The sequence below is a fragment of the Cedecea sp. VD22 genome (assembly GCF_037150195.1).
Classification (GTDB): domain Bacteria; phylum Pseudomonadota; class Gammaproteobacteria; order Enterobacterales; family Enterobacteriaceae; genus Cedecea.
Genome location: NZ_JBBCPX010000007.1, coordinates 1 through 112,060, shown reverse-complemented (window position 1 = coordinate 112,060; position 112,060 = coordinate 1). Strand labels below are relative to the sequence as shown.

The 112,060-nt window shown below is 53.9% G+C and carries 114 protein-coding genes, 1 tRNA gene, 3 pseudogenes and 1 riboswitch (1 of these 119 cut by a window edge); of the genes and pseudogenes, 46 read left to right on the top strand and 72 right to left on the bottom strand.

The features are described from left to right. The 4 genes in view from WFK85_RS14565 to hemW are tightly spaced (at most 13 nt apart) and all read left to right on the top strand, a layout consistent with a single transcriptional unit that may run on beyond the window. Nucleotides 1-242, top strand: partial view of a YggT family protein gene (locus WFK85_RS14565; protein ID WP_008461544.1) — the end only. Its footprint begins 313 nt before the window's first position; only the last 242 of its 555 coding nucleotides appear in the window; its start codon lies off the left edge, out of view; the stop codon is at nucleotides 240-242. Continuing rightward, nucleotides 239-538 (top strand): DUF167 family protein YggU, encoded by a 300-nt coding sequence (gene yggU / locus WFK85_RS14560; RefSeq protein WP_008461542.1) that lies wholly within the window; start codon nucleotides 239-241, stop codon nucleotides 536-538. The genes WFK85_RS14565 and yggU overlap by 4 nt, the downstream gene beginning before the upstream one ends. Before the next feature lie 13 nt (nucleotides 539-551). Then, nucleotides 552-1,145: an XTP/dITP diphosphatase gene (locus WFK85_RS14555; RefSeq protein WP_166995243.1), complete on the top strand. Its 594-nt coding sequence runs from the start codon at nucleotides 552-554 to the stop codon at nucleotides 1,143-1,145. Further along, a complete protein-coding gene (hemW, locus tag WFK85_RS14550; RefSeq protein WP_336708696.1) occupies nucleotides 1,138-2,280 on the top strand; it encodes a radical SAM family heme chaperone HemW in 1,143 nt (380 codons plus the stop codon). Before WFK85_RS14555 ends, hemW begins: the two co-directional genes overlap by 8 nt. 159 nt (nucleotides 2,281-2,439) lie before the next feature. Here hemW and WFK85_RS14545 read toward each other — a convergent pair whose 3' ends face one another. The 3 genes from WFK85_RS14545 to trmB all read right to left on the bottom strand — a co-directional run bounded on the left by WFK85_RS14545 (nucleotide 2,440) and on the right by trmB (nucleotide 4,270). After that, nucleotides 2,440-3,156 carry a DUF2884 family protein gene (locus WFK85_RS14545; protein ID WP_166995239.1) on the bottom strand — a complete coding sequence of 239 codons (717 nt, stop codon included), beginning with the start codon at nucleotides 3,154-3,156 and terminating at the stop codon, nucleotides 2,440-2,442. Between the two features lie 68 nt (nucleotides 3,157-3,224). Continuing rightward, nucleotides 3,225-3,551 (bottom strand): YggL family protein, encoded by a 327-nt coding sequence (locus WFK85_RS14540; protein WP_008461534.1) that lies wholly within the window; start codon nucleotides 3,549-3,551, stop codon nucleotides 3,225-3,227. Beyond that, nucleotides 3,551-4,270, bottom strand: coding sequence for a tRNA (guanosine(46)-N7)-methyltransferase TrmB (trmB, locus tag WFK85_RS14535; RefSeq protein WP_166995237.1), 720 nt, complete (start codon nucleotides 4,268-4,270; stop codon nucleotides 3,551-3,553). The genes WFK85_RS14540 and trmB overlap by 1 nt, the downstream gene beginning before the upstream one ends. 155 nt (nucleotides 4,271-4,425) lie before the next feature. Here trmB and mutY point away from each other — a divergent pair, with 155 nt between their 5' ends. The 3 genes from mutY to mltC are packed head-to-tail and all read left to right on the top strand — an operon-like array spanning nucleotide 4,426 to nucleotide 6,909. Then, the gene (gene mutY / locus WFK85_RS14530) at nucleotides 4,426-5,508 is read left to right on the top strand and encodes an A/G-specific adenine glycosylase (RefSeq protein WP_336708694.1); all 1,083 of its coding nucleotides are present in this window, start codon (nucleotides 4,426-4,428) and stop codon (nucleotides 5,506-5,508) included. Nucleotides 5,509-5,510: 2 nt separating this feature from the next. Continuing rightward, nucleotides 5,511-5,786: an oxidative damage protection protein gene (locus WFK85_RS14525; protein ID WP_008461529.1), complete on the top strand. Its 276-nt coding sequence runs from the start codon at nucleotides 5,511-5,513 to the stop codon at nucleotides 5,784-5,786. 43 nt (nucleotides 5,787-5,829) lie between these two features. Continuing rightward, nucleotides 5,830-6,909: a membrane-bound lytic murein transglycosylase MltC gene (gene mltC, locus WFK85_RS14520; RefSeq protein WP_008461527.1), complete on the top strand. Its 1,080-nt coding sequence runs from the start codon at nucleotides 5,830-5,832 to the stop codon at nucleotides 6,907-6,909. A gap of 122 nt (nucleotides 6,910-7,031) precedes the next feature. On the opposite strand, the gene WFK85_RS14515 is transcribed toward mltC, so the two are convergent. Next, nucleotides 7,032-9,167 carry an ornithine decarboxylase gene (locus tag WFK85_RS14515; RefSeq protein WP_166995233.1) on the bottom strand — a complete coding sequence of 712 codons (2,136 nt, stop codon included), beginning with the start codon at nucleotides 9,165-9,167 and terminating at the stop codon, nucleotides 7,032-7,034. 432 nt (nucleotides 9,168-9,599) lie between these two features. Here WFK85_RS14515 and WFK85_RS14510 point away from each other — a divergent pair. Then, nucleotides 9,600-9,675 (top strand) — tRNA-Phe (locus WFK85_RS14510). Nucleotides 9,676-10,011: 336 nt separating this feature from the next. Here the strand turns inward: WFK85_RS14510 and WFK85_RS14505 are convergent. From WFK85_RS14505 to WFK85_RS14440, 14 genes are all read right to left on the bottom strand, one after another. Beyond that, nucleotides 10,012-10,956, bottom strand: coding sequence for a hypothetical protein (locus WFK85_RS14505; RefSeq protein ID WP_336708691.1), 945 nt, complete (start codon nucleotides 10,954-10,956; stop codon nucleotides 10,012-10,014). A gap of 227 nt (nucleotides 10,957-11,183) precedes the next feature. Beyond that, nucleotides 11,184-11,810: a ParB N-terminal domain-containing protein gene (locus WFK85_RS14500; RefSeq protein WP_166995230.1), complete on the bottom strand. Its 627-nt coding sequence runs from the start codon at nucleotides 11,808-11,810 to the stop codon at nucleotides 11,184-11,186. Then, entirely contained in the window at nucleotides 11,810-13,060 is a 1,251-nt protein-coding gene (locus WFK85_RS14495; protein ID WP_166995229.1) for a phosphoadenosine phosphosulfate reductase, read from the bottom strand. The genes WFK85_RS14500 and WFK85_RS14495 overlap by 1 nt, the downstream gene beginning before the upstream one ends. Before the next feature lie 485 nt (nucleotides 13,061-13,545). Continuing rightward, nucleotides 13,546-15,408, bottom strand: a complete 1,863-nt coding sequence (gene gss / locus WFK85_RS14490) for a bifunctional glutathionylspermidine amidase/synthase (protein WP_166995228.1) — start codon at nucleotides 15,406-15,408, stop codon at nucleotides 13,546-13,548. A gap of 211 nt (nucleotides 15,409-15,619) precedes the next feature. Beyond that, nucleotides 15,620-16,438, bottom strand: coding sequence for a 5-deoxy-glucuronate isomerase (gene iolB, locus WFK85_RS14485; protein ID WP_166995226.1), 819 nt, complete (start codon nucleotides 16,436-16,438; stop codon nucleotides 15,620-15,622). A gap of 9 nt (nucleotides 16,439-16,447) precedes the next feature. Further along, on the bottom strand, nucleotides 16,448-17,338 hold the full coding sequence (iolE, locus tag WFK85_RS14480; protein WP_008457033.1) for a myo-inosose-2 dehydratase: 891 nt from the start codon (nucleotides 17,336-17,338) through the stop codon (nucleotides 16,448-16,450). Nucleotides 17,339-17,348: 10 nt separating this feature from the next. After that, nucleotides 17,349-19,262 carry a bifunctional 5-dehydro-2-deoxygluconokinase/5-dehydro-2-deoxyphosphogluconate aldolase gene (locus WFK85_RS14475; protein ID WP_008457031.1) on the bottom strand — a complete coding sequence of 638 codons (1,914 nt, stop codon included), beginning with the start codon at nucleotides 19,260-19,262 and terminating at the stop codon, nucleotides 17,349-17,351. A gap of 9 nt (nucleotides 19,263-19,271) precedes the next feature. Then, complete coding sequence (locus WFK85_RS14470; RefSeq protein WP_336708688.1) at nucleotides 19,272-20,405, bottom strand: Gfo/Idh/MocA family protein; 1,134 nt, start codon at nucleotides 20,403-20,405, stop codon at nucleotides 19,272-19,274. 87 nt (nucleotides 20,406-20,492) lie between these two features. Next, nucleotides 20,493-21,521: an ABC transporter permease subunit gene (locus WFK85_RS14465; RefSeq protein WP_166878096.1), complete on the bottom strand. Its 1,029-nt coding sequence runs from the start codon at nucleotides 21,519-21,521 to the stop codon at nucleotides 20,493-20,495. 11 nt (nucleotides 21,522-21,532) lie between these two features. Further along, nucleotides 21,533-23,080: a sugar ABC transporter ATP-binding protein gene (locus tag WFK85_RS14460; protein ID WP_336708686.1), complete on the bottom strand. Its 1,548-nt coding sequence runs from the start codon at nucleotides 23,078-23,080 to the stop codon at nucleotides 21,533-21,535. A gap of 51 nt (nucleotides 23,081-23,131) precedes the next feature. Further along, the gene (locus WFK85_RS14455) at nucleotides 23,132-24,061 is read right to left on the bottom strand and encodes a sugar ABC transporter substrate-binding protein (RefSeq protein ID WP_336708685.1); all 930 of its coding nucleotides are present in this window, start codon (nucleotides 24,059-24,061) and stop codon (nucleotides 23,132-23,134) included. A gap of 35 nt (nucleotides 24,062-24,096) precedes the next feature. Beyond that, nucleotides 24,097-25,083: an inositol 2-dehydrogenase gene (iolG, locus tag WFK85_RS14450; RefSeq protein ID WP_336708684.1), complete on the bottom strand. Its 987-nt coding sequence runs from the start codon at nucleotides 25,081-25,083 to the stop codon at nucleotides 24,097-24,099. Nucleotides 25,084-25,401: 318 nt separating this feature from the next. After that, nucleotides 25,402-27,330, bottom strand: a complete 1,929-nt coding sequence (gene iolD / locus WFK85_RS14445) for a 3D-(3,5/4)-trihydroxycyclohexane-1,2-dione acylhydrolase (decyclizing) (protein WP_336708683.1) — start codon at nucleotides 27,328-27,330, stop codon at nucleotides 25,402-25,404. A gap of 11 nt (nucleotides 27,331-27,341) precedes the next feature. Continuing rightward, nucleotides 27,342-28,847 (bottom strand): CoA-acylating methylmalonate-semialdehyde dehydrogenase, encoded by a 1,506-nt coding sequence (locus WFK85_RS14440; protein ID WP_008457016.1) that lies wholly within the window; start codon nucleotides 28,845-28,847, stop codon nucleotides 27,342-27,344. Nucleotides 28,848-29,096: 249 nt separating this feature from the next. Here WFK85_RS14440 and WFK85_RS14435 point away from each other — a divergent pair, with 249 nt between their 5' ends. Together WFK85_RS14435 and mgrA are read left to right on the top strand one after the other, a co-directional pair. After that, nucleotides 29,097-29,948 carry a MurR/RpiR family transcriptional regulator gene (locus WFK85_RS14435; RefSeq protein WP_008457013.1) on the top strand — a complete coding sequence of 284 codons (852 nt, stop codon included), beginning with the start codon at nucleotides 29,097-29,099 and terminating at the stop codon, nucleotides 29,946-29,948. A 79-nt stretch (nucleotides 29,949-30,027) separates the two neighbouring features. Next, a complete protein-coding gene (gene mgrA, locus WFK85_RS14430; RefSeq protein WP_166995208.1) occupies nucleotides 30,028-31,068 on the top strand; it encodes an L-glyceraldehyde 3-phosphate reductase in 1,041 nt (346 codons plus the stop codon). A 33-nt stretch (nucleotides 31,069-31,101) separates the two neighbouring features. Here mgrA and WFK85_RS14425 read toward each other — a convergent pair whose 3' ends face one another. After that, on the bottom strand, nucleotides 31,102-31,599 hold the full coding sequence (locus WFK85_RS14425) for a TIGR00645 family protein (protein WP_008457009.1): 498 nt from the start codon (nucleotides 31,597-31,599) through the stop codon (nucleotides 31,102-31,104). Between the two features lie 86 nt (nucleotides 31,600-31,685). Then, nucleotides 31,686-32,189, bottom strand: a complete 504-nt coding sequence (locus WFK85_RS14420; RefSeq protein ID WP_008457007.1) for an ESA_00282 family adhesion-associated protein — start codon at nucleotides 32,187-32,189, stop codon at nucleotides 31,686-31,688. Nucleotides 32,190-32,282: 93 nt separating this feature from the next. Between WFK85_RS14420 and WFK85_RS14415 the strand changes: the two genes are divergently transcribed. After that, nucleotides 32,283-32,684 (top strand): hypothetical protein, encoded by a 402-nt coding sequence (locus WFK85_RS14415; RefSeq protein ID WP_166995206.1) that lies wholly within the window; start codon nucleotides 32,283-32,285, stop codon nucleotides 32,682-32,684. Nucleotides 32,685-32,688: 4 nt separating this feature from the next. Then, on the top strand, nucleotides 32,689-33,072 hold the full coding sequence (locus WFK85_RS14410; RefSeq protein WP_008457003.1) for a hypothetical protein: 384 nt from the start codon (nucleotides 32,689-32,691) through the stop codon (nucleotides 33,070-33,072). A gap of 780 nt (nucleotides 33,073-33,852) precedes the next feature. Here the strand turns inward: WFK85_RS14410 and exbD are convergent. Both exbD and exbB read right to left on the bottom strand, forming a co-directional pair. Then, nucleotides 33,853-34,278, bottom strand: coding sequence for a TonB system transport protein ExbD (gene exbD, locus WFK85_RS14405; RefSeq protein WP_008460960.1), 426 nt, complete (start codon nucleotides 34,276-34,278; stop codon nucleotides 33,853-33,855). 6 nt (nucleotides 34,279-34,284) lie between these two features. After that, complete coding sequence (gene exbB, locus WFK85_RS14400; protein ID WP_166995204.1) at nucleotides 34,285-35,019, bottom strand: tol-pal system-associated acyl-CoA thioesterase; 735 nt, start codon at nucleotides 35,017-35,019, stop codon at nucleotides 34,285-34,287. 256 nt (nucleotides 35,020-35,275) lie between these two features. On the opposite strand from exbB, the gene metC (WFK85_RS14395) reads away from it, so the two are divergent. Then, entirely contained in the window at nucleotides 35,276-36,463 is a 1,188-nt protein-coding gene (metC, locus tag WFK85_RS14395) for a cystathionine beta-lyase (RefSeq protein WP_166995202.1), read from the top strand. A gap of 176 nt (nucleotides 36,464-36,639) precedes the next feature. Continuing rightward, complete coding sequence (locus WFK85_RS14390) at nucleotides 36,640-37,299, top strand: DedA family protein (protein ID WP_336708680.1); 660 nt, start codon at nucleotides 36,640-36,642, stop codon at nucleotides 37,297-37,299. Nucleotides 37,300-37,359: 60 nt separating this feature from the next. On the opposite strand, the gene WFK85_RS14385 is transcribed toward WFK85_RS14390, so the two are convergent. Continuing rightward, nucleotides 37,360-38,247 (bottom strand): AraC family transcriptional regulator, encoded by an 888-nt coding sequence (locus WFK85_RS14385; protein ID WP_008460951.1) that lies wholly within the window; start codon nucleotides 38,245-38,247, stop codon nucleotides 37,360-37,362. A 187-nt stretch (nucleotides 38,248-38,434) separates the two neighbouring features. Here WFK85_RS14385 and yqhD point away from each other — a divergent pair, with 187 nt between their 5' ends. From yqhD to phnE (WFK85_RS14355), 6 genes are all read left to right on the top strand, one after another. Next, nucleotides 38,435-39,598: an alcohol dehydrogenase gene (gene yqhD, locus WFK85_RS14380; protein WP_166995200.1), complete on the top strand. Its 1,164-nt coding sequence runs from the start codon at nucleotides 38,435-38,437 to the stop codon at nucleotides 39,596-39,598. A gap of 103 nt (nucleotides 39,599-39,701) precedes the next feature. Next, the gene (gene dkgA, locus WFK85_RS14375) at nucleotides 39,702-40,529 is read left to right on the top strand and encodes a 2,5-didehydrogluconate reductase DkgA (protein WP_008460946.1); all 828 of its coding nucleotides are present in this window, start codon (nucleotides 39,702-39,704) and stop codon (nucleotides 40,527-40,529) included. A gap of 225 nt (nucleotides 40,530-40,754) precedes the next feature. After that, nucleotides 40,755-41,597, top strand: a complete 843-nt coding sequence (gene phnC / locus WFK85_RS14370; protein WP_039287781.1) for a phosphonate ABC transporter ATP-binding protein — start codon at nucleotides 40,755-40,757, stop codon at nucleotides 41,595-41,597. Between the two features lie 35 nt (nucleotides 41,598-41,632). Further along, nucleotides 41,633-42,574, top strand: coding sequence for a phosphonate ABC transporter substrate-binding protein (gene phnD, locus WFK85_RS14365; protein WP_008460942.1), 942 nt, complete (start codon nucleotides 41,633-41,635; stop codon nucleotides 42,572-42,574). Between the two features lie 101 nt (nucleotides 42,575-42,675). After that, complete coding sequence (gene phnE / locus WFK85_RS14360) at nucleotides 42,676-43,545, top strand: phosphonate ABC transporter, permease protein PhnE (RefSeq protein ID WP_034810028.1); 870 nt, start codon at nucleotides 42,676-42,678, stop codon at nucleotides 43,543-43,545. Then, nucleotides 43,542-44,423 carry a phosphonate ABC transporter, permease protein PhnE gene (gene phnE / locus WFK85_RS14355; protein ID WP_008460938.1) on the top strand — a complete coding sequence of 294 codons (882 nt, stop codon included), beginning with the start codon at nucleotides 43,542-43,544 and terminating at the stop codon, nucleotides 44,421-44,423. The genes phnE (WFK85_RS14360) and phnE (WFK85_RS14355) overlap by 4 nt, the downstream gene beginning before the upstream one ends. Nucleotides 44,424-44,463: 40 nt before the next feature. Here the strand turns inward: phnE (WFK85_RS14355) and WFK85_RS14350 are convergent, their stop codons facing one another. The 6 genes from WFK85_RS14350 to WFK85_RS14325 form a co-directional block, all read right to left on the bottom strand. Next, nucleotides 44,464-45,126 (bottom strand): HAD family hydrolase, encoded by a 663-nt coding sequence (locus tag WFK85_RS14350; RefSeq protein WP_336708677.1) that lies wholly within the window; start codon nucleotides 45,124-45,126, stop codon nucleotides 44,464-44,466. A 116-nt stretch (nucleotides 45,127-45,242) separates the two neighbouring features. Further along, entirely contained in the window at nucleotides 45,243-47,411 is a 2,169-nt protein-coding gene (locus WFK85_RS14345; RefSeq protein ID WP_336708675.1) for a YgiQ family radical SAM protein, read from the bottom strand. A 202-nt stretch (nucleotides 47,412-47,613) separates the two neighbouring features. Continuing rightward, nucleotides 47,614-49,026 (bottom strand): cell division protein FtsP, encoded by a 1,413-nt coding sequence (gene ftsP, locus WFK85_RS14340; RefSeq protein WP_039297975.1) that lies wholly within the window; start codon nucleotides 49,024-49,026, stop codon nucleotides 47,614-47,616. Nucleotides 49,027-49,088: 62 nt separating this feature from the next. Continuing rightward, the gene (locus tag WFK85_RS14335; RefSeq protein ID WP_008460931.1) at nucleotides 49,089-49,844 is read right to left on the bottom strand and encodes a 1-acylglycerol-3-phosphate O-acyltransferase; all 756 of its coding nucleotides are present in this window, start codon (nucleotides 49,842-49,844) and stop codon (nucleotides 49,089-49,091) included. Nucleotides 49,845-49,934: 90 nt separating this feature from the next. Then, entirely contained in the window at nucleotides 49,935-52,205 is a 2,271-nt protein-coding gene (gene parC, locus WFK85_RS14330; RefSeq protein WP_336708673.1) for a DNA topoisomerase IV subunit A, read from the bottom strand. A 147-nt stretch (nucleotides 52,206-52,352) separates the two neighbouring features. After that, nucleotides 52,353-52,754, bottom strand: coding sequence for a YgiW/YdeI family stress tolerance OB fold protein (locus WFK85_RS14325; protein ID WP_336708672.1), 402 nt, complete (start codon nucleotides 52,752-52,754; stop codon nucleotides 52,353-52,355). Between the two features lie 192 nt (nucleotides 52,755-52,946). Between WFK85_RS14325 and qseB the strand changes: the two genes are divergently transcribed. From qseB to WFK85_RS14305, 4 genes are all read left to right on the top strand, one after another. After that, entirely contained in the window at nucleotides 52,947-53,609 is a 663-nt protein-coding gene (gene qseB / locus WFK85_RS14320) for a quorum sensing response regulator transcription factor QseB (protein ID WP_336708671.1), read from the top strand. Next, nucleotides 53,603-54,964 carry a quorum sensing histidine kinase QseC gene (qseC, locus tag WFK85_RS14315; protein WP_336708669.1) on the top strand — a complete coding sequence of 454 codons (1,362 nt, stop codon included), beginning with the start codon at nucleotides 53,603-53,605 and terminating at the stop codon, nucleotides 54,962-54,964. Before qseB ends, qseC begins: the two co-directional genes overlap by 7 nt. Nucleotides 54,965-55,080: 116 nt before the next feature. Continuing rightward, nucleotides 55,081-55,662 carry an NAD(P)H-dependent oxidoreductase gene (locus tag WFK85_RS14310; RefSeq protein ID WP_039297985.1) on the top strand — a complete coding sequence of 194 codons (582 nt, stop codon included), beginning with the start codon at nucleotides 55,081-55,083 and terminating at the stop codon, nucleotides 55,660-55,662. A gap of 30 nt (nucleotides 55,663-55,692) precedes the next feature. After that, nucleotides 55,693-56,010, top strand: coding sequence for a putative quinol monooxygenase (locus WFK85_RS14305; protein WP_008460925.1), 318 nt, complete (start codon nucleotides 55,693-55,695; stop codon nucleotides 56,008-56,010). A gap of 65 nt (nucleotides 56,011-56,075) precedes the next feature. Here the strand turns inward: WFK85_RS14305 and parE are convergent, their stop codons facing one another. The 5 genes from parE to nudF all read right to left on the bottom strand — a co-directional run bounded on the left by parE (nucleotide 56,076) and on the right by nudF (nucleotide 60,620). Further along, nucleotides 56,076-57,968 carry a DNA topoisomerase IV subunit B gene (gene parE / locus WFK85_RS14300; RefSeq protein ID WP_008460924.1) on the bottom strand — a complete coding sequence of 631 codons (1,893 nt, stop codon included), beginning with the start codon at nucleotides 57,966-57,968 and terminating at the stop codon, nucleotides 56,076-56,078. Between the two features lie 45 nt (nucleotides 57,969-58,013). Continuing rightward, nucleotides 58,014-58,589, bottom strand: a complete 576-nt coding sequence (gene yqiA, locus WFK85_RS14295; protein ID WP_008460923.1) for an esterase YqiA — start codon at nucleotides 58,587-58,589, stop codon at nucleotides 58,014-58,016. Then, complete coding sequence (gene cpdA, locus WFK85_RS14290) at nucleotides 58,589-59,416, bottom strand: 3',5'-cyclic-AMP phosphodiesterase (RefSeq protein ID WP_336708667.1); 828 nt, start codon at nucleotides 59,414-59,416, stop codon at nucleotides 58,589-58,591. Before cpdA ends, yqiA begins: the two co-directional genes overlap by 1 nt. Nucleotides 59,417-59,559: 143 nt before the next feature. Continuing rightward, nucleotides 59,560-59,985 (bottom strand): DUF1249 family protein, encoded by a 426-nt coding sequence (locus WFK85_RS14285; protein WP_008460921.1) that lies wholly within the window; start codon nucleotides 59,983-59,985, stop codon nucleotides 59,560-59,562. 2 nt (nucleotides 59,986-59,987) lie between these two features. Further along, nucleotides 59,988-60,620, bottom strand: coding sequence for an ADP-ribose diphosphatase (nudF, locus tag WFK85_RS14280; protein ID WP_166995184.1), 633 nt, complete (start codon nucleotides 60,618-60,620; stop codon nucleotides 59,988-59,990). Between the two features lie 212 nt (nucleotides 60,621-60,832). Between nudF and tolC the strand changes: the two genes are divergently transcribed. The 3 genes from tolC (at nucleotide 60,833) to WFK85_RS14265 (ending at nucleotide 64,331) form a co-directional block, all read left to right on the top strand. After that, nucleotides 60,833-62,317, top strand: coding sequence for an outer membrane channel protein TolC (gene tolC / locus WFK85_RS14275; protein WP_442892295.1), 1,485 nt, complete (start codon nucleotides 60,833-60,835; stop codon nucleotides 62,315-62,317). A gap of 169 nt (nucleotides 62,318-62,486) precedes the next feature. Next, nucleotides 62,487-63,164, top strand: coding sequence for a DUF1190 family protein (locus WFK85_RS14270; RefSeq protein WP_008460913.1), 678 nt, complete (start codon nucleotides 62,487-62,489; stop codon nucleotides 63,162-63,164). 6 nt (nucleotides 63,165-63,170) lie between these two features. Beyond that, nucleotides 63,171-64,331: a glutathionylspermidine synthase family protein gene (locus WFK85_RS14265; protein ID WP_008460911.1), complete on the top strand. Its 1,161-nt coding sequence runs from the start codon at nucleotides 63,171-63,173 to the stop codon at nucleotides 64,329-64,331. Nucleotides 64,332-64,366: 35 nt separating this feature from the next. Here WFK85_RS14265 and ygiD read toward each other — a convergent pair whose 3' ends face one another. Continuing rightward, nucleotides 64,367-65,155, bottom strand: coding sequence for a 4,5-DOPA dioxygenase extradiol (ygiD, locus tag WFK85_RS14260; RefSeq protein ID WP_336708663.1), 789 nt, complete (start codon nucleotides 65,153-65,155; stop codon nucleotides 64,367-64,369). 178 nt (nucleotides 65,156-65,333) lie between these two features. Then, a complete protein-coding gene (gene ribB / locus WFK85_RS14255; RefSeq protein WP_336708661.1) occupies nucleotides 65,334-65,987 on the bottom strand; it encodes a 3,4-dihydroxy-2-butanone-4-phosphate synthase in 654 nt (217 codons plus the stop codon). A 94-nt stretch (nucleotides 65,988-66,081) separates the two neighbouring features. Then, nucleotides 66,082-66,230, bottom strand: a riboswitch (FMN riboswitch). Between the two features lie 122 nt (nucleotides 66,231-66,352). Here ribB and ubiK point away from each other — a divergent pair. Then, nucleotides 66,353-66,613: a ubiquinone biosynthesis accessory factor UbiK gene (gene ubiK, locus WFK85_RS14250; RefSeq protein WP_008460905.1), complete on the top strand. Its 261-nt coding sequence runs from the start codon at nucleotides 66,353-66,355 to the stop codon at nucleotides 66,611-66,613. Between the two features lie 49 nt (nucleotides 66,614-66,662). On the opposite strand, the gene WFK85_RS14245 is transcribed toward ubiK, so the two are convergent. Further along, nucleotides 66,663-67,829 (bottom strand): amidohydrolase, encoded by a 1,167-nt coding sequence (locus WFK85_RS14245; RefSeq protein ID WP_166995178.1) that lies wholly within the window; start codon nucleotides 67,827-67,829, stop codon nucleotides 66,663-66,665. 15 nt (nucleotides 67,830-67,844) lie between these two features. Then, complete coding sequence (locus WFK85_RS14240) at nucleotides 67,845-69,179, bottom strand: MFS transporter (RefSeq protein WP_166995176.1); 1,335 nt, start codon at nucleotides 69,177-69,179, stop codon at nucleotides 67,845-67,847. 178 nt (nucleotides 69,180-69,357) lie between these two features. Between WFK85_RS14240 and WFK85_RS14235 the strand changes: the two genes are divergently transcribed. Further along, the gene (locus WFK85_RS14235) at nucleotides 69,358-70,293 is read left to right on the top strand and encodes a LysR family transcriptional regulator (protein WP_336708659.1); all 936 of its coding nucleotides are present in this window, start codon (nucleotides 69,358-69,360) and stop codon (nucleotides 70,291-70,293) included. Nucleotides 70,294-70,345: 52 nt separating this feature from the next. Here WFK85_RS14235 and tsr read toward each other — a convergent pair whose 3' ends face one another. Continuing rightward, complete coding sequence (gene tsr / locus WFK85_RS14230) at nucleotides 70,346-72,010, bottom strand: methyl-accepting chemotaxis protein (protein WP_336708658.1); 1,665 nt, start codon at nucleotides 72,008-72,010, stop codon at nucleotides 70,346-70,348. 213 nt (nucleotides 72,011-72,223) lie between these two features. Here tsr and fimW point away from each other — a divergent pair, with 213 nt between their 5' ends. From fimW to fimZ, 4 genes are all read left to right on the top strand, one after another. Next, nucleotides 72,224-72,826, top strand: a complete 603-nt coding sequence (gene fimW / locus WFK85_RS14225; protein ID WP_008460898.1) for a fimbria biosynthesis transcriptional regulator FimW — start codon at nucleotides 72,224-72,226, stop codon at nucleotides 72,824-72,826. 252 nt (nucleotides 72,827-73,078) lie between these two features. Then, nucleotides 73,079-73,789 (top strand): EAL domain-containing protein, encoded by a 711-nt coding sequence (locus WFK85_RS14220; protein ID WP_336708657.1) that lies wholly within the window; start codon nucleotides 73,079-73,081, stop codon nucleotides 73,787-73,789. Between the two features lie 8 nt (nucleotides 73,790-73,797). Continuing rightward, on the top strand, nucleotides 73,798-74,538 hold the full coding sequence (locus WFK85_RS14215; RefSeq protein WP_336708655.1) for a DNA-binding response regulator: 741 nt from the start codon (nucleotides 73,798-73,800) through the stop codon (nucleotides 74,536-74,538). A 564-nt stretch (nucleotides 74,539-75,102) separates the two neighbouring features. Continuing rightward, entirely contained in the window at nucleotides 75,103-75,735 is a 633-nt protein-coding gene (gene fimZ / locus WFK85_RS14210) for a fimbria biosynthesis transcriptional regulator FimZ (protein ID WP_008460895.1), read from the top strand. A gap of 75 nt (nucleotides 75,736-75,810) precedes the next feature. Here fimZ and sfmF read toward each other — a convergent pair whose 3' ends face one another. From sfmF to fimA, 6 genes are all read right to left on the bottom strand, one after another. Next, a complete protein-coding gene (gene sfmF, locus WFK85_RS14205) occupies nucleotides 75,811-76,332 on the bottom strand; it encodes a fimbria assembly protein (protein WP_008460892.1) in 522 nt (173 codons plus the stop codon). A 9-nt stretch (nucleotides 76,333-76,341) separates the two neighbouring features. Beyond that, nucleotides 76,342-77,346: a type 1 fimbria D-mannose specific adhesin FimH gene (fimH, locus tag WFK85_RS14200; RefSeq protein WP_166995169.1), complete on the bottom strand. Its 1,005-nt coding sequence runs from the start codon at nucleotides 77,344-77,346 to the stop codon at nucleotides 76,342-76,344. 27 nt (nucleotides 77,347-77,373) lie between these two features. After that, a complete protein-coding gene (locus tag WFK85_RS14195; RefSeq protein ID WP_336708653.1) occupies nucleotides 77,374-79,968 on the bottom strand; it encodes a fimbrial biogenesis usher protein in 2,595 nt (864 codons plus the stop codon). Nucleotides 79,969-79,999: 31 nt separating this feature from the next. Then, complete coding sequence (gene fimC, locus WFK85_RS14190; protein WP_008460886.1) at nucleotides 80,000-80,695, bottom strand: type 1 fimbria chaperone FimC; 696 nt, start codon at nucleotides 80,693-80,695, stop codon at nucleotides 80,000-80,002. A 44-nt stretch (nucleotides 80,696-80,739) separates the two neighbouring features. Then, on the bottom strand, nucleotides 80,740-81,285 hold the full coding sequence (gene fimI / locus WFK85_RS14185; RefSeq protein WP_008460884.1) for a type 1 fimbrial protein subunit FimI: 546 nt from the start codon (nucleotides 81,283-81,285) through the stop codon (nucleotides 80,740-80,742). Between the two features lie 78 nt (nucleotides 81,286-81,363). Beyond that, the gene (gene fimA, locus WFK85_RS14180; RefSeq protein ID WP_336708651.1) at nucleotides 81,364-81,918 is read right to left on the bottom strand and encodes a type 1 fimbrial major subunit FimA; all 555 of its coding nucleotides are present in this window, start codon (nucleotides 81,916-81,918) and stop codon (nucleotides 81,364-81,366) included. 588 nt (nucleotides 81,919-82,506) lie between these two features. On the opposite strand from fimA, the gene nepI reads away from it, so the two are divergent. Further along, nucleotides 82,507-83,688, top strand: a complete 1,182-nt coding sequence (nepI, locus tag WFK85_RS14175) for a purine ribonucleoside efflux pump NepI (RefSeq protein ID WP_166995166.1) — start codon at nucleotides 82,507-82,509, stop codon at nucleotides 83,686-83,688. A 52-nt stretch (nucleotides 83,689-83,740) separates the two neighbouring features. Here the strand turns inward: nepI and WFK85_RS14170 are convergent, their stop codons facing one another. The 10 genes from WFK85_RS14170 to WFK85_RS14125 all read right to left on the bottom strand — a co-directional run bounded on the left by WFK85_RS14170 (nucleotide 83,741) and on the right by WFK85_RS14125 (nucleotide 93,046). After that, nucleotides 83,741-84,148, bottom strand: a complete 408-nt coding sequence (locus tag WFK85_RS14170) for a type II toxin-antitoxin system HicB family antitoxin (protein WP_008460879.1) — start codon at nucleotides 84,146-84,148, stop codon at nucleotides 83,741-83,743. 41 nt (nucleotides 84,149-84,189) lie between these two features. Then, on the bottom strand, nucleotides 84,190-84,351 hold the full coding sequence (locus WFK85_RS14165; protein WP_336708739.1) for a type II toxin-antitoxin system HicA family toxin: 162 nt from the start codon (nucleotides 84,349-84,351) through the stop codon (nucleotides 84,190-84,192). A 100-nt stretch (nucleotides 84,352-84,451) separates the two neighbouring features. After that, nucleotides 84,452-85,300 (bottom strand): taurine dioxygenase, encoded by an 849-nt coding sequence (gene tauD, locus WFK85_RS14160; protein ID WP_166995164.1) that lies wholly within the window; start codon nucleotides 85,298-85,300, stop codon nucleotides 84,452-84,454. Then, nucleotides 85,297-86,124 carry a taurine ABC transporter permease TauC gene (gene tauC / locus WFK85_RS14155; protein ID WP_166995162.1) on the bottom strand — a complete coding sequence of 276 codons (828 nt, stop codon included), beginning with the start codon at nucleotides 86,122-86,124 and terminating at the stop codon, nucleotides 85,297-85,299. Before tauC ends, tauD begins: the two co-directional genes overlap by 4 nt. Continuing rightward, a complete protein-coding gene (tauB, locus tag WFK85_RS14150) occupies nucleotides 86,121-86,888 on the bottom strand; it encodes a taurine ABC transporter ATP-binding subunit (protein WP_008460871.1) in 768 nt (255 codons plus the stop codon). Before tauB ends, tauC begins: the two co-directional genes overlap by 4 nt. 15 nt (nucleotides 86,889-86,903) lie before the next feature. Further along, on the bottom strand, nucleotides 86,904-87,878 hold the full coding sequence (gene tauA / locus WFK85_RS14145; RefSeq protein ID WP_336708648.1) for a taurine ABC transporter substrate-binding protein: 975 nt from the start codon (nucleotides 87,876-87,878) through the stop codon (nucleotides 86,904-86,906). 174 nt (nucleotides 87,879-88,052) lie between these two features. Then, the gene (gene murP / locus WFK85_RS14140; RefSeq protein ID WP_336708646.1) at nucleotides 88,053-89,504 is read right to left on the bottom strand and encodes a PTS N-acetylmuramic acid transporter subunit IIBC; all 1,452 of its coding nucleotides are present in this window, start codon (nucleotides 89,502-89,504) and stop codon (nucleotides 88,053-88,055) included. A gap of 2 nt (nucleotides 89,505-89,506) precedes the next feature. Then, the gene (murQ, locus tag WFK85_RS14135; protein WP_336708644.1) at nucleotides 89,507-90,415 is read right to left on the bottom strand and encodes an N-acetylmuramic acid 6-phosphate etherase; all 909 of its coding nucleotides are present in this window, start codon (nucleotides 90,413-90,415) and stop codon (nucleotides 89,507-89,509) included. 153 nt (nucleotides 90,416-90,568) lie between these two features. Further along, on the bottom strand, nucleotides 90,569-91,759 hold the full coding sequence (gene metC / locus WFK85_RS14130) for a cystathionine beta-lyase (protein ID WP_336708643.1): 1,191 nt from the start codon (nucleotides 91,757-91,759) through the stop codon (nucleotides 90,569-90,571). 42 nt (nucleotides 91,760-91,801) lie between these two features. Next, the gene (locus tag WFK85_RS14125; RefSeq protein WP_166995153.1) at nucleotides 91,802-93,046 is read right to left on the bottom strand and encodes a cation:dicarboxylate symporter family transporter; all 1,245 of its coding nucleotides are present in this window, start codon (nucleotides 93,044-93,046) and stop codon (nucleotides 91,802-91,804) included. Between the two features lie 225 nt (nucleotides 93,047-93,271). On the opposite strand from WFK85_RS14125, the gene WFK85_RS14120 reads away from it, so the two are divergent. Next, a complete protein-coding gene (locus WFK85_RS14120; protein ID WP_336708640.1) occupies nucleotides 93,272-94,195 on the top strand; it encodes a LysR family transcriptional regulator in 924 nt (307 codons plus the stop codon). Nucleotides 94,196-94,401: 206 nt separating this feature from the next. Continuing rightward, the gene (locus WFK85_RS14115; RefSeq protein WP_336708638.1) at nucleotides 94,402-94,659 is read left to right on the top strand and encodes a YjhX family toxin; all 258 of its coding nucleotides are present in this window, start codon (nucleotides 94,402-94,404) and stop codon (nucleotides 94,657-94,659) included. Nucleotides 94,660-94,890: 231 nt separating this feature from the next. Here the strand turns inward: WFK85_RS14115 and WFK85_RS14110 are convergent, their stop codons facing one another. From WFK85_RS14110 to WFK85_RS14100, 3 genes are all read right to left on the bottom strand, one after another. Then, nucleotides 94,891-95,091: a glycogen synthesis protein GlgS gene (locus WFK85_RS14110; RefSeq protein WP_071530516.1), complete on the bottom strand. Its 201-nt coding sequence runs from the start codon at nucleotides 95,089-95,091 to the stop codon at nucleotides 94,891-94,893. A gap of 128 nt (nucleotides 95,092-95,219) precedes the next feature. Continuing rightward, on the bottom strand, nucleotides 95,220-96,413 hold the full coding sequence (locus tag WFK85_RS14105) for an anthrax toxin-like adenylyl cyclase domain-containing protein (RefSeq protein WP_336708636.1): 1,194 nt from the start codon (nucleotides 96,411-96,413) through the stop codon (nucleotides 95,220-95,222). A 133-nt stretch (nucleotides 96,414-96,546) separates the two neighbouring features. Beyond that, on the bottom strand, nucleotides 96,547-96,879 hold the full coding sequence (locus WFK85_RS14100) for a YegP family protein (RefSeq protein ID WP_008460852.1): 333 nt from the start codon (nucleotides 96,877-96,879) through the stop codon (nucleotides 96,547-96,549). 217 nt (nucleotides 96,880-97,096) lie between these two features. On the opposite strand from WFK85_RS14100, the gene WFK85_RS14095 reads away from it, so the two are divergent. The 5 genes from WFK85_RS14095 to WFK85_RS14075 all read left to right on the top strand — a co-directional run bounded on the left by WFK85_RS14095 (nucleotide 97,097) and on the right by WFK85_RS14075 (nucleotide 100,839). Beyond that, the gene (locus WFK85_RS14095) at nucleotides 97,097-97,795 is read left to right on the top strand and encodes a Crp/Fnr family transcriptional regulator (protein WP_442892294.1); all 699 of its coding nucleotides are present in this window, start codon (nucleotides 97,097-97,099) and stop codon (nucleotides 97,793-97,795) included. A gap of 58 nt (nucleotides 97,796-97,853) precedes the next feature. Beyond that, the gene (locus tag WFK85_RS14090) at nucleotides 97,854-98,600 is read left to right on the top strand and encodes a nucleoside phosphorylase (protein ID WP_336708633.1); all 747 of its coding nucleotides are present in this window, start codon (nucleotides 97,854-97,856) and stop codon (nucleotides 98,598-98,600) included. A 2-nt stretch (nucleotides 98,601-98,602) separates the two neighbouring features. Beyond that, nucleotides 98,603-99,319: a nicotinamide riboside transporter PnuC gene (pnuC, locus tag WFK85_RS14085; protein ID WP_336708631.1), complete on the top strand. Its 717-nt coding sequence runs from the start codon at nucleotides 98,603-98,605 to the stop codon at nucleotides 99,317-99,319. A gap of 471 nt (nucleotides 99,320-99,790) precedes the next feature. Then, the gene (gene sodC, locus WFK85_RS14080) at nucleotides 99,791-100,318 is read left to right on the top strand and encodes a superoxide dismutase family protein (protein WP_008460845.1); all 528 of its coding nucleotides are present in this window, start codon (nucleotides 99,791-99,793) and stop codon (nucleotides 100,316-100,318) included. After that, entirely contained in the window at nucleotides 100,315-100,839 is a 525-nt protein-coding gene (locus WFK85_RS14075) for a DUF3455 domain-containing protein (RefSeq protein ID WP_336708630.1), read from the top strand. Before sodC ends, WFK85_RS14075 begins: the two co-directional genes overlap by 4 nt. 70 nt (nucleotides 100,840-100,909) lie before the next feature. On the opposite strand, the pseudogene WFK85_RS14070 reads toward WFK85_RS14075, so the two are convergent. The 3 genes and pseudogenes from WFK85_RS14070 to WFK85_RS14060 form a co-directional block, all read right to left on the bottom strand. Then, nucleotides 100,910-101,367, bottom strand: a pseudogene (locus tag WFK85_RS14070) (DUF943 family protein). Between the two features lie 65 nt (nucleotides 101,368-101,432). Beyond that, nucleotides 101,433-101,894, bottom strand: coding sequence for a DUF943 family protein (locus tag WFK85_RS14065; protein WP_336708628.1), 462 nt, complete (start codon nucleotides 101,892-101,894; stop codon nucleotides 101,433-101,435). After that, nucleotides 101,878-102,729: pseudogene (locus WFK85_RS14060) on the bottom strand (YPO3983 family protein). Before WFK85_RS14060 ends, WFK85_RS14065 begins: the two are co-directional and overlap by 17 nt. A 227-nt stretch (nucleotides 102,730-102,956) precedes the next feature. On the opposite strand from WFK85_RS14060, the gene WFK85_RS14055 reads away from it, so the two are divergent. Further along, nucleotides 102,957-103,235 (top strand): DUF3455 domain-containing protein, encoded by a 279-nt coding sequence (locus tag WFK85_RS14055; RefSeq protein WP_442892293.1) that lies wholly within the window; start codon nucleotides 102,957-102,959, stop codon nucleotides 103,233-103,235. A 65-nt stretch (nucleotides 103,236-103,300) separates the two neighbouring features. Here WFK85_RS14055 and WFK85_RS14050 read toward each other — a convergent pair whose 3' ends face one another. Then, on the bottom strand, nucleotides 103,301-103,690 hold the full coding sequence (locus WFK85_RS14050; RefSeq protein WP_166877930.1) for a putative T6SS immunity periplasmic lipoprotein: 390 nt from the start codon (nucleotides 103,688-103,690) through the stop codon (nucleotides 103,301-103,303). After that, complete coding sequence (locus WFK85_RS14045; protein ID WP_213715504.1) at nucleotides 103,687-104,238, bottom strand: type IV secretion protein Rhs; 552 nt, start codon at nucleotides 104,236-104,238, stop codon at nucleotides 103,687-103,689. The genes WFK85_RS14050 and WFK85_RS14045 overlap by 4 nt, the downstream gene beginning before the upstream one ends. A gap of 212 nt (nucleotides 104,239-104,450) precedes the next feature. On the opposite strand from WFK85_RS14045, the gene WFK85_RS14040 reads away from it, so the two are divergent. After that, entirely contained in the window at nucleotides 104,451-104,579 is a 129-nt protein-coding gene (locus tag WFK85_RS14040; RefSeq protein WP_336708626.1) for a hypothetical protein, read from the top strand. Nucleotides 104,580-104,600: 21 nt separating this feature from the next. After that, nucleotides 104,601-104,831 carry a DUF3455 domain-containing protein gene (locus tag WFK85_RS14035; RefSeq protein WP_336708625.1) on the top strand — a complete coding sequence of 77 codons (231 nt, stop codon included), beginning with the start codon at nucleotides 104,601-104,603 and terminating at the stop codon, nucleotides 104,829-104,831. 70 nt (nucleotides 104,832-104,901) lie between these two features. On the opposite strand, the gene WFK85_RS14030 is transcribed toward WFK85_RS14035, so the two are convergent. From WFK85_RS14030 to WFK85_RS14020, 3 genes and pseudogenes are all read right to left on the bottom strand, one after another. Continuing rightward, the gene (locus tag WFK85_RS14030) at nucleotides 104,902-105,369 is read right to left on the bottom strand and encodes a DUF943 family protein (protein ID WP_336708623.1); all 468 of its coding nucleotides are present in this window, start codon (nucleotides 105,367-105,369) and stop codon (nucleotides 104,902-104,904) included. A 59-nt stretch (nucleotides 105,370-105,428) separates the two neighbouring features. Beyond that, complete coding sequence (locus WFK85_RS14025) at nucleotides 105,429-105,887, bottom strand: DUF943 family protein (protein ID WP_336708622.1); 459 nt, start codon at nucleotides 105,885-105,887, stop codon at nucleotides 105,429-105,431. Then, nucleotides 105,871-106,664 (bottom strand): annotated as a pseudogene (locus tag WFK85_RS14020) (YPO3983 family protein). Before WFK85_RS14020 ends, WFK85_RS14025 begins: the two are co-directional and overlap by 17 nt. Before the next feature lie 292 nt (nucleotides 106,665-106,956). Here WFK85_RS14020 and WFK85_RS14015 point away from each other — a divergent pair. Next, nucleotides 106,957-107,409 (top strand): acyltransferase, encoded by a 453-nt coding sequence (locus WFK85_RS14015; RefSeq protein ID WP_336708621.1) that lies wholly within the window; start codon nucleotides 106,957-106,959, stop codon nucleotides 107,407-107,409. Here WFK85_RS14015 and WFK85_RS14010 read toward each other — a convergent pair. From WFK85_RS14010 to WFK85_RS14000, 3 genes are all read right to left on the bottom strand, one after another. After that, nucleotides 107,370-107,885: a hypothetical protein gene (locus tag WFK85_RS14010; protein WP_336708619.1), complete on the bottom strand. Its 516-nt coding sequence runs from the start codon at nucleotides 107,883-107,885 to the stop codon at nucleotides 107,370-107,372. The genes WFK85_RS14015 and WFK85_RS14010 overlap by 40 nt on opposite strands. 160 nt (nucleotides 107,886-108,045) lie before the next feature. Then, a complete protein-coding gene (locus WFK85_RS14005; protein WP_336708617.1) occupies nucleotides 108,046-108,393 on the bottom strand; it encodes a putative T6SS immunity periplasmic lipoprotein in 348 nt (115 codons plus the stop codon). Further along, entirely contained in the window at nucleotides 108,390-108,950 is a 561-nt protein-coding gene (locus WFK85_RS14000; protein WP_336708615.1) for a type IV secretion protein Rhs, read from the bottom strand. The genes WFK85_RS14005 and WFK85_RS14000 overlap by 4 nt, the downstream gene beginning before the upstream one ends. A 384-nt stretch (nucleotides 108,951-109,334) precedes the next feature. On the opposite strand from WFK85_RS14000, the gene WFK85_RS13995 reads away from it, so the two are divergent. Then, nucleotides 109,335-109,586, top strand: coding sequence for a helix-turn-helix domain-containing protein (locus WFK85_RS13995; protein ID WP_336708613.1), 252 nt, complete (start codon nucleotides 109,335-109,337; stop codon nucleotides 109,584-109,586). Nucleotides 109,587-109,843: 257 nt separating this feature from the next. Here WFK85_RS13995 and WFK85_RS13990 read toward each other — a convergent pair whose 3' ends face one another. The 3 genes from WFK85_RS13990 to radC form a co-directional block, all read right to left on the bottom strand. Next, nucleotides 109,844-110,680, bottom strand: a complete 837-nt coding sequence (locus WFK85_RS13990) for a DUF4942 domain-containing protein (RefSeq protein ID WP_336708612.1) — start codon at nucleotides 110,678-110,680, stop codon at nucleotides 109,844-109,846. 113 nt (nucleotides 110,681-110,793) lie between these two features. After that, nucleotides 110,794-111,114 (bottom strand): TA system toxin CbtA family protein, encoded by a 321-nt coding sequence (locus WFK85_RS13985; RefSeq protein ID WP_336708611.1) that lies wholly within the window; start codon nucleotides 111,112-111,114, stop codon nucleotides 110,794-110,796. A 61-nt stretch (nucleotides 111,115-111,175) separates the two neighbouring features. Beyond that, on the bottom strand, nucleotides 111,176-111,646 hold the full coding sequence (gene radC / locus WFK85_RS13980) for a RadC family protein (protein ID WP_336708609.1): 471 nt from the start codon (nucleotides 111,644-111,646) through the stop codon (nucleotides 111,176-111,178). Nucleotides 111,647-112,060 lie beyond the last annotated feature (414 nt).

Sequence of the window (112,060 nt, the reverse complement as noted above, 5' to 3'; positions counted from 1 at the left end):
CAGCCGGTACCCTGGTGTTCTGGGTGATCATCGTTCGTTCCCTGATGAGCTGGATAAGCCAGGGCCGCAGCCCTATTGAATACGTGCTGATGCAAATGACCGAGCCAATGATGGCGCCGATTCGCCGCATCTTGCCTGCGATGGGCGGCATTGATTTCTCCGCCATGGTGGTCATTCTTATTCTTTATGCGCTGAATTACCTCGGTATGGACCTGTTCCCTGGCCTTTGGTACGCGATTTGAGTGCTGTGACACAGCAGCCTGACGGGCTGGTTCTGCGGCTGTATATTCAGCCCAAGGCCAGCCGCGATAGCCTGGTCGGTATGCATGGCGACGAGTTAAAAGTCGCCATCACCGCACCACCGGTAGACGGGCAGGCCAACGCTCACCTGGTAAAATATCTGGCCAAACAATTCAGGGTAGCGAAAGGCCAGGTCGTGATAGAGAAAGGCGAACTTGGTCGCCATAAACAAGTTAAAATTATCGGCCCGCAGCAGATCCCGACGGAAGTCGCGGCATTGATTGCCCCCCTCGAATAACACAGGACTGACTATGCAAAAAGTCGTATTAGCTACCGGTAACGCCGGTAAAGTGCGTGAACTCGCCAATCTGCTGGCGGATTTTGGCTTCGATGTGGTCGCGCAAACCGAGCTGAACGTAGAGTCTGTCGAAGAGACCGGCCTGACCTTTATTGAGAATGCGATTCTCAAGGCTCGCCATGCGGCTAAAGTGACCGGGCTACCGGCGCTGGCCGACGATTCCGGCCTGGCGGTGGATGCGCTGGGCGGCGCACCGGGTATCTATTCCGCACGCTACGCGGGCGAGGATGCCAGCGATCGGCAGAACCTCGACAAGCTTCTGGAAGCGCTCAACGACGTGCCGGACGATAAACGCCAGGCTCAGTTCCACTGCGTGCTCGTCTATATGCGTCACGCGGAAGACCCAACGCCGCTGGTGTTTCACGGTAGTTGGCCGGGCGTGATTACCCAGGCGCCAGCAGGGCAAGGTGGCTTTGGCTACGATCCTATCTTCTACGTTCCTTCCGAGGGTAAAACCGCGGCGGAGCTAACCCGCGATGAAAAGAGCGCGATCTCCCACCGTGGGCAAGCGCTGAAACTGTTACTGGAAGCAATGCGTAATGGCTAATTTGCCACCTCTTAGTCTCTACATTCACATCCCGTGGTGCGTACAGAAGTGCCCGTACTGTGACTTCAACTCCCACGCGCTGAAAGGCGACGTGCCGCACGACGAATACGTGAGCCATCTGCTGCACGACCTCGACCGCGACGTGGCGCTTGCTCAGGGGCGTGAGGTAAAGACTATTTTCATTGGCGGCGGTACGCCAAGCCTGCTCTCCAGCGAAGCCATGCAAACGCTGCTGGACGGCGTGCGCTCACGCCTCAAGCTGGCAGACGACGCAGAAATCACCATGGAAGCCAACCCCGGCACGGTCGAAGCCGACCGCTTTGTTGGCTACCAGAAAGCGGGTGTGAATCGTATTTCTATCGGCGTTCAGAGCTTTAGCGAGCCCAAATTAAAGCGCCTGGGCCGTATTCATGATGCGGGTGAAGCCAAACGTGCCGCGAACCTGGCAAGCGGCCTGGGGCTGCGCAGCTTTAACCTTGACCTGATGCACGGCCTACCTGACCAGTCGCTCGAAGAGGCATTGGACGATCTGCGCCAGGCCATTGCCCTGAATCCCCCGCATCTTTCCTGGTATCAGTTGACCATCGAGCCGAACACGCTGTTTGGATCACGTCCGCCGAAGTTACCGGACGACGACGCGCTGTGGGATATCTTCGAGCAAGGCGATAAGCTACTGACCGCCGCGGGCTACCAGCAATACGAAACCTCAGCCTATGCTAAGCCCGGTTATCAGTGTCAGCACAACCTGAACTACTGGCGCTTTGGCGACTATTTGGGGATTGGCTGCGGCGCGCACGGCAAAATCACCTCCCCGGACGGGCGCATTACGCGCACGGCGAAAACGCGCCATCCGCGCGGCTATATGGAAGGAAAGTACCTCGACCGCCAGCATGACGTTGAGCAGGCAGACAAACCGTTCGAATTCTTTATGAACCGTTTCCGCCTGCTGGAGGCCGCACCACGCAGTGAGTTCACGCTTTATACCGGTTTAGATGAAGCGATAATTCGCCCGCAGTTGGATGAGGCGCTGGCGAAAAACTATATGACGGAAACGGATGAACACTGGCAGATAACCGAGCACGGGAAACTGTTTTTAAATTCCCTGCTGGAGCTGTTTTTAGCCGACGAAGCGTAAGTTTTTACCCTCACCCCGGCCCTCTCCCAGAGGGAGAGGGGGAAAACAAGTGATGGGCGACATGGTTTATCCCCTATCCCCTTTGGGGAGAGAACTGGTGAAGGGGAACTCGGTTTATCCCCTCTCCCCTTAGGGGAGAGGGTTAGGGTGAGGGGAAAATTACTTCAGCGCCCCCACAAGCCCTTTACGCTGATTTTCCAGCGACACCACCCGGTTACACACCTCGTGGCCGAACTGTTCAAAATCAGCCTGCTGATTATTCCATTCGTTCTGAACCGCCGTTTGCAGACCGCCCAGGTTACCCAGCACATTCTGCAGCGGGTTGCCGCCGCCTTTCAGCACCGCCTGCGCGCCCATTTCATTAATGCTGTCCTGCAGAATGCCGCCCATCGCCTGGTTCACCAACTGCTGACCATCGGCTCTCACCTGATCGACCGCTTTATAATGGAACGTCAGCCCGTCCTGGCGGCGCTCAATAATCCGGTTCATCTGCTCTTTTAACTGGGCATCCAGCTTGGTCAGGCGATTACGCATGCTGCTGCTTTCCCCAACCTGTTTAGCAATAATGCCGTCCAGCGCGACGCGGCTTTTCTCTACGCGAGAGCGAGCCCCATTATCGATCCACGGTAAATCCGTGCGCAGGGCTTTCTGGTAGTTCAGCGCCTGCTGGCGCTGTGCGGATGTCAGCGTCTTCTGAACACCGTTGTATTGCACGCTGCCGTCAGGCGCGATGACCAGATTGCCGTTCTCACCCACAACCTGCACGGACTGCGGGTTAATCACCACGTCATCACGTGGATTGACGCTGCACTGATAGTCCGCGTGTGCCGAAGCGGCGGTGACCAGCAGCGCGCCTAAAAGGACCTTACGGATCATATTTTCTCCTGAAAAATCAGCTCCTGAAAAAAAGGCCGGTTAATTAACCAGCCTGTTTTTGCTAAAGCTTAATCCCACCAGACGTCGAACAGATCGCTGATGCGAACATCTTCGAGTTTGCGGTCTTCTAACCATTTACGCACCAGCGCCTGATGCTCTTCGGTGCATTTGCCAATCTCTTCCATGCACACCAGACCTTCCCAGACCAGGTAACCGCTGCCGTCAAACGCCAGCTTGTTCGGCGCGATCACTTCGGCGATCAGCTCGTCCACGGTTTTATCAATTTGCTCTTCGGAAGTGCCCTCCGGGAAGCGCCAGGCAATCGAGAAGCCCAGTTCCTGGAACTCTTCGATATGCATTTTCTTACGCAGACGACGGCTACGATTCTTTGCCATTATTTCACCCTCTCGAACATTAAGTCCCATACGCCGTGACCAAGACGATGGCCACGTTGTTCAAATTTGGTTACCGGACGTGAGTCCGGACGCGGTACGTAGTCGTGACTCTCCGACTGGTTTTTATACCCTTCGATAGAGGACATCACTTCGAGCATATGTTCAGCATAAGGTTCCCAGTCGGTGGCCATATGGAACACGCCGCCCAGCTTCAGCTTGCGTTTTACCAGGTCAGCAAACGGTGCCTGAACGATACGGCGTTTATTATGACGTGCTTTATGCCATGGATCAGGGAAAAACAGCTGAACCATGTTCAAAGAATTGTCAGGAATCATGTTTTCCAGCACTTCCACCGCGTCGTGGCACATCACACGGAGGTTCTCCACGCCAGCCTCATGCGCGGTGCCCAGGCAGGCGCCCACGCCCGGCGAATGCACTTCAATACCGAGATAGTTATGCTGCGGATTGGTTTGTGCCATGGTTACCAGCGAGGTGCCCATACCAAAACCGATCTCCAGCGTGACCGGCGCTTCGCGGCCAAAAATCTCGCTAAAGTCGGCAGGCTCGGCCTGGAACTCAACGCCCATCACCGGCCAGTAGTTATCCAGCGCGTGCTGCTGGCCTTTTGTCAGACGCCCCTGGCGACGGACAAAGCTGCGGATGCGGCGCAGCACACGGCCTTCTTCATTAAATTCCGGTGAAATGACGTCATTCTTCATGGTTTTCTTAACGCTTCGCTTAGTGTTCGGGAAACGGGCATTATCCAAAGTTAAGGATGAGAAGCAAGTGGCAGAAAGTTCCGGTTTACAGCTTTACGCCGCTGTGCTGGAATCGGCTCCTTTATTACACCTTTGCCGGATATCCCGCGTTGACCATGCAAGCTCCTCAATTCGCCCAACAAGTCCTCGACTGGTACCACAAGTATGGGCGCAAAACCCTGCCGTGGCAGCAGGAGAAAACGCCTTATAAAGTATGGCTCTCTGAGGTAATGTTGCAACAAACCCAGGTCGCGACGGTCATCCCTTATTTTGAGCGCTTTATGGCGCGTTTCCCCACCGTGACCGACCTGGCGAACGCCCCGCTGGACGAAGTGCTGCACCTGTGGACGGGGCTGGGCTATTACGCTCGTGCGCGCAATCTGCATAAAGCCGCTAAACACGTTGCCGATAAACACGGTGGCGTTTTCCCTGAAACGTATGACGAAGTGGCCGACCTGCCTGGCGTCGGGCGCTCAACCGCAGGCGCGATTCTGTCTCTTTCGTTGGGTAAACACTTCCCGATTCTCGATGGCAACGTAAAGCGCGTGCTCGCCCGTTGCTATGCCGTTTCCGGCTGGCCGGGCAAAAAAGAGGTTGAAAACCGCCTCTGGGAAATCAGCGAACGCGTAACCCCTGCACAGGGCGTTAGCCAGTTTAATCAGGCGATGATGGACCTCGGGGCCATGGTCTGCACCCGCTCAAAGCCAAAATGCGAGCTTTGCCCGCTGAACAACGGCTGCGTGGCCTATGCCAACCACAGCTGGGCGAACTATCCCGGCAAGAAGCCTAAAGTGACGCTGCCTGAACGCACCGGCTATATGCTGATGATGCAGCATGGCGATGAAGTCTTCCTGGCGCAGCGCCCGGCGGTCGGGCTATGGGGAGGCCTATTCTGCTTCCCACAGTTCGCTGAAGAACAGGAATTACATCGCTGGCTGGAGCAGAGAGGTATTCCGGCAGATAATCTCACGCAGTTAACGGCTTTCCGCCACACCTTTAGCCATTTCCATTTAGACATTGTGCCGATGTGGCTTCCGGTGTCGTCCATGGACGCCTGCATGGATGAAGGCCCCGCTCTCTGGTATAACTTAGGCCAGCCACCGTCTGTCGGGCTGGCGGCTCCCGTGGAACGCCTGCTACAACAATTACGAGCCGAACCGGTTGCCTTAGCGCCCGTTCGTGCCGAAGAAGAGGAATAATCATGAGCAGAACGATTTTTTGTACTTACCTGCAGCGCGATGCTGAAGGCCAGGATTTCCAGCTGTACCCGGGCGAACTGGGCAAGCGGATCTACAACGAAATCTCCAAAGAAGCCTGGGCGCAGTGGCAGTCCAAGCAGACCATGCTGATCAATGAAAGAAAGATGAGCATGATGAACCCGGAACACCGCAAAGAGCTGGAAAACGAGATGGTCAATTTCCTGTTTGAAGGGAAAGAAGTCCATATCGAAGGCTTTACCCCGCCAGAAAAACAGTAATCGTCGGCACCTTTTTGCAAACACAACACGCATACACGGAATGATGAAAAAACTTCTCGCGCTGGCTCTCGTGGCCCCGTTGCTGATCTCCTGCTCCAGTAAAAAAGGCGATGACGCTTTTAACGAAGCCTACGTAAAGGACACCAACGGGTTTGATATTTTGATGGGGCAGTTTGCCAACAACATCGAAAATATCTGGGGTATGAAAGAGGTCCTGATCGCAGGCCCGAAAGATTACGTCAAATACACCGACCAATATCTGACGCGTAGCCATATCAACTTTGATGAAGGTACCATCACCGTTGAGACCATCGCGGGCACCGATCCTGCCGCGCACCTGCGCCAGGCCATCATTACCACCCTGCTGATGGGGGACGATCCTGGCTCAATAGATCTCTATTCCGATGCCAACGACGTCCAGATCTCCAAAGAGCCGTTCCTTTACGGCCAGGTCGTGGATAACACTGGCCAGCCCATTCGCTGGGAAGGCCGTGCGACGAAGTTTGCCGACTATCTGCTGCAAACGCGCCTGCAAAAGCGCAGTACCGGGCTGAAAATCGTCTATAGCGTGACCATCAATCTTGTGCCTAACCACCTCGACAAACGAGCACATAAATACATCGGTATGGTGCGTAAAGCGTCGAAGAAATACGGCGTGGACGAGTCGCTGATTCTGGCCATCATGCAGACGGAATCCAGCTTCAACCCGTATGCGGTAAGCCACGCGGATGCACTGGGCCTGATGCAGGTTGTTCAGCACAGCGCCGGGGTTGACGTGTTTAAGGCGCAGGGTAAATGGGGCAAACCAAGCCGCAGCTTCCTGTTCGACCCGGAAAGCAACATTGATACCGGCACGGCCTATCTGGCGATTTTGCAGAACAGCTATCTGGGGCAGATTGATAACCCAACGTCACGTCGCTATGCGGTGATTACGGCCTATAACGGCGGCGCGGGCAGCGTGCTGCGGGTGTTCTCTAACGATAAGATGCAGGCGTTTAGCCTGATTAACAGCATGGCGCCGGGCGATGTCTATCAAACGTTGACCACGCGACATCCGTCCGCAGAGTCTCGTCGTTACCTGTACAAAGTGAATAACGCCCAGAAGAGCTATCGCCGGCGGTAATTTACCCTCACCCTAACCCTCTCCCTAAAAGGGAGAGGGGACTTTCCGGGAATACACTTCTTCACCCTTCTTTCCTCCCTCGCCCCCTTGGGGAGAGGGCTGGGGTGAGGGGCTATTCCCTCTTACTTCAGCATGTAGCCGTACAGCCGCTTAATGCCGTCCGAATCCGTCTCGCTGTACACGCCCTGCAGCTCAGGGGAGAAGCCTGGCAGCATATTCACGCCCTCTTCCAGCGCCAGGAAGTAACGCAGTGCCGCCCCGCCCCAAACTTCACCCGGCACCACGCAAAGCACGCCCGGAGGATAAGGCAACGCGCCTTCCGCCGCGATACGTCCTTCAGATTCGCTCAGGCGCACCAGCTCCACGTTGCCGCGAATAAACTCGATGTTTGCGTCCTGCGGGTTCACCACCACGGCAGGCAGGCTCTCCTTGCGGAACATCGCTTTCTGCAGCTCTTTAACCTCAAAACTCACGTACAGATCGTGCATCTCCTGGCAAAGCTGGCGCAGGGTGTAACCCTTGTAGCGCACCGGGTATTTCTGATAAATCGTGGGCAGCACATCCGCCAGCGGCGTGTCGTCCTCAATATGCTGTTCAAACTGCGCCAGCATGGCCACCAGCTGAGCCAGCTTCTCGTGGCTCTCCGCCGGGGTAAGCAGGAACAAGATCGAGTTAAGATCCGACTTTTCCGGCACAATTCCGTTTTCACGCAGATAGTTAGCGAGGATTGCCGCTGGCACACCGAACTCGGTGTAGCGCCCGGTTTCGGGATCGATGCCCGGCGTGGTTAGAAGCAGCTTGCAGGGATCGACAAAATATTCGTCCTTCGCATAACCTTCAAAACCGTGCCAGCGCTCACCGGGTTCAAAGCTGAAGAAGCGGCGCTCCTGAGCAATCTTCTCCGTGGGGTGATCCTGCCACGGCCGCCCGGCCACTTCCGGCGGAATAAACGGCTTGATCATCTTACAGTTGGCGATAATCGCCTTGCGCGCTTCAATGCCCAGTGCCACACATTCCGCCCACAGGCGACGACCACTTTCGCCCTCGTGGATCTTGGCATTTACATCCAGCGCGGCAAACAGCGGGTAAAACGGGCTGGTTGAAGCATGCAGCATGAAAGCATTGTTAAGCCGCTTGTGCGGGCAAAAACGGGCCTGACCGCGAAGATGGTTATCTTTCTTATGGATCTGCGAAGTCTGGGAGAATCCGGCCTGCTGCTTGTGAACCGACTGAGTGACAAAGATCCCCGGATCGTTTTCATTCAGCTCCAGTAACAGCGGCGAACAGTCCGCCATCATCGGAATAAACTGCTCGTAGCCGACCCAGGCCGAATCAAAGAGGATGTAATCGCACAGATGGCCGATGTTATCTACCACCTGGCGAGCGTTATAAATTGTGCCGTCATAGGTGCCGAGCTGGATCACCGCCAGGCGGAAAGGCCTTGCCTCCTGAGCTCGTTCAGGTGCCACTTCCGAAATCAGCTCCCGCAGGTATTTCTCATCAAAACAGTGCGCATCAATGCCGCCGATAAAGCCAAAGGGATTGCGGGAAGCTTCCAGATAAACCGGCGTAGCACCGGCCTGGATGAGTGCGCCGTGGTGGTTTGATTTATGGTTGTTGCGGTCAAACAGCACCAGATCGCCGCGTGTCAGCAGAGCATTGGTCACCACTTTGTTCGCCGCAGAGGTACCGTTAAGCACGAAATAAGTTTTGTCGGCGTGGAAAACTTTCGCGGCAAACTTCTGCGCGTGCTTAGCTGAGCCTTCGTGGATCAGCAGGTCACCCAGCTTAACGTCCGCGTTGCACATGTCTGCACGAAATACGTTCTCACCAAAGAAATCATAAAACTGCCGTCCCGCCGGGTGTTTTTTAAAGAATTTCCCGTGCTGGTGCCCAGGGCAGGCAAAAGTGCTGTTGTCCATCGCCACGTATTTGGTCAGCGTGTTGAAGAACGGTGGCAACAGATCTTCTTCGTAGCCGCTGGCCGCGGTTTCCAGCTCCAGATAATCCTGCGCTTTCCCGGCAATCACGCCGGTTACCGCAGGCAAACCGTCAACGGCGGTTTCGCTAAAAATAAACACCGGCAAATTAAAACCCGAGCGTTTAAGCAAGGCCAGAATGCCGCTGCGGCTGTCCGCAACGGAGATGACAACTGCCGCCACATCGGTGAAGTCGGTCTCGTCGAGCGTGACCACTTCACGATGCGTTGAGAGTAATGCAGCCACGTCGTGACTGGCGGCAATTTTCAGTGATTTCATAAGCACAAATCCCCGTCTGCAAGGATGAGTGAGTGCCATCCGGCACGGCAAAGGGAAAATTCCCCAACGAAGGCGTTCTGAAGGTCTTAGGTGTGAATCCACTTCGACCGCCAGACATCAGTAAAACCAGGCGATTCCTGATTTTACTGATGTCCTGCAGCGAGCAAGCATTGCCCTCACCGCATGGTGAGCAAGGGACTTCGGAAGGTTATAGCAGCACGGACGAGCGCCATCCCGAAAGATGCATGGGAATTGAGAGTGAACATCAAGGCGCCCCGTAGTGGATAAGAAAACTGGCGCAATCATGGCACCTTCTGCCAGGGGGTTCAACATGAAGTCTGTAACAGCCCGCACATAAATCAGGCAAACGCACCGTGCCGTGCAACAAAGCCATTGACGCGGAATGGGGTTTACGGTTTAATGCGCCCCGTTGCCCGGATAGCTCAGTCGGTAGAGCAGGGGATTGAAAATCCCCGTGTCCTTGGTTCGATTCCGAGTCCGGGCACCACTATTTAGAAGAACCCGCCTATGGCGGGTTTTTTGCTTTTGGCGAAACGGACTCTGCATCGAACTGAAAGTCGATTATTCGTCTCATCCCTGAGACTCACCCCTTCGGGGCCAGCGCAAGCGCTGTTCAAAAACGTTCCCGACGTTTTAGTATTCGTCTCATCCCTGAGACTCACCCCTTCGGGGCCAGCGCAAGCGCTGTTCAAAAACGTTCCCGACGTTTTAGTATTCGTTTCATCCCTGAGACTCACCCCATAAGGGTCCAACGCAAGCGCTGTTCAAAAACGCTCCCGTTTTACACGATACAAATTTTCAGGGCTAATATTGAGAATGCATATTAGGCAAAACTATAATTTGATAATTTAAAAACTTCAGGAGAATAAGAGCTTTGCTCAAATCCAGCATTGATAATAACCTGGTTCAATGGATTTATGCGCAACAACCCTCCCTTCGACCAACAGCAAGTAAATTCATTAAGATTATTTACTCGCAGTAATTTTTTAATAAATTCTAAATCTTTAAGAACCATCTCTATCAGTTGAGGACCGACCCGTCCACTGGAGAGAAGACTTTTTATCCCTGCATAAAAAGGACGGTAAGATATTCCATTTAATCTGATTCTATCTGTTGCAGGAAGTCCAGAATATATATTCAGGCCAGTTCGCCCAACAACTAAAATCTCATTGTACTCGGCCGTAGTTTGTTGACGCCTAATTTGACGATGAATTTCCTCAACGGATAACAAAGTATTATAAGGTTTATTCATTCTAAAGTTACCTTTAGTAGGCCTATTTTTCCCTTGAAATATAGCGTCTGCCAAAGCGTAACTATCGACCAGTGCTCCTGAAGGAACAGCTCCCTCTCTACCCGCAAAATTAGGGAATGCCACATCCTGTAGGTGAGTGCCCAGAATATTTTGCACAGGTACATTTAAATCCAATGCAATAGGGAGCGGTGCTATACCACATCCCGCTAAACGAGCCGGTATTTTTTTTACAACGCAGCAGCATGAAATAACATCCCAACTATTTAAGATCGACTCAGCAGAACGTTGCTCGAATGGAGATATAACATTTCGACCAGCTCGACTCATACTACAGATGCCACTGATAGTATGAATAATTTTAAGATCTCCATTTATATCGATTCGCCGCCGCCAACCATCGAGTATTCTCTTGGTCTCTAGCTCACTATATCTTTTATTTAGATATTCATCTCTAAACCTTGCAATTTTATTCTTATCAAGTTTCTCGCCAAACTTTTTCAAGTTAATATTTAACATAAAAACCTTACATTAACAAATGGTGAACATTGAAAACACATTAAACACCATCAAATATAAATTCAACAAAAATTGGCTTAACTACTTCCAAATACGTTCATTAAAACATTAACATACATTAATTAAGACTCTTGTAACGCCATTAATTATTTTCACCTACAATATTTATCGTCCAGACACACAACTTAAAGCCCCCCAAAAGCGTTTTTTTTACTATTTAAAACGCGCTATTTTATCGTCCACGCATCACTAAACTGTTCGCTACTGAACAGCTCAGACAGGCCGCTAATCTGCTTCAGGCGCAGCACTTCATCAGCGTCCATCCCCAATTCTGATCCGATTTTCAAATCATCCCAGCCCAGACGGGAAAGATCGCGGACAATATCGGACATCGCCGTTACCTGATGTTTTCCACGCGCCCGGTTATGGCGCACCGTCGCGGCAATACATTCGGCTTCACCACTGGATTCCAGGTTTACCACCGTAATAGGAAGAAAACCGTTGATCCTCTTTTTTGCCACAGGCGATGTTTTTCCTACCAAATGCCGGTGAAACCCATCCACGACCTGAAACTTATCTTTCAGCGGCGTCACCACAATAGGCTGAGTGAATCCATCTGTCTCAATTGAAAGCTGTAACAAGCTTCGTTCAACGGGTGCCATAACGTTAGGGTTATAATCATTGGCCACAATATCGCCCTCACGAACCCAAAGGACACAATCAACCGGCTCTTTTTTAAAAGGGCTGTGCTGATGCATGACTTTTTTGACTTCATTGATTGCGTCCACTTTTGACTCATCCGATTCGACGGAAGAAAGATAATTATCCAGTTGTTTTAATAGCGTATTAAGCATCAGAGGATCCCCCACATTTGTCGTTTCTTTTGTATCCTTTCAAGGTACCGGTTGTAGTGCTGTGGCTTATTAGGGCTAAATGATAGCGTCCGACACCAAAAGTCATTCTTCAATAGCGTCTTACATATCCTTCGCCACGAGGGTATATCTCTCGAGCCGGAATCTTTATCCTGCTCATCAGGAATATTTTCTGGAAACTCTCGTTCTCTATACCATTTTAAATAAATGGCAATTTTATTCTTGTAATGCTCCGCTGTTTTTTCCGGCATCGATGCCAGTAAAAACATGGCGTACTCTTGCCAGGTTAAATGGCTCGGTTTTGTGATGCTAGTATTGCGGGCATAGAAAGAACCGCTCTGATGCGCATAAATAGCGCCGCTGTTGGCGCCAGCCACGCGCATGCATACCCGGGACCAGGTTTCAGGCTCCAGAACATGGTAGAGCCAAAGCCCACGGCGCGCCTCCGGGCCAAAAGGTTCACACACCCTCATCGCTTTCATAGGGACACCGGCGCGATACATCAGGTCATAAAGCGGATTCCCGGCAGCTTTATATTTGCCGTTAAAAATCCAGATATCCTGTACCTTCCAGTCGTACAAAGGATAAGCGACACAAAAATTGCCCTCCCGGCTGGCCGTAGTCCAGGGCTTATCATCGGCATAGCGGGTTTTGCTTTGTGAAGCCAGCGCTAAAAAACGGTTGAGGGATTCGTCGGCCCGGATGCCGGTTAACGTGGCCAGACCTTTATCGCCGGAAAGCCAGCGTGAGAACGCTGGCATAAATTCTTCAAAGGTCATGCCATAGCGATAGAAGGGGAAGAAGTTTGGATCGGTAATGGCGTCTTCCGGCGGCTGGCGAACCCATTCCACGCCCTCCTCCCAGCAAATCCATTCCGGCTGAGCCTGCGAAACCCCGTTCACCGTGGTTAGCGGCAAAGCGACCCAGTAAAAATGCCCAACGATATCGTCATATTGCTGCCTGAGTCGCAATACATGGTCGATGGTATACTGGAACTGAACTTCCCAGTCGATAAACAGCACGTCAAACTGACGCTCCCGGCGGCGAGCGATTTCAGCCACAAGGTGAAAAAGCACGCTGGAATCCTTTCCACCGGAAAAAGAGACGCAGACCTGATCAAAGGTATCGAATACCCAATCGATTCTCTTTTTAGAAGCATTAAGAACATTATCACCAAGAATGATTTTTTTATCTTTTCTCACAAAAACTCCCTTTAACTGCTGTCTCAACATTACTACGACAGCAAAATCCCTGCATTTCGTTCAATCCACCCAGGATATCTTAGCGCACCAGCCTGGTAATATCCTCCGCCAGGAAAACCACGCTCTCCGGATAAAGCATTTACATAAATTATGATTCGCATATTTTATATAAACACCATCAATACCGCAGTGCGGTTATGTTATATCCAGCCTCAACCCCAGACAATAAAAATTTAAAATCATCAAGAAAAAATCGCAATTAATTGAATTACCTATATTTAAAATGTAAACAAAAAAATACATCAACAAAAAAATCAAAGAAGCCCTATCTACAGCCTGGCGTTAATTTTATTAAAATAATCGCAGATTAATAAAATGGATAACCACGATAGAAATAAAAAATAGCGCAGGCCATGCTGAAACAGAATAGATGAACTACCGTGGTATAAGCGGGCGACTTGCCCGGATCGAAGCAGCATCCGGGCCATCAACTCATCCTTAGGGACGATCAACCGCTACCTGTTTTTGACCACAATCAGCGGCTCGATATCGCTCTCTTTTTTAATCACCAGCGAATCATCGCCACGCAGGCAAGTGCCGCCGTAGCTGCCACCCACGGTAAAAGTGCAGACCTGGATGTATTTGCCATCCACCTTCGGCAGGCACCACAGCTGCTGATAGATATTCTTGCGATCCACGAACTTGCCGCTGGTTTTATCCAGCAGTTCATCATGGTGGCTGACCAGATCGATATTGCTGCCGCAGCGCCCGGCAATTGGCTTCACCGCGTAGCCGGTTTTTGACAGCAGGTTGTTCACCTCGAAATCCGTATCCAGCAGGTAACGGTGGTTCGGGAACAGCTGCCAGAGCACCGGCAGAATGGCTTTATTACCGGGGATCACCGTCCACAGCGGTTCAAACACCAGCACTTCCGGGCGAAGCAAGACGTCAATCAGGCGCACTTCTCCCTGTGGATGGCCGGTACGGATCGGCACGGCGGCATATTCGGTTTCGCTAACCTCACGAATTTGCTCAATCGCGGTTTCCCACGCCCAGGTTTTCCAGACACAGTTCACCGCCCGGCCATCATTATCAATAAGCTGCCCGGCGCTGTCCCAGTTCAACTCGCCCAGGCCGTGCAATATTTTGGTGTCAAACCCGGCCTGCAACAGCGAACGCTGCATAAACAACGCGTGGTAATCCTCCTCGGCGTCATTGTCCTGCATAATATGGACAAACGGCCGGGCGCTGCTGTGCTTCCAGGCCCCGGTAAGCTCTTCCAGCAACCCTTCCGCCGGATTATGCCCGGTGCCCCGGTATCCCGTCTTAACCCACTCCTCAAGGATAAGCCCGCTTTCGGTGTGGCAGGAGGCTGAATCGGCGTTGTATTCGTACACCTTCAGCCCGCGCTCATCCATGCAAAAATCCATGCGGCCGCTGACCATCTGGTGGCGGCGCCATTGCCAGGAAAGCCTCAGACGCGGCCAGAGAATTTTGGGAATATCAAAGAGTGCCAGAAGACTGTCGTCTTTCAGCACTTTATCCGTGGCGTGCAGGTACATCAGGTGTAGCTCGTTGGTGGCCTTGATCAGTTCCTGCTCGGCGCTTTCGGTAATAGTGAAATACTGGCAAGGATCTTTATTAATAATGTGGCCATTGGCCTGTATATAGGCCAGCTGGAGTTCATCTTTTTCATTCAGCCATTTGCCGTCGAACTGGCGCTTATTGGCCAGGCGAGCCCCACCAATTTTTAGCGCTTCACCGCCGATTTCCGGCTGTGGCTCGCTGTTGGTCGTCTCTTCAGTTTGAATCATCCAGCCAAGAATCGACGTGTCAGCAAACGTATCCTGCAGCGTATAGTGACCGTCGCGTTCAACCAGGATTAGCTCGCGCGTCCACTGCTGCCCGACGGGTAACGGCGCATGAATCACGTTCTGCTCGGCAATGCGCACTTTATTGCCGATAAGCTGAGTGATCACCGCGACATGGCCAGTTTCATGAAATTCGCCGCCCTTCTGCCAGATAAGTAACGCGCCCGCCTCCGGCGCTCGTTTTGAGCCATTCGCAAAGGCCTGCAGCGGCAGAATATTGTCGTTCACCACCTGACGTAAAAATCGCAGCGAGAAAATTTCCCACGCCATGTGAACGTCAGTGAAGACAAAGCCGTAGTTTAAGAAGAGAAAGCGGCGGGCAAACTCTACGCACTGCCATTTGTGGCCCATGTATTCGTTGCCGATGTAGCTGCGAAACTCCGCGTCTTCGGGGTAATTTTTCGGGTCGAGGCTGCCGTAATTAGAGGAGTAAATCGCTACGCCACCCGGCGCATAGCCCAGAAGTGTACCAAAGGGCGAATCGTTGTCTGGTGTTCCTGTATGCATGTGTCCAACCTAAATCAGGCAGGCGGCAAAGGTCACGCGGATTGTCGTCTGCACGTTAAAATTAACCTGACAGAGAAGCCGTTATCATACACCTCTGCCAACGGTTTTGTGCAGTCGCGCTTCGTTTAAACAGACATATTCCGGCAGGTCGGGGCCCAAAGAAAAAGGCTGCCTCAGCGGGCAGCCTTTGTTTAAAAGTGACTCAGCCAGTTTATTTGTTCCCGTACTCGCTGCCGTTAACCCAGGCGTGATCTTTCTCCCAGGTAAACATCCACTTGCGTACCGGCCCCGCCATCACGTTCAGGTAATAGCTGTCGTATCCGGCCATCGTCGCCACCGGGTGGTAGCCTTTCGGCACTTTCACCACGTCTTTGTCGTACACCGCCATGCACTCATCCAACGAGCGGTCATCGGTATACACACGCTGCAGACAGAACCCCTGCGGCGGGTTGAGGCGGTGATAATAAGTCTCTTCGAGATAGGTTTCGTTGGGCGGATTATCGGTGTCGTGCTTGTGGCTCGGGTACGAGCTGGTGCAGCCCTCGTTGGTATACACCTCCACCACCAGCAGGCTGTCGGCGGGCTTATCCTCCGGCAGAATATTGTGGACATAGCGCTGGTTGTGGCCTTTACCGCGCGCCTCGGCATCAATATCCTGCGGGGCAATGAGCCGCGTGGCATAAGTCCCTTTACCCGGCGCGGAGCAAACGGCCAGTTCGAGCGCGGTGAGCGCCAGAACCTTAACCCCCTCGCCGGACGTCACGTACACGGCCCAGGGTTTACGGCGCTCAAACGGGCTCATGCGGTCGCCTATTTCAGGGAAGCGAGCGAGCGGCGTGTCCACCGTCGCACGTCCTGCGACCAGCACCAGGCAGCGCTCTTCCTCCACGGCGGGCAGTTCCAGAACCTGCCCTTCCTGAAGCTGATAAGCGGCAAATCCCACGTAGCCCCAGCCCGCGTTTTCCGGCGTGACGCACTGCGTCTGCCCCTGCGCGTCCGGCTGCTGCCAGCGGGAAAGTAATTCGGCCATTCTCCCTCCTTAAATCAGCCCGGCTTCGCGAGCAAAACGGCTCAAATTAGCGTAGCCCAGCCGCGCGTAGGTCATCGGGTGTGCCACCGCCGGATCCTGCTCGGCCTCAACTACCAGCCAGCCCTGATAGCCATGCTTTTTCAGCAGCGCCATGATCGGCGGGTAGTTCACGCAGCCATCGCCCGGCACGGTAAATACGCCGCTCAGGACCGCATCCAGGAAGCTGGTTTTGCGGTTTTTCACGTCCGCCAGCACGCCAGCGCGCACATCTTTGCAATGCACGTGGTTAATGCGCGAGATCCAGCGCTCGGCCACCGCCAGCGGATCGGCCCCCGCAAAAGTCAGATGCCCGGTGTCCAGCAGCAGCCCGACTTCCGGCCCTGTGTGAACCATCAAATTATTCACGTCATCCGCGCTCTCTATCACCGTTCCCATATGGTGGTGATAGGCAATTTGCACGCCCTGCTGCTGGGTATAACGGGCGAACGCGGTAAGCTTTTCGCCGTACTCCTGCCAGCGTTCGGCAGGGAAACGGGGCCGTAAATGCACCGGAGTTTGCTGCTCACCGTGAATGCAGTGGGTGACTTCGGCAAATACCAACACCTTCGCCCCCAGTTCGCGCAGCAGCGTCAGGTGCGGCTGCACGGCCTCAATTTCCTGCTCAACGGAGCGCTCAAGCAAACGGCCAGAATACCAGCCGGAGACCAGCTTCAAATCATGCTTATCGAGAATCGGCCCCAGCACGCCGGCCTCTCGCGGGAATTTATTCCCCAGTTCAAAACCTTCAAATCCGGCCTCTTTTCCTTCGCTCAGGCAGGTGTCCAGCGGCGTGTCGGCGCCCAAAGAAGGCAGATCGTCATTGGTCCAGGTCAGCGGGTTAATACCTAAATGCACGGTCATAATGCTCTCCTTATTGTTTATGCTGGCCGCGCTCGCGCCACAGGGCGATCAGCCGCAGGTAATTGTCACGGATGCGCGCCACCAGCTGCGCATCGTCGATATCGCGTTTTAACCAGGCCTGCGAGGCTTCGCCAAACAGCGTGCGCCCTACCGCAAAGCCTTTCACAATCGGGTAATTAGCGGCGGCATTGAAGCCATCACGCAGCACCTCTACCGGGGCATCCAGGCCGAGGATCACCACGCCGCGGCAGTGGGGATCGCGTTTATCCACCAGCTCGCTCAGGGCCGCCCAGCCAGCGCTGCTCAGCGGCGGCAGCTTCCACCAGTCCGGGTAGATACCGAGGTTGTAGAAGCGGGAAACGGCTCTGAGATAAAGCTCGTCGCTGCGCGGCATATTCGCCGGGAGGATAACTTCCAGCAGCAGCTCGTGGCCCGACTGGCAGCAGGCGCGGTACACTTCGGCAATCTTCTGCTCCTGCTCCAGACGCAGAGCGTGGGCATCTTCCGGGTGGAAAAAGACCAGGCACTTAACAATGTGTTCCTGCGGCCAGCTAATCAGCTGCGAGCCGATGTTGCCATGTTCCATTTCCAACGGGCGTGACCCTGGCAGCTCAATCGGGCGACCGATCCACCAGCCTTCACCGGTGATGGAATTCAGCGCGTCCTGGCCGAAGGTGCCATCGCACAACAGCCCGGCTTTGCCCTCCAGCTCGGCACGCTGAGCGGCTTCGCGGCTAGCCTGTAAAATCAATTGTTTAAGCACCGGAATTCGGCGTAAATCCGCGCCGCTTTTCAGCGCCATCTCTTCCAGTTGGCTGCGGTGATCGAACGCCATCACGCAGAGTTCCGGCCACTGGCGTCGACGCGTGGTAACGCGGTGCAGGTGATTCAGGCGTGCGTCGAGATCCGGGCGAGGCACCTGATGTTCACGCGAAAGGTAATCATCCAGCTCAATTTTGCTCGGCATCGCCGGGGCGCAGCCATGGCGTGAAACCACCAGTGCACCGCAGGCATTGGCATAGCGGCAGGCCTGCTCCCAGCCTTCGTCATTGAGGTAGCCGCGCAGCAGGCCGGACATGAACGCGTCCCCCGCGCCCAGCACGTTGAGCACTTCCACGCGCACGCCGCTGACGTTTATCCCGCCATCCAGCGAGTCAGGGATCAGCCCGAGGAACACGGAACAACCTTGCGCGCCTCGCTTACAGACCAACGTCGCCTCGGTGTTCTGCCGCACTTTTTTCAGTGCCGCGAGCGTGTCGATTGACCCGCCGGCAATGTGGAATTCTTCTTCGGTGCCGACAATCACATCAAAAAGATGCAGAACCGTTTGCAGCTGGGTTGTGACCTGTTCGGCTTCAACAAAGCGCGTCTCGCCGTCGCCGAGGGAGGTCAGCCCCCACAGCACCGGGCGATAATCAATATCCAGCACGGTGCGAACATCGTTCCGGCGGGCATAGCTCAGCGCAGTCAGCACCGCCTCACGGGTACGCGGGTTTGAGAGGTGCGTGCCGGTAATCGCCAGGCAGCGGGCAGAGGCAATGTACTCTTCGCTGAAATCGTCCGCCGTAATCGCCATATCCGCGCAGTTGTCGCGATAAAAAATCAGCGGGAAAGTGTCGCGATCTTTGATGCCCAGCAGCACCAGCGCCGTCAGCCGCTCTTTGTCGGTAATTAAATGGCTGGTGTCGCAGCCGACCTGGCTAAGTTCTTCGCGCAGAAAGCGCCCCATGTGCTCGTCGCCAACGCGCGCCAGCATGGAAGATTTCAGCCCCTGGCGAGCGGTACCGTAGGCCACATTGCCGGAGGAGCCGCCAAGATAACGGGCGAAGCTGCTGGCATCTTCCAGCCGCGCACCAATCTGCTGGCTGTAGAGATCTACCGCGACCCGCCCCATGCAAATCAGATCCAACTGCTTTTCTTTCATGCTTCGTCCTCAGACAATGTCAGATACGTTGACCCAGCGCCCCTGCTGGTGTGACAGGGCGATAGCGTCGAGAATGCGCGACACCTTCCAGCCCTCTTCAAAGTCCGGCCACATCGGCTTATCAGTGGCAATGCCGTCGATCAGATCGCGTACTTCCACCGTTTTTTGATCGTTAAAGCCAATGCCGTGCCCCGCCCCCATACAGAACGAGCCGTAATCCGGGTGAGCCGGACCAACCAGCAGCGTGCGGAACCCCTGGCGGCCTTCGGGATCGCTTTGCAGATAAAGTTTCAGCTCCGCCATGCGTTCCTGGGTAAAGCTCAACGCCCCTTTCGTGCCGGTGATTGTCCAGGTCAGCCCCATTTTTCTACCGCTGGCGACACGTGACGTTTCGATCACGCCCTGGGCGCCGCCTTCAAAACGCACCATCGCGTGGGCCTGATCTTCGTTTTCCACGGCGATCATTTCGCTGCTGCCAGCGGAAGCCGGGCGCTCCGGCATCACGATTTTCAGGTCACCGCAGACTTCGTGGATATCGCCCACCAGGTACTGCGCCATATTGACAATGTGCGCCGCCAGATCCCCCAGCGCGCCAAGCCCGGCGGTTTCTTTGAAACAGTGCCAGTGGATCGGCGAAAGCGGATCGGCCATATAGTCTTCATTGTGGGTGCCGTAGAAGTGGATCACTTCCCCGATCTCACCGCGTGCAATGATCTGCTTTGCCAGCTGCGCCGTCGGGTTCTTCATGTAGTTGAAGCCGACCAATGTCTTCACTCCAGCCAAATCGGCAGCATCCACCATCAGGCGTGCGTCGCGGGCGTTAAGCGCCAGCGGCTTTTCTGAATAGACGTGCTTGCCGTGGCGAATCGCTTCCAGCGCCATCTCTTTATGCAGGTGGTTTGGGGAACAAATGTCCACCACGTCAATGTTCGGGTCCGCTACCAGTTCGCGCCAGTCGCCGGTGGAGCGATTAAACCCAAACGCCGCGGCGCGTTTTGCCGCCAGCTCCGGCGTGATTTCCGCTACCATTTCACGCACCAGTTCGCCCTGCAGGTCAAAGACCGTCGGCGCCTGGGCGTAGGCGATGGCGTGGGCTTTGCCGATGTAGCCGGTGCCGATTAAACCAATTCTGACCTTTTTCATGTGTTGTTCCTGAAGTCGTGACTAGCCTTTGTACCCTCACCCCACCCCTCTCCCTGAATGGGAGAGGGTTAGGATGAGGGGCAATCCCTACAGCGCGCCGCGCCGGTTCTTGGCGTAAGTATCAAACGCCACCGCCAGTACGATAATCAGCCCGGTAATGATCTGCTGGTAGTAGGCCGACACGTTCATCAGCACCAGGCCATTAATCAGGATCCCCATGATGATGGCGCCGATGATCGTGCCGCTGATCCGCCCGTAGCCGCCCATCAGCGATGTCCCGCCGATCACCACCGAGGCGATAACGCGCAGCTCGAAGGAGATCCCCGCTACCGCTTCAGCGCTGCCCAATCGGGCGCTGAGCACAAAGCCCGCCAGCCCGGCAAGACAGCCAATCACCACATACACGCTAACCAGCACGCGCCTCACGTTAACCCCGGCGAGGCGAGCCGCTTCCGGGTTGCCGCCGATGGCATACACAAAGCGCCCCCAGCGAGTTTTGTGCAGCGCCAGATAGCCCAGAATCGAGACGATGGCGAAGATCCAGATAGGTATCGAGATGCCGAGCATTTCGCCGCGTCCCCACCAGCGGTAGCCGGCATCAAACCCGGCAATTGGCGCGCCGTCGTTGATCACCAGCGTCAGGCCGCGCCAGATAGTCATCCCGCCCAGCGTGACAATGAACGGCGGCAGACGCAGCCGAGTGACGCCCAGACCGTGCAGGAACCCAATCAGCGTGCCGAGCGCCAGGCAAATCCCCAACCCCAGCAGCCAGCTAAAGCCGCCCCAGGCGTTCGGATCGACAGTGGTAAAGTTATCCCCCTTGATCACGTAGGCTGCGGTCATCGCGCACACGGCCAGGATCGAACCCACCGACAGATCGATACCCGCCGTGAGAATGACAAAGGTCATGCCCACCGCGATGATCCCGTAGATAGAAACCTCGGTCAGGATGTTGAAAATATTACGTTCGGACAGGAAGTTGCTGTTCTGCGACTGGAAGAAGATCAGCAGCAGGAACATGAAGATCAGCACCCCGAAGCGCTCGAAGAAAGCGATCGGATCGAAGCGTGAGGCACTTTTTGCCGGCGTCTGGGTTTTGGTAATCATCTGCGTCATGGGCTCCCCCGTTATGCGGCTCTTAAGGCGCTATGGTTGATGGCCATCAGGGTCATCAGCCGTTCTTCGTTGGCTTCGTCGCCGTGCAGTTCGCCGGTCACTCGCCCTTCACTGAGGGTGATGATCCGATCCGACACCGCGAGAATTTCCGGCAGGTCGGAAGAGATCACGATCACCGCCACGCCTCGCTTAGCCATATCAAACAGCACCTGATGCACTTCAGATTTCGTGCCTACGTCAATGCCGCGAGTCGGCTCGTCGACGATCAACACCCTTGGATTCAGCGCCATACAGCGCGCCAGGATCACTTTTTGCTGGTTCCCGCCGGAGAGCTTGCGCACCTCTTGCTCGGCGTTAACCATTTTGATTTGCAGCGCCTGCCGGTAGGACTCAATCAGCGCATCTTCTTTACGCGGGCTAACGAAATAGCGCCAGGTCAGCAGGGACGAAAGGCTGGAGAGCGACAGGTTGTCGCGGATCGACAGGCCCAGCACCGCCCCTTCTTTTTTACGATCTTCCGGCACCAGCGCGATGCCCTGGTCCAGCGCGTGCATCGGGTTTTGTGGCCGGTAAGGTTTGCCGTCCAGCTCGAAACTGCCGGTGGTGAATTTGTCTGCGCCAAACAGGCAGCGAGCAACCTCGGTGCGTCCGGCACCTACCAGTCCGGCGATGCCCAGCACTTCTCCGGCGTGCACGTGGAAACTGATGTCTTTCAACGCAATGCCGTGTGGATCAAGCGGCGGCTTTTCACGGCTCAGCCCCTTCACCGCCAGACGGATGGGCTTGTCTGCATGGTGCGTGAGGCTGGCATCGCGGCGGTTAAACACCACGTCTCGGCCGACCATCAGGCGAATAATTTGCTCCACGTTGGTGCCCGCCACGTCGCCGGAGCCGGTATAGCGGCCATCCTGAAATACGGTGAAACGGTCACAAAGCTGGAAGACTTCATGCAGGCGATGAGTCACATAAATAATGCTGACGCCACGGCCTTTCAGCTCGCGCACCACGCGGTGCAGGCTCTCAACTTCGCTGTCGCTCAGGGCAGCGGATGGCTCATCCATAATGATCAGCCGGGCGTTCAGCGTCAGCGCCCTGGCAATCTCCACCATTTGCTGCTGGGCAACGCTCAGGCGGGCCACGGCGGTCGTCGGCGCAACGTTGAGCTGCAAATAATCCAGAATGACCTGCGCTTCCTGGTTCACCGCTTTGCTGTCGACGATCAGGTTGCGGCGGCGCGGCTCGCGGCCAAGAAACATGTTTTCCGCCACCGTCATATTGGGCAGCAGGTTAAATTCTTGATAAATCGTGATAATGCCTTTGTTCTGGCGCGCTACCGGCGAGTCATCCGCAGAAAGCGTTTCACCGTTGAACCAGATCTCACCGCGCGTTTGCGGCTGCGCCCCGGCCAGCGCCTTCAGCAGCGTGGATTTTCCCGCGCCGTTTTCCCCCAGCAGGGCATGGATTTCCCCCTGCCCGACGCTGAGCTGCGCGCTGCTTAACGCCCAAACGCCGGAGAAACTCTTCGCCAGGTCGGTCACTTTCAGTAAAGGTTGCGACATCAGACTGCTCCTCTGTTGCGCCCGCCCGCAGGCGGACGGGCACGTTCAGATTTATTTGCCGGCTTCGCCGATACGCTCTGCTTGATCGAGGTTATCTTTGGTGATCATCGTGGGCGCGTAATCTGCCCCGGTAATCGCCTTCTTCTCGCGGATGTTGGCCACCAGCTGGCTCATCGCCGTTTTCACCGCAAAACCAGGGCGCTGATCGGCGGTTGCCGCCATCCAGCCATCGCGTACGCGGGCCAGCGCTTCCGGCACTGCGTCAAAGCCGGTTACCAGCACTTCACCCGGCTTCATGCCCTGGCCCTGCAGCGCTTCAATCGCGCCGAGCGCCATATCGTCGTTGGCGGAAAGGATCACCTGAGGCTTTTTCGGCAGAGACGGCAGAACGCTTTCAACGATGCGCATGCCTTCGGAACGCATCCAGTTCCCGGTCTGATCGGCGACGATCTTGTATTTATCGCCCCCGGCTTTCAGACCATCGCGGATCCCTTTAGTACGTTCGATATTGGAGGAGGAGCCAGGCTGCCCGGTCAGCAGCACGATGTCCGCGCCGTCAGGGAATTTGGCTTTCACAAAGTCCGCCACCGCCTGGCCGCCTTTATAGTTGTTGGCGCCAAAGTGCGGCACCGGCTTATCGCTAACAACCGAGCGGTCGAGTGTCACCACCGGCAGCTTGGCATCCTGAATTTCACCTACCGCGCTCGACACGGCGTTAACGTCGTTTGGCGAAACGATAAAGCCCTGAGCGCCACGGGTGATGGCGTTTTCCAGGTCCGCGACCTGCTTAGGAGAGCTGCCCTGGCTGTCGAGAACCTGCAGCTTGACGCCCATCTCTTTGGCGGCCTGCACAGCGGTGCGCTGCATATGCACTTCAAACGGCATCGCAAGGTTGGGGGTGCTAAAAACAATCTGTTCGTTTTCGGCCAGCGCCGGAGCCGTGGCCAGGGCGATGAGGGCGGCGAGGATCAGCTTTTTCATTGTTATCTCTCTTCTATGTGTAGGGTCTTCGGAGGTTACAAAGCAACTTCGCGCTGGCTACGCATTGACTCCAGCGCCTTGTCGGCCAGGTACAGGGCGCGTTCACCGTCATCGCCGCTGCACTCGGGTTTGGCCTCGCCGCGCAGGACGGCAACAAAGTGCTGCCATTCGGCGGCGTAGGCATCTTTGTAGCGCTGGAGGAAGAAGTGTTCTGGCAACGCGCTGGTGTTCCCGCCGTCGCCAAAGAATTGAACCTGGTTTTCCAGGATATTGCCCGCTGTTAGCAGGCCCTTAGCGCCGTGCAGCTCCAGACGCTGGTCGTAGCCATAGGCCGAGCGGCGGCTGTTCACAATGGTCGCCAGCGCCCCGGAGGCATATTTCAGGACGATAAAAGCAGTGTCGATGTCGCCTGCCTCACCAATCGCCGGATCTACCAGATTGCTGCCCTGGGCATACACGGCCACCGGCTCTTCGCCCATGATGAAGCGAGCCATATCAAAGTCGTGAATGGTCATGTCGCGGAACATGCCGCCGGAGACACGCACATATTCAGCGGGCGGCGGCGACGGGTCGCGGGAGATAATCACCAGCGATTCCGGCGTGCCGATGCGCCCCTGTAGCGCTTCGTTTTTCAGCTTGCGGAACTGAGGGTCAAAGCGGCGGTTAAAGCCGATAAACAGCGGCACATTATGAGCTTTCACCACTTTCAGGCAGTCGCGCACGCGGGCCAGATCCAAATGCACCGGCTTTTCACAGAAGATCGCTTTGCCGTGTTTGGCGGCAAGCTCAATCAGGTCAGCGTGAGTGTCGGTCGCCGAGGCGATCAGCACCGCATGAACCTCCGGGTCGCTCATCGCCTCGGCAACGCTCTGCTGGCGCGCCTGGTATTTTTCGGCAATGCGCGCGGCGTTTTCTGCATTAGGATCGACAACGGACCAGAGGGTGGAATGGGGATGGGCGGCAATATTGGCGGCGTGGATTTGGCCGATACGGCCCGCGCCCAGTAAAGCAATGTTAAACATGGCGGCTCCCGAAAGTGGTGTTGCAGTAGGGTCATGAGCCGGATCTTCCGGCTTTCACATGCAGCTGAATAACGACGCCTTAAATAAAACATTTATTTCATTTTAATGCAGAGTGAAAGTTTCATTTTTGCGCAGAGGTTAACATTTTGATAATTTATCGGCTGTATTTTGTTAGCAAAATCACAACACCGAATGAATTAAAACCTGCACAGAGAAGGGATTTGAGAGGAAGAGCGCGCCCATGCTCCAGTACGAGAAGAGAATAAAGCAAAAATGAAATAAACATTCCGCCAGACAGTCCAGCGGAATGCTGAAGGGTTAGTACTGACGGGCGTTTTTGAGCTTAGCGGCGGTTTGTTCAGCGGCATCGGCCACCGTGCTCGAGCGAGCAACCTGAGCGTCTCCGGTACGCCACCAGGCTTGGTAGCCGTGGGTCATAGTTTTAGGCAGCACTTTGATATCCAGCAGCGTTGGCCCAGGCTCATGCCGGGATGCCTCCAGCGCGGCAAGCAGCTCCGCCTCGCTATTGACCCGCCAGGCTTTGCAGCCGTAGCTTTCGGCATTTTGGGCAAAATCGACCTTCACCAGCGGGCCATCCAGCCTGCCGCTGTGTGGATTTCGATGGCGGTTTTCGGTACCAAAACTGCCCATGCCGTGGCCCATCTGCAGGTTATTGATGCAGCCGAACCCGGCATTATCGAACAGCAGAATGGTGATTTTTATCCCTTCCTGCACGGCGGTTTGCAGCTCGGAATGCAGCATCAGGTAAGAACCGTCCCCCACCATCGCATACACTGGCTGCTGCGGCTTCGCGAGCTTTGCCCCCACCGCCGCGGCAATCTCGTAGCCCATACACGAATAGCCGTATTCGAGGTGATAGCTGTCCGGCGTTTTTACCTGCCACAGGCGCTGTAAATCCCCCGGCAGCGAACCCGCCGCGCCCACCACGATAGCGTCATCTTCAATATGCTGATTCACCAGGCCCAGCACGCGGGTTTGAGTCAATGACGTACCTAGCTCACGGCTGTATTCCTGCAAAGTTTCGTCCAGATGGCCCGCCACTTCAGGGGCTTCTCCCGCCTGCCATTGCCGAGTCCACAGCCGCTGGCACTCCTCGCACCAGGCTGCTTGAGCGTTAGCAGCTTCGTTCTGCCAGGCGGCGTGATAGCCAGCCTGATGCAGCCCGGCAGTCAACTGCTCTAGCCCAATCCGAGCATCGGCCACCAGCGGCGTGGCGTCCAGCTTCAGGGCGTCGAATTCGGCTACGTTTAGCAGCAGGTACTCAGCCTCGGGTGAAAACAGCGATTTAGAGCCGGTGGTAAAGTCGGTCAGCCGGGTGCCGACGCCGATGATTAAATCCGCCTGCGGGGCCAGTAGGTTAGCCGCCAGGCCGCCCGTCACGCCGAGGCCTCCCAAATTAAGTGAGTGCTCGCTTACAAGCGCACCTTTTCCGCCCTGGGTTTCGGCAAACGGTAGCCCGAAGCGTTCCACAAAATCCTGAAAAACCTGATGCGCGCCGGAATAGCGAACCCCACCGCCGCAAATAACCAGCGGACGACGCTTGCTGGCAATGAGCTTTAGCGCGGCATGCAGCCGATTTTCATCCGGCGGACGCCGCTCGATATGGTGCACTCGCCGGGCAAAGAAGCTTTGCGGATAATCCCAGGCTTCACCCTGCACATCCTGCGGCAGGCAAATCGTTACCGCGCCGGTATCCGCAGGGTTAGTAAGCACTCGCATGGCGCTAATCATGGCGCTCATCAGCTGCTCCGGGCGGTTGATTCTGTCCCAGTAACGGGACACCGGCCGGAAGCAGTCGTTGGTGCTAATGCTCAGGTCATGAAACTGCTCGATTTGCTGGAGCACCGGGTCCGGCTGGCGGCTGGCGTAAATATCACCGGGCAAGAGCAGAAGCGGAATACGGTTGGCGGTGGCCGTTGCGGCGGCAGTCACCATATTGGCTGCCCCCGGCCCCACGGAGGAGGTCACGGCATAAATACGCTGCCGCCGGTGTTGCTTGGCGAAGCCGGTGGCGATATGCGCCATGCCCTGTTCGTTACAGCCCTGATGCACCTTCAGGTGGCCGGGGTCCTCCTCCAGCGCCTGCCCAAGCCCGAGCACGTTGCCGTGCCCGAAAATGGTCATTACGCCTTCCACAAAGGGCGCTTCCTGCCCGTCGATTTCAACGTACTGCTGATTTAAAAACCTGACCAGCGCCTGCGCCATGGTCATGCGGTGTGTGGTCATCTTTCCTCCCCTTAGCCCAGCGTCGGCATTGAGAATGCAGATCCTTGCTGATGGCTGGTTTCCGGCCAGCGAGCGGTGACGGTTTTCATCCGCGTATAGAAACGCACGCCGTCGCTGCCGTGCACGTTCAGCGGCCCGAAGATAGAACGCTTCCAGCCGCCAAAGCTGTGGAAAGCCATCGGCACCGGGATAGGCACGTTCACGCCGACCATGCCCACCAGAACTTCTTCGGTGAATCGCCTTGCAGTACCACCGTCACGGGTAAAAATCGCCGTGCCGTTGCCGTATTCGTGCTTGTTGATCAGTTCCAGCGCGCTGGCGTAATCCGGCACGCGCACCACGCTCAGTACCGGGCCGAAAATCTCTTCTTTATAAATGGTCATCTCAGGCGTGACATGGTCAAACAGCGTTGGGCCAACAAAATAGCCGCCTTCATGGCCTGCAAGCCTCAGGCCCCGACCGTCCACGCGCAGCGTCGCGCCCTGCTGCTCTCCGCTATCAATATAGCCCAGCACTTTGGCCCGGTGCGGTGCAGAAATGAGCGGCCCCATTTCGTTTTCCGGCTCCTGCCCAAGGCCCGGCCCCACACGCAGCGTAGCAAGCTGTTTTTCCAGCCCCGCGCACAGCGCATCTGCGGTTTCATCCCCCACGGCAACCACCACCGAAAGCGCCATGCAGCGTTCCCCCGCGGCACCAAAAGCCGCCCCCATAATGGCGTTAGTTGCCATCTCCAGATCGGCATCCGGCATCAAAATACAGTGGTTTTTCGCCCCGCCCAGCGCCTGACAGCGCTTGCCGTGGGCAGAAGCGGTCTGGTAAATGTATTCGGCAATCGGCGTAGAGCCGACAAAGCTAACGGCCTGAATCCTTGGGTCGGTCAGCAATACGTCCACGGCTTCTTTATCGCCCTGCACCACGTTAAACACGCCGTCCGGCAGCCCGGCTTCCTTCAGCAACTGAGCCAGACGCAGCGACAGAGACGGATCTTTTTCCGACGGTTTGAGCACAAAGGTATTCCCGGTTGCCAGCGCGATAGGGAACATCCACATCGGCACCATTGCCGGGAAATTAAACGGCGTGATCCCCGCACAGACGCCAAGCGGCTGCATCAGAGAATGGCTGTCCACGCCCGTACCCACGTTGGCCGAATGCTCACCTTTTTGCAGATGCGGGATGCCGCAGGCGAATTCCACCACTTCAAGGCCGCGGGTCAGTTCGCCCACCGCGTCAGAATAAACCTTGCCGTGCTCTTCGCTGATGAGCTTCGCCAGGCCGTCCATGTGTTCCTCAAGCAGGCTTTTAAAGCGGAACATCACGCGGGCGCGCTTAAGCGGAGACTGGCGAGCCCAGCCTGGAAACGCCTGCTGGGCAGCGGCAATGGCCTGCTCCGTCTGCCTGGCCGTGCTCATGGCGACCTGGCGGATCTGCGCGCCGGTCGCCGGGTTAAAGATCGCCTGTACCCGCTGGCCTTCGCCCGCGACGCATTCACCGTGGATAAAATTCGCTACCGTCTCCATCTCTGGCCTCTTGCTGTTAGGGTTGTCTCCCGAACACTGTATATGAAACAAACATTCCATTTTAAGTTCAAATAAAATAAATGTTGATTATTGTGATCAACACTTCGTTTTTATGTTAACCCGCAGAATGAGGTGCAAAGACTGAGACGTCAGTGTCGTTTCAGCCCCCGCCAGTTTTGGTGCATCTGTTTCATTTTTGCCAGTACTACGCTTAAATACGTTTCAGCGAATACTTTTGAGGATGGCAAATTGACCACCGCGACAACCCTGAGCGAACTCCAGCAGCAGATCCGCGACCGCTACGACAGCCTGAGCAAAAGGCTGCAGCAGGTTTCCCGCTACGTGCTGGATAACACCAATAGCGTGGCATTTGATACCGTGGCCGCCATTGCCGAACGGGCGGAGGTGCCGCCCTCAACGCTTATCCGCTTTGCTAATGCCTTTGATTTCAGCGGGTTCAACGAAATGAAACAGCTGTTTCGCATGAATCTGGTGGAAGAGACGGCCAGCTATACCGATCGGGCGAGGCTGTTCCGTGAGCTGGGCAGCGAAGCCGTGCCGGAAACGCCGCTGGATATTTTGCAGGAGTTTGCCCGCTCAAATGCTCAGGCCCTGCAGCAGCTGGCCGCCCGTACCGAACCGGAAATGCTGCAGCGTGCCGTGGAATTGCTGGCCGAAGCAGACACGATCTACGTTGTCGGCCTGCGCCGCTCCTTTAGCGTGGCGGCTTATCTGACCTACGCTCTGAGCCATCTGGATTGCCGCGCCGTGCTGCTGGACGGGCTTGGCGGCATGTTGCGTGAGCAGGTTAACCGGGTGAAAGCGAAAGATATTGTGGTGTCGATAAGCTTCTCCCCGTATGCCGAAGAGACGCTGATGGTGAGTGAAATTGCCGCCCAGGCGGGCGCTCGCCAGATAGTGATCACGGACAGCCAAATTAGCCCATTCGCCACGTTTAGCGATCTCTGTTTTGTGGTGAAAGAGGCGCAGGTAGACGCCTTCCGCTCGCAGTCCGCCACGCTTTGCCTGGTGCAGTCGCTGATGGTGGCGCTCGCGTATTATCAGGGCACGCCCCACAGCGCGCTCTCGCCGGAGGCCTGATTTTCGGATTGCCGAATGTCTCCGCAGGGTTAAGATGGAAACAACGTTTCAAAAATAACTCTTACCCTAAGGAGACACCATGCCCTACGAAGCCAGCCCGTCGCGTTATCAATCCATGCAGTATCGCTTCTGCGGCCAGAGCGGCCTGCAGCTGCCCGCGCTTTCTCTCGGCTTGTGGCACAGTTTTGGCGGCGTGAGTCCGCTGGAGTCCCAGCGCGATCTGCTGCGCACCGCGTTCGATCTGGGTATTACGCATTTCGATCTGGCGAATAACTACGGGCCGCCTCCGGGCTCGGCGGAAGAAAACTTTGGCCGCCTGCTGAAGCAGGATTTTGGCAGCTACCGCGACGAGCTGATTATTGCCACCAAAGCGGGGTATGACATGTGGCCAGGCCCTTATGGTTCCGGCGGCTCACGTAAGTACCTGCTGGCAAGTTTGGATCAGAGCCTGAAGCGCATGGGGCTGGAGTATGTCGATATCTTCTATTCCCATCGCGTGGATGAGAGAACGCCGATGGAAGAAACGGCCAGCGCCCTGGCACATGCGGTGCAAAGCGGCAAAGCGCTTTACGTCGGGATCTCCTCTTACTCCGCCGAAAGAACAGAGAAAATGGCCGATCTGCTGCGAGAATGGAAAATTCCGCTGCTTATTCACCAGCCCTCCTACAACCTGTTAAACCGCTGGGTCGATAAAAGCGGCCTGCTGGACACGCTGCAGCACAACGGCAGCGGCTGTATCGCCTTTACCCCGCTCGCCCAGGGCCTGCTGACCGGCAAATACCTGAACGGCATCCCGGAAGGCTCAAGGATGCAGGTGGAAGGCAATAAAATTCGCGGGCTGAATGAAAAGATGCTGACCGAGGCGAATCTCAGTAGCCTGCGCTTACTCAACGAGATGGCGCTGGAGCGTGGCCAGACAATGGCACAGATGGCGCTGAGCTGGCTGCTGAAAGATGAGCGCGTCACCTCAGTGTTGATCGGTGCGAGCCGGGCAGAACAGCTGAAAGAGAATGTGAAAGCGCTGGATAATCTGCACTTTACCGCAGAAGAGCTGGAGCGAATTGACCGCCACGTCGCCGATGGCGAGCTAAATCTGTGGCAGGCATCGTCCGACAAATAAAAGCCTAAGCCCCTGTAAACAGGGGCTTAGTTTTTAATATTTCCCGCTGCGGGAAAGCTTGTCGAGATAGCCCATCACAAACGCCGACAGCACAAACGTCAGGTGGATGATCACGTACCACATCAGCTTGTTGTCCGGCACGTTTTTAGCGTCCATAAAAATACGCAGCAGATGGATAGAAGAGATGGCCACGATGGATGCCGCGACTTTATTCTTCAGCGAGCCAGAGTCCATTTTCCCCAGCCAGCTTAGTTTCTCTTTGCCTTCATAAATATCCAGCGTCGAGACAAAGTTCTCATAGCCGGAAAACATCACCATCACCAGCAGGCCGCCGACCAGCGCCATATCCACCAGCGAGAGCAGGGTCAAAATTAAGTCAGCCTCCGCAATCGAGAAGATATTCGGGAGAACGTGAATGATCTCCTGGAAAAACTTCACCGTCAGCGCAAGCAGGGCCAGAGATAACCCGAAGTAAACCGGGGCCAGAAGCCAGCGCGAGGCGTACATCGCATTCTCAATAAAACGTTCCATAATGTCCTGTCTGGAAATAGCAAAAGGGCGTCATTATAGCGAATTCCGGCGTTTAAGCGTGAGCCCCGGACGCAGGATTACAGGGCTCACACGCTGTTCAGGTCGATCTCCGGGCGCTGATACTGTGGCCATACCAACGCGACCAGTGCAGGATAAGCGTCTCGGCTAAACTCGTTAAAACACTGGCGCAGGTTCAGCACTTCAATATCTGACAATGGCACCTGCTCACCTTCGGCACAGCGTTTTTTAATATTGTCATAATATTTATACACCGCCGAATTTAAATCACTGCAGCGGCGCTGGGCGCTAAATAAAACCGGCTGGGAAGTCAGTTCATCGATACGCATTTTTTTAATTGTGGCGTGAGTAAAATCAATATACTCACTGTTAATACGCCAATAATAGCTGGGCGTAATTTTAGACATCAGCATGCCAAAATAATCTTCACGCTCTTCGCTGGTGGTGATGGGTTGTATTTCACCCGCCGCACGATTTTTCTTATTATTTGAAGCGCTAAACTCCTTGAGCATAACCAATACAGCACACAACAAAATCAAAATGGTGACAATAGAATAAAATATGCTGTGCATAAGAAACTCCTGTTTTTTTTATTTTTGAATTGAGGCATCATATCGCGAATCTCTGAACCTGAATATTGAACCGATTCCAAAGGATCACATTCGATGCTGCCTGAACACTTCTTACCACGGCGCTATCCCGTTGTTGCACCGTCAACGCTCCCTGCAGAAGCTGAAAATAGTACCACGTCGGAAGTCGTTCAGGACAAGATTTTAACGCTGGAAAAAAACATCCTGAGCGGCAGTCATTATGCCGGGCAGGCCAAGAACCGCCTGCTTGAAGAAACCGACCGTCATATTAAAGAGCGGCTGCTGTGCGCGGTTAGGATAGAGGCGTTACATGCCCTGATAGGCGAACTGGTTGAAAAAGAACTTATTAGTACCGCCGATTTGCAGATGCTTATCGAAGACAAAACCGCCTGGGTGAGTAGCAAGGAGCAGGAAATTTGGGTTAATCAAATGACCCAAGAAAAACCCTGGCCATTATGCTATTCAATTGAGGAGTAGTGCTATGGCAGAACCTCTAAAAAAACAGCCCTTGTTAATTAGCGCTGATGAAAATAAAGACCATGAATTTACGTTAAGTAAAAATATAGCGATTCTGGTTCGCCTTAAGAATGAAAATATCACCCGTAATACGCAGGAAGTTACGGATATTACTTCGGCGCTTATCGATCTGAAGTGGATGAACCGCCGTGAAATCTTCCCGTGGCGCGCCAAAGAAGAGGTGTATGGGGCGGTGCTGGAAGAGATCCTCAGCCATCATCCAAAGCTTAAAGAGCAGATTCTTAAGCGGCTGGAAGGGCATTATCAGCGCCTGAAGGAGCAGGAAGCCCAGACGCTGTCGATGACCCGTGGTCTTGCAGAGAAGACGTGGAAAAGTTCTACGCTGTGAGTGGGGTTTGCCCCTTTCCCAGGCCCTCTCCCCAGTGGGGCGAGGGAATATAAAGAGTAATAAAATTTAACGATTTCTCTCTTTGGCTGTCTGTTAGTCACAAATAAGCTATATGAAGGTTCAGCTAAGGTTCCGTTCACCTCAAGCACAGCTTTTTATGCAGCCCCCAAACTTGTGAACGACTCGGTGGAGTCACCGTCACTCCCCCGAGACCCCGGACTCCCGGCCAAATAAATCGACCTCTGAAGCGGCAGACCTCCGTTTTATCTCCCAGTCCTGGGTCGGCTGAGATGCGCTCCCGACGCTCTCAGCCTCCGGCCGCTCCCGGCGTCCGGAGGCTGGCCAGTCGGAGAGAAAACGCAGGCGATTTAAGCCGGAATCGAGCCTCGCTTTAAGCTCAAAGCAACGCTGAACGCAACAGTCGCTGCAAGTCACACCGACACGCCCTTGTCCCCGGCTCTCATCGCCCCCGGTGATGACCCAACTCAGGCGGGGTTGAGCTGTCGGGAACAGCGAAAGAGAGCGATCGTCAGGAACGAATCGCGAACGACCCCGAATGTTTGGGTGATAGCCGGTGGGTTTACCGCTTCAGCGGCGATGAGCTCGCCGGGCGCCGGGGCTGTCCGGGGGATGGCGTTATCCCCCGGACACGTTCACCGTGCTCTGAACGCGCAGGGGAAACAGATTTACGGGTGAACGTAACAACTACGGAGAGAATAAACTTGAGTTGTTTTCACCCTCTCCCAAGAGGAAGAGGGCCGTGATGAGGGTCATCCCCACTTACTTCGCTTTCGTGACTTCCTGGCCGACCAGGCCAATCTTCAAATACCCTGCCTGGTGCAGCGTATCCATCACGTCCATCAGCGTTTCGTAGTCCACCGTTTTGTCCGCGCGGAAGAAAATGGTGGTGTCTTTTTTCCCTTCGGTTGCGGCAATCAGCGCATTGACCATCGACTCTTTGGTTACCGGGTCATTACCGATAAACATCGAATGATCGGCTTTTACCGACAGATAAACCGGCTTCTCAGGGCGTGGCTGTGGTTCACTGCTGGAGGCCGGAAGGTTAACCTTCACGTCCACCGTTGCCAGCGGCGCCGCCACCATGAAGATGATCAGCAGCACCAACATCACGTCGATAAACGGCGTAACGTTGATTTCGTGCATTTCACCATTGTCATCGAGGTTTTCGTTCAGACGCATTGCCATGGGGCATTAACCTACTCGCAGTTGCTGGGTATTACGCACCGGACGCGGCTGAGCGGTACCATCCAGGTCCAGATCGCGGCTTTGCAGCAGCAGAACCTGCGCGGCAACGTCGCTGAGGCTGGCTTTGTAGCTGCCGATCATACGCGCGAAGATGTTATAGATAACCACCGCCGGGATGGCAGCAACCAGGCCGATTGCCGTCGCCAGCAGCGCTTCTGCGATGCCCGGGGCAACGACCGCAAGGTTAGTGGTCTGGGATTGAGCGATACCGATGAAGCTGTTCATGATGCCCCAAACGGTACCGAACAGGCCGACGAACGGTGAAATCGCACCGATGGTGGCCAGGAATCCGTTACCGCGCCCCATGTGACGCCCAACGGCGGCCACGCGGCGCTCAAGGCGGAAGCCGGTACGATCTTTAATGCCTTCGTTATCTTCCACGCCGGCTGAAAGTTCCAGTTCGTTCTGGGCTTCGTTGATTAACAGCGTGCTCAGGCTTTTACTGTCAAAGGCTTCTGCCACGCTGCTCGCTTCGTTCAGGGAGCGCACGTTAGCCAGCTGCTGCTGCTCTCGCTTGAGGCGACGTTTCTGGGTGATCAGCTCCACGCTCTTACTGAAAAAGATGGCCCAGGTGACAACAGAGGCCAGAATCAGGCCAATCATCACGATCTTCACTACGATGTCAGCATGTTGATACATGCCCCAAACGGACAGATCCGTCTGCATCAGATTACTCGTCACGTCTTACGCTCCAGCGAGAAATAAATGTCAAAACTGAGACTAATATATCAAAAAACTATCGAATTGATAGTCGTTCTCATTAGTATTTGCAGACTGCCGGAAATTGTTGAAGCATTCCTTGCGCTTACGCAGGAAAAGCGCCCACCTGGCGAAATGATGACTTTTTTCGCCAACCTGAGAAAACGCCATGATGCCCTTTGCCCATTCTGTGTTAATTTACGTCCAGACATCCAGATGGTTAGACGGGGAAGCGGAAATGGCGGAAAAACACATCGAAACGGCGCTGGTCAACGCCGGGCGCAGCAAGAAGTTTACTCAGGGTTCGGTTAACAGCGTGATTCAGCGCGCCTCCTCCCTCGTCTTTGAAAGCGTTGAGGCCAAAAAGCAGGCCACCGCTAACCGCGCTAAGGGCGAGCTGTTCTATGGCCGTCGCGGCACGCTGACCCATTTCTCGTTGCAGGAAGCGATGTGTGAACTTGAGGGCGGCGCGGGCTGTGCCCTCTTTCCCTGCGGCGCCGCCGCGGTGGCTAATACAATTCTGGCCTTTGTTGAACAGGGCGATCACGTTCTGGTGACCGAAACGGCCTATGAACCAACGCAGGATTTCTGTACCAAAATTCTCTCAAAGCTTGGGGTTAGCACTGGCTGGTTCGCGCCGGAGATTGGTGCCGATATTGCCAGCCTGATTCAGCCGAATACCAAAGTCGTTTTTCTGGAATCCCCCGGTTCCATTACGATGGAAGTCCACGATATTCCGGCGATTGTCGCAGCGGTAAGGCGCGTTGCCCCCGACGCTATCATCATGATCGACAATACCTGGGCGGCTGGCGTGCTGTTTAAAGCGCTGGAGTTCGGCATCGACATCTCCATTCAGGCGGGAACCAAATATTTAATTGGCCATTCGGATGCGATGGTTGGCACCGCGGTATCCAATGCCCGATGCTGGGATCAGCTGCGCGAGAATGCCTATCTGATGGGGCAAATGCTGGATGCAGACACCGCGTATATGACCAGCCGCGGTATTCGGACCCTGGGTGTTCGCCTGCGTCAGCATCAAGAAAGCAGCTTAAAAGTCGCCGAATGGCTGGCACAGCATCCGCAGGTTGAGCGCGTGAATCATCCAGCGCTGCCCGGCAGCAAGGGGCATGAATACTGGAAACGTGACTTTACGGGCAGCAGCGGGCTGTTCTCATTTGTGCTGAAAAAGCGGCTGAGTGATGAAGAGTATGAACAGTACCTCAATCATTTCGAGTATTTCAGCATGGCCTATTCCTGGGGCGGCTATGAATCGCTTATTCTCGCTAATCAGCCCGATGAGCTGGCGGAGATCCGCCCGGCAGGCGGCGTCGACTTTAGCGGCACCCTGGTTCGCCTTCATATTGGCCTGGAAAACGTGGACGATCTGATGGCGGATCTGGAAGCGGGTTTCCAGCGTATTGCCTAAAAAATCCGTTTATCGGTAATCGTGGAACAGTTTTTTGCCATTATCGGGATTTTGTTGAGCCTGGGATCAAGGTGTCGAGAAGATTTTAGCAGTACAATGTGTAGAAATTAAGGTGAGCCTAAGTTGCGGGTGTAATACTCGGGGCGAACTCAATAAGCGGTTCCACAGGAATACCTATGGCTGTTATACAAAATATTGTCGAGGCGCTTTGGCATCACGATTTTGCTGCGCTGGCCTACCCCCATGTGATTGGCATTGTCTATTGCGTTATGTTTGCGACGCTGTTCCTGGAAAATGGGCTACTTCCTGCTTCATTTTTACCGGGCGATAGCCTGTTGCTGCTCGCGGGAGCGCTGATCGCCAAAGGCGTGATGGGCTTTGTACCGACGCTGGTGATTTTAACCATCGCAGCCAGCCTGGGCTGTTGGCTTAGCTATTTACAAGGGCGCTGGCTCGGCAATACCCGCACGGTTAAAGGCTGGCTGAAACAGCTGCCAACCCAGTACCACCAGCGCGCCACGCAAATGTTTGACCGCCACGGTTTACTGGCGCTGCTCGCGGGCCGCTTCCTGGCCTTTGTTCGTACTCTGCTGCCTACCATGGCGGGGATTTCCGGCCTCAGCAACCGCCGTTTTCAGTTCTTTAACTGGCTAAGCGGCCTGCTGTGGGTCGGCGTTGTGATTAGCCTGGGCTACGCGCTCAGCATGATCCCCTTTGTTAAGCGCCATGAAGATCAGGTGATGACCTTCCTGATGATTTTGCCGGTTGCTCTGCTGATTGTGGGCCTGGTCGGCACGGTGTTTGTGGTGCTGAAAAAAAAGGTTAGCGCCGCGTAACCCTGCTTGATGAAGAAAGAGCGGATAAGCCCGACTTATTCGCTCTTCGCTTTTGCCTCATTAAATAACCCGCATCCGCGCCATATCTTCCCCCGGCGTCACGCCAAAATAGCGTTTAAACTCCCGGCTAAACTGAGACGCGCTCTCGTAGCCCACGCGGATAGCCGCCGCGCTTGCCTTCATACCGTCATGCAGCATTAACATTCTTGCCTTATGCAGACGGTAAGTTTTCAGGTATTGCAGCGGCGACGTGCTGGTCACCGACTTGAAGTTGTGATGAAACGCAGAAACGCTCATGTTAGCCTCGGCTGCCAGCTGGTCCACCGACAAGTTTTCGGTGTACTGGTTTTCAATCCGGCGCAGCACGCGGCTGATCAGGCTAAAATGCGTCTGGCGGCTTACCAGCGCCAGTAGCGCCCCGCCGCTTGGGCCCGTCAAAACGTGATAAAGGATCTCACGGATAATCTGCTTGCCCAGGACTCGGGCATCGAGAGGCCTCTCTAATACATCCAGCAACCGCTCTGCAGCGCAAAGAATTTCTTCCGACAGTTCGGCAGAATTTATCCCGTCGGTACAGGACTGCGGACGGAAGAGATCGTCTTCTCCGATGTCCATCAGCAAATCCTGCAGTTGCTGGATATCCACTTTCACACGCATTCCGGCGAGCGGTACGTCTGCCGTCGCAAAAGTTTCGCACTCGAAGGGTAAAGGCACCGTCAGCAGCAGGTATTCATTGGCGTCATAGCGGAATACGCGGTCATTAAGATAACCTGTTTTATGACCCGAAAAGAGAAAAACAATGCCCGGCTCGTACATGACCGGGGTACGCGCCATCGGTTTGGTGCCGTACATCAGCCGTACGCCATCAAAAAATACATCACTCTTTTCTTTTAAAATCAGCTGATTGATTTTATCCGTCAGCTGCTGGCAGATAGCCTGGCGGTTCATTTCCTACGTCTCCACGGCGCTTTTTATCCGGCTTACAGTGTGCGATGGATTCTGCGATTTCTCCAGTCATTTGGAGAAACAGGCAAGATAAAGGCAGGAATATGCATTGAGAGAGGCAGCGTGGCGGACCACAATAAGCGCCATCAGATTTAGCAATGTGACTCATCTAACGAACGGGAAACCCATCATGAATAACTTCAATCTTCATACCCCAACCCGCATCCTGTTTGGTAAAGGCTCCCTGGCAGAACTGCGTGACCAGATCCCAGCCGACGCTCGCGTACTGATTACCTACGGCGGCGGCAGCGTGATTAAAACTGGCGTACTGGACCAGGTTAAAGACGCGCTGAAAGGCCTCGACGTGCTGGAGTTTGGCGGCATCGAACCTAACCCGTCTTACGAAACGCTGATGAAAGCCGTAGAGATTGCGCGTAAAGAAAACGTGACTTTCCTGCTGGCAGTCGGCGGTGGCTCCGTGCTCGACGGCACTAAATTTATCGCCGCTGCGGCGCACTATCCGCAGGATATCGATCCGTGGAACATTCTGCTGACCCGCGGTAGCGACGTGAAAAGTGCGATCCCAATGGGTTCCGTGCTGACGCTGCCGGCCACCGGCTCCGAATCTAACAAAGGCGCAGTGGTTTCCCGCCGCTCTACCGGCGACAAACAGGCGTTCATGTCTGACTTCGTGCAGCCTGTCTTTGCGGTTCTGGATCCGGTTTACACCTACACCCTGCCGCCTAAACAGGTTGCTAACGGCGTGGTGGATGCCTTTGTTCACACCATCGAGCAGTACCTGACCTACCCGGTCAACGCCAAAGTGCAGGATCGTTTTGCGGAAGGCATTCTGCTGACGCTGATCGAAGACGGCCCGAAAGCGCTGAAAGATCCTGAAAACTATGACGTGCGTGCGAACGTGATGTGGGCTGCAACAATGGCGCTGAACGGCCTGATCGGGGCTGGCGTGCCGCAGGACTGGGCGACCCACATGCTGGGCCACGAACTGACCGCGATGCACGGCCTGGATCACGCTCAAACGCTGGCGGTGGTTCTGCCTTCGCTGATGAATGAAAAGCGTAACGAGAAGCACGCCAAACTGCTGCAATACGCAGAACGCGTCTGGAACATCACCTCCGGCAGCGAAGAAGAGCGTATTGATGCGGCCATCGAAGCAACCCGCAATTTCTTCGAGAAAATGGGCACCGCGACTCGCCTGTCCGCCTACGGCCTGGACGGCAGCTCCATCCCTGCTCTGCTGGTGAAACTGGAAGAAAAAGGCATGACTAAGCTGGGCGAACATCAGGACATTACGCTGGACGTTAGCCGCCGCATTTACGAAGCCGCGCGCTAAGAGAATCCAGGTTAGCGATTTGATCGCCTGAGTTTCGACTAGACTTAATACAAAACTTACACCGGGCTTGCCCGGTGTTTTTCGCACTATTAAGGAGGTACGCATGACTCATCCAACCTTAATCAAGCTCCAGGATGGCAACGTAATGCCGCAGCTTGGGCTCGGTGTCTGGCAGGCCAGCAACGACCAGGTCAGAACGGCCATTGAGAAAGCCCTGGAAGTGGGATACCGCTCCATTGATACCGCCGCCGCCTACAAAAACGAGGACGGCGTAGGTGCCGCGCTGAAAAGCGCAGGCATTGCGCGTGACGATCTGTTTATTACCACCAAGCTCTGGAACAGCGACCAGCAGCGGCCCCGCCAGGCGCTGGAAGACAGCCTTGAAAAACTGCAGCTTGATTATGTCGATCTCTACCTGCTGCACTGGCCGGTGCCGAGTAAAGATCATTATCTCGAAGCCTGGAAAGGGCTGATTGAGCTGCAAAAAGAGGGACTGGCGAAGAGTATTGGGGTGTGTAACTTCAATCTTAATCATCTCCAGCGGCTGATCGACGAAACCGGCGTTAGCCCGGTGATCAACCAGATTGAGCTGCACCCTCTGCTGCAACAGCGCCAGCTCCACGCCTGGAACGCGACCCACAAAATCCAGACCGAGTCCTGGAGCCCGCTGGCCCAGGGCGGTGAAGGCGTGTTTGATCAGAAAATCATTCGTGATTTAGCGGACAAATACGGTAAAACCCCGGCTCAGGTGGTGATTCGCTGGCACCTCGATAGCGGGCTGGTGGTTATCCCTAAATCGGTCACGCCTGCCCGTATTGCTGAAAACTTTGACGTGTTCGACTTCCGCCTGGACAAAGAAGAACTGGCTGAAATTGCGAAGCTCGACAGCGGCAAACGCCTTGGGCCAGACCCGGACGTGTTTGTCGGCTAAATCCGGCTTCTCTTTTCGTCCCCAAAACCACCTTCGCCTTCACCCGCAGGGTGGTTTTTTATTTCCCGCACACCCCCTGCTCCAGCGCTTTCTACGTGTAACACATCTGTTTGATCGTCGCGTGAATTTTCACGGCGTTCATTATTTGTTCTTTTAGCCGTAATCAAAAAGTCACACAACACCACGATAAATAGGGCCAGCTTCGCTAACTCATTTGGAATGGTTATGAACAGATCCCTTGCCGTAGTTACCAACTCTGACCTGGAGTCGCTGCCGCAGTTTGCGCCCGCGCCGGGGCGTAAAGTCCTGAGCGTTAAGAGTCTGAGTAAGGCCTATAACGCACACCAGACCGTGCTGCACGACATTAACTTCGACCTGCATGCCGGTGAACTGGTGGGCGTGATTGGCCGTTCAGGCGCAGGTAAATCTACGCTGCTGCATATTCTTAACGGTACGCATTCTGCCACGTCGGGCGAGATCCTCAGCTTTCCGGAAGTCGGGATGCCGCACGATGTGTCTAAACTCAGCGGTCGCGCCCTGAACCAGTGGCGCACCGAATGCGGCATGATCTTCCAGGACTTCTGCCTGGTGCCAAGACTGGACGTGCTGACTAACGTCCTGCTGGGTCGCCTGAGCCAGACCTCCACGCTGAAATCCCTGTTTAAGGTTTTCCCTGAAGCAGACCGCGCCCGCGCTATTTCGCTTCTGGAGTGGATGAACATGCTGCCCCACGCCCTGCAGCGCGCCGAGAACCTTTCCGGCGGCCAGATGCAGCGCGTCGCTATTTGCCGCGCGCTGATGCAAAACCCAAGCATTCTGCTGGCCGATGAGCCAGTGGCTTCACTCGACCCGAAAAATACCCAACGCATCATGAAAGTGCTGCGTGAAGTGTGTGAGCAAGGCATCAGCGTGATGGTGAACCTGCATTCCATCGAGCTGGTGAAAGAGTACTGCACCCGCGTTATCGGGGTTGCAAAAGGAAATATCGTGTTTGACGGTCATCCGTCGATGTTAACGGACGACGTGCTGCATCTCTTGTACGGCGATGAAATCAATCAAGTGCATTAATTCTCTCTCCAATTGATACAACACAGGCAATGATAATGAAAAAGCAACTGACTGGCGCATTACGTTTATCCGCAGTGATTACTGGCCTTGTGATTGCAGGCCACGCTATGGCTGCTGACCAGCCGCGCGAACTGAACCTCGGGATCCTCGGCGGGCAGAATGCGACCCAGCAAATTGGTGATAACCAGTGTGTGAAGCAGTTCATGGATAAAGAACTGAATGTCGACACTAAACTGCGTAACTCTTCTGACTACTCTGGTGTTATTCAGGGCCTGATCGGCGGTAAAGTCGACCTGGTGCTGAGCATGTCTCCTTCTTCCTACGCTTCGGTGTACATGAACGACCCGAAAGCGGTGGATATCGTCGGCATCGCGGTTGACGATAAAGATCAGTCCCGCGGCTACCACTCCGTAGTGATCGTGAAAGCCGACAGTCCGTACAAAACCATCGAAGATCTGAAAGGCAAATCCTTCGGCTTCGCGGATCCGGACTCCACCTCTGGCTATCTGATCCCGAACCACGAGTTCAAACAGAAACTCGGCGGCACCGCGGACAACAAATACAACAACTTCTTCTCCAGCGTCACCTTCTCCGGCGGCCACGAACAGGACATCCTGGGCGTGCTGAACGGCCAGTTTGCTGGCGCGGTGACCTGGGCTTCCATGGTTGGCGACTATAACGACGGCTACACCGCCGGGGCGTTTAACCGCCTGATCCGTATGGATCACCCTGACCTGATGAAGCAGATCCGCATCATCTGGACTTCCCCGCTGATCCCTAACGGCCCAATCCTGGTCAGCAACAAGCTGCCAGCTGACTTCAAGGCCAAAGTGGTGGATGCAGTGAAGAAGCTTGATAAAGAAGATCACGGTTGCTTCGTGAAGGCAATGGGCGGCACCCAGCACATTGGCCCGGCATCTGTGGCTGACTTCCAGCAGATCATCGACATGAAGCGTGAGCTGGTTAGCGCCCGCTAATTGATGCCCACCGCATAAAAATCGCACCCCGGCAGCCTGCCTGGGTGCTTTTTTATCAGGACGGGGCAACCCGTCACCGGAAACAAACCGGATAATAAGTGATGATGTTGAATACGGAATTTGAGCGTTACTATCACCAGGTCAGAATGCGCCAGAAGCGCGACACCCTGATTTGGTCCCTGCTGCTGGTAGGCCTGTATCTTACCGCCGGTCATATCGCAGAGTTCAGCCTGACCACCATCTGGCAATCGCTGCCAAACTTCCTCGACTACATGTTCGAAACCCTGCCGACGCTGCACCTCCCGGTTCTGCTGGCCGACGTCCACACCAAAGGCTCGCTGGCCTACTGGGGATACCGCCTGCCGATTCAGCTGCCGCTGATTTGGGAAACGCTGCAGCTGGCGCTGGCGTCGACGCTGATTTCGACCTGCATTGCCGCTGTGCTGGCATTTTTGGCCGCCGGTAATACCTGGACACCGCCCGCCGTGCGCTTCGGCGTTCGTGCTTCAGTTGCCTTCCTGAGAACCATGCCGGAGCTGGCATGGGCGGTGATGTTCGTGATGGCCTTTGGTATCGGCGCTATTCCGGGGTTTCTGGCGCTGGCCCTGCACACCATTGGCAGCCTGACCAAGCTGTTTTACGAAGCCATCGAAAGCGCGTCCGACAAACCTGTGCGCGGCCTGGTGGCCTGCGGTGCCACGCCACTTCAGCGCGTGCGCTTCGCTCTGTGGCCGCAGGTGAAACCGATCTTCCTGTCCTACAGCTTTATGCGCTTTGAAATTAACTTCCGTTCCTCCACCATTCTCGGCCTCGTTGGCGCGGGCGGGATCGGCCAGGAGCTGATGACCAACATTAAACTCGACCGCTACGACCAGGTCAGCATCACGCTGCTGCTGATTATCGTGGTGGTTTCCATCCTCGATGTCCTGTCCGGCAGGCTGCGCCGCTGGGTTCTGGAGGGGAAAAAATGAGCATTTCACAGGCAACACCGGATATCGCTAAAAGCCGCGAGCAGCACCGCGAACTTTACCGGATGCAGGGACGCTATCTGCGTCACATCGGCCTGCTGGCCGCCGCCATCCTCGGCTACTACGTCTGGTTTTTCTTCACTTTCGGCATCGACTCCGGGCAAATCCTGACCGGCATCGCTCAGCTCGGGCGCTATTTCCTGCGTATGTTTGTCTGGCATGACTTTGTTAACTGGCCGTTCGCCTATTACTTCTCGCAAATCGCTATTACGCTCGCCATTGTCTTTGCCGGGACGCTAACCGCCACTGTGCTGGCGCTGCTGCTGTCGTTCTTTGCCGCCCGCAATATCATGCAGGGCCCGGTGGCAAGGGTCATTGCGCTGCTGGTGCGCCGCCTGTTCGACCTGCTGCGCGGCGTGGATATGGCAATCTGGGGGCTAATATTTGTGCGCGCCGTGGGGCTTGGCCCGCTGGCTGGCGTACTGGCAATTATCATGCAGGATACCGGCTTACTGGGCAGGCTGTATGCCGAGGGGCACGAAGCGGTAGAACGCTCTCCGAGCCGGGGATTAACCGCCGTGGGCGCGGCAGGCATTCAGAAGCACCGCTTCGGGATCTTCACCCAGTCGTTCCCGGCGTTTCTCTCCCTCAGCCTGTACCAGATTGAGTCCAACACCCGTTCAGCGGCGGTGCTGGGTTTTGTCGGCGCGGGCGGTGTCGGCCTGGTTTATGCCGAGAACATGCGGCTGTGGAACTGGGACGTGGTGATGTTTATCACCCTGATTCTGGTCTGCGTGGTAATGGCGATGGATGCTATTTCTGCCTGGCTGCGCCGCCGCTATATCACCGGGAAGCCGGTGCCGCTGTATTCTCCGCAATAACGCCTAAACGGGGCACGGTTTTCACCATGCCCCGGTTTCGCTATAAAGACCAGCTCAGCGTTTGCCAGCCGTAGCGAGCGCCCTGCGCCGCAAGCTTCTGGCAAGGATTTACCATCAGCACTTTATCGGCCTCAAGGCAGAGCGGTAGGTCGTTAATAGAGTCGGTATAAAACGTCAGTTCTCCGCTGTATTCGGGGTTCACCGTCAGCCACTCCTTCAGACGGGTAATTTTACCTGCCTGATAGCTCGGCACGCCGCTTATCACGCTGGTGTAGGCGTTATTGCCGGTCACCAGGTCGATACCGATGGCGTGTTCAATGCCCAGCCGCGGCGCAATGGCCTTCACCAGCAGGCTGACCGACGCAGAGATGATCATCATCTGCTGGCCCTGAGCGTGTAATTGCTCAATCAGGCGCTTCGCCTCCGGGTAAACCAGCGGCAGTACATCATTTTCTACGCAGCGAGCCACCAGCGTATCGATATCGGCAACTGTCATGCCGGCCAGCGGGGCCAGCGTGACGCCAACGTATTCGTGAATGTTCATTTCGCCACGCTGGTAGTCGAGCATCAGCTTGTGCTCTTTGGCCAGATAATCAGGGTCTTTGATCAGCCCTTCGCGAGAAAGGAAGCGGCTCCAGAGAGTGCTGCAATCGGCGTCAATCAGGGTGTGGTCGAGGTCAAAAACGTACAGCGGGTTAGACATGTTCATTTCTCATTTCAGCAAAGAGGCCGCCGGGCAGCTTAGCACCAGACCCGACGGGCAGGGATTCCCACTTCTCTTTGTCGCAGAAAAAAATGACAGCGGCATGAAAGCACGGGTTACTTCACATGCGGCTTCCTCTTTCCTGCTGCTGCCGGACGGCGCTGGTGCGCAAGCGGGGTATGTTTCGTCAGCGCCGGGCGGGCGTGACGAGCATGCCTGCGGGCCTCACGTATCTCTTCCAGGGTCGGGGCAGGCACCAGGCATTCACGTCTGCCGCCAATCAGGTGCTTTTTCCCCATCGCCTCCAGCACCTCACGGATCAGCGTCCAGTTAGCCGGGTCGTGATAGCGCAGCAGAGCTTTATGAAGGCGGCGCTGGCGGTCACCGCGAGGCACAACGATATCCTCGCTTTTGTAGTTCACCTTACTCAGCGGATTTTTACCCGTGTAATACATGGTGGTGGAGTTAGCCAGCGGCGACGGATAAAAGTTCTGAACCTGATCGAGGCGGAACCGATGCTGCTTCAGCCACAGCGCCAGGTTCACCATGTCCTCATCACGCGTCCCAGGGTGCGCGGAGATAAAGTATGGGATCAGATACTGCTCTTTGCCAGCCTGCTTCGAATAGGTATCGAACAGCTCTTTAAAGCGATGATAGCTGCCCATCCCCGGCTTCATCATCTTCGACAACGGCCCTTCTTCGGTATGCTCCGGGGCAATTTTGAGATAACCGCCCACGTGGTAAGTGGCCAGCTCTTTGATGTAACGCGGATCGGCAACCGCCAGATCGTAACGCACGCCGGAGGCAATCAAGATCTTCTTCACGCCCTGCAGATCGCGGGCACGGCGGTAGAGATCGATGGTCGGCTGATGGTTGGTGTCCATATGCTGGCAAATTTCCGGGTAAACGCACGACAGGCGACGGCAGGTTTGCTCCGCGCGCGGCGACTTGCAGCGCAGCATATACATATTGGCCGTTGGGCCACCGAGATCGGACACCACGCCGGTAAAGCCCGGCACGCTGTCGCGCATCGCTTCGATTTCGCTGATGATGGAATCTTCGGATCGGCTCTGAATAATGCGGCCTTCATGCTCGGTGATGGAGCAGAAAGAGCAGCCGCCGAAGCAGCCGCGCATAATGTTCACCGAGAAGCGGATCATCTCATAGGCCGGAATGCGGGCCTTGCCGTAGGAAGGATGAGGCACACGCTGGTAGGGGAGCGCGAACACGCTATCCATCTCTTCGGTAGAAAGCGGGATTGCCGGAGGGTTGATCCAGATATAGCGATCGCCGTGCTTTTGCATCAGCGCTCGGGCGCAACCGGGGTTAGTTTCATGATGCAGGATCCGCGAAGCGTGGGCATACATCACCTTATCGGCCTTCACCTTCTCAAAGGACGGCAGCAGAACATAGGTCTTTTCCCACGGCTTTGGTCGCGGCGGCTGCACGGTTACCGCTTTGGTTTCATCCGCCTTCTTGTCCTTCGGTTTATTGCCGTCGGCACAGGGGAGATCGTCCCCGTAAGGATGCGGAATGGGGTCGATTTTTCCTGGCGTATCAAGCCGGGTGGAATCGACGCCTGCCCAGCCGGGCATCGCTTCTTTGCGCATGATGGCGGTATTACGCACGTCGCAAATGTCAGCGATCCCTTCTCCGTTAGCCAGACGATGCGCCACTTCCACCAGCGGACGTTCACCATTGCCGAAGATCAGCATATCGGCTTTGGCATCAACCAAAATCGAGCGGCGCACGGTATCAGACCAGTAATCATAATGCGCGGTACGGCGCAGGCTGGCCTCGATGCCACCGAGGATCACCGGCACATCACGCCACGCTTCTTTGCAGCGCTGGGTGTAAACCAGAGAAGCACGATCGGGGCGCTTGCCTGCCACGTTATCCGGCGTGTAGGCATCGTCGTGGCGCAGCTTGCGGTCCGCCGTGTAGCGGTTAATCATCGAATCCATGTTCCCGGCGGTCACGCCAAAGAACAGGTTCGGCTTGCCGAGGCGCATAAAGTCCTGTTTAGAAGACCAGTCCGGCTGAGCAATGATACCGACACGGAAACCCTGCGCCTCTAACATACGGCCACAGATGGCCATCCCAAAGCTGGGGTGATCCACGTAGGCATCGCCGGTGACCAGAATGATGTCGCAGCTGTCCCAGCCGAGTTCGTCCATCTCCGCTCGAGACATGGGTAAAAACGGGGCCGGACCAAAACAGGCGGCCCAGTATTGAGGCCATGAAAAGAGTTCGCGTTCCGGCTGGATCAGGCTTTTGACGCTCATAATATTTCCGAAGAGATGATGTAGAAATGAACAAAAGGGCGGCGATTATACGCCTATTAGCAGTAATCTTTGAAGGGTTATTCGGTGTTTTACGCCCCTCACCCGGCCCTCTCACCAAAGGGGCGAGGGGAAAAAGACTCTGCGTAGAGTCCCATGCTATCCCTTCTCCCTTGTAGGGAGAGGGTTAGGGTGAGGGTAAAAACTAGGGTGCGGGCTGAACCAATAGCTGACCGATGGAGCCGCGATCGGCAAGCTCCAGCGTCTGGCTGGAGTAGAGGAACGGGAAATGCTCCCAGGAAGGTTGCCCAAAGTAGACCAGCAGCTCAACCTGCCCGTCTATCCACACGGTATCCTTCCAGCCGCGATCTTCCCCGAACGGCGAAGCCCCGTTGACGTTGCGCACCAGGAAACTAACGCCCTCAATGTGGAAAGACTGCGGCGTATCAGCGCGCACCGTCCAGCGTTCCCAGGTGCCCTGCTGAGTCTGAATATCAATCCGCTTCATATCCCACAGCTGGCCGTTAATGCCAGGATCGTCACCGAGGGTGATTTCACGGCTGCGCGTTGGGTTACCGCCGATAATCTCTTCCGGCAGAAGGCGCATTGGCAGCGTGTCGGTCACCAGCGGCAACAGCCCGGTAGGACGCAGCGTTAACACCAGCGTGGAAATCAAAATGCTCGAGGGCTCAAAGAAACCACGAATGCGATCCATGATCCCCGCCGCTTCACCGGCGGTAATCGAGACCTCTTTGCCTTCGGTCATGTCGATAAGAATTTCTCGCCGCTCTCCCGGGGCCAGCGACAGCTGCTTGACCGAAACGGGTGCCGGCAGGAACCCCTGATCGCTGGAAATCACCGCGATGGAGCGACCATCGCTCATTTGCAGCTGGTAGCGACGCGAGTTTGAGGCGTTCAACAAACGCAGACGCACCCAACCACGGGACACTTCCACGTACGGGCTTTGCACCCCGTTCACCAGCAGCGTATCGCCAACAAAACCGCCGCTGCCTGGCTCCTGATACTCTGGCGCACCGAAGTTGTCGAGTCGCTTGTCCTGGATGATAATCGGGAAGTCATCCACGCCGTAATGGTTAGGGATTGGCAGAGATTTGCTGACTTCATCCTCAATTAACCACATCCCCGCGAGGCCGTTGTAAACCTGCCTTGCGGTGCGATTCGGCGTGTTGGCGTGATACCACAGCGTAGCGGCTCGCTGGCGAATGGGTAAAACGGGCGCCCAGTCTACGTTCGGCGACATCATACGTGCGGCCCCGCCAATCAGCGGCCCCGGCACCTGCAGGCCAGCAATCGTCATCGCAACATTTTCCTGCAGACGGTTGCTGTAGATCATCTTCACGTCATCCCCGCTCCAGACGCGAATGGTTGGCCCCATATAGCGCCCGTTAAAGCCCCAAACGGGCGCCTTAGCGCCGCCGGTAAATGACCAGTGAGCGCGCTGCAGCGTCAGGAATAAGGGCTGGCCGCGACGAGATTCAAGCAGAGGGGGAACAGGTAAAGGCTGCTGCTGCCCTGCCGCGTTTGCCCTCAGCGGCACCGAGCCGGCACATAGCGCAACTCCGGATGCCTGAATAAACTGACGCCGACTGAGTGACATAATTGCTCCATGTAAAACTGAATAACGAAAGGCGATACAAACCGTACCGCCAAAGGCGGCATTTAACTCGCCTGATTCTTTTCAACTTTGCCGGCGGCTTCACGCGCGGCAACTTCTTGATTGAGTTCGTCGATTTTGGCCATCATCAGTTCACGACAGTCAGTGGCCAGCTTACGGACCTGATCTTTCCCATAAGCGCTGGTATCAATTGGCGGCAGCATTTCGACGATGACCAACCCGTTGTTCCAACGGTTTAGCTTAATTTTATTACTGGTATTGGAAACGCACACCGGAATAATCGGCACGCCCGCGGCAATCGCGGCATGAAACGCCCCGGTTTTAAACGGCAGCAGGCCTCGACCACGGCTGCGGGTCCCTTCCGGGAACATCCAGATAGAAACATTACGTTTGCGAATCTGCTCGACAACTTGGGAGATAGTACCGTGGGCTTTTGCCCGGTTATCCCGGTCAATCAACAGGTTGCCAGTCAGCCAGTAAAGCTGGCCAAAAAACGGGATCCACACCAGGCTTTTTTTCCCAACCGTTACCGTCGGCGGCTGCACGATACTCGAAGCCGTCACCATATCGTAGTTGTTTTGATGGTTACCGATGTAAATCGCGGTGGGATGGTTTTCTGCCCCGGCAGGTAAGCGGGTTTCAACCTTGAGACCGAATACCGGCGCCAGACGCCCGAAAAGGTGCCCAAAAGTTGCCACATGGCGCGGATTACGCGGGCTAAACAGACAATAAATTGAACCAAAGATGCATACCAGGATGCAGTAAATAACGACAATAATAAAACGTACAATCGCTAGCATAACTACCTCATGAGCCGAAGCCGTTGATAAGTATATCGGCTTTAGCGTAAAACACACCGGACGGCGGCAACGCTGCCGCCGTACCCCGGATTATTCTTCGCTGTCTCCAGCTCCAGCCCGCATTGGGGAATCGACGTCCACGCGGTCGATACGCTGCAGGCCACGCATCAGCGTCCCGCGGCGGCCTCGCTCACCGGTAATTTTCTGCAACTCTTCAGGGCGCAGCTTAATTTTACGCTTCCCGACGTGCAGCGTCAGCGTACTCTGCGGCGGCAGGATAAACAGATGTGCCAGCTTATCTTCACCTTTCGCCGCTTCGGCTGCCGGGATAGAGATAATTTTATTACCCTTGCCTTTCGACAGTTCCGGCAGGTCACTCACCGGGAACATCAGCATGCGCCCGGCGGCGGTGATCGCCAACAGCATGTCGTCTGCGCTGTGAATTTCCAGCGGAGGGAGGACGCGGGCGTTATCCGGAAGGGAAATCAGCGTTTTACCTGCGCGGTTGCGTGAAACAACGTCGTTAAAGGTACAGACGAAGCCATAGCCTGCGTCCGAAGCCATCAGCAGCTTCTGATCGTCTGCGGCCATCAGCACATAGTCAACCGTCGCACCCGGCGGTGGCGTCAGCTTACCGGTCAGAGGCTCACCCTGACCACGTGCTGACGGCAGCGTGATAGGATCCAGCGCGTAGCTTCGCCCTGTGGAGTCAATGAACGCCACCGGTTGATTGCTCTTACCTTTGGCTGAGCCAAGGTAGCTGTCACCGGCTTTATAGCTCAGGCCCGGCGCGTCAATATCGTGGCCTTTGGCGCTGCGCACCCAGCCCATTTGCGACAGCACAATCGTCACCGGTTCAGACGGCACCATGTCATGCTCGCTCATCGCCTTCGCTTCACCGCGCTCGTGCAGCGGAGAGCGACGGTCGTCCCCGTAGGTATCGGCATCCGACTGCAGCTCTTTTTTCAGCAGCGTGTTCATTTTGCGCTCTGAAGCGAGAATACCCTGCAGCTGATCGCGTTCTTTTTCCAGCTCGTTCTGCTCGCCGCGGATCTTCATCTCTTCCAGTTTGGCGAGGTGACGCAGCTTCAGCTCAAGGATCGCTTCGGCCTGCGTTTCGCTGATATCAAAACGAGACATCAGCACCGGCTTCGGCTCATCCTCGGTACGAATGATATGAATCACTTCGTCGATATTGAGGAACGCTACCAGCAAACCTTCGAGGATATGCAGGCGTTTAAGGACTTTCTCCAGACGGTAGTTCAGGCGGCGGCGCACCGTGTCACGACGGTAGACCAGCCATTCGCTGAGGATCTCCAGCAGGTTTTTCACCGCCGGGCGACCGTCCAGGCCAATCATATTCAGGTTAACGCGATAGCTTTTTTCCAAATCGGTGGTCGCGAACAGATGGTTCATTACCTGCTCAACGTCTACGCGATTGGAACGAGGCACAATCACCAGCCGGGTCGGGTTTTCATGATCCGACTCGTCGCGCAGGTCTTCAACCATTGGCAGCTTTTTCGCACGCATCTGGCTGGCAATCTGCTCCAGCACGCGAGCGCCTGACACCTGATGAGGCAGCGCGGTAATCACAACGTCGCCGTCTTCTTTGCGCCACACCGCACGCATGCGGATGGAGCCGCGCCCGTTCTGGTAGATTTTGCGAATATCTTCACGCGGCGTGATGATTTCCGCTTCGGTCGGATAATCCGGACCGTTGACGATATCCAGCAGGCTGTCCAGCGTCGTTTTTGGCTGGTCAATCAGCGTTATGGCGGCCTGAGCGACTTCGCGCAGGTTATGCGGAGGAATGTCTGTTGCCATCCCTACCGCAATGCCGGTTGTCCCGTTAAGCAGGATGTTCGGTAAACGCGCAGGCAGCATTTTTGGCTCCTGCAGCGTTCCGTCAAAGTTCGGGATGTAGTCTACCGTTCCCTGCCCGAGCTCACTGAGCAGCAGCTCCGCGTACTTCGACAGGCGGGATTCGGTATAACGCATGGCAGCAAAGGACTTAGGATCGTCCGGCGCGCCCCAGTTCCCCTGCCCGTCCACCAGCGGATAGCGGTAAGAGAACGGCTGCGCCATCAGCACCATCGCTTCATAACAGGCGCTGTCGCCGTGCGGATGGTATTTACCCAGCACATCACCCACGGTACGGGCTGACTTTTTGAATTTTGCGCTGGCGTTTAGCCCCAGCTCCGACATCGCATATACGATTCGACGCTGAACCGGCTTGAGCCCGTCGCCAATAAACGGCAGAGCGCGGTCCATGATGACGTACATGGAATAGTTGAGATACGCATTTTCCGTGAATTCGTGCAGCGCAAGACGCTCAGCACCATCATGAGTCAAATCACTCATTGCTCATTCATCCTCAAACTGACGAACCGATTGTGGCCACAATCGGCGTAATTGCCGCCGATAGTACCTTATCTGGCCTGTTGAGTCATAGCGATGAATAGCTTTATACGAAGCGGCAGCCCATATGGGCAAGCCGCATTTTCAGCGTTACTTCAGTTTGTTAATTTGCTTTACGTCGATTTCTATCGAGTTCCAGTCTTTATCCACTTTACCCTGAATTTCCACGGTGTCCTGAGGGGTGACCGTTTGGCCGTTCCAACGCTTATGGTCAATGTCTACGTTGATACTGTCGGTTGCATCGCGGAAAATATAATCTTCACCACCAATGCGCTGCTCAATTTTACCGGTCAGCGTCACCCAAGTGTCATCAGATAACGTTTTGGCCTGTTTTACCGTGGTTTTACTCCCCGTTGGGCCCACAAAGCCGCCCTGCTGTATAGGCTGAGTATGTACCGAGGCATTAGGGTCAACAAACCCCCCGGTCTGAGCAGCAAATAGAGGGGCTGAAGTTAAAGCGATAATGGCAAATAAAGCGGCTGTCTTTTTCATAATGTAATTCTCCTTTCGTTTCTTAGCCCCTAGTAAAGCGCCCAAATCTTAACGAGATCTTAACCCCTCGGCAGGAAGTGTTTTTTTATTACAAATTTGCGGTCTTTGCCGAAGGAGCAGGCTTTTCTTCTGTACACACAAAGACGACAGGTATTTACTGCTCGTCTTAACGGCAGCAACAAGGAGTGCGCCATGCGCCTGTTACTTATTGAGGATGACCCACTAATTGGTGACGGCATTAAAGCCGGATTAATCAAAATGGGGTTTGCAGTTGACTGGTTTAGTGATGGGCCAAAGGGGCAAGCCGCACTTGGCCTGGCCCCCTACGACGCCGTAGTGTTGGATCTCAGTCTCCCGGGCATGGATGGCCTGGATATTCTGCGCGCCTGGCGTAAAGAGGGGCACAGTCAGCCCGTACTAATCCTGACTGCCAGAGACTCGCTGGAAGAGCGCATTGAAGGATTACAGCTGGGTGCGGACGACTACCTTTGCAAACCATTCGCCCTGACAGAAGTGGCAGTGCGGTTGCAGGTACTCATCCGCCGGGCACACGGCCACGCGCAGCCAGAGATTACCCACGGAAATGTCGTACTTTCTCCGGAAAACCATACGGTATCTCTCAACGGCGAGCCCCTACAGCTAAAGCCTAAGGAATTCGCTTTACTCGAGTTGCTTATGCGTAATGTCGGGCGTGTTCTGCCACGTACACTGATCGAGGAAAAAATCTATAGCTGGGACGATGAAGTCTCGCGCAACGCCCTTGAAGTTCACATCCATCATCTCCGTAAAAAGCTGGGCAGCGGTTTTATTCGCACCGTACACGGCATCGGCTATACGTTAGGTGATGCATGCTAAGAACGTTGACCAAAAGCTTACGCACACGCCTGACCGTAGGCTTTATAGTGCTGACCCTTGCAGCAGCAGCCTTTGCCAGTGCCGCCGCTTGGTATGAAGCCCGTAAATCGCTCAACAAGCTCTTCGATACCCAACAACTGCTTTTTGCTAAGCGGCTAAGCGTGCTGGATTTCGATGGCGCAAACAGCGCCGAGCCACAGCTTCCTCGCAGTAAAAACATTCTGAAAAAACATCGCGGTAAGCTCGATGATGACACATTAGCCTTCGCCATTTTTACCGCTGAGGGCAGGCTTGTGCTCAATGACGGCGACAGCGGTAAAGGACTGATCTATTCATGGCATAGGGACGGATTTACTGATGGGCAACTCGATGATGATGACGATCTCTGGCGTCTGGTCTGGCTGACAACGCCTGATGGTCGTTATCGTATCGTGGTCGGTCAGGAGTGGGACTACAGGAACGATATGGCTCTGGATATCGTGTCCGCTCAGCTCACGCCCTGGTTAATAGCACTGCCGCTGATGCTGATCCTGCTGATTGGGTTAGTCAGCAGAGAGCTGGCACCGCTGCGAAAACTGGCGCAAAAACTACAGCGTCGCCCCCCCGGTGACAACAGCAGACTCGAGACTCAGCCTCTCCCGCTGGAAGTCAGGCCCCTTGTGGATGCCTTAAATCAGCTCTTTGAGCGTACAGAAGCATTTATGCAGCGTGAAAGGCGCTTTACGTCCGATGCCGCCCACGAACTCCGAACCCCGCTTGCGGCCCTGAAGGTACAGGCAGAGGTGGCTCAACTGGCGGAAGATGATGCCCAAGTCAGAGATCAAGCGCTGAACCAGCTTCATCAGGGCATTGACCGAGCCTCCCGTCTTGTTGAACAGCTGCTGACGCTTTCCCGGCTGGACTCTCTGGCTGAACTGAATGATGTCCAGGACGTGTCACTGCAGACTCTGCTTCAGGAAAGCGTGATGGAAGCCTGGCACGCGGCCCAGCGAGAGCATATTGATATCCACCTGCAGATGCCGGAAAAACCAGTAACCCAGCTCGTTCAGCCACTTCTGCTTGGGTTGATGTTGCGCAATATCATTGATAACGCCGTCCGCTACAGCCCTGCAGGCAGCGTTGTGAACGTCGTACTTAAGGAGAATGAGCTTGAGGTTACCGACAATGGACCGGGCGTGAACCCTGAATATCTTGCCTCTTTGGGGGAACGCTTCTTCCGCCCACCAGGGCAGCTAAAAACCGGCAGCGGGCTGGGGTTGTCAATCGTAAGTCGAATTGCGGCGTTGCACGGTATGCGGGCAACTTTCGGCAACGCAGAAAGCGGTGGTTTTAGGGTTCGCATCCGTTGGAACTGAGAAATTTCAGCCGGATTATTGCTCGTGCAGCAAAAGTCTTTGCACATCCTGGTCATTTTTTCACAGTAAGGTTCTCATTATAATGATTGGCAAACGTAATTATTTAAGGGCTAACAATGAGCAACATCCTGATTATCAACGGCGGTAAAAAATTCGGTCATTCCAACGGCCAGCTTAATGACACCATGACCGAAGTCGCGGAAAGCTATTTGCGCGACCTCGGGCATGATGTCCAGGTCACCCGCGCAGACAGCGAATATGACGTTAAAGCGGAAGTTGAGAAATTCCTTTGGGCAGACAGCATCATCTGGCAGATGCCGGGCTGGTGGATGGGCGCCCCGTGGACGGTCAAAAAGTACATTGACGATGTGTTCACCGAGGGCCACGGTTCGCTGTATGCCAGCGACGGCCGTACCCGTTCAGACGCCTCTAAAAAATATGGTTCCGGCGGCCTGATTCAGGGCAAAACCTACATGATGTCCCTGACCTGGAACGCACCTTTAGAAGCTTTCACCGAAAAAGATCAGTTTTTCCATGGCGTTGGCGTAGACGGTGTTTATCTTCCATTCCACAAGGCTAACCAGTTTCTGGGCATGGAAGGGCTGCCAACCTTTATCGCTAATGACGTCATCAAGGCACCTGACGTGCCACATTATGTAGCAGAATATCGCAAGCATCTGGCTGGTATTTTTGCTTAACTGTTTGCCGGATAACATAAGGAGTTAGTCATGCTGACAGTGATTGCAGAAATTCGTACACGTCCTGGGTCACACCATCGCCAGGCGGTAATTGCAGCGTTTGAGAAAATTATTCCAACCGTGCTGAAGGAAGAAGGCTGCCACGGCTACGCGCCGCTGGTCGATCATAACGCCCAGGTCGCGTTCCAGACTACCGCCCCGGACTCCATCTTCATGCTGGAAAAATGGGAAAGCGTTGCGCATCTGGAAGCCCATCTTGAGACGGCCCACATGAAAGAACATAGCGCCCGCGTGAAAGACGACGTGCTGGAAGTGCATATCCGCATTCTCGAAGAAGCCGTGAAGTAACTGGCGCCTGAGAATGCAAAAAGGGATGGCCTGAGCCATCCCTTTTACGTTTTGGAGAAAAACGTTTAGCCCTCGATATCGGCCATGTCGCCTTTTTCCTGCAGCCAGTTGCGGCGATCTTCCGAACGCTTTTTGGCCAACAGCATATCCATTGTCGCCAGCGTGCGCTGGTCGTCTTCATCGCTGATGGTCAGTTGAACCAGACGGCGCGTATTCGGATCAAGCGTGGTTTCGCGAAGCTGAAGCGGGTTCATCTCGCCCAGCCCTTTAAAGCGCTGCACGTTTGGCTTGCCTTTCTTGCGCTTAAGCTGTTCCAGCACGCCGGCTTTTTCTTCTTCATCCAACGCGTAATAAACCTCTTTACCCAGATCGATGCGGTAGAGCGGCGGCATCGCCACGTAAACGTGACCACCTTTCACCAGTGCCCGGAAGTGGCGCACAAAGAGCGCGCACAGCAGCGTGGCAATGTGCAGACCATCGGAGTCCGCATCCGCAAGGATACAGACCTTGCCATAGCGCAACTGGCTCAGATCTTCACTGTCTGGATCAATACCGATCGCCACAGAAATATCGTGCACTTCCTGCGAGGCCAGTACTTCGTCAGAAGAAACTTCCCATGTGTTCAGGATCTTCCCTTTCAGCGGCATGATCGCCTGATATTCGCGATCGCGAGCCTGTTTCGCGGAGCCGCCCGCCGAGTCCCCTTCCACCAGGAATAGTTCGGTCCGGCTTAAATCCTGCGCAGTACAGTCTGCCAGCTTACCCGGCAGCGCTGGCCCGCTGGTCAGCTTTTTACGCACAACCTTCTTCGCGGCGCGCATGCGGCGCTGAGCGCTGGAAATAGCCAGCTCTGCCAGCTGTTCTGCCGCCTGTACGTTCTGGTTCAGCCACAGGCTGAAAGCATCCTTCACTACGCCGGAGACAAAGGCCGCACACTGGCGTGAGGAGAGACGTTCTTTCGTCTGGCCAGCAAACTGAGGATCCTGCATTTTGACCGACAGCACATAGGCGCAGCGTTCCCAAATATCTTCCGCAGAGAGCTTCACGCCACGCGGCAGAATATTGCGGTATTCGCAGAACTCACGCATGGCATCGAGCAGCCCCTGACGCAGGCCGTTAACATGAGTACCGCCCTGCATGGTTGGGATCAGGTTTACGTAGCTTTCCGTCAGCAGCTCACCGCCTTCCGGCAACCAGAGCAGCGCCCAGTCAACGGCTTCGGTGTCGCCCGAAAAATTGCCGATAAACGGCGCTTCCGGGAGGGTAATCAGGCCATTTACGGCTTCGCACAGATAGTCGTTCAGGCCGTCCTGGTAGCACCAGCGCTGCTCGGTATTATTCACCTTATCGGTAAAGGTAATCTCAACCCCCGGGCACAGTACCGCTTTCGCTTTCAGCAGATGGCTGAGGCGTGAAACGGAAAAGCGCGGGCTGTCGAAGAAGCTTTCATCCGGCCAAAAATGCACGCTGGTCCCGGTATTGCGCTTCCCGCAGGTGCCAATCACCTCCAGATCCTGCACCTTCTCGCCGTTTTCAAAAGCGATGCTGTATACCTGAGCGTCGCGGCGGACGGTCACTTCAACGCGTTTGGAAAGGGCGTTAACCACAGAGATCCCTACGCCGTGGAGGCCGCCGGAGAATTGGTAGTTTTTATTCGAGAATTTACCGCCCGCATGCAGACGGCAAAGGATCAGCTCAATGGCCGGGACCTTCTCTTCGGAATGGATATCAACAGGCATCCCGCGCCCGTCATCAATGACTTCCAGCGACTGGTCGGCGTGCAGGATGACATCCACGCGCTTAGCGTGACCTGCCAGCGCCTCATCCACGCTGTTATCAATGACTTCCTGTCCTAAATGGTTAGGACGAGTGGTGTCAGTGTACATCCCCGGGCGGCGGCGAACAGGCTCAAGCCCGGTGAGTACCTCTATATCATCGGCATTATAGGATTGCGTCATGGTTTATTCATTCAGATAGCGAAACAGGAAATCGGCCGTCAGGCCTCAGCGCAAGCCGAGGAAGTCGACAATCTGTGTGAAATAATCTTCGAAGCCCGTGAAGGCATGATTGCCACCGGGTTTCACCGTCTGGCGGCAGAGCGCGTAGTAGGCTACGGCCTGGCGGTAATCAAGCACCTCATCGCCCGTTTGTTGCAGCAGCCAAATCAGGTCTGGCGCTTCCAACGGGTCAATCTGCATGACTTTCAGATCGTAAATATGGCGTGACTCTAGCACATATTGCTGCCCGGTGTAGGGGTTCTCGTTTTTACCAAGGTAACCCACAAGCAGCTCAAAAGGGCGAACCGCCGGGTTAACCACCACCGCAGGCAGCGTAAAGCACTGCGAAAGCCAGGTCGCGTAATAACCGCCGAGGGAAGACCCCACAATGCCCAGTGGCTCTCCTCCACGTTTGAGCACCAGCGACTCTAGCAGCTCGGAAGCCTCTGCCGGATAAGGCGGTAACTGAGGCACAATCATCTCAATTTCAGGATGATGCTGAGCCAACCACGCCTTAAAACGGGTCGCTTTTGCGGAGGCCGGAGAGCTATTAAACCCGTGCAGATACAGTAACGCAGGCATTAATAACCCTCAGAAGCCGTATCAGGGCTGAATTTACCGCTTTGCAGACGGCAAACTTCCGTCGTCAGGCTGCCGTCAGGATAAAGATCGAGCCAGCGCCACCCCGGCTCAATGGTGTCGAGCGTGAAATTGGCGCAGTGAGGTTTGAACTGGACGCATGTCGAAGGCGTGGCCAGCATTCTGCGACCGTTCCAGTCGAGATCCAGTTCCTGATGAATGTGCCCACAAAGCAGCGTTTTCACCTGCGGCCAGGGCTTAAGCACGGCATCCAGTGCGGCAGCATTGCGCAGGCTGTGCTGATCCAGCCAGCTACAACCCGCAGGAAGAGGATGATGATGCAGCAAAAGTAGGGTGTGGCGCTCTGGAGCCGCAGCCAGCTGACGCTCAAGCCATTCCAGCTGATAGTCGCTCAGTTCACCGTGGGGAACGCCAAAGACCTGGCTGTCCAGCAGCAAGATTTGCCAGCGATCGCCGATATAAACGCGCTTGGCCGGAGAAATACCCGCTTCCTGCAGAGCGTTAAACATTGCAGGCTGAAAATCGTGGTTACCCGGCAGCCAAACGCAAGGCGCAGAAATGCTGGAGACTCCTTCAGCAAAATGCTGATAAGCCTCCACGCTGTGATCCTGGGCCAAATCCCCGGTTGCCACCAGTAAGTCGCAGGCACGCTGTTCGGCCAGAATAGCGGTCAAGACCGCCTGATAGCTCTTCCAGGTATTAATCCCGAGCAGCGTTTCGTTCTTTCCAGCGAACAAATGGGTATCGGTTATTTGCAATATCCTGATTCGGCCTCCATCGGCCACAGGAAGGGTTAACAGGCTTTCCAAATGGTGTCCTTAGGTTTCACGCACTCACTACCCACCACACTTAAGCTGCTGATATCCAGGCGGCAGCTCGATTCATTCAGGGTATCAATATCATCCATTTATTCAGGGCGTTGTGCCGTTAACCGTCCTCAACCCTAAAAAAACTAGGTATACACAGGCACGGCCATTGCTCCATGCGCTAAACAGTAGCGCAGCCAATCAGCAAGAAACTGGTTAATTTGATGCTTTTCGTCGCGTTGATGCAACTTTTTATTCGGATAATCATATCGCGCTTTGAAGCGAAAGATCTGCTGGCTTGAACACACTTCCGCGACCATCGCGTCGTGATACAGCCTGACCGACATTGACGGCAGGCTCCAGTAACTCACCGAGGGGTGCGTTTGTTCTATTTCCACCAGGGTGGTATAACGTGTTGATTCTGAAATAGTTAATCGATATCTGGCGCTATTAACCTGATAGGTTACCGTTTCGCCCGCCGCATCATTTTTCGGCAGCAGGCGGCGCAGCTGCGCGAAGTTGGTTTCGCACAAACGCATCATTTCGGGGAAGTCAGGGGTATAGCGCTTCATAATCAGTGATTCCACTCTTTTCTTAGTTGCTCATAATGCAGCTGCAGCCATTGCAAAGCGATGACCGTTGCCGCGTTGTCGATGCTCCCCTCTTCGACACACTGGTAAGCCTGCTCCCGGCTCACCACATGAACACGAATATCTTCGTTTTCTTCCACCAGGCCATGAATACCTTTGGCCTGAGTGGCATCCACTTCGCCGACTAAAATAGACAACCTTTCGCTGGTGCCGCCGGGGCTGGCTAAATAGCTCAGAACCGGTTTGGTTCGGCCCACAGCAAGGCCAGCTTCTTCTACGGCTTCACGACGCGCAACATCTTCTACGCTTTCGCCCTCTTCAATCATGCCGGCGATCATTTCTAACAGCCATGGGGTTTCGCTGGTGTCCCAGGCGGCGATACGAATCTGCTCTATCAGCACGACTTCATCACGCACAGGGTCATAGGGTAGCAGTACCGCAGCGTGACCGCGTTCAAAAATTTCGCGCCTGACTTCGCCACTCATTTCGCCGTTGAATAAACGATGACGAAAACGATAAAGATCGAGTGAAAAAAAGCCACGATAAAGCGTTTCCCGTGCAATAATTTCTACATCCTTTTTGGCGAAAGTAGCCGCTAGCTTTTCTGACTTGTTCATAGATGATGTCCTGATGACAAATGGGCGCTGGCCGGGCGATTTCAACCCTGCGTAACTGCCCTTTCAATTTTGATGTGGTAGATTGGTGAAAATTAAGGTAGATGGCACTTTACGCCAACCTGCCCGGCTGACGGAATCTGTAGAATCGGCGATCATCTTTGACTCCTGTCGGCGTTAAACAAAATAATTCTGCTTCACAACAAGGAATGCAAATGAAGAAACTGCTCCCCATTCTTATCGGTCTGAGCCTAACGGGTTTCAGCGCCATGAGCCAGGCAGAAAACCTGCTGCAGGTTTATCAACAGGCGCGCACCAGCAACCCGGACCTGCGTAAATCCGCTGCTGACCGTGACGCCGCATTCGAAAAAATTAATGAAGCACGCAGCCCATTACTGCCACAGCTGGGCCTGGGTGCAGATTACACCTACGGTAACGGTTTCCGCGACTCTAACGGTATTAACTCCAACACGACCAGCGCAACGTTACAGCTGACGCAAACCATTTTTGATATGTCGAAATGGCGCGCACTGAGCCTGCAGGAAAAAACCGCAGGGATTCAGGACGTCAGCTTCCAGACCGATCAGCAGTCTCTGATCCTGAACACGGCCACAGCCTATTTCAACGTGCTGAGCGCCATTGACGCGCTTTCCTATACTGAAGCGCAGAAACAGGCCATTTACCGCCAGTTGGATCAAACGACTCAGCGCTTTAACGTAGGCCTGGTCGCCATCACTGACGTGCAGAACGCCCGCGCGCAGTACGACACCGTGCTGGCGAACGAAGTCACCGCCCGTAATAACCTGGACAACGCGGTGGAATCACTGCGTCAGGTCACCGGGAACGACTATCTGAGCCTGGCTTCTCTGAACGTAGACGGTTTCAAAACCACCAAGCCAGATGCGGTCAACAACCTGCTAAAAGATGCTGAAAAACGCAACCTTAGCCTGCTTCAGGCTCGTCTGAGCCAGGATCTGGCGCGCGAACAAATTCGCCTGGCTGAAGATGGTCATCTGCCGACGCTGAGCCTGAACGCATCCAGCGGCGTCACTAACAGCAGCTACAATGGTTCTAAAACTTCCGGCAATTCTCAGTATGACAACAGCTATAAAGGGCAGAACCAGGTTGGCCTGAGCTTCTCCCTGCCGCTGTACCAGGGTGGCCAGGTTAACTCTCAGGTTAAACAGGCTCAGTACAACTTTGTGGGTGCCAGCGAGCAGCTGGAAAGCGCGCACCGCAGCGTGGTACAGACCGTGCGTTCCTCCTTCAACAACGTGAATGCCTCTATCAGCACCATCAACGCTTATAAACAGGCCGTGGTGTCTGCGCAAAGCTCCCTTGATGCGATGGAAGCCGGTTACTCGGTGGGTACCCGTACTATCGTTGACGTGCTGGATGCGACCACCACGCTGTATAACGCCAAACAGCAACTCTCCAGCGCTCGTTATAACTACCTGATTAACCAGCTGAATATTAAATCAGCGTTGGGTACGTTGAACGAGCAAGATCTGATTGCGCTGAACAATACGCTGGGCAAACCGGTTTCAACCTCTGCGGACAGCGTTGCGCCGGAAAACCCAGAGCAGGATGCCCGCGCTGACGGTTACAACACCGCGCCAGCGACGGCTTCCACTAAGGCAACTCATGCCACTCCGGCTGCGGCCACCAGCGGGAAAAAAGCGAACCCATTCGCTAATTAATCGCCGGAATGCCAACGAAAGGGGCGTATTTTTACGCCCCTTTTTTTCTGTCTCGCGTTTGAACGTAAGGCAACGTAAAGATCTCCTGCCAACAGGCCAACATCGCTTCAATTTCAACCGCTCATCCCCTATCCTTAGCACCAAACCTACTGGGCTCAGGACTGATTAAATGAAACGGACAAAAAATATAAATCATTCATCGTTCCGCAAAAGCTGGAACGCACGCCATTTAACGCCGGTGGCGTTGGCGGTCACCGCCGTCTTTATGCTGGCCGGCTGTGAACAAAGCGACGAAACCGTCTCAATGTACCAAAACGCGGACGACTGCTCGCAGGCAAACCCGAGCAAAAGCGCGGAATGTACCACCGCCTATAATAACGCTCTGAAAGAAGCCGAGCGCACGGCACCGAAGTACGCTTCCCGTGAAGCCTGCGTGGCCGAGTTTGGCGAAGGCCAGTGCCAGCCAGCCCCTGCTCAGGCAAGCCTTGCCGGCGAAAGCCAGGCTCAGGCTCAACCGCAGCAAAGCGGCAGCTTCTGGATGCCGCTGATGGCGGGCTACATGATGGGCCGTCTGATGGGCGGCGGCGCGGGCTTTGCGCAGCAGCCGCTGTTTACCTCAAAAAACCCGGCCAGCCCGGCTTACGGCAAGTACGCCGATGCCAGCGGTAAAAGCTACGGCGCGGCCACCCCTGGCCGGACGACAACCGTTCCGAAAAGCGCGATGGCACCAAAACCTGCGACCACCTCAACGGTGACTCGTGGCGGCTTTGGTGAGTCAGTGGCCAAGCAATCCACCATGCAGCGCAGCAGCGCCACCTCCGGCAGCAGCCGTTCGATGGGCGGCTGATAAATCATGGAAAGAGTTTCTCTCGTTGAACGCCCGGACTGGCGCGAAAAAGCCACGGAATACGGCTTCAATTTTCACACCATGTACGGGGAGCCGTACTGGTGTGAAGACGCCTATTACAAGCTCACGCTGGCTCAGGTTGAACGCCTGGAAGAGGTCACCGCCGAGCTGCATCAAATGTGTCTGCAGGTTGTGGAAAAAGTGGTGGCCAGCGACGAGCTAATGGCCCGTTTCCGCATTCCGAAACACACCTGGGAATTTGTTCGCCAGTCATGGCGCAGCCAGCAGCCCTCCCTTTATTCCCGCCTGGATCTGGCGTGGGATGGCGTGGGTGAACCCAAGCTGCTGGAAAACAATGCCGATACGCCAACGTCGCTGTATGAAGCGGCTTTCTTCCAGTGGATCTGGCTTGAAGATCAGGTGGCTGCGGGCAATCTGCCCGAAGGCGCAGACCAGTTCAACAGCCTGCAGGAAAAGCTGATCGAACGTTTCGCCGAACTCAAGCAGCAGCATGGTTTCAATCTACTGCACTTTGCCTGCTGTCAGGACACGGTAGAAGATCGCGGCACCGTGCAGTATCTGCAGGACTGCGCCGCCGAATCTGACGTCGCCAGTGAGTTCCTGTTTATCGAGGAAATTGGCCTCGGCGAAAAAGGTCAGTTTACCGATCTGCAGGATCAGGTTATCAGTAACCTGTTCAAGCTCTACCCTTGGGAATTCATGCTCCGCGAGATGTTCTCCACCAAGCTGGAAGATGCCGGCGTGCGCTGGCTGGAGCCAGCCTGGAAAAGCATTATCTCCAACAAAGCCCTGCTGCCGATGCTGTGGGAGATGTTCCCGGGCCACCCTAACCTGCTGCCGGCTTATTTCGCCGAGGACAACTTCCCGCCGATGGAAAAATACGTCGTGAAGCCAATCTTCTCCCGCGAAGGCGCCAACGTGAAGATCATCGAGAATGGCCAGGAGATCGCGCGCGTTGACGGGCCGTACGGCGAAGAAGGCATGATCGTCCAGCAGTTCTATCCGCTACCAAAATTCGGCGACAGCTATACGCTGATTGGCAGCTGGCTTATTAACGATCAGCCTGCAGGGATCGGGATTCGTGAGGATCGCGAGCTTATTACGCAGGATCTTTCCCGTTTCTATCCACATATCTTTGTGGAATAGAGCATTAAAAAAGCGCCCATTGGGCGCTTTTCTGTTTATCCTACCACAACCGACAGCATACTCAGCGATCCCATCTCTATGCCGTCGACCGGAATCGTCACCGGCTCTTTGCCGTCCCACGCGCCCAGGACATAAAGCAGCGGCAGGAAATGCTCCGCCGTCGGGTTAGACAGTGAACCGCCTTCATGACTTAGATAGTTCACCAGCGGATGCTCCTCCGCAAGCCCCTTCCAGGTCAGGTTGGCTTTAACATAGTCGTTAAACGACTCAGCCCAGGGGTAAGGTGTATTTTCACCGTGCCAGCGCGCAGTTCTCAGGTTATGCACCACGTTACCGCTCGCCACCAGCATAATGCCCTGGTCACGTAGCGTGGCCAGTTTGCGGCCAGTCTCCAGATGCCAGGCTGCCGGCTTCGTGCTGTCAATGCTCAGCTGCACCATCGGGATATCCGCGTTAGGGTACATCTTGATCAGCACTCCCCACGAGCCGTGGTCAAAGCCCCATGCCTCTTTATCTAACGCCACCGGCGTTGGTGCCAATAATTCAACCAGCTGCTGCGCCAGCTCAGGCGAGCCAGGTGCCGGGTAATGCGTGTCATACAGCGCCTGAGGAAAACCACCAAAGTCGTGAATCGTCTTCGGTGCTTCCATCGCGGTCACGCCCGTTCCACGGGTGAACCAGTGGGCCGACACCACCACAATCGCTTTTGGCCGCGGCAGCGTTTCGCCGAGCTGAGCCCAGGCGCGGGTATAGCGGTTATCTTCCAGCACGTTCATCGGGCTACCGTGGCCAAGGAACAGCGCGGGCATACGTGGGCTTGTCATGATGGTGTCCTTAAATGGCTAAGATTCAATACACACAGATTACGCCCAATTTTTGTGGGAAGAACTCAGATAAGCATGATGATGATCATCAGAAATTTTGAACAGGTCTGAAAAGACGAAAACAGCGAGGCGGGCGTGAAGAACAAAAGCCCGATCGTGCTGACCGGGCTTTACTTTTTTAGCTGGCTTTACGCGCTTGCGCCTGGCGATATTCCACCAAATCTTCGATGGTCACAACCGCCATATTATGTTTGCGTGCAAACTCGATGCACTCCGGCGCACGCGCCATGGTGCCGTCGTCGTTGGTCAGTTCACACAGCACACCCGCAGGTTTGAAACCGGCCAGGGAAACGAGGTCGATAGTGGCTTCGGTGTGGCCGCCGCGAGTTAACACGCCGCCCGGCTGCGCACGCAGCGGGAAAACGTGACCAGGGCGGTGCAGGTCGCTCGGCTTAGCGCCGTCGGCAATAGCTGCACGAACGGTGGTCAGACGGTCGGCTGCGGAAACGCCGGTTGTCACGCCGTGAGCGGCTTCGATGGTCACGGTAAACCCGGTGCCGAAAGCGCTGGTGTTGTTTTCGACCATCATAGGCAGATCGAGCTGTGTACGGCGTTCGTCGGTCAGGCACAGGCAAACAATGCCGCTCCCGTGGCGAATGGTCAGCGCCATTTGCTCCACGGTCATGGTTTCAGCCGGGAAGATCATATCGCCTTCGTTCTCACGATTTTCATCGTCGAGAACCATGGCGCCACGGCCTTCGCGAAGCGCATCAAGAGCACGCTCAACGCGCTCAGTCGGGGTGCCAAATGCAGAAAGTAGCGTCTGATTCATGGTAATAAAAACCTCATTAATATTATGGTTACCAGAATCAGGGCAGTCTTAGGAGCTAAAAAAATAACGCGGGCAGGCCAGGGCCTGACGTGATCGTTACTCTCTCCCATCCGGACTTTAACCGTCGGCCCCGGAATTACACCGGATCTGCTGACCTTCAGGCAAAGCCTGAAGCGCTCGCGGGCTTTCAGCGTTCGCTGATTTACCGCCGGTGGGGAGTTTCGCCCCGCCCTGAGAATAAGCAGGTTCACTATAGCGCTAATCATTTTTGTGGGCAACGATTACACAGGCAACATTTCCAGTTTATCCCCTGGCAATCAGGCATTACAATTAGCCCTATTACTCGCCAGATAATGGAAGCCGCTATGATTGACCCGAAAAAAATTGAACAAATCGCCCGCCAGGTCCATGAGTCAATGCCGAAAGGGATTCGTGAGTTCGGGGATGATGTGGAGAAGAAAGTACGCCAGATCCTGCAGTCTCAGTTAACCCGCCTTGACCTTGTGAGCCGCGAGGAGTTTGACGTGCAAACTCAGGTCCTGCTGCGCACCCGCGAAAAACTGGCTCTGCTGGAGCAGCGACTGACCGAACTGGAAAACCGCGAAGCCCCGAAAGACGCCGAGTAACGCTCCGCCCCCTGACGCTCCCGCAAAGGAAAGCGTCAGGGGGAAATTCTCAGCGTAAAAATGCCTCACTCAACCGAACCCAATATGTAGCCCCCACCGAAATACAGGCATCGTTAAACTGATACAGAGGATGATGCACTGAATAGTCGTCTTTCCCCGTCGCCGTACCCAGCCAGAGATAACACCCCGGCACCTCTTCCAGCATAAAAGAGAAATCCTCGCTGCCCATCATGCTCTTCACGTGCTGAGGATCCGCGACGTTATCCGCGCCGAACGTATCCCGGGCAACCTGAAGCGCGAATGCCGTCTGTGCTTCGTTATTTATCGTCACCGGATAGCCAAAATCCACCTCTATACAGGCCTTCAGGCCAAAACTTTCCGCCTGAGCGTGGACGAGGGTTTCAACCCGTTGTTTGAGCGCCTCACGAACCTCTTTTTTAAAGGCACGCATGTTCAGCTTCAGCACGGCTGTGTGCGGAATAATGTTGTGTGTTGTGCCGCTCTGCAGGCTGCCCACGGTCACCACCGCCGCATCCTGCGGGTCGATATTGCGAGAGACAATAGTTTGCAGCGCCATCACAATAGAGGCTCCGGCAATCGTAGGATCGATACAGTGCTCCGGCATCGAGCCATGCCCACCTTTACCTTCCAGCGTGATGGTCAGGCTGTCAGAAGAGGCCATTAGCGCCCCCGGCTTCGTCACCCACTGACCGGCGGGGATCAGGGGGAAATTATGCAGCCCAAACACCGCGTCGCACGGGAACAGCCTGAACAGACCGTCGTCGATCATCCGCTTAGCACCGCCGATCTTTTCTTCCGAGGGCTGAAAGATCAGATGCAGCGTCCCGTTAAAAGGCTTCTTCTCCGCCAGGTAGCGAGCCGCAGAAAGCAGAATGGCGCAGTGGCCGTCATGCCCGCAGGCATGCATCTTACCTTCCACCTGGCTTGCCCAGGGCAGCCCGGTTTGCTCTTGCATCGGCAGCGCGTCCATATCGGCGCGGATCCCCAATCTTTTACTGCCGCTTCCCACTTTTAGTGTCCCAACCACCCCGGTGCCGCCTAACCCGCGATGTACTTCATAACCCCAGCCGGTCAGCAGTTCAGCAATACGATCGCTGGTGCGGAACTCTTCAAACCCCAGTTCCGGGTTTTGGTGGAAATCACGCCGAAGGGCGATCATCTCTTCTTCACGATCCAGAATCTCTTTAATCAACATAGGTAGCTCCTTGTATTAAGCGTCAGGTTGCGTTTTCCGTTCCCGCCAGACAAGCAGCGCCGCCAGCGAAACGAAAGAGCAAAAAATCAGATACCAGGCCGGCGTCATCGGCTGACCCGTCGCTTTAAGCAACCAGGTCACGTTAAATTGCGCAAAGCCGCCAAATAGGGTGACGCCAACGGCATACACAATGCTGATGCCCGAGGCCCGAACCGTTTTCGGAAATGCTTCGAGCAGCAGCAGGAACAGCACCACCGTGCACACATTCGCCAGCACCTGATCGACAGCGATTAACGCAATAGTGATCCACAGCGGCATACCGTTCAAAATCGACGCGAAGATTGGCCAAACCAACAAGAGTGAAACGGCAAAGCAGAACGTCATGATCGGCTTACGTCTGGGCAGCCTGTCCGCCAACTTTCCTGCGAAAAAAGGGATCAGGAGCGTCATCAGCGCCGCCGTCAGGCTTATCCAATAGGAGGTCGCCGCCGGCATGTGCAGCGTGTTCACCATGTATGCAGGCATGTAATAAATGATGATGTAGAACGTTGTCGTGCCTTTCATTATCAGCAAAATGCCCAACAGCAGAGCCCGACGATGCTCCCGCCAGAGGATTTTGGCCGAGTTCTCCTTTTGGGGAGTCGCTTCAGTATGATGCGTTTCCGGCAAATGGCGCCGGATGTACATCCCAATGGGCATGATCGCCAGACCCAGAATAAAGGGCACGCGCCAGCCCCAATCGTACAGGGCCTCTTCGCTGAGGTAGTGGCTCAATCCTGCTCCCATTGCCGCCCCAAAAAGTGCCGCGCCGCCCTGGCTGGTCATCTGCCAGCTCACGCGCTGCCCGCGCCGGGATTTATCTCCGGCCTCCATCAGCCAGCTGGTTGCCGCGCCGATTTCGCCCCCGGCGGAAAAACCTTGCAGCAGGCGGCCAGCAATCAACACGATGGGCCCCAGTATTCCGACCTGGCTGTAAGTCGGCGCAAACGCCACCAGCATCACGCCAAGGGCCATCAGTCCGAGGATCAACGTCATCCCGGAACGGCGGCCATGCTTATCCGCATAGTTACCCAGCACCAGGCTGCCCAATGGGCGCATCACAAAACCGACGCCAAAGGTCGCTACCGCCAGCAGCAGCGAAACATAGTCATTACTGGAGGGAAAAAAAAGGTGGCCAATGATCACTGAAAAGAAGCTATAAACCGCAAAATCATAGATTTCTAATCCGTTACCCAATGTTACCGCCACCAGAGACTTAGCGCTGGTTCGCTCTTCCAGAGGACGGCTTTGAGGCGGCATCGCGGCGATCAACCCGCTAGCCGCTGAGGCAATACTTGCAGATGATTTCATGCTCACTTCCTTCTCATTATTTTTTGCATGTCGGGCTGTGACTTCTGAGGGTGATTCGACTATCTGCATAAAAAAAGAACATCGCAAACATAAAAATTAGTTATGGCTTTGGTTATATTCTTCGTATCCTGAAAGTGCATTTTTTGCACTATGGCGAAAGCCGATGGCGGAGTGACAAATGAAAATCAAAATAAATCAATTAGATGTATTACTAGAAGTTGCCGCACAGGGCAGCATAGGCAAGGCTGCCCGGGCGCTGCATCTCACTCAACCCGCTATTTCCAAAACCATTCAGGAGCTGGAGACGGAAATCGGCATGCCAATTTTGCAACGCTCATCACGGGGCGTGACGCTAAATGAGTACGGGCAAGTGCTGTTGCGCCATGCCAGGGATATCGATCGCTCGTTACATCAGGCGCGGGATGAAATCGATAATCTGCTCGGAAAAGCCATGCGTCAGCTGCGCATTGGATTTACCTCCGCCGCCTCTTACGGTCCCTTTAGCACCACAATGAGCCAGTACCAGAGCCGCTTTCCCGGCGTGAAGTTAATCGCCATGGAAGGCAGGCCGCTCCAGATTCTGGATGCGCTCGCTAATCAGCGGCTGGATATGGCGGTGATGACCAGTGCCAGCGGAACGCCCATCGGCACGTTTTACCAGGAAACGCTCTACGCCCTCAGCAACACCATTATTGCCGGCGAGCATCATCCCGTCACCCACACCACCACGCTGAAAAGCCTGATGCAATTTCCCTGGCTGGACTGGGATGAGCCGGGAGAGCACTCTATTCTGGGCCAGGTCTTCCGCCGCTATAACCTGCCGCTACCGCCGACGATTGTGCACTGCTCCTCGCCGTGGATTATGGCGCGCATGATGGAACAGGCGCCCATTGTTAGCATGTGGACTTCGGTCAGGCTTCGCTTTCCTGGCTATGAAAAAAACCTTCGGCCACTGACGCTTAAAGAAGTGCTGCCGGCAACCAGCGTGAACATCGTTTGCCCCAGTATAGGGCGGCTGTCCACCGCAGGGACGACCTTTATGGAAATGCTGAGGATCAATTCGCGCGACTGGCTTCAGGACAGCGACGCGCTGGAAATGGTAGCGAGGATATAAAAAAGGCGGACAGCATTGAGCTACCCGCCTTGTTGTTCCTATACAGCTCGAATCAGAAGGTTTCCCAGTTATCGTCAGACGTAGCAGCCACGGCTTTACGCGGGGCAGTCGTCGTCGCGACAGCCTTCGGCGCAGCGGCCTGGGCTTTGGCCTGGCGTTCCTGAGCGATACGGAATACGGAAACGGACTGCGTGAGCCTGCTGGCCTGTTCTTCCAGCGCAGCGGCGGCGGCGGCAGACTCTTCCACCAGCGCGGCGTTCTGCTGGGTCACACGGTCCATTTCTGCAACCGCTAATCCAACCTGATCGATCCCGCGGCTTTGCTCGTCAGAAGCAGAGGCAATCTCGCCCATGATATCGGTCACGCGGGTCACCGCATTAACGATTTCCCCCATGGTTTCCCCGGCGCTTTCAACCAGCGTTGAGCCGGTATCCACCTTGCTAACCGAATCCTCAATCAGGGTTTTGATCTCTTTCGCGGCCTGCGCGCTACGCTGCGCCAGATTACGCACTTCCCCGGCTACCACGGCAAAACCACGTCCCTGCTCACCCGCACGGGCAGCTTCAACGGCGGCGTTAAGAGCCAGGATGTTGGTCTGGAAGGCGATGCCGTCAATGACGCTAATAATGTCAGCAATTTTCTGCGAACTGCCGGCAATTTCGCTCATGGTATGCACCACATTGTCTACGACTTTACCGCCGCGCTGCGCGGTTTCAGAGGCGCTTAGCGCCAGCTGGCTAGCCTGACGGGCGTTTTCAGCATTCTGTTTAACCGTGGCAGTCAGCTGCTCCATGCTCGCGGCCGTTTCCTCAAGCGAAGCCGCCTGTTGTTCGGTACGAGAAGAGAGATCGTTATTGCCGATGGAAATCTCGCTGGCGCCGCTATAAATGGCGTTCGCGCCGTTGCGAACCTCACCCACGGTAATCACCAGCTCGTTTTGCATATGGCGCAGATTCTCGGCCAGCTGCCCCATTTCGTTGGTGCCTTCCACGTCGATTTTGCGCACCAGATCGCCGCTGGCGATGTGGCGAATGCTTTCGATCAGGCGATTCAGCGGAGAGATAAGCGTGGTGCGGATCCCCTGCCAGACCACAAGGATCACCACCAGCACCACAATCAGGACACCAATCAGGATCCAAATCGCCATGCTGTAGGAGCTGTTGCTGCTGTCGACCGCTTCCTGATAAAGGTGGTCGTTTTGCTGCAGATAGTTAACGTATTGCTTCTCAAAGCCATCCTGATACCCCTGGGTTGGCTGATCGAAGAATTCATTAATTTTCCCCGCGCCAAGCAGTTGAATCAGCTCTGCCAGCGCACCGTGATAAATATCGTAGTTGCGCTTAATTTCTTGTGCGGCCGCGTCGCTTTGGCGTGGATCGCGCGGTAAAGCTTCATAAGCCGCCCACTCAACCTCAGCCTGTTTCAGCGAAGTGCTGGCAATCGCCATCAGTTCTTCAACGGTTGCACCGCTGCCAATTTTATTGGCATCCATCATGTAGCGAATACCGGCGCGGTTCAGGGTGTTACGGGTCTGCAACAGCGCGACCCAGCTGCCGTTCAGCGTTGACTGCTGCTGACGAATGGTTTGTAGAACGGTGAAATTTTCTTTGTCCTGCTTCAGCGCATTGAAGAACAATCCGCCGGAAGCTATCTGCAAAATGCCAAACAGCCCCAGGACGACCAGTAAGCTTGTAACGATTTTGATACGGTTTAACATTGCTTCTCATTCCCTGTAAGACAAGTCTTAATCATCGGCGTAACAGCAGAAAACTTTACCCAAAGCGTTTTTTTGCCGTTTTTTCTGCTACTCCCAGGAAATGGCCTGGCAATAATTCATCCTCCACACCTGCGGGGTTAAGTCGTAACACATTCATAATCCGAGTTTTTTTCACTATCATTTTTTTAATAGTCAACCAGCCCGGAGGAAGGCATGCTTACCGTTGCTATCTGTGAAAGAAATAGCCATTTTGCCAATGGCATTAAAATTATTATCCAGCAGCTCTGCCGTCAGTTTAGCGAGACTTATCATTTCCTACCGTTGGCGCACCAGGACGTCGCCGATCTGGTTTTTTTCGCGCTAGACGACAACTGGTCAACCGCCAACTGCTACAAAATACCGCAGACGACGCGCCATCAGCGGGTGATCCTCATCTGCAAAAAGCAGGATCAGGAGAACCTGATGTTTCGTCCCTGCCTGTATATGCTGCCGTCTATCTACCGTGAGGATGAGGTCGAAGATGTCAGGCTCAAACTGGCCCCCTGGATAGATCCAGAACGGCGCAAAAAAAACACCCTGCCCGTGCCTACGTCTATTTGCCACTACTGCACAACGCGGCATTTCAACATGCAGGAGCGTGAATTACTGAAGCTAATGGCCTGTGGTTACTCGCTGATTGACGCGGCTTTTATTATGCATATTGATGAAAATACTGCGCGGGATAAACGACTGTCGATTATGAAAAAACTTAATATCAAGAGCCAATATAAACTCATGAATTATATCAAACTCAACCTGCCGTTCTTGCTGGATTGAATTATTTAATTAAGTATTTTCTTATTATGCCAGGGAATTACTCTTAATTATAAAAAAAACGCGCCCCTCACTCTTCAGGGTTGCGAATTTTCGCAACCTGGAATAAGCCATCCCCGGTATTCACTCATTCGAGGCGCTGAGAGAATACGCTCAGAAAAATCTCCAAATTTGCTGAAAGCACACCACCTCTTCCTCTCAGGGCATTGATTGCTCAGCAATTCAGTTATAGCTGTCACAATTAGCGACAAAATAATGATAAATATTTCTAGAGATAACAATTTATTATCTGTTGACCAGCATATTTCCGGTTTCCGTCTGGAACCGATTGTTAATTTATTTAGCGGACACGTTATTAGCCACGAAGTACTCAGCCAGCTCGCCGCGCCATCACGCGATTCCGAGGTTTTTTTTGCAAACCTGTCGGCAGCCGACAGCGTGGCGCTTTTTTGCCGTCAGGCCAACCTGCTGAAGTCCCGACAGGCATCCGGTAGCTTCTTCCTTAACCTTCCCATTATGGCGCTGATTGACGAGCGGCTATTCGCCCGGCTGCTTGATGTTTGTGAATCATGGATAACAATTGAGATACAGGATGCTCCACTTTTTGATACGTGCTCCAGGCGGCATCAGCTTTGCCTGCGGGAGCGAATTAAGCTGTTACAGCAACAAAGGATATCGGTATGGCTGGATGACCTTACCGAGGGCTGTATTGAAAGCTTCCACCGCTACGCCATTGATGTCGGCGGAGTAAAAATTGATAAGCAAGCATTCTGGACGCTCGGTAAAAATCCCAGGGCACTTCAACGCCTGGTCGCACGGTGCGCGGACATTTCACCTCACATTATCATTGAAGGTATCGAAGACACACATCATCTCGAGCTCGCTCTCCAGTCAGGTGCCAGCTTCGGGCAAGGCTATTTATGGCCGCATAAACGCTGGCTGCTCTCTGATACCTTGTCATTGTGAGCAGGCTTATGTGCGCAGCTATGAGGCGAAATAAACACCGTCGTACCAGGACTGATTATCTTCTAAACCCCGCCAACTCCACCGCGCCACTTTTTTTTGATCGACTCGAATATATTCAACAGCAATTGATTGGGGGGCAAAAACCAAAGAAGCCCGACGCCATCCTCGTTTCTGCCGACAATTTCCTCAGCAGCGCAATCACCGGCACGCTTTTCCATCGCCTTAACATTCCCGTGCTCTCTTCGCTGGATGACGTTATCGCGCATCAGGTGCACTCTCCCGTACCGCGACTGATCGTCGACCTCGACAGCCTGGAGATCCCCACACTTGACGTTTTGAAGGCCATTCGCCAACAAATTATCACCACGCCGCAACACCAAATCATGCTGCTTAGCGCGCAGCGAAAGCCCGAAATAACACGATTTATTCAGCAAGCCGTTGGCTGCAAGATTGTCCAGCGTCGTCTGCCCCCGGACAAACTGAAACAGGCTTTAAGCCCCGGCGCCCCAGATTTGGCGGCGAGTTACGACACGCAGGTTTTTTCCCTCAGAGAGTGGGCGATTTTACTGGCGCTGAGCCGCGGAGAGTCATTGAAATCAATCGCCCTTTTACTTGAGAAACCCTATCATTACGTCGTTTATCGCTTCAACGTTTTGCTGACCCGACTGGCGCTCGATAACCGCAGTAAATTGCTGCACCTTCTACATGAAATTTCTGTTGCAAATAGCGCACATTGGCTATCGAACTAACCTACTGAGGCATAAGATATTTTAAGAATTTACTTAATTTCAATGTTCAAATTGAGTTAAAAACAAACAAAAAATTAACAATTACAACTATTCCTGGAAGCAATTATTCCGCTATGACGCCATTCAGCACTTTTTGATCCAAAACAAAATAACAACATTCAGAACTAAATGTCATTTTTTCTCCAATAAAAAGTCTTTTAACCCACCTTAACTAAAAAATTAGGTTCGTTAATTCAATTTAGAAAAAGGTCAATTAACTACACAGCATTTCGTATTGACTTAGACTTATTCCAGGAACATCAGACTTTTCCCACAAAAACTGCGCTGTATAATCACCTCATCACATATTTATATTTGCCATGGCATCTATAAGGATTACATGTGAAGTTATTTAGGCAGTCATTCTCCCGCCGACAATAACGAATTTAAAAAGGAAGAGAGTTAAAAAAAACAAGGAGGTTCCCGCATAAAGACCGGCAACCGCCAACTCACTGTTTATCACTTTCGCTGCCATTGACGCTGTGTCAAAGCGATGTTTTTATCAAACAATCGAGGCAAAAAAAAATGAAACCGGCATCCGTAATCATTATGGACGAGCATCCTATTGTCAGAATGTCGATAGAAGTTCTCCTCCAGAAAAATAAAGATATTAATGTTGTTTTAAAAACAGATGATGGTCGGGAAGTTATCGACTATATGCGCGCGAATCCAGTCGATCTGGTGATTCTTGACGTTGAACTCCCCAACACAGATGGCTTTACATTACTTAAAAGAATCAAAGGATTACAGGAAAAAACCAAAATCCTTTTCCTGTCGTCAAAATCAGAGTCGTTTTACGCAGGGCGCGCTATTCAGGCCGGCGCCAACGGATTTGTGAGCAAACGTAAGGAACAGGAAGATATATTTAACGCGGTTGAAATGTTGCTTTCTGGCTACTCCTTTTTCCCTTCGGAAACGCTGCATTTTATCAGCAGCCATAAATCACGCCGGGGAACGATGGACGATATGCCGTTATCCAACCGCGAAATCACAGTCTTGCGTTATTTGGCAAACGGTCTGTCGAATAAAGAGATTGCCGAACAGCTATTACTGAGTAACAAGACCATTAGCGCACATAAAGCTAATATATTCTCTAAACTCGGACTCACTTCCATTGTCGAGCTGATTGACTATGCCAAGGTGCATGAACTGCTATAAAGGACCATTACGCACCGGAAGCGGAAATACCGGGAAGACTCCTCCCGGTTATTTTCTGGAACCATTAACGATGCTTTAATTGTAGTTAATCAGAAACGTCGCATCCGCATTGGCCAGCCCGGCATCCGCGTTGTCCGCCGTGGCAATATAGTTTGCCCAAAACTTGAGCGTCACATCGCCGTTGGCATCAACCGGCATCGTTTTACTGGCATCATTCAACAACAATCGGGACTTATCCTCATTCAGTAGCTCAATGGCCACATTTTTCGCCGTACTGGCAGCGTTTAGCGCCAGCAGTCCCGTGCCGGTACTCTTGCCATTAAAGGTGATAGAGGCGGTACCGCTCGGCGGGCAGCCGGTTAGCTTCAGGTTAAACGGCATTGCCTGAGTTGTGCTCCCGGCGGTGCGCAGCTGTTTGGTCGGCCACGAGCCAAGCTTCACCGTCTTATTGTCCCCGCCCGTCTCCACGACACAGGTGTAATCCACGATTGTTCCATGCAGCTCAACGTTGATTTCCCCCAGCGGCGAAGCCGCTTTCACTGAGGGCACGCAGAGTATCGGGACCAGCGCCAGCGCGCTCAGGATAAACTTGTTCATCAGGTCCCCTTAGTCGAAATCAACGCGCAGATAGCCACGAGCCGTGAACGGCCCTTCCTTCGGCTTAACGCCCGTCACGCTGACCGGCCAGGCGCGAATTCCCACCCGGGCCGCAGCGGCATCATCAAGCTGGAAATTAATCTTGCTGCCAAGGTTGTTTGGCGTCAGCGGCGTACCGCTGGCGTTCGCCACGATAAAGCCCAGATCGCTGTTATCGGATATCATCATATTGCCGCTGCTTTTCTCAGCCTCAAGGCGCAGCGTGAGGTAAGCCTGGGCATCGATATTAGTGCATTTGATGCCGACCGTTTTACTTTGCGGCGTCACGCTTTGCGGGCGGTTACCGGCTCCGGCCTGGCTGAATAACGATGCCCCGATGCTGCCAAAATCAAACTCCACCACCTGCCCGGCGTTGATTTCGCAGGTCTGCGGGACTTCAACTTTGCCGCTGTAGCTGATGGTGTAAACGACCGTATCTAACGGGTCCGCAGAGGTGGTCGTTACGTAGACCCGGAACATCGTCTGGCGTGGAATCGGCACCATGTTAATAAAACGGCGGGTGACTTTAAGGCGAAACACCAGCTTCGAATCCTGTACGCCAAAAGGCTGCTGCTTAGAGACGTTCGGGTGGCTCCCCATTTGAATATAATTGCGCGGCGGGTAGAACGTACCAGCATAGCTGTCGGTGATCTGCATCGCCCCGTTAAGATAATCATTAATCTTCAGGTACTGATAACTGCCCACCACTTCCTGAACCGGCAGCTCCGTCTTGTAGCTTCGCATCGTCGTGTTCCCGATCGTGCCGGCCGGGCATTTGGCATTTACCCCGACCCACTGCGTTTTTTCCGCCAGGGTAACGACTTGCCCAACGTTGTTATTGCTGCTGTTAAATTTGTCCGACAGGTCATAAGAGACATCGGTGACGGTGCCGCTGGAGTTGTAGCACACCGTTGCGGCAGCAGGACCTGCGCAGGCCAGCAGCAAGCCACCCGCGATAACATTGCTCAGTTTCATTTTCATCTTCCTGAATCTCTCCGCACGCTATGAACAGGTGGCGGTTGCCATGACGATAGCCTGTTTCAGGCTCTCTTCCGGCAGGGAATAGTTGGCGCGGCACTGGGAACCCTTCCCGTCGCCCCACTGGATCAGCAATTTGCCCTTCAGCGGCAGGCCGCTGAGGTAAATCTGCCCGTCGTCACCGGCCATGCTGGTCACACCGCTTTGCTCTTCCCGCACCACGGAACCAAACGGCACCGGGCGGTCGCCGCGTTTAACGGTGAGGATGGCGCGCACGCCAATTCGGGCATCGAAGGTGGCGCGGACCAGGGCACCCTCCGTCGGCACTACGCTGCTGACGTTGTTTTCAATGTCGGTGTGGTTGTCCATTGTGTTGGTGTCGAGCGCTACGCGGTTGTAGCGGTAAACCGTGGCATACGGCATAACGGCATAGCCACGCCAGTCGGTTTTCACCCCGGTCTGGTTTTCAATGCTGACGCCGGAAGCGCCCGGCGCTTTAATCAACACGTTGGTGTCGCCCAGCGGCTGGCTGAAGGTCACCCCGTCCGCATGGCCGACCACGCCGCCGGAAGCCTGCCAGTTGAAGTCATGCTGGTTGCGGTCATAGTTGTAGCCCAGGCCAAGCGTGCCGTACGTGGCCTGCCAGTTGGCAGTGGCGCTGCCGGAATAGCCGTTATTGCTGGTATGCCCCTGACTCACGCTGTAGTTCAGGTTGCGACCTTCCAGCAGCGTGCCGCCGACCCCGGATTGCCAGCTATTTTTGCCGTCAGAGCTGCGGCTTGTGGCCATCGTGGCGTAGGCACGATCCAGCGCCGTATCGCGCGAATAACCGTGCCCAAGCAGCGTGCTAAACGGAATCGAAAGGTTGAAGGCGACAATCCGGTTGGTGTCTGCCAGGCCGAGCGACTTACTCCACGACCAGGAAAGCGAGTAGCTGATCCCGCGCCAGCCGCTGGAGTACCCCAGCTGGTACCAGGTGTTGTCCTGATCGGTTCCCCAGTAAGTTTGCTGGCTGCCGGAAACATAGACCGAGCCGTAATCCCCCAGAGACTGGGAGATATTGACCTGAAATCGGCCCTTTTTGTTGTAGCGCAGGTTGTGATAGCTGGTCGCCACCAGCTCCTGCCGGTTGCTGTCATTGTTTTGCCACTCGTACTGGTAGCCTTCCATATTCCGGTAGGCCACATCATCCAGAGTGTAAAAACCGCGCGTGGAGTAGCGATAGCCCAGCAGCTGGAAGTTAGTTCCGTAGCCGCTCAGGGATTTGGCGTACAGGAAGCGCAGCGACTGCCCCTGATGATCGCTGTCATCCGCCAGCTTGCTGCGCGCATGGGTAAGATCGAGCGAAATCGCCCCCCAGTCACCGAGGTTTTTCCCGGCACCTAACGCAACGGCGGTATAGCGTTCTGCCAGCTGTGTCCCACCATAGGCGGTGTAGCCGTTCGGCAGACCGGCAATCAACGTACCCTGAGTAAAGAACGGCTTATCCTGCTGGTTATTCCCGCTGCGGAAATCCCCCATCACCACATCATATTTAAATCGGCCTTCACGCTGCAGCATCGGCACGGTGGAATAAGGCACGGAGTATTTCTGCACAGAGCCGTCTTTCTCCTCTACCGTAACCTCTAAGTCACCGCTTGAAGAGGTCGGGTTAAGGTCGCTGATGGCAAACGCGCCCGGAGAGACATAACTCTGATAAATCACGTAGCCGTTCTGGCGGACAACAATCTTGGCGTTGGTGCGGGCAATCCCGCGCACGGTTGGCGCGTAGCCCTGCAGGCTGTCCGGGTACATGCTGTCGGAAGAATAGAGGCGCGCCCCACGAAACCCGAGGCTGTCGAACACATCGCTGCCGGTGTTGCTGTCGCCCATGACCAGCTCGCCCTTGAGCGGGATAATCGTGCGCTGCAGCGTGGTACTGATATTCTGCCATTGATTCTGGTGGTGGCCATCGCCGCTGGTGTAGTTCCAGGCCCCGTTATTGCGCAGGCGCCACGGGCCCAGATTCAGGCCGCTTTGCAGGTTCAGATAGTAGCTGTCGTTGTAAGTGCCGCGGTTGCCGGTGAAGGTGTAGTTCAGCAGCGCCGCCGGGATCCCTTCATCCCACTGATCCGGTGGAATGTAACCGCGGGCGCTGTTGATTAAAGAGGCCTGTGGCAGGCTAATATCCAGTCGCAGACGCGAAAAGTCATAGCTCATTTCAGCGCCTGGCACGGCCGTAATCACGGGGACGCACTCCCCGGACTTATATTTCGCCAGCTCAGGATACGCCAGCATATTCAGCCCGAGCCGCTTGAGCCAGTCGACGTCGAGGCAGGCCGTCAGCCCGCCGGACTTCACGGCTTCAGAAGCAGGGACTTTCGATTCCGTCGCCGTAAAATGCACGTCTTCGGTGGCAACAAATTCATCGTTGCGCCAGATGTCCACGCGATAAACGCCCGGCGGCTGGCTGCTGCCTTTTTCGAAGCGAGACAGATCCGCCACCGCCGCGGTATCGTCCGACAAAAATGCCGGGTTGAAATAGCTCTCAGCGGCAGCGAACGCGGGCCAAAATGAGGCCACAATGGTCGCCGCCAGCGGCGCTAGCGTAAACACTTTACGCGAGACTGATCTCTTCATGATTTATCGGCTTCCCTTTGCCCGCCTGGCGTTACTGCATGACACCCGCTTGTGCTTTGGTCACCGCGCCGTAGTCGTTCACAGTCTGGAAGCTCACCGCCCCCTGAACGCCAGACGGTACGGCAACCTGCACGCTATTTTTCGGTGCCACCATGGTGTTAGGCAGTTTTTCACTCCCCATTTTCAGGTTGACCAGTGAAACGTAGTAAGGCGACGGGTTACTGATCTTCAGGTACTGACCGTTGCGCGCGAAGCGAATCTCTTTCAACGCATCTTCCGGCTGCATCTGCAGATTTTTAGGGCGTACAAACAGTTTGATGCGGGAAAGCACCGCCAGTTGAAGGACGTTTTTTCCCTCAACGCTGTTTTTATCCACGGAAGGAATGGCCTTCACGTTCATCCAGAAAATAGACTCGCGATCCGTCGGTAACGCCGGCCCGGCATAGATAATACGCAGCGTGTTTTCGCTTTTTGGCTCACTGACAAACAGCGGCGGCGTAACCACAAAACTTTTCTCTTTCTGGCCGAGATCGTTCTCGATCCATGAGTTCACCAGGAAGCGCTCTTTCGGATCGCTGTTGGTGATGGCCAGCGAAGTTTGTTTCGCGTCGGCCGGATAAATAACGCGCGTAGCGCCCAGGGCAATACCGCCCGCAGCCTGCGCATTAAAAGTCATCATCATTAAAGAGAGCATCAGTGCCGAAGCGGCTTTATATAATTTGTTCATCACGACAGGTACCATCAAAATAGCCAGAATGGAAAAGCAGAGGTTCAGGGATAAACCAGCGTGAACCAGACGTCAGAGCGAATATTTCCGGGCGACATATGCTTAGAAACCGCGCGATAACGGGCAGTAAAATGAAAACTCATTTCCTGCGTAGTTATTTCCGAATAAGACGCCGGTTCGCTATTGGGAATAATCAGCTGCTGCTGTTGGTCGAATAATGCGAGGCCAATGCCGCTGCTGGCGTCATTGCCACTTACGCTGGACGTGGCCAGAAAGACCAGAGGATCTTCCGCAGGAGTAGATCCCTGAAACGCGATGCCCACATGGTCATAAACCTCCGGGCGACAGTCCGTCAGCCGAAGGGTAAAAGGGATGCTGGGCGGCGCGTAGCTGCCAACATCTTTAAATACGTTGCTCGGGTACTGGCCCATTTGCACCGTCATTTCCTGACTTTCAGGTGCGACGGCGCAGGCGCCGTTAACCAGCTCACCCTGCATATGCACTTCCCCACCGTGGATAACCACAATGCGCTTTGCCTGAACGGGATTCACCGCAGCCAGCATCGCCAGGAGCAGGATTTTCCTTATCATCATCGTCCTCTCTGGACTCGCGTCGGACAAGCCTCATCCGTGAGGCTGAATCATCCCTGTGCTCTCAGCCGTGGCTGATTATTCGTATTTCATAACGAAAGTTGCGTCCGCGTTCGCAGCACCGGCAGTCGCGGTGGCAGCGGTTGCTTTATAGCGAGCGGTGAACGGAATGGTGTTCTCACCGTCGTTCAGAGTCTGAGCGGTAGAGAAGGTAGAACCGTTCGGAGACAGGGTCTTAGAGGTACGATCCAGGATCTCGATACCCACGCCTTTCGCGGTGGTTGCATTCCCGCTGGAGTTTACCGCCAGCAGCGTTGGGTCGGTCGCATCAGTCTGGCCGGTGAATGCCACAGAAGCGGTGGCCGCCACGGTGCTATCGCAATCGGTCAGAACGATGTTGAATGGGATCTGGGAAGAGGTATCGCCCACTTTGGTGAAAGCGGCGGTACGGTACTGGCCCAGTTTAACGATCTGGCCGTCGGACTGAGTGCTTACCGCACAAGCGGCGTTAACCAGCTCGCCCTGGAAGTGCACGGTCCCGCCATTAACGATAACAGGATCTGCTGCGTTAGCGGCGCTGCTGACCAGAGCAACGGTTGCGATCAGAGAAGAGGCGATTTTGCTTAATTTCATGGGTATTCCTTCATATATAAAACGCACATCGGAGTCAGGCATCCTTCATGACTCCGTTTGAATCATCATCGGTCTTAAATGACCGCATAACGCATTCCCCACATCCTGTGGGAATTCCTTAGAATGCTCAGTGGTTTCATTAGAATTAAAGACAAACGTTTCCCCAGCACATAATTTAATGTGCCGTATAAAGTTATCTTTAATAATTCAAGATGAAATTTTTATATATTCGTGATGGGCTACGAAGTATGGCTAAATTAAGCTAAATTTTATTTAAGTAATAGATACCAATTCTTTATGTTGCATAAGCTCAGTCTTAATAACGCCTAAGAAATGACCAGGTAAACCTTTCGGGAAAATGATTCTGGAGAGATAAAAGCCTCGTTAATTTAGGGGGTTATATTATTCTCTTAGCCCCAGAAAATTGTTCGTTTTTTGTTAAATTTGTTTATTTTTTGTTTGATTCAGATAAAGGGATCTTGAACGCCTGCCGCGCAATACTGAGTGAAGTTGCCAAAAGGTTAAAGACGTTGCGCAAGCGGTGATACACTGGAAGGCTTGCCCCAAACTTTGACCCAGGACTTCAGGATGAATGAAACCGCCCCCCATACCATTCCGGCAACCTCAGTAACACGCCCCAACTGGTCGGCAGTCTTTGCCATCGCGTTTTGCGTGGCCTGCCTGATTACCGTTGAGTTTTTGCCGGTTAGCCTGCTGACGCCGATGGCGCAGGAACTGAATATCTCCGAAGGCCTTGCCGGGCAGTCGGTCACGGTCACCGCCTTTGTGGCGATGTTTGCCAGCCTGTTTGTCACCAACCTGATTGGATCGACCGATCGCCGCCGCGTGGTGCTGCTTTTTGCCGTGCTGCTCACCGCCTCCTGCCTGCTGGTTTCGTTCGCGGGCAACTTCTCTCTGCTGCTGCTTGGTCGCGCCTGTCTTGGGCTGGCATTGGGCGGGTTCTGGGCAATGTCGGCCTCGCTGACCATGCGCCTTGTGCCCGCGCGCACGGTGCCTAAGGCGCTGTCCGTTATCTTCGGAGCCGTCTCGATTGCGCTAGTGATTGCCGCCCCGCTGGGCAGCTTCCTCGGGGGGATCATCGGCTGGCGCAACGTCTTTAACGCCGCCGCCCTGATGGGCGTCGCCTGTATTATCTGGGTCTGGAAAGCGCTGCCTTCTCTGCCAGGGGAAGCGGCGCACCAGAAGCAAAACATGTTTGGCCTGCTCAAACGCCCGGGCGTGCTGGCGGGTATGCTGGCAATTTTCATGGCGTTCGCCGGGCAGTTCTCGTTCTTTACCTATATTCGCCCGGTTTATATGACCCTGGCGGGCTTTGACGTGGACGGCCTGACGCTGGTGCTGCTGAGCTTCGGTATTGCCAGCTTCGTCGGCACCTCTCTTTCCGCCCCGATCCTGAAACGATCGCTCAAGCTGGCCCTGGCCTGCGCGCCATTAATTCTCGCTATCAGCGCGGCGATACTGGTGCTGTGGGGGACGAACAAAGCCGTGGCATCGGTGATTGCTATTGTCTGGGGGCTGGCCTTTGCCCTCGTACCGGTCGGCTGGTCAACGTGGATCACCCGCTCGCTGGCAGATCAGGCGGAAAAAGCCGGGTCAATTCAGGTGGCCGTAATTCAACTGGCCAACACCTGCGGGGCGGCAATAGGCGGCCTCGCGCTGGATAACCTCGGCCTGCTGGCCCCGCTTATCTTGTCCGGCAGCCTGATGCTGCTGACAGCGGTGCTGGTTACGGTGAAGGTGCGGGCTTAAGTTGTAAAAACAACAAGGCCCGCACCTGGCGGGCCATATTCGTGATGAGAAGCTACAGGCGTTTAGTTAATTCACGGCGAGCCAGCTCTGCTAAAAAACCACTTCGGCTGGCGTACTCCCTATTACCACTGACATAGCTATCGATTCTCGCCAGCAAGGATTGTGGCAACGTAATATTCAATTTTACCGATTTACCTTCGTACCGGGTAATATCGATATCAACAAATCCCCAAACGCCCCCCTGGCAACTCTCATCATTTTTATGATCGTTAATCGTCAGAGCAACAGGCACCGCTCTGCCTTTCTCGCTTTGATATTCCAGATGAGCATTAATCGCGCCATGGGCGTCATCGATAGCCTCATCGATGGTGTCTCCGGCGAAATAGCAGCCTTCAATATCCGGCACAAACCCTGACCAGCTTCCACTTTCGGCCTGGTGCAAATACACAGGATATTTCATACGTTCCTCTCTCCTGAAAGCGCTACTCGTTGGCACGCCACTTATTCATTTCTCACCCAGTTGCTTAAGAATTTTATGCAACGTTCCGGGGCCAAATCCTTGGTTGGGTGGGGTACCACGACAGGGTTTGCCTCACCTTCTTTTTCAAAAATGTGGTGGCTGCCTCTGGTACGCACGTGTAGCCATCCCAACTTTTTCAACATCCTTATCAGCTCTGCACTTGTCATTCCTTCATCCATGAAGTGAAATTTGGTGGTTATAATAACCACCAAAAGAGCGAATATCAATCACACCTTCGGATGCTCAGCCGCGCCAGAAAGGCTTATCCCCGAGGATTGTCGCGCGGTGCATGATACGGCGAGCCGGGAGATAATCGGCGTTGGCGTAATGCTGCGTCACGCGGTTGTCCCAGATGGCAATATCGTTTTGCTGCCAGCGCCAGCGTACCTGGAACTCTGGTTTGGTGATGTGGGCAAACAGGAAGCCCAGCAGCGTCTCGCTCTCTTTTTCTGTCAGGTTAACAATGCGCGTGGTAAAGCCTTCGTTGACGAAAAGCGCCTGCTTGCCGCTGACCGGATGCGTGCGAATCACAGGATGGCGCAGCGGCGGGTTCTTCGCCACGGCTTCGCGCCAGCGCTGGTGTTCGACTTCGCTGTGGGCGTACTTATACTCCTGGAACGATTTACGGAAATCGTGCTCGGCCTCGAGCCCGGACAACAGCTTTTTAAACGGCTCGGACAGCGCCTCATAAGCGGCAATCCCGCTGGTCCACAGCGTATCGCCGCCGGTTTCCGGCAGCTGCTTCGCCGCCAGAATCGCTCCGGCAGGCGGCGTTTCAATAAAGGTCACGTCGGTGTGCCAGTTGTCGTTATCCGGCGGATTATCGTTGTGGGTATCCAGCACGATAATTTCTTCCACGCCTTCGGCATGCGGGTAAACCGGGTGAATATGCAGATCGCCGAAACGCAGAGCCAGCGCGCGCTGCTGCTCGGGCGTAATTTCCTGCTCGCGGAAGAACAGCACCTGATGGCGGATCAGCGCGTGGTAAATCTGCTCGAACTGGTTGTCGCTCAGGCCGCGCGTTAAATCCACGCCGTCAACCTGCGCCCCGATATACGGCCCCAACGGCTTAATGTTCACTTTTTCACTCATTGCCCTTCTCCATGCCACGGGGTCAGGCGGCGCTGTAGCGCCCGTAGCCCCAGTTCTAAACAAAATGCGATGACGGCAATGACGCCGATCCCGGCCAGCACCACGTCGGTCGCCAGAAACTCACCGGCGGACTGCACCATAAAGCCCAGCCCGCGCGTGGCGGCGATAAGCTCTGCGGCCACCAGCGTGGACCAGCCCACGCCCAGCCCAATGCGAAATCCGGTCAGAATTTCCGGCAGCGCGCCCGGCAAAATCACATGCCAGATAACCTGCCAGCGAGATGCCCCGAGCGCCTGAGCCGCACGAATGCGTACCTGCTTCGCGCTGCGCACGCCCGCCATGGTGGACATGGCCACCGGCGCAAAAATCGCCAGGTAAATCAGCAGGATTTTGGATGTCTCGCCGATGCCAAACCAAATCACCATCAGCGGTAAATAGGCCAGCGGCGGCACCGGGCGGTAAAGCTCGATCAGCGGATCAAGAATGCCGCGCACGGTGGGACTCAGCCCCATTGCAATGCCCACCGGGATGCCTATCAACACCGCAGCGGCAAGCGCGGTAAGAATGCGCCCCAGGCTCGCGGCCAGATGCTGCCAAAGCGTGGCGTCCATAAAGCCCTGCGGCCCGGCGATGGTGATAAGCTTCGCCAGCACCTGCCCCGGTGGCGGCAGAAACAGCGGGCTTATCCAATGCTGCGCCGCCACCCACCACCACAGCAGCACCAACGCCACCAGCGTGGTTGCGCTCAGGGTAAGCTGACGCGAAAACGGCCAGCGCAAGGCAAGCCTGCGGCGCACGGGTTTGTCCGGAATCACTATGCTCATAAGAAGCCCTCCCGCTGATCGAACACGCGGCTCAGCACGTATTCACGTTTGGCGATAAATTCTGGATCGGATTTGATGCTTCGGCACGGCTCTCCGGCGGCAAAGCGACGGCCAAAATCAAGCTGAAGCCGCTCCAGTACGCGGCCAGGGCCTGGCGAGAGCAAGACCAGTTCCGTCGCCAGAAAGACCGCCTCTTCAATGTCGTGGGTGATCAGCAGCACCTGCCGACGGCTTTCGTGCCACAGCTTCAGCAGTAGAGTTTGCATCTGCTCGCGGGTAAAGGCATCCAGCGCACCAAACGGCTCGTCCAGCAACAAAAGCTGGGGCTTCGTCGCCAGCGCCCGGGCAATGCCCACCCGCTGCCGCTGCCCGCCCGAAAGCTGCCAGATGGCGTTTTTCGCCTTATCTTCCAGTCCAACCTTGCGCAGCATGTCGAGCGCAATCTCTTCCCGCTCGGGCTTAGCCTGCCCGGCAAGCTGCAGTCCGAAGGCCACGTTATGCAGTACCGATCGCCAGGGCAGCAGCCCTTCGTTCTGAAAAACAACCCCGCGCTCGGCGCCAGGGCCTGCAACCGTTTTGCCCTGAAGCGTAATGCTGCCGGAATGATAGGGAACGAAACCGGCGATCAGGTTAAGCAGCGTGGTCTTACCGCAGCCGGAAGGGCCGAGCACCACCAGCAGCTCGCCCTCGTCCACCGTCAGATTAATGTCGTCGAGTACCGGCTTGCCGCCGTACTCCGCGCTGAGATGCGAAACCTGTAGCATCGCCGTGTCTCCTGTTTACTGCGCCAGCGGCTTCACGAAGCGGTCGGTCACAAACTGGCTATAATCGGTGGCGACCGCCGGCACTTTGCCCTGCTCTTTCAGGAAGTGCGCGGTGTCCACGATGGCTTTATTCACCGGGCCGCTAAGCTGCTCAACCTGCTGCTTCGCCGTCAGGTAGGTATTGCCCTTCACCAGCCCCGGGACGTCGTTTTCCGGTACGCCGCTCAGGCGCGAAAGCTTGCTCAGGTTGTCCGGCTGCTGAAGCCAGCCGTCAGGATTGTCGAGGTAGCCTTTCTGAGCCGCAACGGCGCTGCGGGCAAAAGCGGTGACCACATCAGGATGTTTTTCAGCAAAGTCTTTACGTACGACCCAGACGTCAAGCGTCGGGGAGCCCCATTTGCCCACCTGCGCCGAGTCCGTGAGCACGTTGCCGTCTTTTTCCAGCTCGTTCACCGCCGGAGCCCAGACGTAAGCGGCATCGATATCCCCGCGCTGCCACGCGGCAATAATTGCCGGAGGCTGAAGATTTAGAATTTGAACCTGATCCGGCTTGATGCCCCAATGCTTGAGGGAAGCCAGCAGGCTGTAATGGGTAGTAGAAATAAACGGCACGGCGATGCGTTTGCCGATCAGGTCCTGCGGCGTTTTGATGCCTTTTTTGACCACCAGCGCTTCAGAGTTACCGAGCTGGGAGGCCAGGAGGAAGACTTCAATCGGTACGTTTTGGCTGGCGGCAACGGCCAGCGGGCTGGAGCCGATATTGCCGATTTGCACATCGCCCGAGGCGAGCGCACGCACCACGCTCGCGCCGCTGTCGAACTTACGCCATTCCACTTTCGCCCCGCTATCTTTGGCAAAAGCGTCGTCGGCTTGCGCAACTTTGGCGGGTTCGGCGGAGGTTTGGTACGCCACGGTAACGTCCACCGCGTGGGCCTGAGCCGCAATTAGGGCCAGTGCAACCAGCCAGAGTGAGTGTCGTTTTGCTGCCATGATTCTGCTCCTGTCTCGGGGGAGAGAGCAGTATTTCCAACGGCAACGATTCCATAAAAGAATAAAAAATTATCGCTAATGCCTTTCCGTCCTTAGAAAAAAAGTGGGCAAGGTTAGCTGCTGAGCGGGAATAACGCCGCCCGCAGAAGGCGGGCGGGCAAGAGTCATATTAACTTAAGTCAAATCAACGTTCTTACTGCCAAAACACCAGGTCATGATAAACCCGGCCACATAGGCGATAACAATCCCGGCAACGTAAACCGCCATCCCGGCGAAGATCCCCTGATGGGAAGTCATCAGCGGAATCGACACCAAACCTGACGGCCCAAACACCGTATTCAGTCCGACGGGCAGCCCCAGCCAGGCCACCAGCCCGATAAAGAACCCGCCGATGCCGCCACCGATACAGGCGGTAATAAACGGCTTCAGGCGCGGCAGCGTCACGCCGTAAATCAGCGGCTCACCAATGCCCAGCAGGCCGGGAATAATCGCCCCTTTGATTTGCGTACGCAGGACCGAGCCTTTCGGCGAGCGGGCAAACAGAGCCAGCGCCGCGCCCACCTGCCCCGCACCGGCCATCGCCAGAATCGGGAACAGCGAGTTAAAGCCCTGGGCATCCATCAGCGCGAAGTAGACCGGGACAAATCCCTGGTGAATACCAAACACCACGGCAATCAGGAACAGCCCGGCCAGAATCGCCGTGCCGAACGGGTTGCCGTTCAGGTGCATAAACAGCCAGGACATGCCTTTGAACAGCTCGCCGCCGATGGGCATGATCGCCACAAAAGTGATCGCCCCGGTGATCAATAAGGTGATCGTCGAGGTGAGGATCATATCCAGGTTGTCCGGGATCATCCGTCGAACCTGGCGTTCGATCCACGCTCCGAGCATACAGGCCAGCAGCACGCCAATAATGTTGCCGCGCGGGTCGATAGCCAGCCCGAAGAAGGTATCCATCCCGGCGTAGTAGCCCACTTTGCCTTCCGGCACGTAGCGCAGAATAAACAACGAGGCGATGATTGCCCCGTTCACGCCGGTGCCGCCGAAAGCTTTCTGGGTGTTGAAGCCAATCAGAATGCTCAGGAAGGTAAACAGCCCGATGCTGAATACCTTCATATAGGCGATAAGCTGGGTCAGCCAGGCCGCAGGCGCTGTGCCTTCAACGATCAGCGTTTGCTGCAGCAGCGTGGCAATACCCAGCAGCAGCCCGGCGGCGATAAAGCCCGGGATCAGCGGCGTGAAGATGGTGGCAAACTTGGTGAGGAAGTTATGCACCGCGCTGTTCTGCTTCGCCTTCATCTGCTGTTTGTTCTGGCTGGCGAGCGCGGCCAGGTCCGCGCTTTCGCCACGCTCCGGCTCGCTTAAGCCCTCCTGCTTTAACAGGCCATTCATCAGCTCGCTGGCGGTTTGCGCTTTGCCGGGGCCGAGAATAATTTGCAGCTGGTCGTCGCCGTTGACCACGCCCATCACGCCGGGGATTTTCTTCAGGTCGTCGTGCTGAACGAGATCTCTGTTTTTGAGCGTCAGCCTGAGGCGCGTCATGCAGTTGCCGCAGACAAGGATATTGCCGCTGCCGCCCGTCAGGCGCAGGATGTCTGCCATCATCGAGCCGGTGATTTTCGCCATAGCTACCCGTTTAACCCCCGTAATGCTTCACGTATAAAGCCTTGTTTTTTCGCCAGCAGATCGCTTGCCTCTTCGGCTGACAGGCCGCTCAGCAGCATGAAGATCGCCGTTTTGCAGTGGCGGCGGCAGGCGCTAAGCGCCGCTTCGGCCTGCTCCGGGCTGCATTCGGTCGCCGCCACCACAATATTGACCTGGCGCTGGATCAGCTTGGCGTTGGTGGCTTCCACATCCACCATCAGGTTGCCGTAGACTTTGCCGCTGCGAATCATCGACCCGGTAGTGATCATATTCAGGATTAGCTTTTGCGCCGTCCCGGCCTTCATGCGTGAAGAGCCGGTGACGATTTCCGGGCCGACGACCGGTTCAATGGCGATATCCGCCGCCAGGCTCATTTCGCTGCCCGGATTACAGGAGACTGCGGCGACGGTGGCCCCCACGCTTTTTGCATAGGCCATAGCGCCCAGTACGTAAGGCGTGCGCCCGCTGGCGGCAATCCCTACCAGCACGTCACGCGCGCTGAAGTTCAGGTTACGCAGATCCTGCTCACCCATTTCACGGTTGTCTTCGGCGTTTTCTACCGCCTGCAAAATGGCCGGGTGCCCACCGGCAATCAGCCCGACGACCTGCTCACGCGGCGTGCCAAAGGTTGGCGGGCACTCACTTGCATCCAGGATCCCCAGACGGCCGGACGTTCCTGCGCCGCTGTAAATCAGCCTGCCGCCCTGGGCGAAAGCCGCCACCACTTTATCGACAACCTGAGCGACCTGCGGCAGCGTGGCTTCCACCGCCAGCGGCACCTGCTTGTCTTCATTATTAATAACTTTAAGCATCTCTAAGGTGGGCAGAGTGTCGATTTCCGCGCTGGCCGGATTGCGGCCTTCGGTGACCAGTTTGGTTAAGTTAATTTTCATCGGGACATCCGTTATGTGTGTTCTGTTGTGCATAGTATGGAATATTTTATTCCATGTGCGTGAACACAATCACGAATATTTTATTCCAAAACAAAGGAAATAGCAGAATAACTCGGGCGAGAAAGCCGCCCTTGCGGGCGGCAAAAGAGGGAATCAGGCGATGCGGGTAAAACCGGCTTCCAGGTCAGCAATCAGTTCTTCAACGTTTTCCAGGCCAATATGGACTCGCACCAGCGTGCCGCTGAAGTCAACTTTGCCTGCCGGACGAATGTCGTTCAGCTCTTCCGGCTGGTTGGCCAGGATCAGTGACTCAAACCCGCCCCAGGAATACGCCATATGGAACAGCGTAAAATTATCCAGGTAACCCGCAAGCTGCTCGTCCGTCAGGCGCTGTTTTAGCACAAAGGAGAACAGGCCGGAGCTGCCGGAAAAGTCGCGTTCGAAGAACGCATGTCCCGGACATTCAGCCAGCGCGGGATGGTTAACCCGTTCCACCAGCGGATGAGCCGACAGCCAGCGGGCAATCGCGAGGCTGCTTTCCTCATGTTGCTTCAACCTCACCCCCAGCGTGCGCAGGCCACGGGCAGCCATATACGCCGTATCGGCATCCAGCGTCTGGCCCATCAGGTACGAGTTTTCACGCAGGCGATCCCAACAGCGTTCGTTGGCAACCGCCGTCCCCAACATGCCGTCCGAATGGCCGATGGTGTATTTGGTCCCGGCCTGAATCGAGATATCTACACCACAATCCAGCGCACGGAATAGCACCCCGGCGGCCCAGGTATTGTCCAGCATGACAACAATTTCTGGGTTAACGGCGCGAATAGACTTAATCATGCCGGGCACGTCCTGAACCTCCATGGTAATTGAGCTCGGAGACTCAAGGAAAACAACGCGGGTATTCGGCTGGATGAGCTCAGCGATCCCGGCGCCAATCAGCGGATCGTAATACGTTGTTGAGACGTTGAATTTGCTCAGGATCTTGTTGCAGAAATCCTGCGTTGGCTCATAGGCCGCGCCGGTCATCAGGATATGATCTCCGCCGCTGACAAAAGCCAGAATCGCATTGGTGACCGCCGCCGCGCCGCACGGATAAAGCGAGCACCCGGCACCGCCTTCTAACTCCGTCATCGCCTTCTGGAAGGAAAAATGCGTCAGCGTGCCTCTGCGGCCATAGAACAGTTCGCCGTTTGCCCGGTTGGCAGTGGCAAATTTTTTGGCTTTCACGCTGTCAAATACCAGCGAGGACGCGCGCTGGATAACCGCATTTACCGCCCCCTGGGTGTAGCGTTTTTCACGCCCGGCGACGATCAGCTGAGTTTCAAGATGACTTTTCTGTTTCATAAAATTCTCCCGTTATTTCCTGATTCATTCCATTCAGAGGGCTTAGCCAGCGAGGCTGTTTGCGGCCAGCGGAGCGCTGGTTTCCGGTTCACCACGCTTCTTTCCGGCGAAGCGTTCCACGATTTGTGCCGCATTAAGATCGTGGATCACGTTGATGAGCGTGGCCGGTGCATCGGTAATGGTGCCAAGCACCACCAGCAGCGGGATGGCTTCCATCGGCAGCCCCAGCGTCGTGACAATAAAGATCTCCCCGAGGAACGCGCCGCCCGGCACGCCGCCAACGATGATGGCCGACAGCACGGCAATCAGCATCGCGAGGAAGAAGGTTTCGCTGGTAAATGGCAGGCCAAGAACTGAATAGATAAAGACGATTTTCAACGCGGCAATCATCGCCACGCCGCCTTTATTGAGGTTCACCAGCAGCGGAATCGAGACATCGACGATTTCAGGGTTGATGCCCATAGCCTTGCCCGCACGCAGCGTAACCGGCAGAGTACCGAGCGAAGAGCAGGTGCCCAGCGCGGTCGCGGAAGGTTCAATCGCGTGTTTCCAGAACGCTTTTACTGCCGGAAGCCCGCCGCCAATCCACGAATAGAAAATGGAGCCAAGCACGTAATAGATAAGCGTTGCCGCCATAAATAATCCGATGGCTCGAGCGAAGGTCATCAGCAGCGAAGCATCCTGGCTCGCCATGGTTGCAGCGAAGTAGCAGCCCAGGCCGACAGGTGCCACCTTCATGATAATAGAGACAATTTTCATGATAACGGTATTGGCGTCCTGCAGCAGAGCGGCGATGCGTTTACCCGCATCCGCCGACTGACCAATCGCTACACCGGCGATAATCGCAATCACGATCAGCGCCAGGATGTTCGACTTGGAGAACAACCCGACAAAGTCGCTGGTGGTCACCATGCTGACAAAATCCATCTCCCCTGAGCCGCCTTTCACCGAATGGGAAAGATCGATGGTCACGCCCTGTGCCGGGTTGTACCAAAGCGCCAGCAGCACAATGCCTGCGGCGGGAATAAGCGCCATGGCGATGGAAACAATAAAAATAACCACCATGATGCGGCCTAACCGTTTAAGGTCGGTCATGCCGGCAATAGATGACATCACGCTGACGCCAACCAGCGGCACAATAATCACAAACAACAGGTTGAGGAATATTTGCCCGACAGGTTGTAATTTAATGGCGTAAGTTGGGGCATAAATACCCAGCAAGCCGCCGACAATGAGAGCAAATAAAAGAACAAAAGATGATTTGTAAGGTTCGAGGCGTGTCCACATAAAGGATACCTTCTCAATAAAAGTAATAATAACTGGGACGAAAATCACAATTACCAACTGCTGTAATTAAATCCCCGGACTTTTGTGATGAAAATCACTAATAATGTATAAAATTCATTTTCCAACTTATTTATTTACTACAGCGCAATAGTTACACTTTTGAAATTGGATTGGTATGGGGAATTAATACCGTTTCCTCAAATCACTTGTGAATAAAAGGAAAAAATGAGCGCGCCAATTTCACTCAAGCATCTCGAGGTATTCGTCAAAATTATCGATTGCGGCGGGCTGTCTGAAGCGGCGGCACAGCTCAGCGTGTCGCCTTCGGCGGTGAGCAAGAGCCTGGCGGCGCTGGAGGATTTACTGGGCACAACGCTTATCAAAAGAACGACCCGCAGCATCACGCTAACCGATGCGGGGCAATATTTGTTTAACCGCGCTAATAAGTTAATTAAAGAATTCGACGACACGCTAAATACCACATCAAGCTATTACAACAATCCGCAGGGTGAATTGCGCATCACCTGTTCTATTGCGTTTGGCTACGCCAGGCTGGTCAACCTTGTTGATAAATACCGGGCGAACTTCCCCGATGTGAATCTTTATATTGATCTCAACGATAACTTTATTAATCTTAATGAATCCGACTTCGATATCGCCCTGCGAATATCCACCTCTCCGCCGCAAAATTACGCCATGCGCAAACTGGCTCCAGTTCGCTGGGCTTACTGTGCCACCGCAGACTACCTCAGCAAGAAAGGGATGCCGGGCAAACGCACGGATCTGGTCACGCACGACTGCCTGGTTTACCCAGGGCTGACACCGCAGATTAAAACTACAGACGAGCACGAACGGCAGCACCTGGTAAAAATGCGTACGCCAATCCAGGCCAACAGCAGCCTGGTACTGCTTAAATCCGTACTGGAAAATCAGGGCGTCGCCTACCTGCCCACCTATCTGATTGGCGACCATATTCAAAAGGATGAACTAACCCCGCTGCTGCTGGACGGCATCATCACTTACGAAACCCATGCGCTGTACGCCCTCTATTTCCCGAGCAAATACAGCAATCCTAAGGTCAGGTCGTTTATTGATTTCCTTGTGGGGGAGCTTTCGCCGCAGCCAGCGTGGGACAACTGGATCCCTTAATTATTTCCCTTTAGTTTTTCTGTGTTATTATCCGCCCGTTGTTTCTACCGAACTTACTCAGAGGCTTGATGCTGGAGAATGTCATCATCTGATAATCAGTGCCCCGCCTGTCACAGGCCGGACTGATTATCACTGCGCTTAACTCTTATGCGAACACACGCGTTGTGTTGGCACGTTTTGCACATGATGATAAAAGGTTTTTCAGCATGAATTTATCCCGTCAGGAACAGCGTACCCTTCACATTTTAGCGAAAGGGGGACGCATCGTTCACACTCGCGACTCGTCAGGCCGCGTCACCGCCGTTGAATGTTACTCCCGCGAAGGGTTACTGCTTAGCGACTGCACGCTGGCCGTGTTCAAAAAGCTCAGAACCAAGAAGCTGATTAAATCCAGCAACGGGCTGCCATACCGGATCAACACCAGCGGGTTGAACAACGTTCGCGCCCAGCCGGATAACAGGTAATTGACGAGAGTCTGGATGAAACAGGCGTTTTGAAGGGCTAAAACAGATAACGGGCCATCTGGCCCGTCGAGACTGATGACAAAGCTCATGCGGATAAAGTTCTGCAATCTGTTACCTGAAAATAAACTGGAGAATCAATCCATTGATTTTCGGCTGCTCGCCACAAAGAAGGAAAAACCACGCTTTTTCCTTCTTTGTCTGCAACTTTAACGGGCCGCATGGCCCGTTATTTCAATGTTCGAGCTCGGCGGCCCGGAATTCTTCTTCGCAATACTGGTTGAAGCGTTCGCAGAACCACGTTTTCTGCTCACGGCTCATGTTGCCTGTCACGGCCTGGAGATTCACCTGCTGCCCCGAAGCCTGCATATGCGCGAAGCTGCGCGCCAGAAAATCAAAATTCTTTACTGCCTGTAGATCTCTGTTCATCAGCATATCCCTCTGTGAGTTAACTTTTGGGTAAGTCATATGCTTCTGGTTTCAGTATCGACCCGCCGACGATTATTTTTTGAACAATGAATGCGCTTTTGGGATTTCTCCCTGCGATATATCGAAACGCGACTTTAGCGCTGCCGAATCGGCCTTGTGAACTGCGCCGCCTCCAGCGTTAACTTTGCGGCAGTAAACCTGTCGCTGCGCACGCCAAGGACCTCCTTTTCCCACAGCGGATTCAGCGGCACGTGGTAGCCCGCGTTCTTGGCCTGAAGCACCAGCTCCGCAAGATCGTCTTTGTTTTCAATAATGCACAAAGGTGCAAAGCGCCCGATTTTATGGGGCAGCGCGAACGTGGCCGGGTAGTTGCTCTCAGGATCGGTAACCGGGTTGGCGCTGTCCGTTGCGTGATGCACCACTTTTTCCCCGTCCCCCACCAGCGCCTGGTTTAGCACGCCAATCATCCTGCGGGCGCGCTCGCTCGTGTTGCCCGTTTCCTCGTCGCTCTTGCGGTAGAAACTCGCCGGGCTGTCATAGTCCCCGCGCAGCGCCTGGTGCTCAGGCAGCGTGCGGTAATTTTCCAGCCGCTGGCGAAATACCTGATGCGACACATCCGGCACCTGCAAATTATCCTCAGGCCCTAACTCGCTGACGTGCGGGGCGATGACCAGCAGATCATAATCCGCGGTGAAGGGCCGGGCTTCAGCGTGTGGGGCAAGCACCTGCAGGGGTACACCGTGATGGGAAATTTGATACCGCGCTTCTCCGCTGCCCGGCAGGCGCCGGGCCTCAAACGCATAAAGCTCCCCGCCCGGCCCGCTGGCCCTGAGATGACTCACGCCGCCGGCGCTCTCAGGTGACAGCTTGTCGATAAGCCCCTGCTCAAACAGGTCGTGCAGGCGGCTCTGGGAAACTTCCAGCGGCACGGCGGCAGCATGCCCGTCAACAATGCAGGCCTGCGTTTGCAGGTTAAACTTCGCGATTCGCTCGGGCGAGGCATTCTCCAGCTTGCTGAACCGCTGCTCCACGCAGATAAACCCCGCCTGCGGCCCCCACGAGGCGCTTTTCCCCTTGATGTGAAATCCTTTGGTCGGATACCCGGCCTCAATCAGCGCCGTTGCCAGCTTGTCCACCGGGCGAACGGCAATGATGCAATTGTGTTCCGAGGCGACTTTTTGAAGCGGGATAAGGTGCTCAGGCACGATGCCGGTTTTGCCTTTGATGTGTGAGACAAGCTGCGGGAGATCCGTGCCGGGCGTTTGACTCGCTATGGACAGGTGAAGTTCTAAAGGGCGATACGCCGCAGGGGAGGATTCAACTTTCATTTTTACGGCCAGGCTCCCGGCGATAAACAACAAGCCATTGAGGCTGCGACCGGGAAAAGGCGGCCGGGGCAGCATCACGCGAAAACATCACCCAGGTGAATGCTCGCGGATTGCCCCGCCGCCCTGGTTCCGGTTAAGTCTTGTCTTTCACCGTTTCGGTTCCACCGTTATTTTTCACCGAGGCAATGCCTTTATCCCGGGATTGCTCCGTGGCGTACATCTGGCTGGTACCAATCACCTGATGATTGCCGGCCTTGAGGTTGAAGTAGAACTTCCCGTTGCTGGCAACCTTCTTGTCGTAGCGCTCCTCCAGCGGGCTGTTGGTTCGCACGGAGGCGATACCGTTGTCCGCCGAGGCGCGGGTTTTATACAGCTCGCTGGTGAGGACCACTTCGCCATTGCCCGCCTTGAGCACGAACTTAAACTGCCCGTCGCTGCTTTTGCTTAATTCGAACCAACCAGACATGTTAACTCCTTGATTAAAATCATAAACAGTTAATAGATTGGGTGAACGTCAAAAACAGTATGTACGAAAAACAAACAAATCGCCCACCCCACCTGCGCCCTGGCGGGACAAATGTCCCGGCCACGATGCGGATTTAAGATCCCGCTGGCAGTTTTCACGCTAATCTGTGGGCAACGCGGGACGGGCGTCCTGTCCTTATTTGACGGGAAATTTTATAGTGAACAGCATGAAAAACGAGAACAGACCCGGCGACTGGCTGAACGTCATTGAACGCGTGACCGGCGACCCGGTGCTGTATGAGCTGCTGAAGTATTGCCCGCTGGATATTCTGCGCAGCTGGCAGCTAAAACATTACCCACGCGGCTCGCTGATTTTTCGCCAGGGGGAAATTTGCGATGAATTCCACCTGATTGTTAAAGGGGAAATCGACGTTTTCACCACCGCCGACGACGGGCGAAAATATTCCCAGGCGCTCTATAAAAAAGGCGACATTCTGGGGGAGCTGGAAATCTTCGAGCGACGGCAATACATCTGCTCGGTAGAAACGGTTAGCGACGCGGCGCTTTTAGTGCTGACGCGGGAAGAGTTTATTCGCTGGCTGGGGTTAGACAATTACTTTAATCAAAAAATATTACAGGCCGTGAGCGATCAATATTATCAGCTCTCCAAAAAGGCCGGGGAAGACATTCTTTATTCGTTACATCAGCGTCTTTGCCTGGTGCTGTGGCAGAAATACCAGCAAATACAGGGCAGTATTCCGCTTAATAAGCAGCAATTAAGCGAGCAGTTTGCGGTGGCTCCGCGCAGCATTAACCGCATTTTATCCGAACTGCGGGAAGACAATATCATTGCGATTCACGGCGAGCAGATTCAGGTTCTCGACCCTCAGCGCCTGCGCCAGCACGCCGAACATTAAATAACAGCAGCCAATCCTGAGCCATCCCAAATGGCTCGTTTAACGCCAGGTAACTATCATGACCCAACTCCAGCCCCATATCCGGCTCAGCCGGGAGATGACGCACGCCCGTTATGCGCTCCTGCCGGGCGATCCGAAACGCGTGGAACACGTCGCGCAGTTTCTGGACAACGTGGAAGACTTCGGCAGCAACCGGGAATATCGCGCCCTGCGCGGCTGGTTCCGCGGCGTGGAAGTGCTGGTGATGTCCACCGGCATGGGCGGGCCTTCTACCGCCATCGCCGTGGAAGAGCTGCGCCAGATTGGCGTCACCAATCTCATCCGCATCGGCAGCTGCGGAGCGATGCAAAACCACATCCGCCTCGGCGACCTGGTGATCGCCACCGCCGCCGTGCGGGACGAAGGCACCAGCCAGATGTACATCGACAAAGGCTACCCGGCCTGCGCGGACATCGGCCTGGTGCACCACCTGACTCAGCAGGCCAAGCACCAGGGCTACGCCAGCCACTGCGGCTATGTGCGCAGCCACGACAGCTTCTACACCGAACGCGAAGACGAGATTAACCAGTTCTGGTCCGGCAAGGGCATTCTGGCTGCGGATATGGAAACGGCACCGTTGATGGTAGTTGGCGCATTGCGCGGTTTGCGCATCGCCTCCGTGCTTAACGTGGTGGTTGAGCACAGCGGCAATCTGGAAGAAGGCATTAACAACTACCAGCAGCAGGAACACTCCTGCCTGCAGGGTGAATCCCGCGAGATTTTACTCGCCCTCGAAGCGCTCTACCTTGACAGCCAGGAGCAGTAATCATGGATTTCTTCAGCATTAAGAATGTGATGGTCACCATTCCGCTCGGCGAGGGCGGCTACGCGCTCTCGTGGATCGAGGCCATCGGCACCGTCTTCGGCCTGCTCTGCATCTGGTTCGCCAGCAAAGAGAAGATCATCAACTACCTGTTCGGCCTGATTAACGTCACGCTGTTTGCGGCGATCTTCTTCCAGATCCAGCTTTACGCCAGCCTGCTGCTGCAGGTGTTCTTCTTCGCCGCCAACCTTTACGGCTGGTACGCGTGGAGCCGCCAGAACGAGGCCAACGAGGCCGCGCTGAAGATCCGCTGGCTGCCGCGCAGCAAGGCGTTCACGCTGGCGGCGGTTTGCCTGGTTGCCATCGCGCTGATGACCTTCTTTATCGACCCGGTCTTCGCCGTGCTGACCCACATCGCAGTGGGCATTATGCAGAGTCTTGGCGTCCCGGTTCAGATGCCGCAGCTCCAGCCGGATGCCTTCCCGCTGTGGGACTCCGCGATGCTAATCCTGTCGATTGCCGCGATGGTGCTGATGACGCGTAAATACGTCGAAAACTGGCTGCTTTGGGTGGTTATCGACGTGATTAGCGTGGTGATTTACGCCATTCAGGGCGTATATGCCATGTCGCTCGAGTACATCCTGCTGACGGCCATTGCGGTGATGGGGTCCATGGCGTGGATCAAGAGCGCCCGCTCGATCGGCTCCCGGCCTCTGGCTTGAATCGTTTTATTCACATCAAGGGCCGCTTAGCGGCCCTTTTTCCCGTTCAGATATATCTCATTTATCAAGCCGGATGAAAATAAAAAGCTTTTTAAAAATCTCGCGATTTTCAGCGACCGCTTTCAACTCCCTCAGCGTATTCATCTACACTTTATTTCAGGCACAGCAGCGAGATAATTTTTAACGATCGTTAGCAGGTCTTTTTCACTCTCTCTTTTTACTGCCTTATCCGTTTTTATTTTCATTCAGGCCGCTCCCTTTAATCGCTCAAGACCACAGGATAACCTCATGAAAATATTATTTTTAAAAATCTTCACGCTGAATTTCAACCCACAACTTTACCTATCAGAGCAATCAAACAACTCGCAAAACAGTTTGTTATAACCAGCTGACTGCCGCGTATAAGCCCGCAGCACAAAATTTTGCGACATCTGTTTTTTGCACCTTCTAATAAAAGTACGGGGTTAAACGATGAATAAGTTAAAAACATTAAAACTGGCGCTGAGTATTACCGCCCTCGCCTGCACCGGGCTGGCACAGGCCGCCACTGTCGCCATGAACACCGTCGACGCCAGCGGCACTTCCACCCCGGCGGGCACCATTGAATACCACGCCACCCAGTACGGCGTGGTCTTTACGCCGAACCTGAAAGGCCTGCCGCCGGGCATTCACGGCTTCCACGTTCACACTAATCCGAACTGCGGCCCCGCCATGCAGGACGGCAAAATGGTGGCTGGCCTGGCGGCGGGCGGCCACCTTGATCCGGCCCACACCGGCAAACATGAAGGCCCGTGGGGCAACGGCCACCTCGGCGATCTGCCTGCGCTGTACGTCGACAGCGACGGTACCGCGACCTATCCGGTGCTGGCTCCTCGCCTGCGCATGTCAGACTTAAAAGGCCACTCGCTGATGATCCACGCCGGCGGCGACAACCACTCTGACCATCCGGCAATGCTCGGCGGCGGCGGTGCGCGTATGGTTTGCGGAGTGACGTCATGAGCAAGCGCTTCTTAACGACGGCGTGCTTCACGCTGATGATGGGCGGACTTCCGACCCTGGCGAACGCGGCTGATACCTCCATCGACGCGCCCAAAGGTGAGCACCTGCAAACCGAGCTTTATGCCCGAGGCGTGCAGATCTACCGCTGCGCGGCGGCGGACGCCGAAGCCAAAACCGGGAGCTGGGTATTCCAGGCCCCGGAAGCCGATCTGTTCAGCGACAAAGCCCTGAAGCACCTCGTCGGCAAACACTTCGACGGCCCACACTGGCAGGCCACGGACGGCAGCGTGGTGGCCGGCGCGCTAAGCGCCACTCGCCCGTCGAAAGATAAAGGCTCGATTCCATGGCTGCTTCTAACCGGCACCTCAGAGGCCCAGCCAGGCCTGTTCGCCAACGTGAGCAGCATCCAGCGTGTGGACACCCGTGGCGGCGTAACCGGCCCCACGGTTTGCGACCCGGCAACCTTTGGCGCGACGCTGAAAGTGCCTTACACGGCGACTTATAAGTTCTATACGAAGTAGCAGCCTGCGAAGTCCTGGTCGGAAGGCCGGGGCTTTGTGCTGATGGAGTTGTCTTCAGGGGAACGGGCGTTCACTGATATTTTATCAGCTCCCCTTTTTCGCTTAATCGATATTGACCATCACGAAAAATAACTACTGTATTTTTATATCTATCCTGCCACACCGTAAAAGCTTTATCTTTATCGATGCAATTTAACGGTGGCTCGAGATCGTCAAAACATAGCCGATCGTAACCATCCGTTTCTACATAACCGTCCCCAAAATACCAAAATATAATTTCAAAAAAGCATCTTTCCCTGTACCTGGAACATCATATTTTTCTTTGAGCATATCTTTATTTTTCAACCACCAGTGTACTTTACCTTTATTTGTTAAGGGGAAGTTTTTCACTAAAATGTGGCTATAACTATTTCTCTTATGAACTGCAACAATTTCTACCGGTCGAAATGCTAACCATAAGCAATATCCTGCCAATAGACCGCCAGCTAGAAATTTCAGTCCCCTTATTATGTTACCTTTCAATTTAATCACTCCAAAAAACTGACTAAAATATAAAGCATTTTCTGTTTATTCAAAACTGCAGACATTATATTCTAATATTCAAGCCTGACAATCTTACCGTTCTCTTCCTCTCGATAAATAGCATCATCCACAGTAAATGTAATTCCTCTGTTTTTACTTTTCCTTATAGTAAAAACAGAGTTTTTATCAATGCAGTTTATTTTGGTATTCATATCATCAAAACAAAGCCTGTCATACTTACCCTCTTCTTTATAGCCATCCTTAAAAAGCCAAATAGTGATAGTAAAAGCCTCATAAGATGCAGGCTTTGGAATATCATACTTTGCTTTAAGTGCATCCTTATTTTCTAACCACCAGTCAATCTTACCTTTGTCTGTGAACGGGAAGTTCTTGACCAAAATACTGCTGTAGTTATTTCTCTGATTAACAGCGACGATTTCAACAGATCGAAAGAACAGCCATAAGCAGTATACCGCCACTATACATCCAGCCAGACAGAAAAAACCCACCATCATTTTATTTTTTAACTGCATTTCGCCGCCCAATAATATGAATAGTGGCTTCCATATTGGTAATAAAGGGTTTGAAGGCAAACTCGCTGTAGCGTTGCAGGACAAACCATATACGAAATAATCGAATACTTTTAAATTTTATTTTTAAAATATCATCATCATCCAATCAAAAATGATCCTGAACTTTATAGTGAACCTTAGCGTGATATTGTTCGTTATCAATCGTTAGGGACTTAATTGTGATATGCGTTGCCCAGGTATCATGCACTGTAATTCCCATACCATTCACCCGATCCCGAAGACGATCGAATTTTGGTAGTATTCCGTTCATAATTGTTTCTGTTAGCTCATTTTTATATTTTGCAGGATAACATCTACGCTCCCAATCAATTTGGATATCAAAAACTTTCTTCAGACGGAGCCGCGTACTGTTTTCCTCCGAGCGATCGCTCAATATTTGCTCCTCCAGCGCACTATTCAGTAATGGATGACTGAAGGGCTTCCCGTCACACTTTTGCATGTGCGTGATCATTAGTTCGATCAAAGATGTGTAAGGACCGTCCCACGAAAATGGACGTGATAAATACCGGAACTCATCAAAGAGGATGCGAGTGCACTCCCATTCTGTCAGTTTTTTTACCTCCTTCTTAGGGCGAAAGAACTGCACCATCGGATGCTCATATGAAGGGCTCTCCGTCAACGTGTAAGGATTTACACTTGTAGAAATATCTGTCAGGTGGAATTTTGCCTTCAGATCGATTTCGGACAGATCGCCGGACTTCATATCTTTGGCGTTTTTGTCATCCATCTTTTTCTGGGTTTCAAATATCTTGCAGGGAAATTGCAATGCCGACATAAATCACGTCCTTGTATATTTTGGTCTCTACCATCCCGGTAGCCAGGCATGATAAGCAGTCTTTAGCCGCTGTGTAAGTGTTGTACATTATTAAGAGTCTGAATTCAGATTTCTTAATTGGGATTTTATTCATATCAGAGATGTTGATTTACGTCGCTCCCCAGCGCCACTGCTAGATCGGAGCCGGTACCCTGAAAGGCCTGCCGCCGGGCATTCACGGCTTCCACGTGTACACTAATCCGAACTGCGGGCCAGGCATGCTGGACGGCAAAATGGTGGCCGGCGCGCTAAGCGCCACTCGCCCGTCGAAAGATAAAGGCTCGATTCCGTGGCTGCTGCTGACCGGCACTTCAGACGCACAGCCGGGCCTGTTCGCCAACGTGAGCAGCATCCAGCGCGTGGACATCCACGGCGGCGTAACCGGCCCCACGGTTTGCGACCCGGCGACCTTCGGCGCGACGCTGAAAGTGCCTTATACGGCGACTTATAAGTTCTATACGAAGTAGCAGCATAAAGCCCTGGCCTTACTGCCAGGGCTTTATGCTGCTGGGATCAATTCAGAGAGTAAGCACTAATTCGGGTGCTGAATACTTATTCCGCCGGAAGCGTTCTCCGTGATAGAAAACTCTGCTGTGACCAGATGAGAGGAAGAATTATCAGATTTTACATCGTAAGCGACTGAGTATTTTTTGCCGGGAGAGAAGGTAAAACCAAAGGCGGGCAGACAGTCTCCCTTCGCGACATAAACTGGAGCATCATCGAAAGTCTTGTACTGCACGTTCCCATGCCCTTCGTTAATTTGTACGGCCGTTATGCGCTCGCCGCTGCCAAGAGGAGACACCACGCAAACAATATTACCTTTGGCCACGACTTCTGCAGGCTGACGCGGCACCATTCTGTCGCCCGGACCAGGACACCCGGCCAGCAAGAGCACGGCAGCGGCTAACAAACATTTTCTCATAGCGTTGTTCTCACCTTCCCTGTGACTATTTTGCGATACAGCACCGGAACTTCACGGCTACTGTCTGTACCTCTGTATTTCCCCATCCGCCCGGGCCTTTGGTAGTAGGACCACGCGTCTATACCATAAACCAATAACAGCCAGTAATCCGCTAAAATGGAGGCCTGCTGCTCCAGGGAATAATCTGTTAGCGCCTCTTTATCTAATTTATAGGTATATTCAGCCGCCCAGCTAAAAGCCCCCCTTAGCCTTACCCATTGCCCGTGTTGATGTTGCCACACATGGCCCAGCTCATGGATAAAAACATATTTATCTTCAAGAAAGACGCTGCCAGATGAGAAATCATCTTTATACATCGTCTTGCGGTACCACAATTCTCCGTTTGGCGTCATCGCGTAGTTTTGTTTCTGCAGGCCGAACGGGAGATAGCTGTCGCAATGAATCCATACTCGGCTGTAAGAAATTGAATCTCCGAAAACCCGGCGAGCCATTGCAATTTCGCCCAATGTCATTCTTCTGAGGCTGCCCTCTTCCGCCTGTGCGCTCATTCCTTTTCCTTAAGGTTTGCTTTTCCACAGCATAAAACCAACGCTCAATATAATCTATGTCCCGATTTCTTATTTTTCGATAGTCAGAATTTGGCGCTTAGAAATTTATGGGATAAAAAAATGTTATGTAGCCGGTGATTGCAAAAAGTTGTGGCCGTTGGGCAGTGACCTCTGTCTAATGGAGACCACTTTATTCGCCAGGACAAACCAAGATGAAAATCCTGAAAAGCGGCATCCGCGACGTGATTGCCAGCGAAGACGTTACCGTGATTGAGCCGGTTATGTTCAGCGACAAAGGCCTGAAGCACCTCGTCGGCAAACACTTCGACGGCCCACACTGACAGGGGACGGACGGCAGCGTGGTGGCCGGAGCGCTAAGCGCCACTCGCCCGTCGAAAGATAAAGGCTCGATTCCATGGCTGCTGCTGACCGGCGCTTCCGAAACGCAGCCAGGCCTGTTTGCCAACGTGAGCAACATCCAGCGCGTGGAAACTCGTGGCGGCGTAACCGGCCCCACGGTTTGCGACCCGGCGACCTTTGGCGCGACGCTGAAAGTGCCTTATACGGCGACTTATAAGTTTTATACGAAGTAGCGGCATGCAAAGTCCTGTCTGAAAGGCCGGGGCTTTGTGCTGACGGAGTTGTCTTCAGGGGAACGGGCGTTCACTGATATTTTATCAGATCCCCTTTTTCGCTTAATCGATATTGACCATCACGAAAAATAACTACTGTATTTTTATATCTATCCTGCCACACCGTAAAAGCTTTATCTTTATCGATGCAATTTAACGGTGGATCCAGATCGTCAAAACATAGCCGATCGTAACCATCCGTTTCTACATAACCGTCCCCAAAATACCAAAATGTAATTACATAAAAACCATCCTTCTCTGGCCCTGGAGCACCATATTTTTCTTTGAGCATGGCTTTGTTTTTCAACCACCAGTGTACTTTCCCTTTTTTTGTAAAAGGAAAACCTTCCACTAATACATCGCTGTAACTATTTCTCTGATGAACAGCAACAATTTCTACCGGTCGAAATGCTAACCATAAGCAGTATCCAGCCAATAGACCGCCAGCTAGAAATTTTAGTCCCTGTATACTACGTCTCAACAATTCGGGTACTGTCATGCTTATTAAACCTTTATAATTAAAATTTCTTATCAATATCTCTGCCGTACAACCAACCATTATTTATTGATTTTTATAACCCTGCCATTTTCATCAATTCGATAAATCCCATCGGAGAGAGTAAATCTGGTTCCATACCTCTTGCTATTACCGACAGTAAGCACTGTGTTTTTATCAATGCAGTTTCCTTTTGTTGCCATATCATTGAAACAAAGCCGATCATATTTCCCCTCTTCTTTATAACCATCATTAAACAGCCAAAAAACAACACTAGAACTACCGTAGGATGAAGGCTTAGGAATATCATACTTCGTCTTTAGCATTTCTTTATTTTTCAACCACCAGTCTATTTTACCTTTGTTAGTAAAAGGAAAGTTACTTACTAAGACATCGCTATAGCTATTTCTCTGGTGTACGGCAATAATTTCTACCGGACGAAATAACAACCATAAGTAACCCTCTAAAAAAACACCACCAGATAATAACAGGCTAATTATTATTTTATTTTTTAATTCCATTGCGCTTCCCAATAATATGAATAGTGGCTTCCATATTGGTAATAAAGGGTTTGAAGGCAAACTCGCTGTAGCGTTGCAGGACAAACCATATGCGAAATAATCGAATGTTTTTGAATTTTATTTTTAAAATATCATCATCATCCAATCCAAAATGATCCTGAACTTTATAGTGAATTTCAGCGTGATATTTTTCGTTATCAATCGCTAGGGACTTAATTGTGATATGCGTTGCCCAGGTATCATGCACGGTAATCCCCATGCCATTCACCCGATCTCGAAGACGATCGAATTTTGGCAGCCTGCCGTTCATAATAGCCTCACTCAGATCCTTTTTTTGTTCTGCTGGATAGCATTTTCTATCCCAGTCAATATTAGTACCTTTAGGCGGAGCCGCGTACTGTTTTCCTCCGAGCGATCGCTCAATATTTGCTCCTTCAGCGCACTGTTCAGTAATGGATGACAGAAAGACTTCCCGCCACACTTTTGCATGTGCGTGATCATTAGTTCGATCAAAGATGTGTAAGGACCGTCCCTCGAAAAAGGACGTGATAAATACCGGAACTCATCAAAGAGGATGCGAGCACACTCCCATTTTGTCAGTTTTTTTACCTCCTTCTTAGGGAGAAAGAACTGCACCATCGGATGCTCATATGAAGGGATCTCCGTCAACGTGTAAGGATTTACACTTGTAGAAATATCTGTCAGGTGGAATTTTGCCTTCAGATCGATTTCGGACAGATCGCCGGACTTCATATCTTTGGCGTTTTTATCATCCATCTTTTTCTGGGTTTCAAATATCTTGCAGGGAAATTGTAAGGCCGACATAAATCACGTCCTTGTATATTGTTGTCTCTTCCATCCCGGTAGCCAGGCATGATAAACAGTCGCTTGCCACTGTGTAAATGTTGTACATTATTAAGAGTCTGAATTCAGATTTCTTAATTGCGATTTTGTTCATATCAGAAATGTTGATTTATATCGCCACCAATGGCTCTACGATAAATTGGGATCATAAAAGCCCATGAGTTATGCTCAATAAAATTCATTCTATTCACCGGGGCAGACCACTATGAAAATACTAAAAAGCGGTATCCGCGACGTAATTGCCAGCGACGACGTCACCATTGTGGAGCCGGTCAACCTCTACGAATGCACGCTGCAGAGCGGCGTATTCGTCGGGCCTTTTGTTGAGATCCAGCGCCACTGCATGATCGGCTCTGGTACCCGCGTCCAGTCCCACTCGTTCCTGTGCGAAAATGTCACCACCGGCAAAAACTGCTTTATCGGCCACGGCGTCACCTTCGCCAACGACCTGTTTCGCAGCGGCAGGCCAGACCCCAACCCGGAGAACTGGATAGCCATTACCCTCGGCGATAACGTTACCATAGGCAGCGGCAGCACTATCCTGACGGAGCATATTTGCAGCGGCGCGGTGATTGGCGCAGGCAGCGTGGTGACGAAAGATATTCTGGTGGCTGGGGTTTATGTTGGGAGCCCGGCGCGATTGGTGCGGGAATTATAACGACTGCCGTTAGCCGTAAAGCTGATAACCGGCATAATCGCGACGCCATCGGAATAGAACAAGTCAGAGTTGGTAAACGAATACACACGACCGGTGAGCGTGACGTTAACGTGGCTGCCATAACCCGTAACCTTCGCATTGCTTACTGCTGATATCAAAAACGGGGCACGATTCTTCAGATGCTCCACTGGATCGCCAGATAGATTGCCGTCCAGATAATAGCGATAGACATCCGAAACCGTAGCGCCTCCGCCGTTGTAGCGGGTAATATATAAGAACGTAGCATCGGTGACTTTTTGGCGGGCGAAAAACACCTCATTCGGCGAGCCATTGAAGTAATACTGATATACCGCATATCCAGCAACCAGCAACCAGCAACCAGCAACCAGCAACCAGCAACCAGCAACCAGCAATAACAGTACAACGGTTAACGCACAGTGCAGATCTAAATAACCGAGTTGTTTGGCATAATCCATTCCCTGTTTAATCCGGCACCGATCGTGTGGTTCATTCCCAAGAAAATTCACTGACTTTTAGATTCTGCTTACAGATTTTTAGCCCCCGGCAGGCAGTATATAATCACCTACAATTTACATTCCATTTTTGCTATAAAGAAATAAGCAGGCAAAGACATTATTAATAGTCCATATTGGTGAGCTGCCCATTGTTGTCAATAAAAAATCGGTGTATATAGCGTTTATCATTCAGGCCATAAGAAATCGCATAGCTATAGCCGTACTTCCATTTCACATTGATACAATTATCGGGATATGTTAGATGTAGCCCTTCATCATTTTTTATTACGGTGTATCCTTTTTCCTGAGTTGTTTCTATTCGGTAATAATTCAATACATCATTTTTATCAACGCTGAAACAGAGCTTTTCTTCATTGATGTACGTATATCTTGCCTGTGGCGCAGGTTTACCCCCTGGGCAACCTGTAAGCATAATGACAACCGTAAATATAGACGCTATTTTCCTCACCCGGGGAACCCCTTTAAAATCGATTTGTATCTTGAGATCAATGAATGAACAGGTTCATTAACATTGTAATTACGATATTCATGCAAGTCGCTATGACCCTGTAAGCCATAATTTAACAATAACCAATAATCACTGACTATTGATGCTTGCTGTTCTAATCCGTAGCGAAGTAAATCAGCTTTATCCAGACTATAGCTATAATCGACGAACCGGGAGAACATTCCTCTTGTTCTTACAAACATCCCTTTTTGGGATTGCCATACATGCATCATCTCATGCATGAATAAGTGCTTTTTTTGTATCTCTTTCTCTAACGAAAAATCCGGTGAATATGTACCTTCCCTGTACCACATCTCTCCATTTGGGCTCATGGCAACACCAACTGGCTGTAGATTGAAGGGAAGATAACTTTTCCTATGAACCCAAACCCTGCTGTAATTGATACTGTTACCATAAAGTGTCTTAGCTAATGCAATCTCACTTAATGTTAACTGCCTGACTCCCCCGGGAGTTATAGGTGTTCCCGATGTAGGTTTTGTCCTTTCACCAACTGTCATTAAAAATCCCTTTTTCGTGTTATCATTAATTATCCACCGTACTACACCGTGATAACAAAAGATAACACCCAGTCGGAAGATTATTCTTAAATAGTAAAAATTCAGATAATGATCACAAGTCAGCGTTCGTTAATGAAGGAAAGCAAGTTTTGAAATAATTTTTCATAGAACGTAATTTATTATTTAAACAATACCCATCAAATATCTTTACCAATTAAAAAGTCATGTATATGAATTATTAAATCAATATCGAAAGATAGCGTTATCTCGTTCTACTTCTCATGAGGATAAAACTACGTTTGCGTAATATCCAGCGATTTCTTTTTCTTTTAAGTTAGCTACCGAACTAAGAAATAACCGTTAAATTAATAGTTGGAGGGAATCATGACTAAAGGTTGGCATCCGGCGGATATCATCGCCGGTTTACGCAAGAAAGGAACATCCCTGGCAGCACTTTCACGAGAATCAGGCTTGGTTTCTTCAGCGCTGGCAAATGCACTTATGCGACCTTGGCCGAAAGGTGAGTTTTTGATTGCTAAGGCGCTTGAGGTTCACCCGAGTGAGATATGGCCTGAGCGGTATGTTGGGGCTGATGGGGAGATCGTGAGAGATCTCTTCGCGGGAATCGGGAGTTAATGCCTTCGTCTCAGTGATTGCCTGGTCGTAAAAGTTTTGGGACAAACCACTTATATGTGGCGAAGGCCGGACTCGCCAAATCAACCTAATACACTGAATTACATAAATATAAACCAATAAAATGTTGCTTTGTATACTCACTTGTATACTCAATCAATTTTAGTTAGCTACCATGTAAAATCAATGAGTTATAACAATGCATATATTCCCATTTTTAAGCCATTTTCTCCAGCAGGAACCAATTGAAACCCTCCGCTTCAACGGGGCTTAGCTAACATGTCCGGATAATGCTTGGCGATGATGTCGTTCATCCTCTCTATCAGCTCCAAACGCTTAAATGTCAGATGCGCTGTTCCCTTCTGAAAGTAACGAATACTGAAAAACTCATCCTCGTAAGCATCCTTCGCCGGATTATCGCGAATATGTTCCATCAATCGGGTAGAGACATCACCTCGGTTGTCGGGAATAGGTTTGCCATCCAGTAAAAACAGCATTCTTTCCAGGTCCGCCAGTTGATCACGTCGCCAGCCCCAGTTCAGGCTGAACCCCCAGCGGTTATGCGTCACCAGACTGTTTATGATGATCTTCTTACCAAAGCTACATGGGCTATTGGTTTTGTAATCCCACGACAGGCCTTTGAAGACATTAATAACGCCACGTTCAAAGACATCCATTTTGTTGAGATGTAACTGTTCAAAGGTGCTGAGAATATTCTCCTCACTAATAGCCGGTAGCTCGCCTTCCTCAAGATTTTTATGCCACTGGTCACGCGCCTGTGCATCCATCAAGGCCATCATGCCGGACTTCAGCATCAAATCACGCCAGATACTGCGGTCGATATTACGGGTGATTACCGGCATCGCTTTATCAGTCTTTTCTGTCAGCCAGCTATCGTAACGGTGCCCTGACTTCATGGCCCAGTCTTGCGCAGTTCCCCCGCCGATCTCGGCCGTTAACCCTGATATAGCATCAAGTTGCCGGATGAGTTGCTCAATTTGGACCAGCGCTGTATCACGGCCAGTGACTACACGTTCAATATTTGTCGAAAGGATAAGGTCATTGTGATCCGTTAATACGTCGGGTTCTGTCTGCATAGTTAATCGTCCATAAAAGCAAACACGCCTGCCGGAAGTGGCAGGTGCATTATGCGGTGAATAAAAAAGGAGAGAAGTCTGGAGGTATAAATCAGGAGTGAAGCTCGAAGAATTTAAGTATTTATTAATCCCGTCGCTCGCCTGGCTCTGAGAATATCGACAGCCGTCAGAAAGGGTGTTTGCTCCTGCCAGGTAAACCCTTTGCGGTCAGTGCGTACCAGTTCATAACGTTCAACCAGGAAGTTCACCGCATCGGCAAGCCTTATTCCTGCCTCGATATGTTCCTGGATGACGGAATCCTCATGGAATGGCGTATCGTTGAGTGTAAGACCGTAATGGTGTTCCAGCAGATACGTTAACAGCTGCTGCCAGACCTGGACGGGCGGCAGGCGTGATGGAACCGGCACCGTGGCCGGTACAGATAAGATGTGCATAAGTTGAGTCCTGAGAGAAGAATAACTAAAACGATATTATTGGACGCCAGAAGACCTCCGTTTAAAGCAAACCCAGCTCAGCAAAAGAAACCACGTCATTGCCAACCACAAGGTGATCCAGTACCCGCACGTCTACCAGTGCCAGCGCTTTCACAATCCGCTGAGTAATATGTTTATCCTGCTGGCTGATTTCTGCCGAACCCGAGGGATGGTTATGGGCCAGAATGACCGCAGCAGCGTTATGCCTCAGGGCCGATTTAACCACTTCTCGGGGATGGACTTCGATATGGCTGAGTGTGCCGGTAAACAGTATTTCCCGCTCAAGCAAACGATGCTGGTTGTCGAGATACATCACGATAAAAACTTCTCGTTCCTGATGAGCGAGCTGTAGCTGGAGCCAGGTTTTGGTGAAGCAGGTGGAGAGAAATTGTTCACCCGGTTGCCGTTGGTATTTCTCCAGTAATCGCAACGCACGCCGGATCACCCGCTGTTCGTTTGCGGGAAATACAGAGGGCAGATTGAATACAAACATAATTGTTCCTTAAGATAAAAAGTTCCTTTGGTTTCCTGACAAGGCCTGAAGGATGACAAAAAGAACCATAAAACAAGCTGTGGCATGTTCTAAGCCATTCCCCAAAGGACACGACTGAGCTTCACACTGCCATCGATACCTTTCGCTCTGGTACATGGGCACATTTACCTTCAATCGTAGGGAAAACGCCTTATCGGGCAGAAAAGAAAAAGGGCTGTTCCTCCCTCAGGAGGAACAGCCCTTTCAGTACAGTGAAATATGGCAGATAAAGATGAGAATTTGCTTTTAGTGAATCGCCACAGGTTTAACAGACACCTCAGAGTCATTTAAAATGACTTAAAGAGAGGTGCCCATGAGCGGTAAGCGTTATCCTGAAGAGTTTAAAATTGAAGCAGTCAAACAGGTTGTTGATCG

Bases quoted from the DNA above. Each gene is read 5' to 3' on its own strand.
- WFK85_RS14170 (WP_008460879.1), bottom strand. From the start codon at position 84,148: ATGAAATATCCTGTGTATTTGCACCAGGCCGAAAGTGGAAGCTGGTCA.
- WFK85_RS14030 (WP_336708623.1), bottom strand. From the start codon at position 105,369: ATGACAGTACCCGAATTGTTGAGACGTAGTATACAGGGACTAAAATTT.
- WFK85_RS14105 (WP_336708636.1), bottom strand. From the start codon at position 96,413: ATGAAAGTTGAATCCTCCCCTGCGGCGTATCGCCCTTTAGAACTTCAC.
- tsr (WP_336708658.1), bottom strand. From the start codon at position 72,010: ATGTTAAACCGTATCAAAATCGTTACAAGCTTACTGGTCGTCCTGGGG.
- WFK85_RS13985 (WP_336708611.1), bottom strand. From the start codon at position 111,114: ATGCACATCTTATCTGTACCGGCCACGGTGCCGGTTCCATCACGCCTG.
- yqiA (WP_008460923.1), bottom strand. From the start codon at position 58,589: ATGCCTGCGTTACTGTATCTGCACGGGTTTAATAGCTCTCCGGCCTCC.
- tauB (WP_008460871.1), bottom strand. From the start codon at position 86,888: ATGCTACAGGTTTCGCATCTCAGCGCGGAGTACGGCGGCAAGCCGGTA.
- WFK85_RS14495 (WP_166995229.1), bottom strand. From the start codon at position 13,060: ATGTTGAGACAGCAGTTAAAGGGAGTTTTTGTGAGAAAAGATAAAAAA.
- WFK85_RS13995 (WP_336708613.1), top strand. From the start codon at position 109,335: ATGACTAAAGGTTGGCATCCGGCGGATATCATCGCCGGTTTACGCAAG.
- WFK85_RS14525 (WP_008461529.1), top strand. From the start codon at position 5,511: ATGAGCAGAACGATTTTTTGTACTTACCTGCAGCGCGATGCTGAAGGC.
- nepI (WP_166995166.1), top strand. From the start codon at position 82,507: ATGAATGAAACCGCCCCCCATACCATTCCGGCAACCTCAGTAACACGC.
- WFK85_RS14100 (WP_008460852.1), bottom strand. From the start codon at position 96,879: ATGTCTGGTTGGTTCGAATTAAGCAAAAGCAGCGACGGGCAGTTTAAG.
- yqhD (WP_166995200.1), top strand. From the start codon at position 38,435: ATGAATAACTTCAATCTTCATACCCCAACCCGCATCCTGTTTGGTAAA.
- WFK85_RS14025 (WP_336708622.1), bottom strand. From the start codon at position 105,887: ATGGAATTAAAAAATAAAATAATAATTAGCCTGTTATTATCTGGTGGT.
- ribB (WP_336708661.1), bottom strand. From the start codon at position 65,987: ATGAATCAGACGCTACTTTCTGCATTTGGCACCCCGACTGAGCGCGTT.
- WFK85_RS14470 (WP_336708688.1), bottom strand. From the start codon at position 20,405: ATGAAAAAGGTCAGAATTGGTTTAATCGGCACCGGCTACATCGGCAAA.
- iolE (WP_008457033.1), bottom strand. From the start codon at position 17,338: ATGACCGTGCATTTAGGTATTAACCCGCTGACCTGGACCAATGACGAT.
- tauC (WP_166995162.1), bottom strand. From the start codon at position 86,124: ATGAGCATAGTGATTCCGGACAAACCCGTGCGCCGCAGGCTTGCCTTG.
- fimW (WP_008460898.1), top strand. From the start codon at position 72,224: ATGCTTACCGTTGCTATCTGTGAAAGAAATAGCCATTTTGCCAATGGC.
- WFK85_RS14075 (WP_336708630.1), top strand. From the start codon at position 100,315: ATGAGCAAGCGCTTCTTAACGACGGCGTGCTTCACGCTGATGATGGGC.
- WFK85_RS14415 (WP_166995206.1), top strand. From the start codon at position 32,283: ATGCTGCCTGAACACTTCTTACCACGGCGCTATCCCGTTGTTGCACCG.
- WFK85_RS14110 (WP_071530516.1), bottom strand. From the start codon at position 95,091: ATGCTGATGAACAGAGATCTACAGGCAGTAAAGAATTTTGATTTTCTG.
- trmB (WP_166995237.1), bottom strand. From the start codon at position 4,270: ATGAAGAATGACGTCATTTCACCGGAATTTAATGAAGAAGGCCGTGTG.
- WFK85_RS14545 (WP_166995239.1), bottom strand. From the start codon at position 3,156: ATGATCCGTAAGGTCCTTTTAGGCGCGCTGCTGGTCACCGCCGCTTCG.
- ubiK (WP_008460905.1), top strand. From the start codon at position 66,353: ATGATTGACCCGAAAAAAATTGAACAAATCGCCCGCCAGGTCCATGAG.
- phnC (WP_039287781.1), top strand. From the start codon at position 40,755: ATGAACAGATCCCTTGCCGTAGTTACCAACTCTGACCTGGAGTCGCTG.
- WFK85_RS14220 (WP_336708657.1), top strand. From the start codon at position 73,079: ATGATAAATATTTCTAGAGATAACAATTTATTATCTGTTGACCAGCAT.
- WFK85_RS14420 (WP_008457007.1), bottom strand. From the start codon at position 32,189: ATGCACAGCATATTTTATTCTATTGTCACCATTTTGATTTTGTTGTGT.
- WFK85_RS14555 (WP_166995243.1), top strand. From the start codon at position 552: ATGCAAAAAGTCGTATTAGCTACCGGTAACGCCGGTAAAGTGCGTGAA.
- metC (WP_166995202.1), top strand. From the start codon at position 35,276: ATGGCGGAAAAACACATCGAAACGGCGCTGGTCAACGCCGGGCGCAGC.
- fimZ (WP_008460895.1), top strand. From the start codon at position 75,103: ATGAAACCGGCATCCGTAATCATTATGGACGAGCATCCTATTGTCAGA.
- WFK85_RS14335 (WP_008460931.1), bottom strand. From the start codon at position 49,844: ATGCTAGCGATTGTACGTTTTATTATTGTCGTTATTTACTGCATCCTG.
- fimC (WP_008460886.1), bottom strand. From the start codon at position 80,695: ATGAACAAATTATATAAAGCCGCTTCGGCACTGATGCTCTCTTTAATG.
- qseB (WP_336708671.1), top strand. From the start codon at position 52,947: ATGCGCCTGTTACTTATTGAGGATGACCCACTAATTGGTGACGGCATT.
- phnD (WP_008460942.1), top strand. From the start codon at position 41,633: ATGAAAAAGCAACTGACTGGCGCATTACGTTTATCCGCAGTGATTACT.
- WFK85_RS14240 (WP_166995176.1), bottom strand. From the start codon at position 69,179: ATGAAATCATCTGCAAGTATTGCCTCAGCGGCTAGCGGGTTGATCGCC.
- WFK85_RS14460 (WP_336708686.1), bottom strand. From the start codon at position 23,080: ATGTCGCAACCTTTACTGAAAGTGACCGACCTGGCGAAGAGTTTCTCC.
- tolC (WP_442892295.1), top strand. From the start codon at position 60,833: ATGAAGAAACTGCTCCCCATTCTTATCGGTCTGAGCCTAACGGGTTTC.
- WFK85_RS14285 (WP_008460921.1), bottom strand. From the start codon at position 59,985: ATGAAGCGCTATACCCCTGACTTCCCCGAAATGATGCGTTTGTGCGAA.
- WFK85_RS14115 (WP_336708638.1), top strand. From the start codon at position 94,402: ATGAATTTATCCCGTCAGGAACAGCGTACCCTTCACATTTTAGCGAAA.
- WFK85_RS14015 (WP_336708621.1), top strand. From the start codon at position 106,957: ATGAAAATACTAAAAAGCGGTATCCGCGACGTAATTGCCAGCGACGAC.
- WFK85_RS14195 (WP_336708653.1), bottom strand. From the start codon at position 79,968: ATGAAGAGATCAGTCTCGCGTAAAGTGTTTACGCTAGCGCCGCTGGCG.
- WFK85_RS14385 (WP_008460951.1), bottom strand. From the start codon at position 38,247: ATGAACCGCCAGGCTATCTGCCAGCAGCTGACGGATAAAATCAATCAG.
- radC (WP_336708609.1), bottom strand. From the start codon at position 111,646: ATGTTTGTATTCAATCTGCCCTCTGTATTTCCCGCAAACGAACAGCGG.
- WFK85_RS14265 (WP_008460911.1), top strand. From the start codon at position 63,171: ATGGAAAGAGTTTCTCTCGTTGAACGCCCGGACTGGCGCGAAAAAGCC.
- WFK85_RS14540 (WP_008461534.1), bottom strand. From the start codon at position 3,551: ATGGCAAAGAATCGTAGCCGTCGTCTGCGTAAGAAAATGCATATCGAA.
- fimI (WP_008460884.1), bottom strand. From the start codon at position 81,285: ATGATAAGGAAAATCCTGCTCCTGGCGATGCTGGCTGCGGTGAATCCC.
- WFK85_RS14345 (WP_336708675.1), bottom strand. From the start codon at position 47,411: ATGAGCGTCAAAAGCCTGATCCAGCCGGAACGCGAACTCTTTTCATGG.
- murQ (WP_336708644.1), bottom strand. From the start codon at position 90,415: ATGAAAATTAACTTAACCAAACTGGTCACCGAAGGCCGCAATCCGGCC.
- gss (WP_166995228.1), bottom strand. From the start codon at position 15,408: ATGCATACAGGAACACCAGACAACGATTCGCCCTTTGGTACACTTCTG.
- tauA (WP_336708648.1), bottom strand. From the start codon at position 87,878: ATGGCAGCAAAACGACACTCACTCTGGCTGGTTGCACTGGCCCTAATT.
- metC (WP_336708643.1), bottom strand. From the start codon at position 91,759: ATGAAACAGAAAAGTCATCTTGAAACTCAGCTGATCGTCGCCGGGCGT.
- WFK85_RS14235 (WP_336708659.1), top strand. From the start codon at position 69,358: ATGAAAATCAAAATAAATCAATTAGATGTATTACTAGAAGTTGCCGCA.
- WFK85_RS14350 (WP_336708677.1), bottom strand. From the start codon at position 45,126: ATGTCTAACCCGCTGTACGTTTTTGACCTCGACCACACCCTGATTGAC.
- exbD (WP_008460960.1), bottom strand. From the start codon at position 34,278: ATGGCAATGCGTCTGAACGAAAACCTCGATGACAATGGTGAAATGCAC.
- sfmF (WP_008460892.1), bottom strand. From the start codon at position 76,332: ATGAACAAGTTTATCCTGAGCGCGCTGGCGCTGGTCCCGATACTCTGC.
- fimH (WP_166995169.1), bottom strand. From the start codon at position 77,346: ATGAAACTGAGCAATGTTATCGCGGGTGGCTTGCTGCTGGCCTGCGCA.
- WFK85_RS14065 (WP_336708628.1), bottom strand. From the start codon at position 101,894: ATGCAGTTAAAAAATAAAATGATGGTGGGTTTTTTCTGTCTGGCTGGA.
- mgrA (WP_166995208.1), top strand. From the start codon at position 30,028: ATGCCCTACGAAGCCAGCCCGTCGCGTTATCAATCCATGCAGTATCGC.
- dkgA (WP_008460946.1), top strand. From the start codon at position 39,702: ATGACTCATCCAACCTTAATCAAGCTCCAGGATGGCAACGTAATGCCG.
- iolB (WP_166995226.1), bottom strand. From the start codon at position 16,438: ATGGCCGAATTACTTTCCCGCTGGCAGCAGCCGGACGCGCAGGGGCAG.
- murP (WP_336708646.1), bottom strand. From the start codon at position 89,504: ATGGCGAAAATCACCGGCTCGATGATGGCAGACATCCTGCGCCTGACG.
- WFK85_RS14090 (WP_336708633.1), top strand. From the start codon at position 97,854: ATGACCCAACTCCAGCCCCATATCCGGCTCAGCCGGGAGATGACGCAC.
- mutY (WP_336708694.1), top strand. From the start codon at position 4,426: ATGCAAGCTCCTCAATTCGCCCAACAAGTCCTCGACTGGTACCACAAG.
- WFK85_RS14440 (WP_008457016.1), bottom strand. From the start codon at position 28,847: ATGGAGACGGTAGCGAATTTTATCCACGGTGAATGCGTCGCGGGCGAA.
- parC (WP_336708673.1), bottom strand. From the start codon at position 52,205: ATGAGTGATTTGACTCATGATGGTGCTGAGCGTCTTGCGCTGCACGAA.
- WFK85_RS14165 (WP_336708739.1), bottom strand. From the start codon at position 84,351: ATGTTGAAAAAGTTGGGATGGCTACACGTGCGTACCAGAGGCAGCCAC.
- phnE (WP_034810028.1), top strand. From the start codon at position 42,676: ATGATGTTGAATACGGAATTTGAGCGTTACTATCACCAGGTCAGAATG.
- pnuC (WP_336708631.1), top strand. From the start codon at position 98,603: ATGGATTTCTTCAGCATTAAGAATGTGATGGTCACCATTCCGCTCGGC.
- WFK85_RS14305 (WP_008460925.1), top strand. From the start codon at position 55,693: ATGCTGACAGTGATTGCAGAAATTCGTACACGTCCTGGGTCACACCAT.
- WFK85_RS14000 (WP_336708615.1), bottom strand. From the start codon at position 108,950: ATGACAGTTGGTGAAAGGACAAAACCTACATCGGGAACACCTATAACT.
- WFK85_RS14125 (WP_166995153.1), bottom strand. From the start codon at position 93,046: ATGTGGACACGCCTCGAACCTTACAAATCATCTTTTGTTCTTTTATTT.
- ygiD (WP_336708663.1), bottom strand. From the start codon at position 65,155: ATGACAAGCCCACGTATGCCCGCGCTGTTCCTTGGCCACGGTAGCCCG.
- ftsP (WP_039297975.1), bottom strand. From the start codon at position 49,026: ATGTCACTCAGTCGGCGTCAGTTTATTCAGGCATCCGGAGTTGCGCTA.
- WFK85_RS14270 (WP_008460913.1), top strand. From the start codon at position 62,487: ATGAAACGGACAAAAAATATAAATCATTCATCGTTCCGCAAAAGCTGG.
- WFK85_RS14475 (WP_008457031.1), bottom strand. From the start codon at position 19,262: ATGAAAGAAAAGCAGTTGGATCTGATTTGCATGGGGCGGGTCGCGGTA.
- WFK85_RS14245 (WP_166995178.1), bottom strand. From the start codon at position 67,829: ATGTTGATTAAAGAGATTCTGGATCGTGAAGAAGAGATGATCGCCCTT.
- WFK85_RS14390 (WP_336708680.1), top strand. From the start codon at position 36,640: ATGGCTGTTATACAAAATATTGTCGAGGCGCTTTGGCATCACGATTTT.
- WFK85_RS14455 (WP_336708685.1), bottom strand. From the start codon at position 24,061: ATGAAAAAGCTGATCCTCGCCGCCCTCATCGCCCTGGCCACGGCTCCG.
- mltC (WP_008461527.1), top strand. From the start codon at position 5,830: ATGAAAAAACTTCTCGCGCTGGCTCTCGTGGCCCCGTTGCTGATCTCC.
- WFK85_RS14465 (WP_166878096.1), bottom strand. From the start codon at position 21,521: ATGACGCAGATGATTACCAAAACCCAGACGCCGGCAAAAAGTGCCTCA.
- WFK85_RS13990 (WP_336708612.1), bottom strand. From the start codon at position 110,680: ATGCAGACAGAACCCGACGTATTAACGGATCACAATGACCTTATCCTT.
- parE (WP_008460924.1), bottom strand. From the start codon at position 57,968: ATGACGCAATCCTATAATGCCGATGATATAGAGGTACTCACCGGGCTT.
- WFK85_RS14505 (WP_336708691.1), bottom strand. From the start codon at position 10,956: ATGTTAAATATTAACTTGAAAAAGTTTGGCGAGAAACTTGATAAGAAT.
- qseC (WP_336708669.1), top strand. From the start codon at position 53,603: ATGCTAAGAACGTTGACCAAAAGCTTACGCACACGCCTGACCGTAGGC.
- iolG (WP_336708684.1), bottom strand. From the start codon at position 25,083: ATGTTTAACATTGCTTTACTGGGCGCGGGCCGTATCGGCCAAATCCAC.
- WFK85_RS14120 (WP_336708640.1), top strand. From the start codon at position 93,272: ATGAGCGCGCCAATTTCACTCAAGCATCTCGAGGTATTCGTCAAAATT.
- nudF (WP_166995184.1), bottom strand. From the start codon at position 60,620: ATGAACAAGTCAGAAAAGCTAGCGGCTACTTTCGCCAAAAAGGATGTA.
- phnE (WP_008460938.1), top strand. From the start codon at position 43,542: ATGAGCATTTCACAGGCAACACCGGATATCGCTAAAAGCCGCGAGCAG.
- WFK85_RS14040 (WP_336708626.1), top strand. From the start codon at position 104,451: ATGAAAATCCTGAAAAGCGGCATCCGCGACGTGATTGCCAGCGAAGAC.
- WFK85_RS14410 (WP_008457003.1), top strand. From the start codon at position 32,689: ATGGCAGAACCTCTAAAAAAACAGCCCTTGTTAATTAGCGCTGATGAA.
- fimA (WP_336708651.1), bottom strand. From the start codon at position 81,918: ATGAAATTAAGCAAAATCGCCTCTTCTCTGATCGCAACCGTTGCTCTG.
- WFK85_RS14325 (WP_336708672.1), bottom strand. From the start codon at position 52,754: ATGAAAAAGACAGCCGCTTTATTTGCCATTATCGCTTTAACTTCAGCC.
- WFK85_RS14425 (WP_008457009.1), bottom strand. From the start codon at position 31,599: ATGGAACGTTTTATTGAGAATGCGATGTACGCCTCGCGCTGGCTTCTG.
- sodC (WP_008460845.1), top strand. From the start codon at position 99,791: ATGAATAAGTTAAAAACATTAAAACTGGCGCTGAGTATTACCGCCCTC.
- iolD (WP_336708683.1), bottom strand. From the start codon at position 27,330: ATGACCACACACCGCATGACCATGGCGCAGGCGCTGGTCAGGTTTTTA.
- tauD (WP_166995164.1), bottom strand. From the start codon at position 85,300: ATGAGTGAAAAAGTGAACATTAAGCCGTTGGGGCCGTATATCGGGGCG.
- WFK85_RS14215 (WP_336708655.1), top strand. From the start codon at position 73,798: ATGTGCGCAGCTATGAGGCGAAATAAACACCGTCGTACCAGGACTGAT.
- WFK85_RS14050 (WP_166877930.1), bottom strand. From the start codon at position 103,690: ATGAGAAAATGTTTGTTAGCCGCTGCCGTGCTCTTGCTGGCCGGGTGT.
- hemW (WP_336708696.1), top strand. From the start codon at position 1,138: ATGGCTAATTTGCCACCTCTTAGTCTCTACATTCACATCCCGTGGTGC.
- WFK85_RS14010 (WP_336708619.1), bottom strand. From the start codon at position 107,885: ATGGATTATGCCAAACAACTCGGTTATTTAGATCTGCACTGTGCGTTA.
- WFK85_RS14310 (WP_039297985.1), top strand. From the start codon at position 55,081: ATGAGCAACATCCTGATTATCAACGGCGGTAAAAAATTCGGTCATTCC.
- WFK85_RS14045 (WP_213715504.1), bottom strand. From the start codon at position 104,238: ATGAGCGCACAGGCGGAAGAGGGCAGCCTCAGAAGAATGACATTGGGC.
- WFK85_RS14500 (WP_166995230.1), bottom strand. From the start codon at position 11,810: ATGCTTAATACGCTATTAAAACAACTGGATAATTATCTTTCTTCCGTC.
- WFK85_RS14515 (WP_166995233.1), bottom strand. From the start codon at position 9,167: ATGAAATCACTGAAAATTGCCGCCAGTCACGACGTGGCTGCATTACTC.